The following is a 113,305-nucleotide window of genomic DNA, read 5'->3' as shown; positions in this document are numbered from 1 at the left end:
CGGCGCGCGTTCGAGTCCCTGGTGCTCCTCCTCAACCACCGCGACCCGCCGCGCTGCGCCTCCGCCGCCTACGCCCTCGCCCGCCTGGGCGACCCCCGCACGGCCCGCGCGGCCGCCGCGCTCGCCACCAACGAACTCCGCGTGGCCTACGCCCTGCACCCGGTCCGTCTCCTGGCCGACCTGCGCGCCCCCGAGTCCGTGCCCGCCCTGATCACCACGCTGGAACGCCGCCTGCGCCCGCACGACCCCTACCGCCGGGTGGCCCTGGCCTGCGTACAGGGCCTCGGCACCCTCGGCGACGCGCGCGCCCGGCGGGTCCTGACCGAGGCCCTGGCCCATCCCGCCCTGGCGGAGGCCGCGGTGCACGCGCTGGCACGCATCCCGCAGCAGACGGAGCTGAGGTGACCGCCGGTCGGGCAGGGAGGGTGCGGGGTGCGCAACCCGGCCGCGCGGGCGGACCGTTTCCCGGTGAGTCGCGCGGGCGGCCCGTTCCTCGGTGAGTCGCGCGGCGGCGTTCGACACCGCGGAACCCGAGGCCGCGCCGTACCGGTCCGGAACACCGGCCGGCGGACCTCGGTCCGCCACCCTGTCCGGTCAGTCGCCCACCACCGCGAGCGCCTCGACCTCCATCAGGAACTCCGGTGCCACCAGCGCGGCCACCTGTACCGCGGAGGCCGCCGGAAGGCGGTCGTCCGGTATGTGCGCGGCGCGGGCCGCGCGGATCGCGGGGAGGTGGGCCGTGTCGGTGACGAAGTACGTCAGCTTGACGACGTGTTCGAAACCGGCGCCGGCGGCGGCCAGGCAGCGCTTCAGGTTCTCGAACACCTGGCAGGCCTGGGCCGCGGGGTCGCCCTCGCCGACCAGCTTGCCCTGTTCGTCCAGGGCGAGTTGGCCGGAGACGGCGACGAAGCGGCCGCGCGCCGAGACGACATGGCTGTACTGGGCCGCGGGAGCCACGCCGTCGGGGGCGGCGATCCGGGTCGGTTCACTCATGGCCCCATGATGGACCAGCCCACGGACAACGCCTCGAAGGGCGGTGACTCGAAGGGCCGGAGGATCAGGTGGTGGGCCCGGAGCCGCGGGGGAGCGCCAACGCCGAGTCCGTGTGGAGCGTCAGGCGCACCGGTACGAACGTGGTGGCGTCCACCGGTGGCGCCCCGGTGCCGGAACCGCGCGCATAGCGCGGATGCGCGCCTCCGCTGATCTGCCAGCGGATGCGGTGACCGACGGGGAAGCGATGGGCGGTCGCGCTCATCGGCACGGTGATCTGCGAGGGCGTGCCTTCGGCCGTCCGTACCCGGCCCAGTCCGTCACAGATGTTGACGGAGCGGCCCTGTGCGTCCACGTCGCACAGGCGGGTGAAGACGTCGGCGTGCCCGGTGTCCGTGGAGATGCTCAGCCGTGCGGAGACCGGGCCCAGGATGTCCACGGGCTCGGTCAGCGGAGGGCCGGTGAACGTCAGGACGTCGTCCCGGGCCTCCAGTCCGCTGTTGTCCCGGGGACCGGCGGTGCGCGAGAGCAGCGGGCCGCCGAGGGACGGGGTGGGATCGGCCGGGTCGTAGCGGAACGACGCCAGCGGTGCGCGGTCCGTCGGGGCCAGCTCGGTGAGATGCCCGCCCGGGGCGGGATACCAGGAGGTGGCGGCGCCGGCCGGCGGCCAGTCGTCGAGGTCCCGCCAGGCGTTCTCGCCGCCCATGTGCACGCGCACCGCGGTGGGACGCAGTCCGGAGGGGTCGGCGTGCAGGTGGGCGCGCAGCCAGGCGAGGCTCTCGGCGAACACCTGCGGCCATCCCCGCTGCAGGGCGGAGGTGTGCGTCCAGGGACCGACGAGCAGGGCGGTCTCGCACCCGGCCCGACGCAGTCGGCCGTACTGCTCGAAGGTCTGGTCGGCCAGCGCGTCGTGCCATCCGGTGATCAGGGCTGTGGGCACACGGAGCCGGTCCGCCGCCTGCGCCGACGACGCGCCGTGCCAGTAGGCGTCCTTGGCGTTCGGATGGGACATCACGTCGTCCAGCCAGGGCACTTCGCCCCCGAGGGCGGACACGTACGCCCCACGCAGGGGCTGCGCGGTGGTGACGGCGCGCAGGCGGCGCTGCAGACGCAGCGTCGCCCGCAGGAACGCGGCCACGCCCTGGTGCTGGTAGGTCATGCCCACGCCGACGGCGAGGGCGTTCTCCAGGCGCAGCGCGCCGTCCGTGTGGAAGAGGGCACAGGGATCGTGCAGGCCCACCTGCACCACCATGGCCTTCAGCTCCGGCGGTGGCTCCAGGGCGAGGGCCCACTGCACGTAGCCCAGATAGCTGGGGCCCACGGTCCCCAGTGTTCCGTCGAACCAGGGTTGCCCGCGCAGCCAGGACACCGTGGCCCGGCCGTCGGCCGCCTCGTTGCGCCACAGGTCGAACGCACCCCCCGAACCGCCGGTGCCGCGGCAGCTCTGCAGGACCACGTGGAAGCCCTGTTCGGCGAAGAGCAGACCGTACATGGCAGACCACGGCAGGCCTCGGCCGTAGGGCGACCGGACCAGGAGCGTGGGGAAGTCGCCCTCCGCGCGCGGGAAGTAGTGGTCGGTGACCAACGGGCTGCCGTCGGCGGCCGGCACCACCAGACCCGGTTCCCATCCGGCCTCGTACCGCTTCGCCGGCAGCCCCCGCCAGGTCGCCCTCATCATCCGTGCGGACAGCGGTGGCCTTCCGGCGGGTGGCGCCCAGGCCGGTTCGGTCACCGCGTCGGGTGTGCGTGATGGCATCGTTCCCCTCCTCTATTCCGTACGATGTACGAGAATAGAGGATGCTTGGATGACCTCCGCAAGAGCCACCACGCCGAGCAGGGGAAGGAGCGCGAGACCGTGCCCCAGGACAGGGGGGCCGGCGCCGTGGGCGTCGACCCCGAACAGCTCTGGCTGCGCCCCGCCGAGCACCGCAGGGGGCGCAGGCCCTCCTTCAGCCGGGAAGCCATCGTCGCGGCCGCGGTCACCCTGGCCGACGCCGAGGGGCTCGACGCGGTCACCATGCGGCGGGTGGCCGCCGAGGTCGGAGCCGGAGTCATGTCGCTCTACAGCTACGCCCCGGACAAGGAGACCCTGCTGGAGCTGATGATCGACCACGTCAGCGGCGAGCTGACGGTCACGCATCCGCCCAGCGGAGACTGGCGTGCCGATCTGAAGGCCGTCGCCCACCTGCAGCGCGCCCACATGCTGCGCCACCCCTGGCTGCCCGCCGCCTTGTCCACCCGGCGCGTTCCGGGCCCGCGCACGCTGGCCTTCCTGGAACACGCGCTCGCCGTCCTGCGGCCCACCGGACTGGACGGCGCGGCGAAACTGGAGGTCTTCGCCCAGCTCACCGCCTTCGTGGCCGGACACGTCGCCCACGAGACCGCACAGGCCGCGGTCTCACGTTCCCCGGACCGGGCCGCGGCCGAGGCCCGCTACCTCGCCGCGGTCGCCGCCGACGGCCGCCACCCGGAACTCGCCGAAGCCCTCTCCGCCCCCGGACGCCCCCTCGCCCCCGAAGCCACCTTCACCCGGTTCCTCAACCGCCTGATCGACGGCCTCGACACCGACTGACGCCCACGCCCGTGACCGTGCCACGCCTGTGACCGTGCCCCGGCCGCGGCCCGGGGCCGGCGACCGGCGGGGCCGGAGAACAGATCTAGCGGAAGCCCAGCAAAGCGTGCAGGGTCGCGCCCGGGGACGCGGTCGACACCGCCTTCGCCGGGGCCACCGGCTTCGGGTCGGGGGACTTCGCGCAGACCGCGTCGGCCACCCCCGGACCCCGCGGGACCCTGCCGTCCGTCAGATACGCGGCCAGGTACCCGTCCAGGCAGGCGTTGCCGGCGAGGGTGATGCCGTGGTTGCCGCCGCCCTCCTCGACCACCAGGCTGGAGCCGGCGAGCAGCCGGTGGACCGTGACACCGCCGGGGTACGGCGTGGCCGCGTCGTCGGTCGCCTGGAAGAGCAGCGCCGGCGGCAGCTTGGCGTTGGCGACGTCCACCGGCTTCCGCTTGGCCGTCGGCCAGAACGCGCACGGCGCGTTGTACCAGACGTTGTTCCACGCCATGAAGGGCGCCTTGGCGTACACCGCCCAGGCGTCGGAGTGCCACTGCTGCCAGTCGGCGGGCCAGGAGGTGTCCCGGCACTGCACCGCCGAGTAGACGCTGTAGCCGTTGTCGCCCGGGCCGTCCACGGCACCCAGGTTCTCGTACGCCTCCACCAGCGGCCCGGTCTTCCCGTCGTGCACGTACGCCGCGAACGCCTCGGCGAGGTAGGGCCAGTAGCCGTTGTAGTAGCCGCCGGGGATGAAGGTGTCCTCCAGCTCCGAGGCGCCCACCGTGCCGTCGGCCGGCTTCTTCGCCAGGGCCGTGCGCATCGCGTACCACCGGGCCTCGACCTTCTGCGGGTCCTTGCCGAGGTGGTACGTCGCGTCGTACCGGGCGATCCAGGCCATCAGCGCGCGGTGGCGGTCGTCGAAGGCGTAGTCCTGGCCGAGGTTGTCCTCGTACCAGACGCCGGTCGGGTCGACGATCGAGTCGAGCACCAGGCGGCGGACCCGCTCCGGGTACAGCTTCGCGTACACCGCGCCCAGGTAGGTGCCGTAGGAGTACCCGAAGTAGCTGATCTCCGGCGCGCCGAGTGCGGCGCGGACCAGGTCCATGTCGCGCGCCGCGCTGACCGTGTCGACGTACGGCAGCACGTCGGCGTACTTGCGGTCGCAGGCGGCGGCGAAGGACTGCGCGCGCGCGAGGTTCGTCCGCTCCAGCGCGGCTGTGGCGGGCACGGTGTCCGGGCGCACCGTCTTGAAGTGGCCGGGCGAGCAGTCCAGGGCCGGGCTGCTCGCGCCGACCCCGCGCGGGTCGAAGCCGATGACGTCGTACTGCGCCGACACGCTCCGCGGCAGTGCCGAGGCGACGAATCCGGCGAGGTCCAGGCCGCTGCCGCCGGGCCCGCCGGGGTTCACCAGCAGGGGGCCCTGGGAGGCCGGCGCGGTGTGCGGGACACGCGAGAGGGCGAGCGTGATCTGCCGGCCGGACGGGTTCGCGTGGTCCAGCGGCACCTTCAGGGAGGTGCACTGGAGCGTCGGATAGTCGTCGGTGCCGCACTTCTTCCAGGCGAGCCGCGCGGCGGGGGCGGCCGGGGCCGCCTGCGCGGGCAGGCCCGGGACCGAGCCCGCCAGCACGGCGGCGGCTGCGCACAGCACGGCTGCGCGTGTTCTCATGCGTCCTCCCGGGACGGAGGTTTCGGCGGACCACGACGGTCGTGTCTCTCGCCGGATCGTCCCGGAATCAGAGCTCTGAAGAACGCTTTATAGGCATAGTTGACCCGTTTGGGTTGCGCGAAGCCCTCGAACGCTCCCACCGAGGGCGGTCGACGCGCTCACAGGAGCGTGAGCTGGGTCGGCTCGGACACCTCGGCGGGCTCTGCCGGGCGGATCCGGCGGGCCGGCCCGCCGTGTGTGGGCCCGATGCCGTACTCCTGCGCCAGCTCGTGCACCTGACGGGTGATCCGGCGCTGGTACCACTTGGGCGCGTAGGCGCCCTGCGCGTACAGCCGTTCGTAGCGCCGCACCAGGTGTGGATGGTGCCGGGTGAGCCAGGCCATGAACCACTCCCGCGCGCCGGGGCGCAGATGCAGCGTGAGCGGGGTCACCGAGGTGGCCCCGGCCGCCGCTATCTCCCGCACCGTGGCGCGCAGTTGGGCCGGATGGTCACCGAGGAACGGGATCACCGGCGCCATCAGCACCCCGCAGCCGATCCCGTGCTCGCCCAGCGTGCGCACGACGTCGAGCCGGCGCTCGGGCGCGGGCGTGCCCGGCTCCACCGTGCGCCACAGCTCGGGATCGAGGAAGCCGACCGAGACCGAGATGCCCACGTCCGTCACCTCGGCCGCCCGGACCAGCAGGTCCAGGTCGCGCAGGATCAGGGTGCCCTTGGTGAGGATCGAGAACGGGTTGGCGTGCTCGGTCAGAGCGTCGATGATCCCGGGCATCAGCCGGTACCGGCCCTCCGCGCGCTGGTAGCAGTCGACGTTCGTGCCCATCGCCACGTGATCGCCCTGCCAGCGGCGGGAGGCCAGCTGGCGGCGCAGCACCTCGGGCGCGTTCACCTTGACGACGATCTGGGTGTCGAAGCCGATGCCGGTGTCGAGGTCCAGATAGCCGTGCGTCTTCCTCGCGAAGCAGTACACGCACGCGTGTGTGCAGCCGCGGTAGGGGTTCACGGTCCACTCGAACGGCATGCGCGAGGCGCCCGGCACCCGGTTCAGCACCGAGCGCGCCCGGACCTCGTGGAAGGTGATCCCGCGGAATTCGGGCGTGTCGAAGGTGCGGCTGACCACGGCTTCCGCGCCGAACAGCGCCGCATCGGCCGCCCGGCCGTGCTCGGCGCCCTCCCGGGACGCCCCGGACTCGACGGTGAGGTTCTCCCAGCGCATGACGCCTCCTCGGTAGCACTGGGCACAGAATAGAACATGTGTTCCCATGATCGTGCGACCTGGGCCGACGACCGGGCGGACCCGTGACGGCACCCCCCCGATTTGGGTGGCCGGGCACCGGGGTGGTTGGCTTTCCCCAACCCCGAGAAACCAGGTCCTGGAGGAACGCAATGGCGCAGGTCGAGGCCACTACGGAGCGGGTCGTCGCGGCGGACGCGGAGAAGGTGTTCGACGCCCTCGCCGACTACCGCGACACGCGGCAGAAGCTGCTGCCCGAGCACTTCAGCGAGTACGAGGTCCGCGAGGGCGGCGACGGCGAGGGCACGCTCGTCCACTGGAAGCTCCAGGCCACCAGCAAGCGGGTGCGCGACTGCCTGCTGGAGGTCAGCGAGCCCACCGACGGTGAGCTGGTCGAGCGGGACCGCAACTCCTCCATGGTCACCACCTGGCGCGTCACCCCCGCCGGTGAGGGGAGGTCCCGGGTCGTCGTCACCACCACCTGGAAGGGTGCCGGCGGCATCGGCGGCTTCTTCGAGAAGACCTTCGCCCCCAAGGGCCTCGGCCGGATCTACGACGCCCTGCTCGCCAGGCTGGCCGCCGAGGTCGAGAAGTAGACCCGAACCTCTGGACGGTGAAGGGGGATTGATCCCCGGGCGCCCCCTTCACCGGTTCGAGTGGACCTCCCGGTCGTCCCGAACCATGCCGTAACTCACCGAAGTTGTTCGCAGTTGTCGCCTTAGGCGGGAAATGTGAGCAGGTGCGACGAGGGGAGCGGTACGTGGGCGGGACGACTCTGATGCGGGACGAGCCGCTCACGGCGCCTGGCGGCGCACCCGCGGCCCCACCGGCCGAGACCGCCGGACTCGGCCCGCGCCGCGTGCGGCTCGTGTTCTTCGGGCTGATGCTGGCCCTGCTGCTCGCGGCCCTCGACCAGATGATCGTCGCGACCGCGCTGCCGAAAGTCGTCGGCGAACTGCACGGCCTGGACCGGATGTCCTGGGCGATCACCGCCTATCTGCTCACCTCCACCATCGGCCTGCCGCTCTACGGCAAGCTCGGCGACCTCGTCGGCCGCAAGGGCGTCTTCCAGTTCGCCATCGCCGTCTTCGTCGCCGGCTCCGCGCTCGCCGGCCGGTCCCGGTCGATGGACCAGCTGATCGCCTTCCGCGCGCTCCAGGGCGTCGGCGCGGGCGGCCTCATGACCGGCGTGCAGGCGATCATCGCCGACATCGTGCCGCCCCGGCGGCGCGGCCGTTACATGGGCCTGATCGGCGCCGCCTTCGGTCTCGCCTCCGTCGCCGGGCCGCTGCTCGGCGGCTACTTCACCGACCACCTCTCCTGGCGCTGGTGCTTCTACGTCAACGTCCCCCTCGGCCTGGTCACCCTCGCCGTCGTCACCCTCGTCCTGAAACTGCCGAAGCCGCTCCGCCACGGCCGCCGCGGTGGCTTCGACGTACTCGGCGCCCTGCTGCTCGCCGCCGCCTCCACCTGCCTGGTGCTGCTGTCGAGCTGGGGCGGCACCGAGTACGCCTGGGACTCCCGGCGGATCACCGGCCTCGGCGCCGGCGCGTTCGCCGCCGTCGTGCTCTTCCTCGTCGCCGAACGCTTCGCCGTCGAACCGCTCATCCCGCTGCGTCTGTTCCGCGACTCCGTCTTCAACGTCAGCGGCCTGGTGGGTCTCGTGACCGGTGTCGCCCTGTTCGGCGCCGCCAGCTATCTGCCGACCTTCCTGCAGATGGTCGACGGGGCCAGCGCCACCGGGTCCGGGCTGCTGATGCTGCCCATGATGGCCGGGATCGTCGGCGCCTCCGTCGTCGGCGGCCAGCTCATCAGCCACACCGGCCGCTACAAGATCTACCCCGTGCTCGGCGGCGCCGTCTCGGCCGTCGGCATGTGGCTGCTCTCCCGCCTCGAAGTGGACACCCCCCGGCCGCACTACAGCATCTGGATGGCGGTCCTCGGCGCCGGCCTCGGCCTGGTGATGCCCGTGCTCGTCCTCGCCGTGCAGAACTCCGTACGGCCCGCCGACCTCGGCACCGCCACCAGCGCCAACAACTACTTCCGGCAGATCGGCGGCAGCGTCGGCGCCGCGGTCTTCGGCACCCTCTTCGCGGACCGCCTCGGCGACGCCCTGCGCAGGGAGCTGCCGCCGCGCCCCGGCGCCCGGCTGCCCGACCCCGACTCCCTCACCCCACAGCTCGTCCACGCGCTGCCCCCGGCCCTGCGCGACGCCTACGCCCGCGCCTACGCCGACGCGATGCCCCGGATCTTCCTCTACCTCGTCCCGGTGCTCGTCCTCGGTGTGCTCATCGCCTTCTTCCTCAAGGAGAAACCACTGGTGTCCCACCACACCGCCGAAACGGAGCCCGGGACCCTCAACGCCCCGATCCCGCAGGCCCGCCCCGAGCCCTCGGCCGGGGAGCCCGTCGCGCCCCGCTCGTCGTACGCCGGCGGAATCCCCGTCTGCGGTACCGTGCAGCACTCCGACGGCACCGTGGTGCCCCGGGCGGCGCTCACCCTCATCGACGACGCCGGAGCGCAGATCGGCCGGGGCGCGAGCGGTGAGGACGGGCGGTACGCGCTCAGCACGCCCGGCCCGGGGTCGTACGTGCTCATCGCCGCCGCCGGCGGCCACCAGCCGCAGGCCGTCTCCGTCACCGTCGGCGAACGGCCGGTCGAGCTCGACGTCGTCCTCGGCGGTGCCGGGCGTCTCGCCGGCAGTGTGGTCACCGCCGACGGCACCCCCGTGCGCGACGCCACCGTCACCCTCACCAACGTGCACGGCGAGGTCGTCGCCGCCACCCGCAGCGGCCGTGAGGGCGGCTATGTCATCACCGAGCTGGTCGCCGGCGAGTACACCCTGGCCGCCGGCGCCCCCGCCTTCCGCCCGGCCGCCCTCCCGGTCACCGTGCAGGCCTCCCGGGAGACCCGGCAGGACGTCGAACTCGCGGGCGGCGCCATGCTGAAGGGAACCGTCCGGGCGAGCGGCGGCCGGCCCGTGGAGGACGCGCGCGTCACGCTCCTCGACGCCGCCGGGAACGTCGTCGACACCCTCACTACCAAAGCGGACGGAACGTACCGGTTCGTCGACCTCTCGTCCGGCGAGTACACCGTCATCGCCGCCGGTTACCCGCCGGTCGCCACCGTGCTCCAGGTCGCGGGCGGGGGTCGTACCGAACGGGACCTCCAGTTGGGCCACGAGGACTGACGAGGCGAGGGGCGGGCGCTCGCAGGGCGCTGAGCTGCGCGCCGGTGCGATCCGGTGAAACCAATTCCAGGATTGCCACACATCGCGACCGGCCGTCGCCGTACCGTGGTGACGGGCGGCAACAGATCATTTGCGTACAGCCGTGGGGAGAGAGGGCCTGGGCCATGGACCGTGGCAGCGATCGGGACACACCTCCCGGGAGCGGCGCCGGCGGCGCGGCGGCGGGCCGGATTCCGCTGGCCGTGGTCGTCGTCGACCGCGACGGCCTGGTTTCCCACTGGAGCAGCGGCGCACGGCGCCTGTTCGGCGTGGGCAGGGAGGATGCCGTCGGGAGTGCCGCGGCCGACCTCCTGCCCGTCTCCGGCGCCCTCCCCGAGGACCTGCGCGACGAGGTGATGCCGGACGCCTACGAGGAGTACGGCGCGCTCGGCCCCGACCTGGAGGCCTCGCTGGGCGGGCACACCGCCTACGCCACCGCCGGCCGTGCCCGCCTCTTCCCGCACGCGCAGGAACCGGACGGCGAGCGGCTGGACGTCCTGTGGTGGGCCTACCCGCTGGTCGGCCCCGGTCCGTCCCGGCTGCTCGTGCTCGCCGCCGACGCCGCCCGGCTGCGCGACGAGCGCGGCTACGACGACGAGACCGCCGAACGCATCGCGCCCGGCTTCGCCCGCCACACCGAACTGCCCGCCTCCGAGGAACTGGAACGGCGGCTGCCCGAGATCCTGCCCAACATGGGCCCCGGAGCGAGCGGCCGCATCGTCTCCCAGGTGCTCGAACTGGGCTATCCGGTGCTGGAGTTCAGCCAGTTCGACCGGGTGCCGGTCACCCCCTACTGGGGTGTGCCCCGCCGCCCCGGACGCCCGCGCGCCGAGGCCGCGGTACCGCGGCAGCAGCAGCGGCGACCGGTGGCGGCCGTGATCCCGGAAGGCGCCGAACAGGAGCTGGAGTACGCCGCCGTGCGCGAGCGGCTGGAGTTCCTCAACGAGGTCAGCTCCGACATCGGCTCCTCCCTCGACCTCGGTGCGACCATCCGCGAGGTCACCAGCGCGGCCGTGCCCCGGTTCGCGGACTTCGCCGGCACCCATCTGCGCGCGGCCGTCCTCGCGGGCGAGGGCTTCCCGGACGGCCCGCCGGACGCCCACACGGTGATGTTCCGGGTGTGGGTCGAGCACAACGACGAACCCGGCCGCTGGGACGACACCGTGCCGGTGGGCGAGTCCTTCGCCTTTCCCGAACACACCCCGTTCTACAAGTGCATGGTCACGGGCGAACCGGTCCTCATCCCGAGGGTGACCGAGGAGCTGGGCGACCGCATCTCCGGCGAGTTCGAGAAGCGTGACCTCAGGCCGCTCATCACCGGCCGTTCGCTGCTGATCGTCCCGCTCAAGGCCCGTAACGTCGTCCTCGGCTTCATGGTGCTGATGCGCCGCCCGGACCGCCCGGCCTTCGACGACATCGACCGCACCACCGGCGCCGAACTCGCCGCCCGCGCGGGCCTCGTGCTCGACAACGCCCGCATGTACACGTACCAGGAGAACGTCGCCGACACCCTGCAGGACAGCATGCTCCCGCAGGTCAGCCCCCGGATGGCCGGCTGCGACATCGCCACCCGCTATCTGCCCGGCACCCGGCTCGGCCGGATCGGCGGCGACTGGTTCGACACCATCAAACTGCCCGGCTCGCGTACCGCCCTCGTCGTCGGCGACGTGATGGGGCACGGCCTCAACTCGGCCGCGATGATGGGTCAGTTGCGCACGGCGGTGCAGACCATGGCCACCATGGAGACACCGCCCGCCCAGCTCCTGCGCAACCTCGACGACCTGGCCCGCAGGCTCGGCGACAACTACCTCGCCACCTGCCTGTACGCCGTCTACGACCCGATCCGCGGCGAGCTGCTCCTCGCCAACGCCGGACACATCCCGCCCGTCCTGGTCCGCGCCGAGGACGGCAGCAGCGAACTCCTCGAGCTGCCCACCGGCGCCCCCATCGGCGTCGGCGGCGTCCCGTTCGAGGCCACCCGGGTCAGGGTCCGGCCCGGCGACCGGCTGGTGCTGTGCACCGACGGCCTGGTCGAGGTGCGCGGCTGCGACATCGGCGAGGGCCTCGCCGCGCTCTGCGAGTCCGCCGCACACCCCGCGGCCTCCATGGACGACGCCTGCGACACCATCATCCGCGCCCTGAACACGCGCGGCGGCCGCAAGGACGACGTCGCCCTGCTCATGGCCCGTCTGAACGGCATCCCCGACGACCACGTCGCCGAGTGGCGGCTCGACGCCGACCCCCGCGAGGTCGCCCGGGCTCGCCGCGAGGTCCGAGAACGGCTCCTCGGATGGGGGCTGCCGCAGGCCGTGGAGACCGCCGAACTGCTGGTCAGTGAGGTCGTCACCAATGCCGTCCGGCATGCCCAGAGCGAGCCCGTCGGACTGCGCGTGGTCCGCACCGACGCGCTGCTGTTCGAGGTCACCGACGACGAGCCGGGCCTGCCGGCGATGCTGAGCGCCGGCCCCGGTGACGAGTCGGGCCGCGGCCTGCGCGTGGTCAGCCGGCTGGCCCGGGAGTGGGGCGCCAGCGCCACCGGGCACCGCAAGACCGTGTGGTTCGAACAGGGCATCACCACCGGAGGAAGATGACGAGAGGGGGCGTGCGGCCTGCCGTCACGCGCCCCGAGGTGTCCGGCGTCCGCACTTCCGGTGAAGGTGGCCCCCCGCCCCTTGCCCCACCCCGGTCCCGCGCGATATCCCGATCACGGAACCGAACCGTGGGGAGATCGCGATGAACGTCTCGGACAAGTACCGCAGCAACTGGGAGAGTTACTGGAGCGAGACCTCCGACGACGCGGGCGAGGCGATCTGGGACTGCGACCCCGCCCTCTGCGCCGAACCGTACAGCGCCCTGCTGCTGCCCCACGCGGACCCGGCGCGCACCATCGTCGACCTCGGCTGCGGCAATGGCACCCAGACCCGCTACCTCGCCACCCGGTTCGCACGGGCCGTCGGCGTCGACCTCTCCCACGCCGCCGTCGAGCACGCCCGCCGCGCCACCCAGGACGGCGCCGTGGAGTTCCAGCAGCTCGACCTCACCGACGGCGACGCCGTACGCGCCCTGCACGAGCGGCTCGGCGACGCCAACGTCTTCATGCGGGCCGTCATCCACCAGAGCGAGCCCGAGGCGCGCCCCGCGGTCGCCGCCGCCGTCGCCGAGATCATCGGCACCGAGGGCCGCGCGTTCGTCGCGGAACTCACCTCCGGCTCCCGCGACGTCCTCAAGCGCGCCACGTCCGAGCCGGGCGGTCCGGGACCCAAGCTGCAGCGCGTCTTCCACCACGGGCTCAAGCCCGCCGACGCCGACGACGCGGAGATCCCGCGGCTGCTCGGCGCGGCCGGACTGAAGGTCCTCGCCGAGGGCGACACAGCCCTGCCGCAGACCGAGTACCTGTCCGACGGCACCCGTATCGACCTGCCGGCCCGCTGGTTCGTCCTCGCCGGTGCATGACCCCGCCCGAGGGGTCACCGGGGTGCGTGGGGCCGCTGTCCCGCGCACCCCGCTTCCTTTTCAGCCAGGGCACGGACCCTGTCAGGTGACATCGATAATCATCTCTTTGGGATTCACAAAGCATTCATATGAGGTGAAATTCGGTCCACCATGGACGATTCGGGGTGCGGTGGCCCCTGGCTCCGATAGAACGATTCTGTCGCCTCCAGCCGGTCGCGACCTGCGGTGACCAGGGTCGCCCGGACGTGGGTGCGACCGCTGGAGTCGTCCGCGCAGGACGATTCCTGCCATCGCCAGATAAATGCTCTCTTGTGAGGAACCGTCCGACGGGCAGATGATCCCTCCTCGTTCAAGGCCCTACCAGCGAGGAGTTCTTCATGAGCGAGCGGTTGAGTCTCGGCCCGGACGCCGCACGGCAACTCGCCAACACGACCAAGACGACACCGCAGATGCGCGGCATCACGCCGCGCTATCTGCTGCGCGCGCTGCCCTGGGTGGACGTCGAGTCCGGCGTCTACCGGGTCAACCGGCGCCGTACGTACGTCCTGGGCGACGACCGCATCAGCACGACCGACGACACCACGCCGCGCGTCATCGCCGGCGACCTGCGCGAACTGCCGTACCTGCGCGAGGCGGACGACGCGCTGCTGGAGGAGCTGGCCGGCGCGTTCACCCAGGTCTCCTTCGAGCCCGGAGAGGTGCTGGCCCAGGAAGGCGCCACGGCGGGCCGGTTATGGGTGATCGTGCACGGGCGCGCGGAGAAGCGCGCGACCGGTCAGTACGGCGCCGACGCGCTCCTCGACGTCATCGGCGACGGCCAGTTCTTCGACCTCGGCGCGTGGACCCGCGCCGAGGCCATGCCGTACCGGGTGCAGGCGCTGACCGCCGGCGTCGCCCTCTGCCTGGAGCGGGCGGAGCTCGCCCGGCTCGGCGAGCGGGACGAGACCCTGCGCGGCGCGGTGGACGCGTACGTCGCCGGCGCCCACGTCATGGCCGGTGCCGAGGTCCCCGTCGACCTCACCGCGGGACACGACGGTGAGCCGGACCTGCCGGGGACGTACGTCGACTACGAGGACGCGCCCCGCGAGTACCACATGACGCTCGCGCAGACCGTGCTGCGGGTGCACACACGAGTCTCCGACCTCTACAACGGACCGATCGACCAGACGCGGGCCCAGGCCAACCTCACCGTGCACGCCCTGCGCGAGCGGCAGGAGGCCCTGATGCTGTACCACCCGGAGTCCGGGCTCTTCAACAACGTCGCTCCCGGGCAGCGCGTACAGACACGCACCGGCGCGCCGACCCCCGACGACCTGGACGAGCTGCTGACGCGGGTGTGGAAGCAGCCCGCGTACTTCCTCGCCCACCCGAAGGCGATCGCGGCGTTCGGCCGTGAATGTACGCGCCGGGGCGTGCCCCCGGTGATCGAGAGGCACTTCGGCAGCCCGCTGCTCACCTGGCGCGGGGTGCCGCTGCTGCCGTCGGACAAGGTGCGGTTCACCGGCGGCGCGGGCGTGGGGACGACCGAGATCCTGCTGATGCGGCTGGGCGAGGCGGAACAGGGCGTGGTGGGCCTGCGGCCGTCGAACGTGGCCGACGAGGTCGAGCCGGGCCTGGCGATGAAGAACATGGGCGTGGACCAGAAGGGCATCACGTCGTACCTGATGACGGCGTACTTCAACGCGGCGGTACTGGTGGAGGACGCGCTCGCGGTGCTCCAGAACGTCGAGGTGTCCAAGTACCATGACTACTCCTGACCTCGCCGGTACCACCGCCCTGACGGCGCCGCCCTCTCCAGGTCCGACCGCTCCGGCTCCGACCGCTCCGGGCCCGGCCGTCGTGAGCCCGACCGGGCTTCCCGGGCCTCCCGCACCCCCCGGCCAGGCCATGGCTCCCACCGTTGCCCAGCCGCCCGGTGCCGCCCAGGGCTTCACGCCCGAACTGGCCCGCCGGGACGTACCGGTCCTGCACCGGACGGTCAACGGACACCCGCTGATCTGGCTGGACAACGGCGCCACCACGCAGAAGCCCCGGCAGGTGATCGAGACGCTGGCGGCGTTCTACGCCTCCGCCAACTCCAACATCCACCGGGGCGCGCACACCATGGCGCGTGAGGCGACGGAGATGTACGAGGCGGGCCGGGCCGCGGTCGCACGGTTCCTGGGCGCGCCCTCGCCCGAGAGCATCGTCTTCGTCCGGGGCACGACCGAGGCGATCAACCTGGTCGCACAGAGCTGGGGGCGCGCGGGACTCGGCCCCGGGGACGACATCCTGGTGCCGGTGCTCGAACACCACGCGAACATCGTCCCCTGGCAACGGGTCGCCCAGGAGACCCGGGCGCGCGTCGTGCCCGTACCCCTGCGGCCGGACGGCGGCATCGACCAGGACGCGTACGCCGACCTGCTGTCCATGCGCACCCGGCTCGTGGTCATCAGCCACGCCTCGAACGTCCTCGGCACCGTGCCGCCCGTGCGGGAGATGATCGCGCTGGCGCACCGCTACCGGGCCTTGGTCCTCGTGGACGGGGCACAGGCGGTGGCGCACTTCCCCGTCGACGTCACCGACCTGGACGCCGACTTCTACACCTTCTCCGGCCACAAGATCTACGGCCCCACGGGCATCGGCGCCCTGTACGCGAAGCCGGAGATCCTGCAGACCATGGCGCCGTGGCAGTCGGGCGGCAACATGATCGAGTCGGTCAGCTTCGGCCGGACCACGTACGCCCCGGTCCCCCACCGCTTCGAAGCCGGCACCGGCCATATCGCCGGCGTGACCGGGCTGACGTCCGCCCTCGACTGGCTGACGGCCTTCGACCGCAACGCGGTGGCGGACTACGAGACACGGCTGACCGCCTACGCCCAGGAGGCCCTGGCCACGGTTCCGGGCCTGGAGCTGCTGGGTCCGGCCGCCGGGCGGATCGGCGTGCTGACCTTCACCCTGCCCGGCCACAGCGCGACCGAGATCGCCGACCGGCTGGACCGTGACGGCATCGCCGTCCGGGCCGGCCACCACTGCGCCCAGCCGGCCCTGGCCCACTACGGCCTCGAATCGGCGGCCCGCGCGTCGCTGGCGCTGTACAACACGAGGGAGGAGGTGGACCGGCTGGTGGCGTCGCTGCTGGAGCTGCAGGCCGGCTGAGGTCGGGCCCTCGCCGGCCCCGGCCGGGGCCGGCGAGGGCCCGACCTCGTGTCCGCCTCGTAGGAAGTTCCCGCGCCGACGCGTAACGTGAAGCACCATGAAGATCCTCATCAGTGCCGACATGGAGGGGGCCACGGGCGTCACCTGGCCGGCCGACGTGCTGCCGGGGACGCCGCAGTGGGAGCGGTGCCGGTCGATGTTCACCTCGGACGTGAACGCCGCCGCGCAGGGATTCTTCGACGGCGGCGCCGATCAGGTGGTCGTCAACGAGGCCCACTGGACCATGCGCAATCTGCTGCTGGAGCGGCTGGACGAGCGGGTCGAGATGCTCACCGGACGCCACAAGGCGCTGTCCATGGTGGAGGGCGTGCAGCACGGCGACGTGGACGGCATCGCGCTGGTCGGCTACCACGCGGGCGCCGGCATGGAGGGCGTGCTCGCCCACACCTACCTCGCCAACCAGATCACCGGGGTGTGGCTGAACGACGTCCGCGCCAGCGAGGGCCTGCTCAACGCGCACGTCGTCGCGGAGTACGGCGTCCCCGTCGTCCTCGTCACCGGCGACGACGTGGCCTGCGAGGACGCGCTCGGCTACGCGCCGGAAGCCCTGAAGGTCGCCGTCAAGGACCATGTGTCGCGGTACGCGGCGGTGTGCCGGACCCCCGCGCGTACCGCCGCCGACATCCGCGCCGCCGCCAAGGAGGCCGCACGGCTGGCGGTGCGGCACGCGCCCGTGGAGGCCGGGCCCTTCACCGTCGCCGTGGAGTTCGACGCGGAGCATCTGGCGCAGGCCGCGACCGTCGTGCCCGGGGTCACCCGGATCGGGGAGCGGAAGGTGGCGTACACCAGCGCCACCATGTACGAGGGGATCAGGACGTTCAAGGCGGTCACCACGATCGTCTCCGCCGCCGTGGAGGAGCAGTATGGCTGACCAGCAGGCCGATGAGCTGGCCCTGGCCGAGGTCGTGGAGTTCACCTCCGGCCTGATCCGCATCGACACCACCAACCGCGGCGGCGGGGACTGCCGGGAGCGGCCCGCCGCCGAGTACGCGGCCGAGCGGCTTGCCGGTGCGGGCGTGGAGCCACTGCTGCTGGAGCGCACACCGGGCCGTACCAACGTCGTCGCCCGCATCGAGGGCACCGACCCGTCGGCCGACGCGCTGCTGGTCCACGGTCATCTCGACGTGGTGCCCGCCGAGGCCGCCGACTGGAGCGTCGACCCGTTCTCCGGCGAGATCCGCGACGGGGTGGTGTGGGGGCGGGGCGCCGTCGACATGAAGAACATGGACGCGATGATCCTCGCGGTCGTCCGCGGCTGGGCCCGCGCGGGCGTACGGCCGCGCCGGGACCTCGTCATCGCGTTCACCGCCGACGAGGAGGCCAGCGCCGAGGACGGCTCCGGCTTCCTCGCCGACGAGCATCCCGAGCTGTTCGAGGGCTGCACCGAGGGCATCGGCGAGTCGGGAGCGTTCACCTTCCACGACGGTGCCGGCCGGCAGATCTATCCGATCGCGGCGGGGGAGCGGGGCACCGCCTGGCTGAAGCTCACCGCGCGCGGCCGGGCCGGGCACGGCTCGAAGGTGAACAGGGAGAACGCGGTGACCCGGCTCGCCGCCGCCGTCACCCGGATCGGCGCGTACGAGTGGCCGCCGCGGCTGACCCCGACCGTCCGGGCCGCGCTCGCCCAACTCGCCGCCCTGTACGGCGTCGAGCCCGACTTCACGGACGTGGACCGGCTGCTGGAGAAGCTCGGCCCGGCGGCCGAGCTGGTGGAGGCGACCGTCCGCAACAGCGCCAACCCGACCATGCTGGACGCCGGTTACAAGCTGAACGTGATTCCCGGCGAGGCGGTGGCCTATGTGGACGGCCGCTATCTGGCGGGCGCCGAGGAGGAGTTCACCGCCACCCTCGACCGATTGACCGGCCCCGACGTGAGCTGGGAGTTCGCTCACCGTGAGGTGGCCCTGCAGGCACCGGTGGACTCGCCGACGTTCGCGCGGATGCGGGCCGCCGTCGCCCACTTCGCGCCCGACGGCCATGTGGTGCCGTACTGCATGTCGGGCGGCACGGACGCCAAGCAGTTCTCCCGGCTCGGCATCACCGGCTATGGTTTCGCCCCGCTGAAGCTGCCTGAAGGCCTCGACTACCAGGCGCTGTTCCACGGTGTGGACGAGCGTGTGCCCGTCGAGGCGCTGCACTTCGGCGTCCGGGTGCTCGACCGCTTCCTGCGGACGGTCTAGGGGATGGGGGACGCGGTGCGGACGTCGCCGTACGGATCATGGCCGTCGCCGGTCGACGCGGCGCTGGCCGCCGCGCACGACGGACAGCCGGAGTGGGTGGGCTTCGTCGGGGACGAGGTGTGGTGGACCGAGCCCCGGCCGGCGGAGGGCGGCCGCCGGGCGCTGGTGCGGCGCACGGCCGAGGGCACGGAGCAGGCCGTGCTGCCCGCACCGTGGAACGTGCGCAACCGGGTCATGGAGTACGGCGGCCGGCCCTGGACCGGGGCGGTGCGCGACGGCGGAGCACTCCTCGTGTTCACGCACTTCGCCGACCAGCGGCTGTACCGGTACGAGCCCGGCGGCGAGCCGCGCCCGCTGACCCCGCTCTCCCCGGTCGGCGCCGGACTGCGCTGGGCCGACCCCCACCTGGACCTCGCGCGCGGCGAGGTGTGGTGCGTGCTGGAGGAGTTCACCGGGGACGGCCCCTCGGACGTACGGCGGGTCCTGGCGGCCGTACCGCTGGACGGCTCCGCCGCCGAGGACCGCTCCGCCGTGCGGGAACTGACCGACGGCCGCCACCGGTTCGTCACCGGCCCCCGTGTCTCCCCCGACGGCCGCCGGGCGGCCTGGCTCGGCTGGGACCATCCGCGCATGCCGTGGGACGGCACGGAACTGCTCGTCGGCGAGATCGCTGCCGAGGGCACCCTGCATACCGTCCACACGGTCGCCGGCGGGCCCGAGGAAGCGATCGCGCAGGCCGAATGGTCCACGGACAACCGTCTTCTGTATGCGAGCGACCGCAGCGGCTGGTGGAACCTGTACCGGGACGGCACCCCGCTGTGCGAGCGCGAGGAGGAGTTCGCCGGACCGCTGTGGAAGCCGGGCCTGCGCTGGTTCGCGCCGCTGGACAACGGCCTGGTCGCGGTCGTCCACGGTCGAGGGTCGACCGTACTCGGGATATTGGATACAGAAACCAGCGAGATCGTCGACGCCGCCGGACCGTGGACCGAGTTCGGCGCCACCCTCGCCGTCCACGGCGGGCGGGTCGTCGCCGTGGGCGCCAGCCCGCGCACCGGGTACGAAGTGGTCGAGCTGGACATCGCCACCGGCCGGGCCCGTGCCATCGGCGCCCGGCACCGGGACGCCGTCGACCCCGCCTACTACCCCGAGCCGCGCATCCGCACCTTCACCGGACCGGACGGCCGCGAGGTGCACGCCCACGTCTACCCGCCGCACCACCCCGAACGGACCGCGCCCGACGGCGAAGCGCCCCCGTACGTCATCTGGGCGCACGGCGGCCCGACCGGCCGGGCGCCGCTCGTGCTGGACCTGGCCGTCGCCTACTTCACCTCCCGGGGCATCGGGGTCGCCGAGGTGAACTACGGCGGCTCCACCGGCTACGGCCGGGCCTACCGCGAGCGGCTGCGCGAGCAGTGGGGCGTGGTCGACGTGGAGGACTGCGCGGCCGTCGCCCGCGCCCTCGCCGAGGAGGGCACCGCCGACCCGGCCCGGCTCGCGATCCGCGGCGGCAGCGCCGGAGGCTGGACCACCGCCGCCTCCCTGACCACGACCGACGTCTACGCCTGCGGCACCATCGTCTACCCGATCCTCGACCTGGCCACCTGGGGCCCCGGCGAGACCCACGACTTCGAGTCCCGCTACCTGGAGTCGCTGATCGGACCGCTCGCCGAGGTGCCGGCCCGGTACGCCGAGCGGTCGCCGACCGCGCACGCCGACCGGCTCACCGTGCCGTTCCTGCTGCTCCAGGGACTGGACGACGTGATCTGCCCGCCCGCCCAGTGCGAGCGCTTCCTCGCCCGGATCGCGGGCCGGGGCCTGCCGCACGCTTTTATCACCTTCGAGGGGGAAGGACACGGGTTCCGGCGGGCCGATACGATGATCCGCGCCCTGGAGGCCGAAATCTCCCTGTACGCCCAGGTGTTCGGGCTGGACGTGCCCGGGGTCCCGAGACTGGAGCTGCGCACGTGAAGGAACTGACGAGGCCGAGGCGGCTGGCTCCGGGCGCCCGGGTGGCCGTCGTCGCCACCAGCGGGGTGGTGCCCGAGGAGCGGCTCCAGGCGGGGCTCGACGTGCTGCGCGGCTGGGACCTCGACCCGGTGGTCGGGCCGCACGTCCTGGACCGGCACGCCGAGTTCGGCTATCTGGCCGGCACGGACGCCGACCGCGCCGCGGATCTGCAGAACGCCTGGTGCGACCCGGCCGTCGACGCGGTGCTGTGCGCCCGCGGCGGGTACGGGGCGCAGCGCATGGTCGACCTGCTGGACTGGGACGCCCTGCGGGCCGCCGGGCCGAAGGTCTTCGTCGGCTTCAGCGACGTCACCGTCCTGCACGAGGCCTTCGCCACCCGCCTCGGGCTCGCCACGTTGCACGGGCCGGTGGCCGCCGGCGTCGACTTCATCAAGAACGACCGGACCCAGGAGCATCTGCGGGCCACGCTCTTCGCCCCCGAGACCGTCCGCACCCTCGCCTCCGGCGGCACGGCCCTGGTGCCCGGCCGGGCCCGCGGGGTCACCCTGGGCGGCTGCCTGTGCCTGCTCGCCGCGGAACTGGGCACCCCGCACGCGCGTCCCTCCGCGGCCGGCGGGCTGCTGTGCCTGGAGGACGTGGGCGAGGAGACGTACCGGCTGGACCGCTATCTCACCCAGCTGCTGCGCGCCGGCTGGCTGGAGCAGGTGCGTGGCGTCCTGCTCGGATCCTGGCGGAACTGCTCCCGCTACGAGCGGATACGGCCGTTGCTGGCCGACCGGCTCGGCGCGCTCGGTGTGCCGGTGGTGGAGGAGTTCGGCTTCGGCCACTGCGCGGGCGCGCTGACGATACCCTTCGGCGTCGCGGCCGAACTCGACGCTGACAACGCCACGTTGACGCTCGACGAGCCCGCGCTGCGCTGACCGCGTCCACTGAATCCCCGTCAAGAAACCATGTGCGCGTCGATTGACCCGCGCCTGACACGTGTCACAGCATGCTCCTCGGCCAGACCCGCTGGCCGGTATCCGTGTGCCTCAGTGTGGAGGACCCCGTGCCCCGACGTGTGCCCCGACCGGTGCGCCGCCGCGCGTCCCGATCCCGTGCCGCCCTAGGACAAAAGGCCCTCGCCGCGCTCCTCGGCGCGGCCCTCGCCGCCCCCCTCGCGCTCACCGCCGGACCGGCCCGCGCGAGCGGCCGGTACACCGTCACCCCGCTGAAGTTCACCGTCCGGGCGGGCGGGCGCAGCTGTGCGGTCGACGCCGACCTGTACCGCCCCGCCGGGGTCGACCACGCCCACCCCGCACCCGCCGTCCTCGGCACCAACGGCTTCGGCGGCAGCAAGTCGGACGGTTCCACCGACGCCATCGGCAAGATCTTCGCCGAACGCGGTTACGTCGCCCTCGTCTACTCCGGCCTCGGCTTCGGCCAGAGCGGCTGCCTGATCTCCATGGACGATCCCGGCATCGACGGCAGGGCCGCCTCCCGGCTGGTCGACTTCCTCGGCGGCAAGCGTGCCGCCGACGACGGGACCCGCGCCGACTTCGTCACCCTGGACGCCCCCGGCGACCCCCGCGTCGGCATGATCGGCGGCTCCTACGGCGGCGCGATCCAGCTGGCCACCGCCTCCGCCGACCACCGCCTCGACGCCCTCGCCCCGCTCATCACGTGGAACGACCTCGCCTACGCGCTGGACCCGAACAACGCCGTCGGCGCCCCCCAGGTGCCCGGCGCGTTCAAATGGCAGTGGACCAACGGCTTCTACCTGGCCGGCGAGGGCCAGCCGCTGACCGTCCCCGGCCTCGATCCCTCCCGGATCAATTCGCTGGCCTGTCTGCACTTCGTCTCCGCGGTCTGCGACACCGTACGCACGCTCAACTCCGGCAGCTACCCGGCCGATCGCACCGCACGGCTGCTCGCCTACGCCCGCAGCGTCTCCCCGGCGACCTACCTCCGCGGCGTCCGGGCGCCCACGCTGCTCGTCCAGGGGCAGGCCGACAGCCTGTTCAACCTCAACGAGGCGACCGCCAGTTACCGCACGCTCAGGGCCCAGGGCACCCCGACCGCGCTCGTCTGGCAGTCCTGGGGCCACAGCGGCGGCATGACCGACCCCGCGCCCGGCGAACTCAACATGACCCAGGGCACTCTGGAGGCCAGCTACGTCGGCCGGCGCATCCTCGCCTGGTTCGACCACTACCTGAAGCAGGACCGCAGCGCCGGCACCGGTCCCGCCTTCGCCTACTACCGGGACTGGATCACCGACCCCGCCCACACCTACGCCACCGCCGACGGGGTCCCCGCCCTCAGCCGTACCCTCTACCTCTCCGGGGACGGCAAGCTCGTCGGCGACCGCGCCGAGGTGGCCCCCGGCAGCCGCGGCTACACCAACCAGGCCGTCCCCACGAGCCATTCCGAAAGCTCCCTGACCGGATCCGTCGGCCTGCCCGACCCGGCGCCGTACGACACCGAGGGCACCTACCTCGCCTGGACCGGCGCGGCGCTCACCCGGGACCTCGACGTCGCCGGCGCCCCGCAGGCCACCCTCAGGGTCGTCTCCCCGGCGGCCGAGCGCACCCAGGACTCCGGCGACGCCGCCGACCGGCTGGTGCTGTTCGCCAAGTTGTACGACGTCGCGCCCGACGGCACCCAGACGCTGGTCCACCGGCTGGTCGCACCGGTCCGGGTGCCCGACGTGACCAAGAGTTTCACCGTCACCCTGCCGGGCATCGTGCACCGGTACGCGGCCGGGCACCGGCTGCGGTTCGTGATCGCGGCGAGCGACGACGCCTACTTCGGCAACCGGGGGATCAAGCCGGTGACCGTCGTCAGCGCACCCGGGGACACCGGGGTGCTGCGACTGCCGGTCGTCGGCGGGTGAGCGGCCCGGGACGCGATATCCGGCGGCGGGGCGGGCGGGGACGCCGTACGCTGGCCCGATGCCGCACACCGCACCCCACTACCTCGCCGAGGGCGCCCGCGTGGCGATCCGTCACTTCACCCCCGAGGACGGCCCCGAGTTCACCGCGCGGGCCCGCGAGAGCAAGGACCTGCACCGGCCCTGGCTGTTCCCGCCGGACACCGACGAGGGCTACGCCGTCTACGCCGGCCGGCTGATCGAGGACCCGGCCAAGGCCGGGTTCCTCGTGTGTGAGAAGGACAGCGGGGGCATCGCCGGCTTCATCAACATCAACAACATCGTGCGCGGCGGCTTCCAGTGCGGCGCCCTCGGCTACGGGGCCTTCGCGCACGCCGCCGGGCGCGGCCTGATGCGCGAGGGCCTCGACCTGGTCATCGGGTACGCCTTCGGGCCGCTGGGGCTGCACCGGCTGGAGATCAACGCCCAGCCGGAGAACACCGCCTCCGTCGCGCTCGCCCGGGGCGCCGGGTTCCGGCGCGAGGGCTTCTCACCGAACATGATCTACATCGACGGTGCCTGGCGCGATCACGAACGCTGGGCGCTCACCGCCGAGATGCGGTCCGCAGGCTGAGCGCCGCGGGCGCCTTTGCGCAATCCTGACCAGCAGCTCCCCTGGCCGAGTGCCGCGCCGCCGGGTTGCATGGCCATCGTGACGAGGATCCGACGTGAGGTACTGACGCTGCCCGCCGCGCGGTTGGGCCCGGACAACCCGCTGCCCCCGCTGCGCCCCCTCGACGAGACGCACCGCACCGACGACCGCGACCGGGACGGCATGCCCGGGGACATGGCCCGCCGGCTCGGCCACGAGCCGCTGCACAGCCTGCTCCCCGTCCGCGTCCGCGACGGCTACGACAGAACCCGCGAACCCCGCGCCCTGGACGCCCTGGTGATCGAGAACGACCGGCTGCGCGCCACCGTCCTGCCCGGCCTCGGCGGCCGCGTCGTCTCCCTGCTCCACCTGCCCACCGGACGCGAACTCCTCTACCGCAACCCGGTGTTCCAGCCCGCCGGCTTCGCCCTCAACGGCGCCTGGTACTCCGGCGGCATCGAATGGAACATCGGCGCCACCGGCCACACCACGCTCGCCTGCGCGCCCCTGCACGCCGCCCGCGTCCCCGCCCCTGACGGGGGAGAGATGCTGCGCCTGTGGGAGTGGGAACGCCTGCGCGACCTGCCCTTCCAGGTCGACCTGTGGCTGCCCGACGGCTCCGACTTCCTCTACGCCGGCGTCCGCGTCCGCAACCCGCACGAGCGGCCGGTGCCCACCTGCTGGTGGTCCAACACCGCGGTGCCGGAGGAGGTCCGGGTCCTCGCCCCCGCCGACGAGGCCTGGCAGTTCGGCCACGAGCGCCGCCTGCGCAAGGTGCCCGTCCCGACGCACGACGGCATCGACCGCAGCCGCCCCCTCAACAGCCCTTACGCCGCCGACTACTTCTACGACGTGCCGGACGGCCGCCGCCGCTGGATCGCCGCGCTGGACGCCGACGGGCACGGGCTCGTCCAGACCTCCACCGACCTGCTGCGCGGCCGCAAGCTCTTCGTGTGGGGCAACCGGCCCGGCGGACGGCGCTGGCAGGAGTGGCTGACCGCACCCGGCACCGGCGGCTACTGCGAGATCCAGGCCGGCCTCGCCCGCACCCAGCTGGAACACGTCCGGCTGGAGGCCGGGAGCGAGCTCTCCTGGCTGGAGGCGTACGGCCCGCTCGACGCACCCCCCGACGGCGCGTGGACACAGGCCGTCCGACGGGCCGGGGAACGGCTGGAGTCGGTGCTGCCCCGCGCCCGCGTCGAGGCGGCGTACGCGGCCTGGAAACCGTACGCCGACACCGAACCCGGCGAGACGCTGGCCACCGGATCCGGCTGGGGCGCGCTCGAAGTGCTGCGCACCGACTGGAAGCTGCCCGGCACCCCGTTCCCCGCGTCCACCCTGGGCGCACCCCAGGCACCCTGGCGGGAACTGCTGCGCACCGGTTCCCTGCCCGAGCCGCGCCGGGTACGGCCGCCCGGCGAGACGCTCGTCGCCCCCCACTGGCGGGACATGCTGGAGACCGCGCCCGCCACCCCGCACACCGAGTACCACCTCGGCGTCGCCCAGTGGCACGCCGGCGACCGCGCCCAGGCGGTCCGCAGCTGGGAGCGCGCCCTCCTCCTCGCCCCGTCCCTGTGGCCGTCGCTGCGCTGCCTGGCCGTCGCCGACCAGGAGTCCGGCCACCACGAGCGGGCCGCCGAACGTTACGCCGACGCCTTCGACGACCTGTGTCGCGAGCGGCGCGACGACGGCGAGGCATGGACCGCCGCCGTCGCCGCGCTCGGCCGGGAAGCGCTCGGGGCGCTGCTCCGGGCGCGGCGGACGGCCGACGCCCGCGCCGTCTGGGACCGGCTGCTGCCCGCCGTCCGCAGGCGCGGCCGGTTCCGCCTGCTGGAGGCCGAGCTGCTCCTCGCCGAGGGACGGCGTGAGGAGGCACGGGCCGTCTTCGACGCGGGCTTCGAGGTCGCCGACCTGCGGGAGGGCGAGGAGGCGATCGGCCGGCTGTGGGCCCGGCTCACCGACGAGCCGCTGCCCGCCCGCCACGACTTCCGGACGCGGCCCGAGACGGCCTGACCGGCTCAGCCGTGCTGGTCGACGTACTCGAACACCGACCCGTCCGGATGCATCGCGATCAGATTCCGGCCCACCGGCGTCGGCACCGGCCCCGCGATCACATGGGCGCCGAGGTCGGTCAGCAGCCGGTGGGCCTCGTCCACGTCCTTGACGGCGATGGTCGCCACGACCTTGCGCAGGATCTCCAGTTCCGCCTCGGGTCCGCTCATCAGCAGGAAGGAACCGATCGCGGCCACCTGCACCCCACCGCGCTCGAAGCGCAGGGCCGTGCCGCCCGCCAGCCGCTCGTAGAAGGGGACCGCGGTTTCGAGGTCGTCGACGCAGATGCGCAGCGAGGCGCCCAGAATCTCCATGCGCCCGAGCCTAGTTGGGGCGGCCGGGGCCGTGCAGGGCGCTCGCGTTACCCGCCGTGCCCGCCGGGTACCCGCGGGGTATGGACCGTTCGGATCACCTGGAACACCTGGACAAGCACCTTGTCGAAGAGCTGGCGCAGGTGGCACGCGAGACGGTGCGCGACGAGCTGCGCGAGCAGAGCCGCAAGCAGCGCCGCACCGCCTTGCTGTACGCGGCCTCCGGCGCCGCAGCGCTGTACGCGGGCGCCGCCGTGGCCCTGGCCGCCGGCCTCGCGCTGGCGATCGGCCTGCCCGGCTGGGCCGCCGCCCTGATCACGGCGGCGATCCTGGGCGCGGTGGCCTACGCCCTGCGCGGCGCGGCCCACCCGAAGCACAGCCACCCGTCGGCTCCCGCCCACGTCATCGGCGGCACCGCCCCGGGCGCCCCGCCGAGCGGCCTGGGCATGCCGTACCCGCCGATGCCGGCGGAACCCCCGGACACCGGTCACCACAGGGCCTGAGGACCGGAGTACGTCCGAGGCGGGCTGAGGAGCAGCGGTGAGGAGCAGGGGCGAGGCAGCGGCGGAAGCGCAACCGAACCACCCCCGCTCCTCACCCGTGCGCTCCTCACCCCTGCCTCACCGTGCCTCACCGGCCGAGCCGGGGCAGCACCTTCGTGCGGTAGAAGTCGAAGAACCCCTTCTGATCCGCGCCGATCTGGTTCACGTAGACCCGGTCGAACCCGGCGTCGGCGAAGGCCCGCAGCGAGGACACATGCTGGTCCGGGTCGTCCCCGCACACCACCTTCTCGCGCACCATGTCCTCGGTGACCAGCTCGTGCAACTGCTCGAAGTGCCGCGGCGAGGGCAGCACCTGCCCCATCTCCCCGGGCAGCAGCTCGTTGTACCAGAGCGAGTGGACCGTGCGGACGCACTCCTCGCGGTCGGTGCCGTAACAGACCTTCGTCCCGCCGCTGACCGGCTTCGCCCCGCCCCCGCCCTTGCGGAACTGCGTGACCGCCTCCTCCTCGGGCATCATCGTGATGTAGCCGTCGCCCACCCGGGCGGCCAGCGCCGTCGCCTTCGGCCCGAAGCCGGAGATGTCGATCGGGACGGGCTCGTCGGGCACGGTGTACAGGCGCGCGTTCTCCACGGTGTAGTGCGTCCCGTGGTGGTTGACCTCCTCCCCGGTGAACAGCCGGCGCATCACCTGGATCGCCTCCTCCAGCATCTCCAGGCGGATGTGCAGCGGGGGCCAGCGGTCGCCGAGGATGTGCTCGTTGAGCGCCTCACCCGTGCCGACGCCGAGCCGGAACCGGCCCTCGCTCATCACCGCGCTCGTCGCCGCGGCCTGCGCCGTCACCGCCGGGTGCATCCGCACGGTCGGGCAGGTCACCGCCGTCTCGACCGGCAGCGACACCGCCTCCGACAGGGCACCGATCACCGACCAGACGAAGGCGCTCTGCCCCTGCGCGTCGTTCCACGGGTGGAAGTGGTCGGAGATCCACAGCGCCTGGAAGCCGGCCTGCTCGGCCATCCGGGCCTGCTCGACGAGTGCGGCGGGGTCATGCTCCTCGCTCGCCAGGAAATAGCCGTACTCGGGCATGGGACACAACCTCCGTGTGGGCGCGGCCGGTCGCCGTGTGATTCCGGCCCGGGCCCGGGTAACCGGGGCCCCCGGTGCGAAACACGGGCGGTGCCGCGTTCGGGTGCCGTGACCGGCGTACGGGTGACCCGCCGGGCGTTTGGGTGCCCCTGCCCCGGTTACGCGGAAAGCCTCGGACGAGCCACACCGCCGGAGGCGCACCGTGAGCCGACCTCACATCGTGATCGTCGGCGCCGGGTTCGCCGGGTACCGGGCTGCCCGCACACTGGCCCGCCTCACCCGGAACCGGGCCGACATCACACTGCTGAACCCGACCGACTACTTCCTGTACCTGCCGCTGCTGCCCCAGGTCGCCGCCGGCGTCCTGGAGGCCCGCAGGGTCACCGTGTCGCTGCCGGGCACCCTGCACGGGGTGCGGCTGGTGCTCGGCGAGGCGGGCGGCGTCGACCTGGACGGGCGCACCGTCCACTACACCGACCCCGAGGGCGGTGCGGGCACCCTCGGCTACGACCGGCTGGTGCTGTGCGTGGGCAGCGTCAACAAGCTGCTGCCCGTCCCCGGGGTCGCCGAGCACGCGCACGGGTTCCGCGGGCTGCCGGAGGCGCTGTACCTGCGCGACCACGTGACCCGGCAGGTGGAGCTCGCGGCCGCGGAGGACGACGTGGAGGCCCGCGCCGCCCGGTGCACCTTCGTGGTGGTCGGCGCCGGATACACCGGCACCGAGGTGGCCGCCCACATGCAGCTGCTCACCGACGGGCTGGCGCGCCGCAGCCCGCTGCCCGGCGTGCGGCCCCGCTGGCTGCTGCTGGACGTGGCGGAGCGCGTGCTGCCGGAGATGGACCGGCGGCTGTCCCGCACCGCCGACCGGGTGCTGCGGGCGCGGGGGGTGCACGTGCGGATGGGTACGTCGGTGAAGGAGGCCACCCGTGACGGGGTGCTGCTCACCGACGGGGAGTTCGTGCCGTCCCGGACCCTGGTGTGGTGCGTGGGCGTCCGCCCGGATCCGCTGGTGGAAGCCCTGGGGCAGCCGCTGGAACGGGGCCGCCTGATCGTCGACCCGCATCTGCGGGTGCCCGGCCGGCCCGAGGTGTCCGGCTGCGGGGACGCGGCCGCCGTACCCGACCTGGAGCGCCCGGGCGAGTTCACGCCGATGACGGCCCAGCACGCGTGGCGGCAGGGGCGGGTGGCCGGCGAGAACGTGGCCGCCTCGCTCGGGCTCGGTCGGCGCCGGCGGCCCTATCGCCACCGCGACCTGGGTTTCGCGGTCGACCTCGGCGGGGCACGGGCCGCCGCGAACCCGTTCGGCATCCCGCTCTCCGGCCCGGCGGCCGGCGTGGTCACCCGCGGCTACCACCTGGCCGCGCTGCCCGGCAACCGCGTCCGGGTGGCCGCCGACTGGCTGCTGGACGCGGTACTTCCGCGCCAGGGCGTCCAGTTGGGCCTCGTACGCTCCTGGTCGGTCCCCCTGGACACGGCCTCCCCGGAACTGGCCCGCGTCCCGGGCGGACCTGCACGGTCCGGCGCGGACGAGGGGGCTGGGCCGGGCACCCCCGACCGCCCGGACAGACCCCAGGCCACAACCGCCCACGAACCCTCCGGCGAACAGGGAGATCACCCTGCCCCGGGCCCGGTGAGGCGTACGGATCCACCGGACCGCGGCGTTTCGGGCCCGGTGAGGCGTACCGATCCGCCGGACCATCCCGCCCCGGGTCCGGTCAGGCGTGCGGACCGACCGGACCACCCCGCCCCTGGCCCGGTCAGGCGCACCGATCCTCCGGGGCCCGCCGCTTCGTGATGGTGCGGGCCGCGGGCCCTGCCCGGCCCCCGGGTCCGGGCCGTGACCCCCTCGACTCTGTGCAAGGAGACTCATGAACACCGCCGAACTCGCCGAACTGGGACAGCAGTTGCGCGTGGACAGCGTGCGGGCGTCCGCCGCCGCGGGATCCGGGCACCCCACCTCCTCGATGTCCGCAGCCGACCTGATGGCCGTCCTCCTCGCCCACCACCTGCGCTACGACTTCGAACGCCCCGAGCACCCCGCCAACGACCGTTTCGTGCTGTCCAAGGGACACGCGTCACCCCTGCTGTACGCCGCGTACAAGGCGGCCGGGGCCGTCGAGGACGGCGAGCTGCTCACCTTCCGCAAGATCGGCAGCCGGCTCGAAGGACACCCGACGCCCCGACGGCTGCCCTGGGTGGAGACGGCCACCGGATCCCTCGGCCAGGGCCTGCCGGTCGGCGTCGGCATCGCCCTCGCCGGAAAGCGGCTGGAGCGCACCGGCTACCGGGTGTGGGTGCTGTGCGGAGACAGCGAGCTGGCGGAGGGCTCGGTGTGGGAGGCCGCCGAACACGCCGGGTACGAGCACCTCGACAACCTGATCACGATCGTCGACGTCAACCGGCTCGGGCAGCGCGGTCCGACCCGGCACGGCCACGACCTGGACGCCTACGCCCGCCGGTTCCAGGCCTTCGGCTGGCACACCATCGAGATCGACGGCCATGACGTCGACAAGATCGACCGGGCCTACGGTGAGGCGCTGTCCACGGCCGGGCAGCCCGTGGCGATCCTCGCCCGCACCCTCAAGGGCAAGGGCGTCGCCGCCGTCGAGGACATGGAGGGCCACCACGGCAAGCCGCTGCCGGACGCCGAGGGGGCCGTCGCCGAACTCGGCGGGCCGCGCGAGGTGCCCGTCCGGGTCAGCGAGCCGCCGGCCGCCGCCGCGCTGCGGGACGTGACCACCGAGGTGCTCCAGCTCCCGCGCTACGACGAGGGCGACCAGGTCGCGACCCGGGACGCCTTCGGCGCGGCCCTCGCCGCGCTCGGCACCGCCCGCGGCGACGTCGTCGCCCTGGACGGCGAGGTCGGCGACTCCACCCGCACCGAGGAGTTCGCCAAGGCCCATCCCGAGCGGTTCTTCGAGTGCTACATCGCCGAGCAGCAGCTGGTCGCCGCGGCCGTCGGCATGGCCACGCGGGGCTGGCTGCCGTACGCCTCGACGTTCGCCGCCTTCCTCACCCGCGCCTACGACTTCGTGCGGATGGCGTCGATCAGCGGTGCCGGCGTCAACCTGGTCGGCTCGCACGCCGGTGTCGCGATCGGCCAGGACGGGCCCTCCCAGATGGGCCTGGAGGACCTCGCGATGTTCCGTGCCGTGCACGGCTCGACGGTGCTGTACCCGTGCGACGCCAACCAGACCGCCCGGCTGGTCGCGGCCATGGCCGGCCTCGACGGCATCCGCTATCTGCGCACCTCCCGCGGCAAGACACCGGTGATCTACGGCCCCGGGGAGGAGTTCCCGGTGGGCGGCAGCAAGACGCTCGTCAGCAGCGAGGAGGACCGGCTGACGGTCGTCGCGGCCGGGGTCACCGTGCCCGAGGCGCTGGCCGCGGCCGACCGGCTCGCCGAGGACGGCATCCTGGTGCGGGTGATCGACCTGTACTCGGTCAAGCCCGTCGACGTGGACACGCTGCGCCGGGCCGCCGAGGAGACCGGCTGTCTGCTGACCGTGGAGGACCACCACGCCGAGGGCGGCCTCGGCGACGCCGTCGCGGAGGCCTTCGGCGACGGCCGGCCCGTACCCCGGCTGGTCCGGCTCGCGGTGCGGACCATGCCGGGTTCGGCGGCGCCCGACGAGCAGCTGCACGCGGCCGGCATCGACGCCGTGGGCATCGCTGCCGCCGCCAAGCTGCTGGTGGAGGAGGCGGTCGTGCGATGAGCGCCGCCGACGCGCGGACCCTGCGGGCGGGCCGCCGTTCGGTCGCGATCCAGCGGCCCGGGAAGGTGCTCTTCCCGGGCGGCGGGGGCGCGAAGGAGTACACCAAGGGCGACCTCGCCGACTACTACCGGAGCATCGCCCCCTGCCTCCTGCCGCACCTGCGGGGCCGTCCGCTGATGCTGGAGCGCTACCCGGACGGCATCGACGGGCAGCGGTTCATGCAGAAGAACACCCCGGAGCACTATCCGGACTGGATCGAGCGGGTCGAGGTCGCCAAGGAGGGCGGCACGGTCACCCATGTGGTCTGCGGCGACACCGCCACCCTGCTCTACCTGGCCGACCAGGCCTGTCTCACCCTGCACCGCTGGCTCTCGCGCACCGACCGGGCCGGTGGCGCCGACCACCCCGACCGGCTGGTCTTCGACCTGGACCCCGCCGGGGACGACTTCGCCCGGGTCCGGGAGGCGGCCGGATGGCTGCGGGAGCTGCTGGACGAGCTGGAACTGCCCGCCGCGCCCATGACCACCGGCTCGCGCGGACTCCATCTCGTCGTCCCCCTGAACGGCCGCCACGACTTCGACGAGGTGCGCCGGTTCGCCCATGACGTCGCCGAGGCGGCCGTTTCCCGGCATCCCGGCCGGCTCACCACCGCCGCCCGCAAACAGGACCGCGGCGACCGGCTCTACCTCGACGTGCAGCGCAACGCCTACGCCCAGACCGCCGTCGCCCCCCTACACGGTCCGGGCCCGCCCCGGCGCCCCCGTCGCCGTCCCCCTCGCCTGGGAGCAGCTGGACGACCCCGGGCTCGACGCCCGCCGCTGGACCATCGCCGACGCCGCCGACCAGGCCCGTACCGACCCCTGGGCGAGCGTGCCGCAGCGGGGGCGCGCCCTGGGCCCGGCCCGGCGGCGCCTCGCGGACATCCGCTCCTGAAAGGTTTGGCCAGGGGATGAGAGGCCACCCGCAGAGGGAGGTGGCCATGTCGAACACAAACCACACATCCAAGTCACAGAGTTCACGGGAACCCCAAAACTCACAGGAGCCACAGAACGACACGCGGAACGACACGCGGAGTGACACGCAGAACAAGGCGCGGGAGCGACGGCCGGCCCCGATGGAGGTGCTGCGCCAGGCCCGTTCCCAGCTCGCCGAACTCACCGGGCTCGCCCCCGAGTCGGTGACCTCCTTCGAGCAGACCGAGGACGGATGGGTGCTGGAGGTGGAGGTCCTCGAACTCGCGAGGGTGCCGGACACGATGAGCCTGATGGCGGGCTACCAGGTCGACATCGACCAGGACGGGCAGCTCACCGGCTACCGGCGCGTTCGCCGCTACGAACGCGGACGGGCCGACGCGCGCCGAACCGGCGGCCGGTAGGCCGCCCCACCGCCTGCCGCGTCCGCGCAGCCACCCTGGCACCGACTACTCAAGAGGAGGAATGGCCGGCATGACCGTAGTCCCGGCACAGCAGACCGGAGGCGGAGGTGGCAGCAGCGGCCTCTACGACGTACTCGAACTGGTCCTGGACAGGGGACTGGTGATCGACGCCTTCGTGCGGGTCTCCCTGGTCGGCATCGAGATCCTGAAGATCGACGTACGGGTCGTGGTGGCCAGCGTCGACACCTACCTGCGGTTCGCCGAGGCGTGCAACCGCCTCGACCTGGAGGCGGGGCCCCGCAAGAGCCCCGGGCTGCCCGACCTGGTCGGCGAGATCACCGAGTCCGGTGCTCGCGGCAAGTCCAAGGGCGCCTTGTCCGGAGCCGCGGAGACCATCTCCGACGCGTTCAAGCAGGCCCGCGAGGAGGGCGGCGAGGCCCGGCCCCGCCCCCGTAAGTCCACGGCCCGCCGGAAGGAGGAGCAGGAGTGAGCACCTATGTCTACGGGATCACCGGCCGTTCGCACGCCGCCCTCCCGGAGGGCATGACCGGCGTGGGCGAGCCGGCCCGGCCGGTGCGGGTCCTCATCTCCGGCGAGCTGGCCGCCGTGGTCAGCGACGCCCCGGAGGGGCTGCGGGCCAAGCGCCGGGACCTGCTCGCGCACCAGAACGTGCTCGCCGAGACCGGCGCCGGCGGCTGTGTGCTGCCCATGCGGTTCGGGAACGTGGCCCCCGACGACGACACGGTCGTCCAGGTGCTCGACGAGCGCGCCGAGCACTACCTGGAGCGGCTGAAGGCCCTGGACGGCAGGGTCGAGTACAACGTCAAGGCCAGCCACGTCGAAGATGCCGTGCTGCATCGGGTGATGGCCGAGCACGCCGAGATCCGCAGCCTCGCCGAGGCCAACCGGCGTGCCGGCGGCGGCGGTTACGACGACAAGCTGCGCCTCGGTGAGATGGTCGCGGCCGCGGTCAAGGCCAAGGAGGCCGAGGACGCCGCCGAGGTGCAGGCCGAGCTGGAGCCGGCCGCCGCCGCGGTCAGCGCCGGCCCGCAGTCCACGGGCTGGCTGCTCAACGTCTCCTTCCTGGTGGCCCGGGACGCGGCGGAGGAGTTCCTGGCCGCCGTCGAGCGGGTCCGCGCCGCCCGCCCCCATCTGGAGCTGCGCGTCAACGGCCCGCTGCCGCCGTACAGCTTCGTCGAGCCAGGCCCCGCCCAGCCGGCGGCCGGCGCCGCGGGCGCCGACCAGGACACCGGGGCGTAGGTGACGGCCAGGACACCGGGGCGTAGGTGACGGGGCGGGCCCGGGACGGAAGGGAGGAGTCCATGGGACTGATCAAGGAGGTGCTGCTGCTGCCGTTCGCACCGGTGCGCGGCAGCGGCTGGGCGATCGGCCAGGTGCTCCGCGAGGCGGAACGGATCTACTACGACCCCGCCACCGTACGGGCCGAGCTCGCCCGACTCGAAGAGCAGCTGGAGGCGGGTGAGATCACCGAGGAGGAGTTCGACCGGCAGGAGGACGAGCTGCTCGACCGGCTGGAGATCGCCCTGCGCTCCGGCGACACCACTGGCGACGGGACGCGATGATGAACCGCACGGCAATGGGCCTCGCCATAGGGGCCGGATACCTGCTGGGACGCACGAAGAAACTGAAAATGGCACTCGCGGTCGGCTCCCTGGTCGCGGGCAAGAAGCTGAACCTCGGCCCCGGGGCGCTCGCGGACCTGGCGCGGCAGCAGCTGCGCGACAATCCGCAGTTCAAGGAGATCGGCGATCAGCTGCGCGAGGACCTGCGGGGCGTCGGCAAGGCCGCGTCCGGGGCCATGGTCGAACGGCAGATGGGCGCGCTCGCCGACCGGCTGCACGACCGTACCGCCCAGGTGCGCGACCAGCTGTCCGGGGCCCTGCCCGAGGCCGGCTCCGACGAGGAGCAGGAGGACGGCGACCGCGAGGCCCGCGAGGACGGCGACCGTGAGGCGCGCGAGGACGGTGACCGTGAGGCGCGCGAGGGCGGTGACCGTGAGGCGCGCGAGGACGGTGACCGCGAGGCGCGCGAGGACGGTGACCGCGAGGCCGGGCAGGAGAAGCCGGCCGGCAAGACGGCGGCCGGCAAGGCGCCGTCGAAGAAGGCCTCCGCCAGGGAGGCCGCGACGAGGAAGACGGCCCCCGCGAAGAAGGCGGCGGCCCGCAAGACCGGTGCTGCCCGCAAGACCGGTGCTGCCCGCAAGACGACCGGCCGGAAGACGGCCGGTGCCCGGCAGTCCAAGGGCGGTGACGACCGATGACCGAGACCCTCGGGTCGGCCACGTCCACGGCCGGCAAGGCCACGGGCGCGGCCAAGGACAACCCGCTCACCGACCTCGCCCACAGCGAGGCCGCCGACCGGCTCAAGGCCGAGGCCCAGGAATACCTGTCCGCCCAGGCCCAGCGGCTGCTCACCGGCCTCGGCCGCAAGCTGGGCGAGACCACCCTCAAGCTCAACGACATCGCCGAGGGCAACAGCCCCGGTTTCGCCAAGCTGGCACTCGACGGCGGCCGCAAGCTCGCCGAGGGCAAGGGCCCGCTGCGCTCCGCTCTGGAACTCGGCGCGTCCCGTGTCAAGGAGAACGTGATGGACGCGGTCAAGAACCTCGGGGGCGGGAAGAAGAAGGGCGGGGGCGGCAACAAGCCCACCGTCATCATCGAGTCCATCGACGTCGGCGTGCCGGTGCGCACCGCCTACGACCAATGGACCCAATACCATGACTTCTCCACCTTCGCCAAGGGCGTCAAGAGCGCGAACCGCGCCGACGACACCCATTCCGACTGGCAGGCCAAGATCTTCTGGTCCAGCCGGAGCTGGAAGGCGCACACCACCGAGCAGTTCCCCGACCAGCGCATCCAGTGGACGTCGCAGGGTGCCAAGGGCAGCACCAAGGGCGTCGTCACCTTCCACCCGCTCGGCGAGAACCTCACCCGGATCCTGCTGGTCATCGAGTACTACCCGAGCGGTTTGTTCGAGAAGACCGGCAATCTGTGGCGCGCGCAGGGCCGCCGGGTCAGGCTGGACCTGAAGAACTTCGCCCGTTTCATCACCCTGAAGGGAGAGGCGGAGGACGGCTGGCGCGGCGAGATCCGCGACGGCGAGGTGGTCCGCAGCCACGAGGACGCGGTGGCGGAGGAGGAGGAGTCCGAGGAGCCGCGCGGCGAGGACGAGGAAGAGGACGAGGACCGGGAGGACCAGGAAGGACCCGAGGAGGAGGCCGAGGAGGACGAGGAGGGCGAGGAGTACGAGGGCCGGGACGAGCCGGAGGAGTACGAGGACGAGGAGGAGCCCGACGAGGAGGGCGAGGAGTACGAGGACGAGCAGGAAGGGCCGGACGAGGAGGGAGCCGGGGAAGAGGACGAGTACGCCGATGAGGAGGAAGAAGAGCCCGAGTACGCCGGGCGCGGGAGCCGTCGATGACGACGCCCAGCCGGTTCCCCGAGCCGTACGGTCACAGCAGCGGAGCCAATCTCGCCGACATCCTGGAGCGTGTGCTCGACAAGGGTGTGGTGATCGCGGGAGACATCCGGATCAACCTCCTCGACATCGAACTGCTGACCGTCAAGCTGCGGCTCATCGTCGCCTCGGTCGACAAGGCCAAGGAGATGGGCATCGACTGGTGGGAGACGGACCCGGCGCTCTCCTCCCGGGCCCGCCGTGACGAGCTGACCCGGGAGAACGCCGAGCTCAGAGAACGCCTGGCCCGGCTGGAGGAGCTGGAGCCGGGCCATGTGCCGAAGGAGGCCCCATGACAGGACTGCGCTACGTCTACGCCGTCTGCCGCCCTTTCGGGACGCCCCTGCAGTCCCAGCTCACAGGCATCGGGGGCGCTCCGCCGGGGCTGCTGCACCATCACGGCCTGGTCGCGGTCGTCAGTCAGGTCCCGGAGGCCGACTTCGGTGAGGAGGCCCTCAAGGCCCACCTGGAGGACCTGGACTGGCTGGCCGCGACCGCCCGCGCCCACCAGGGCGTGATCGACGCGCTCACCACGGTCACCACCCCGCTGCCGCTGCGGCTCGGGACCGTCTTCCGGGACTGCAGCGGGGTGCGCTCCATGATCGAGGCCCGCGAGGACGACTTCCGGCGCACCCTCGAACGGCTGGAGGGGCGGGTGGAGTGGGGCGTGAAGGTCTACCTGGACCCCGAGCCCCCCGAGCCCGCGGCCGCCGTCGCCGCGCGGCCCGGGAGCGGCCGGGACTATCTGCGCCGGCGGCGCGAGAGCACCCATGCCCAGGAGGACAGGTGGCAGCGCGCCGAGGCGTTCGCCGGGTCGCTGCACGAGCGCCTGTGCCGATACGCCGAGGATTCCCGACTGCACCCTCCGCAGAATTCCACGCTTTCCACGACGCCCGGCCAGAACGTCCTCAACGCGGCTTATCTGGTGCCCCGTAAGCATTCCGAGGAATTCGTGGAAACGGTGGACCGGACAAAGGGTGAGGCACCCGGAATCCGGGTGGAACTCACCGGGCCGTGGGCCGCCTATTCGTTCACGGGGGAGGGTCAGTCGTGACCGTCGTGGAGCGGCGCGAGATCGCCCTCGTCGACCTGCTCGACCGGCTGCTGGCCGGCGGAGTCGTCATCACCGGCGACATCACCCTCAGGATCGCGGACGTCGACCTCGTCCGCATCGATCTGAACGCCCTGATCAGCTCGGTGAACGAGTCGGTCCCCTCGCCCTTCGAGCTGCTTCCCCCGCCCTGCGGGCCAGGGAAGGCCGTGTCGCCCTGCGAGCCCGAGGAGGCCCTGTGACCCCGCGCAACCGACTCGACCTGGAACCCGACACGGTCGAGCGGGACTTGGTGAAACTGGTGCTCACCGTCGTGGAACTGCTGCGCCAGCTCATGGAGCGGCAGGCCGTGCGCCGCTTCGACACCGGTGAGCTGAGCGAGGAGCAGGAGGAGCGGATCGGGCTCACCCTGATGCTCCTGGAGGACCGGATGGCCGAGCTGCGCGAGCGCTACGGGCTGCGGCCCGAGGACCTGAACCTGGACCTCGGGCCGCTCGGGCCGCTGCTTCCGCGCGACTGACCTCACGTCACCACCGATACCAGCGGCCCCTGCCGCCGCCGTCGGTCGTGCTGCGGACCAGGAAACCCAGCAGCCATATGACGAGCACCGCCAGGGCAATCCACCAGAGAATCTTCACCGCGAATCCGGCCCCGAAAAGAATCAGCGCCAGAAGCAGTACCAGCAGGATGGGAACCATAGTGTGAACCTCCTGCGGTCCGGGTTTCCCGAATTTCATGAATCAGACTTCTTTACGGCACAGAATCTCCCCGTGCAGGACCGCGAACCAGCCGTCCTCCCGCCTGCCCCACGCACGCCAGGCCTCGGACACCGCCCGTAGCTGCTCCGGCGTCGCGTGACCCCCCTCGGTGGCCCGGTCCGCGTAGGCGGAGGCCAGGGTGCGGTCCGCCCACAGGCCGCTCCACCAGGCCCGCTCCGCGGGCGTGGCGAACGTCCAGGTGCTGGAGGTGGCGGTGACGTCCCGCAGTCCGGCGGCCAGCGCCCAGGCCTTCAGCCGGCGTCCGGCGTCGGGCTCGCCGCCGTTGGCGCGGGCCACCCGCCCGTACAGGTCCAGCCAGTCCTCCAGTCCCGGCACCGCGGGATACCAGGTCATGGCCGCGTAGTCCGCGTCGCGCACGGCGATGAACCCGCCCGGCCGCGTCACCCGGTGCATCTCGCGCAGTGCCTGCACCGGGTCGCCCACGTGCTGGAGCACCTGGTGGGCGTGGACCACGCAGAAGGTGTCGTCCGGATGGTCCAGGGCGTGCACGTCGGCGACCGCGAAGTCCACGTTGGCCAGGCCGCGCGCGGCGGCGGTGGCCCGGGCCTGTTCCAGGACGCCCGGCGCGTGGTCGACGCCGGTGACATGGCCGTCGGGGACCCGTTCCGCCAGATCGGCGGTGATGGTCCCGGGGCCGCAGCCGATGTCCAGGATCCTCATGTGGGGCTTCAGGGAGCCGAGCAGGTAGGCCGCGGAGTTCTCGGCGGTGCGCCAGGTGTGCGAACGCAGCACCGACTCGTGGTGCCCGTGCGTGTAGACGGCGGTCTCCTGCGCTTTCGGCATGACTGTTCCCCTTCACCCTCGTCGCCGGTCACGGCGGGTCAGTAGGCCTCACCGTACGCGCCCGTGCCGAATGATGAGATGCGCGTTTCGCCATGTGGGCTGACAGGGTGTCAGGTGGTGCGTCAGATCCCGGGGCGCAGGGGGCGGTAGACCGTCAGGGCCTCGGGCAGCTTCCGCAGGGTCACCTCGCCCGACACCGCCGTCACCTCGCCGTCGTAGGCCAGCGGGGTGCCCGGCGCGATCCCGGTGAGCCGGAGCCGGTTCACCTGCACCGCCGCATGGGCCGGGGAACGGGTCAGCGGGCCCGCCGCGGCGGCGGCCAGCAACCGCAGCGCCGGCCGCCGGCCGCCGTGCACCACCCGCACGTCCAGCAGCCCGTCCGCGAGATCGGTGCGCCGGCCGGGCGCCAACCCCATGCGGTGGTAGACACCGTTGCCGACGAACAGCAGCCACAGCGGACGCCGTTGCCCGGCCAGCTCCACCTCCAGCGGATGCCGGTCCGCGCGCAGCACCCGCAGCGCGCCCAGCAGCCCGGCCGGCCAGCCGCCGATGCGGTGCGACCAGCGGTCCCGCTCGCGCACCAGCTCCGGGTAGACCCCCAGGCTCAGCGTGTTCAGGAACAGCCCCCCGCCGTCGCCGGTGTCGTACCGGGCCGCGTCCACCCGTACCGCCTCGCCGTGCCGGACCGCACGCACCAGATCACGTTCGTCCTCCACGCCCAAGTCGTAGGCGAAGTGGTTCAGGGTGCCGCCGGGCAGCACCGCGAGCGGCAGGCCGTGCCGCAGGGCGATCCCGGCGGCGGTGTTCACCGTGCCGTCACCGCCGCACACGCCCAGCACCCGGGCCCGGGCCGCCGCCTTCGCCAGCGCGTCACCGACCTCCTCCGGCGCGCACTCGACGACCTCCGCCTTCGGCAGCGCGCCCTGCAGCGCCCGGACCCGGTCGGCGGTGCCCGAGGCCCGGTTGGCGACCATCACCAGACCCTCGCCCTCCGGCAGCGCGGGTGCCTCGGCACGCGGCCGGGCCTGGCGCCGCACCTGGGCGCGGGTCGGGACCAGCCGCCGCACCAGGAAGGCCGCCCCCGCGCCGAACGCCGCCCCGGCCAGTACGTCACTCGGGAAGTGCACACCCGTGTACACCCGCGAGGCCGCCACCGAGAACGCCACCGGCGCCACCACCGCGCCCCAGGCCGGGGACTCCAGCGCGACCCCGGTCGCGAAGGCGGCGGCCGACGCGGCATGCCCGGACGGGAAGGACGTGGTGATCGGCTGCCGCGTCAGCTGCCGTACCAGCGGCACCGGGTCCAGCACCGGCCGGGCCCGGCGCACCGAGCGCTTGCCGATCGTGTTGATGGTCAGCGACGCCACGCCGAGCGAGGCCAGACCCCGCAGGGCCGCCCGGCGGGCCCTCGGGGTGCGGGTCGCGGCCATCGCGGCGGCCGTCGCGAACCACAGCACCCCGTGGTTCGCGCCGCGGCTGAGCCGGGGAAGCACCCGCTCGGCGCCCGGCCAGTGCCAGGCGGCGGCCGCCTCGAACAGCCGGCCGTCCAGATCGAGCAGCCGGCACAGCGGGCCGCGGACTTTCGGGGTGGTCGTCCGGTCAGTCAGGTCCAGGTCTGCGCTCATGGGGTGCGGTTACCCTGAAGTGCCCGTTTCTTGTGCCGGCCGGCACCGGATGCCCGGCCGGCGCGTAAGGAGTTCCCCCGGATGCGCCTGCTCCTCGTCCGCCACGCCGAGACCCCGTCCAACGTGGACCACCTGCTGGACACCGCCGTGCCCGGACCGGGGCTGACCCCGCTCGGCGAGGCGCAGGCCGCCGCGCTGCCCGAGGCGCTCGCGGACGAGGACATCGAGGCCCTGTACGCCTCCACACTGCTGCGCACCCAGCTCACCGCCGCACCGCTCGCCGCGGCCCGGGGCCTTGCGGTGCTCGTCCGCGACGGCATCCGCGAGGTGTCCGCCGGCGACCTGGAGATGCTGCCCGGCGAATCGCCCGAGGGACGCCGGTACATGCGGACGGTGTTCGCCTGGGCGGCCGGCGACACCACCCCGCGCGTCCCCGGCGCGGAGAGCGGCGAGGAGGTCCTCGCCCGGTACGACGCCGTGATCGCCGAGGCCGCCGCGAGCGGGGCCGGTACCGTCGCCATGGTCAGCCACGGCGCCGCGATCCGCCTGTGGGCCGCCGCCCGCGCCGCCGACGTCGACGTCGCCTTCGCCGCCGCCCACCCCCTGAAGAACACCGGCGTGGTGGTCGTCGAAGGATCCCCGTCCGACGGCTGGAAGGCCCTGTCCTGGCAGGGCGCCACGGTGGAACCGGCCGGGGAGGGCGGCCCGGCGGGGGAGCCCGTGCAGACGGCGCGATAGCGGCGCGACCAGGCGGGACGGCGCCCGCCGCCACCCCCGTCACCGTCCCGCCGCCTGATATCAGTTTGCCGTTCCCCCGAGCCGACCCGGAGAATGCCTGCCCATGGGACACCTGGAAGCCGCGCACCTCGAGTACCACCTCCCCGACGGGAGGACCCTGCTCGGAGACGTGTCCTTCCGGGTCGGCGAGGGCGCCGCCGTCGCCCTGGTCGGCCCGAACGGCGCCGGCAAGACGACCCTGCTGAGGCTGATCTCCGGCGAGCTGAAGCCCCACGCCGGCACCGTCACCGTCAGCGGCGGCCTCGGCGTGATGCGCCAGTTCGTGGGCTCCGTACGCGACGAGACGACCGTACGCGACCTGCTGGTGTCCGTCGCCCCGCCCCGCATCCGCGAGGCCGCCCAGGCGGTCGACCGGGCCGAACACGACCTGATGACCGTCGACGACGAGGCCGCCCAGCTGGCCTACGCGCAGGCCCTCGCCGACTGGGCCGAAGCCCGCGGCTACGAGGCCGAGACCCTGTGGGACATGTGCACCACCGCCGCCCTCGGCGTGCCGTACGAGAAGGCCCAGTGGCGCCTGGTCCGCACCCTGTCCGGCGGCGAGCAGAAACGCCTCGTGCTGGAGGCGCTGCTGCGCGGCACCGACGAGGTGCTGCTGCTGGACGAGCCCGACAACTACCTCGACGTGCCCGGCAAGCGGTGGCTGGAGGAACAGCTGCGGGAGACCCGCAAGACCGTCCTGTTCGTCTCCCACGACCGGGAACTCCTCGCCCGCGCCGCCGAGAAGATCGTCTCCGTGGAGCCCGGCCCGGCCGGCGCCGACGCCTGGGTGCACGGCGGCGGTTTCGGCACCTACCACGAGGCCCGCCGGGAACGCTTCGCCCGCTTCGAGGAACTGCGCCGCCGCTGGGACGAGAAACACGCGCAGCTGAAGAAGCTGGTCCTGAACCTCCGGCAGGCCGCCGCCGTCAGCCACGAGATGGCCTCCCGGTACGCCGCCGCCCAGACCCGCCTGCGCAAGTTCGAGGAGGCGGGCCCGCCGCCGGAGCCGCCCCGCGAGCAGGACATCACCATGCGCCTGAAGGGCGGCCGTACCGGCGTCAGGGCCGTCACCTGCGAGGCCCTTGAACTGACCGGCCTGATGCAACCGTTCGACCTGGAGGTCTTCTACGGCGAACGGGTCGCCGTCCTCGGCTCCAACGGCTCCGGCAAGTCGCACTTCCTGCGCCTGCTGGCCGGCGAGGACGTCGCGCACACGGGCGCGTGGAAGCTGGGCGCGCGCGTCGTGCCCGGCCACTTCGCACAGACCCACGCACACCCCGAACTCCAGGGCCGCCCCCTGCTCGACATCCTGTGGAAGGAGCACTCCCAGGACCGCGGCGCGGCCATGTCCAGGCTGCGCCGCTACGAACTGACCCAGCAGGCCGAGCAGGCCTTCGACCGGCTCTCCGGCGGCCAGCAGGCCCGCTTCCAGATCCTGCTGCTGGAACTGGCGGGCGTCACCGCGCTGCTCCTGGACGAGCCGACCGACAACCTCGACCTGGAGTCGGCACAGGCCCTCCAGGAAGGGCTGGAGGCCTTCGAGGGCACGGTTCTCGCCGTCACCCACGACCGCTGGTTCGCCCGCTCCTTCGACCGCTTCCTGGTCTTCGGCAGCGACGGCCGCGTCCGCGAGACATCGGAACCGGTCTGGGACGAACGCCGCGTGTCGCGCTCCCGCTGAGGCGGGCCGGGTACCGCACCCGCCGCGGGGGCAGGGGCCTCGTCGGGCTCACGACCCCGGATGTTCGTACAGTGGACCCAGGACCGCGAGCTCCATGGATTCCTCCCGGAAATCGCTCGGGGGCTGTGCGTGCCGGGCGGGTACCCGTACCCCATGAACGAACACGACGAGCGGGGCACCACGATGACCGGAGTCGACCCCAGCCGGCTGGACGACCAACAGCTCATGAAGGAGCTGGAGACGATCCACCGTACGCGCCACGACACTCTGCTGTACGCCTCGAACGACGCGCTCCGGGCCCACAACGAGCGCATGGCACAGCTGGAGGGCGAGTACCTGCGCCGCAATCCGCGCCGCCTGGTGAGTGCCGGACGCACCCGTGAGGGCGCCCGCGAGCGCGGCTGCGGCGAGACGGCGAGCCCCGGCGTGCCGGGCACCTGACCGACGCCCGCACGGCGAACGGGCCGGCCCGCGCGGGCCGGCCCGCGTACGGGACATCGCCGGTCAGCCGGGCTCACCGGCGAACACGTGCAGGAACGCGTCGCAGAACGCCTTCAGATCGTCCGGCTTGCGGCTGGTCACCAACTGGTTGGAGCCGTGGTCACAGATCTTCACCTGTTCGTCCACCCAGGTGCCGCCCGCGTTGCGGATGTCCGTCCGCACGCTCGGCCAGGACGTCAGCACCCGGCCCCGTACGACGTCCGCCTCCACCAGCGTCCACGGCGCGTGACAGATCGCCGCGACCGGACGGCCCTGGTCGAAGAAGTCCTTCACGAACGCCACGGCCTTGTCGTCCATCCGCAGGAAGTCCGGATTGGCCACCCCTCCGGGCAGCACGAGACCGCCGAACGACCCCGCCGACACCTCGCCCACCACCTCGTCCACGTCGAAGGTGTCCGCCTTGTCGAGATGGTCGAACGCCTGGACCTTCCCCGGCGCCGTCGACACCAGCACCGGCTCGTGCCCTGCGTCCGAGGCCGCCTTCCACGGCTCGGTCAGCTCCACCTGCTCGACGCCCTCGGGCGCCACGAGAAACGCGATACGCATGATGCTCAGTTCCCTTTCCGTTTCCTCTTCCCCGGCGCCACCCGCTCGGCACGGGCCCGCCGCCTGGCCGCACGCCGGCAGCGCAGCAGCTCCTCGCCGTACGGCAGCAGCACGAAAGCGCCGATCGCCACGCCGATACCCGCCAGATAGCCGGGTGACAGCGCGCGCCGGCGCGGCAGCAGCCGCCAGGCGCCGGGATCCCCCCGCCCGCCCCGCAGCAGCGACCGCACCTGGCCGGCGTGCAGACACATCAGCGAGGCCAGAGCGCCGAACGGCAGTGACTCCAGAAAGCTGTGGATGTGCTGCTCGACCGGCTTGACCTCCCGGTCGCTGTCGACGGCCGTCCGCACGTCCCACAGCGCGGTCGCCTCGTGCACCGCCGCCGCCCCCAGCTGCACGCTCAGCAGCGCGGGATTGACCCGGTAGCGCAGGGTCAGCGCGATCGGCAGACCGACCTGCGCCATCATCAGCGCGTGGATCAACGACTCCTTCGTCCCCGCGGTCTCCTCGATCCGGGTGCGCCGGTGCATCGCCCAGTCGGCGAGCCCCGGCAGGAACCAGGCGGGCAGCAGCCCGTACAGCAGGAACCGGGTGGTCGCCACATCGACGTCGACGTCGGCGCCGTGCGCTATCTCGGCCGCCTGGCCCCGGCTCATCCGCGGGCCGCCAGCGCCTCGGCCAGCTGTTGCACGTTGTCGTAGCGGGCCGAGTGCGGCAACGCTGCCACCGTGTCGGCCAGCGCGGCCGGCGCGTTCCGCCGGCGCAGCATCCGCGCCAGGTCATGTGCGGTCGCCGGGAAGCAACTGCGGCTCAGGATCCGGGCCAGTTCCGCCCGCACCCGCTCCAGCGACGCCGGCGAACCCAGTCCGCCCACGGGCCCGCTCCAGACCTCGGGGTCGTCGTCCGCGGCCGGCTCCGGATCGTGCCACTCCTCGACCCGGGTCGGATGCCCGGACCTCAGCATCCCCTTCAGCTCGTGCTTCATCTCGTCGTCCCGGTGGACGCTCAGCCGGTCACTGCCTCGCTGCATGTCTTCCTCCACAGGAGCTAGCGCTTGTCCTTGTCCTTGCCGCCGGGCAGGAACTCCTGCACCTTCGCCTTCAGCCCCTGCCTGATCATCGAGCCGCGGTCGGCGTCGCCCTTCAGGATCGACGCGGCCGTCGCCTCCATCTGCTCCCAGGTGGCATGCGGCGGGATCGGCGGTACGGCGGGGTCGGTGAGGAACTCGATCACCGCGGGCCCGTCGGCCTCCAGGGCCGCCCGCCAGCCCGCCTCCACCTCCTCGGGCTTCTCCACCCGGATCCCCGTCAGACCCAGCGAACGGGCGAACGCCGCGTACTGCACGTCCGGGATCTCCTGGGACGGCAGGAACGACGGCGCGCCCTGCATGGCCCGCATCTCCCAGGTCACCTGGTTCAGGTCCCGGTTGTTCCACACCCCCACCACGAGCCGCGGATCCGACCAGCGGTCCCGGTACTTCGCCGCCGTGATCATCTCCGCGAGGCCGTTCATCTGCATCGCGCCATCCCCGACCAGCGCGAACACCGGCCGGTCCGGATGCGCGAACTTCGCACCGATCGCGTACGGCACCCCCGGCCCCATCGTCGCCAGCGTCCCGGACAGCGAACCGCGCATGCCCGGCCGCATCGTGATGTGCCGCGCGTACCAGTTGGCGACCGAACCGGAGTCCGAGGTGAGGATCGCGTTGTCCGGCAGCAGCGGGTCCAGCGCCCGGGCCACGTACTCCGGGTTGATGGGGTCGGCCGACAGCCCGGCCCGCCGCTCCATCGTCTCGTGCCAGCGCTTCACGTTCGCGCACACCGTGTCCTGCCACTCGCGCCCGCCCCGGTCGCTGCGCAGCAACGGGATCAGCCGCGCGAGCGTCGCCCGCGCGTCGCCGACGAGGTTCACCTCGTACGGGAAGCGCATGCCGATCATGTGCGGGTCGATGTCGATCTGCACCCCGCGCGCCTTGCCGAAGTCCGGCATGAACTGCGTGTACGGGAACGACGACCCGATCGTCAGCAGGGTGTCGCAGTCCCGCATCAGCTCGTACGACGGCCGGCTGCCCAGCAGCCCGATCGGCCCGGTGACGTACGGCAGTTCGTCGCTGAGCGCGTCCTTGCCGAGCAGCGCCTTGGCGACGCCCGCGCCGAGCAGCTCGGCGATCTCCTGCACCTCCGCGACCGCACCGGCCGCGCCCTGCCCGACGAGGATCGCCACCTTGTCGCCCTCGTTCAGCACGTCCGCCGCGCGGCGCAGCGCCTCGTCCGTCGGGGTCGCCGTGTAGTCGCTCATGCCCAGGCTCGACGGCACCATCTTGAACTCGTGCGTCGGCGGCGAGTAGTCCAGCTCCTGCACATCGGCCGGAATGATCAGCGCCGTCGGGGAGCGGCGGGCGTACGCGGTGCGGATCGCCCGGTCCAGCACGTTCGGCAGCTGCTCGGGCACCGTCACCGTCTCCACGAAGTCCGAGGCGACGTCCTTGTACAGCGTGTGCAGATCGACTTCCTGCTGGTAGGAGCCGCCCATCGCGGTGCGGTTGGTCTGGCCGACGATCGCCAGCACCGGCACATGGTCCAGCTTGGCGTCGTACAGGCCGTTGAGCAGATGGATGGCGCCCGGCCCCGACGTCGCCGCGCACACCCCGATGCGGCCGCCGAACTTCGCGTACCCGACCGCCTCGAACGCGGACATCTCCTCATGCCGGGACTGGATGAACCGCGGCCTGTCCTCGGCACGGCCCCAGGCGGCGAGCAGCCCGTTGATGCCGTCCCCCGGATAGCCGAAGACCTGTTCCACACCCCAAGCGCGCAGGCGTTCGAGGATGTGGTCGGAGACCTTGGTACTCATGGAGGAACCTCCCGGTGAGGTGCGAAGCGGACGATCCGGTCAGCAGATACCGAGTCACCTGCGCACGGGACGGAAAACCTCGGAAACCCCGCCGGAGCGCGGGCACGGGACCGGCGGGCGGCGGCTGTCACCCGGCCGGCCCACCCCGTCCCGCGAATGGGGGCCGGCCGCGCGCGCCACGGCGCCCGCGGGGCTGTGATGGCAGCGAGGGCACACCCCGTGCCCGGGGTGCCGTACCGGTACCGGACGTACTGCGGTACCGGTGCCCGCGTAGTGCGGTACCGGTGCTGCACGTACTGCCGTACCGGTGCCCGCGTACTGCTGCGGTACCGGTGCTGGACGCACTGCGGTACCGGTGCCCGGTGCCCCTGCGGTACCGGCCCCTGCGGTACGGGTGTCCGATGCCCTGCCGTATCGGTGTCCGGTGCGCCGCCGCCGACCGCCCCGCCGTGCCCGCCGAGGAGTTCACCCCATGCGCCGCACCGCCCGCGCCCTGTCCGTAGCCCTCATAGCCGGCGCCGCGTTCGCCCTGGCCGGTCCCGCCGCGCCCGCCGGTGCCGAGGCCGGCCCCGGCACCGGCGCCCCGCCCCAGAGCGCCGGCACCGAGTCCCCGCCCCACACCGCCGCCCGCGACACCGGCACCGCCCCGTGTGCCGCGCCCCAGCAGTGCGGCGCGGCCCTCACCTGCGCGACCGCCGCCGCACCCTGCGACGACGGCGCCACCCCGTGCCGGGCGAACGAGCCCTGCGAGGAGGACGGCGACGGCTGCCGCAGCCCGGAGTCCTGCCCGGGCACGGCCGGAACCGGGTGCAAGGCGGGGGAGGACTGCGGGGGTGGGGGCGGGGGTGCGGGCGCGGGCTGCGGGGCCGGGGAGGACTGCCTGGGTGGTGGTGTGGGGTGCAAGGCGGGGGAGGATTGCCAGGGTGGTGGTGCGGGCTGCAGGGCCGGGGAGGACTGCGGGGGCGGCGTGAGCTGCCAGGCGGGGGACGCCTGCTCCGGCCGGAACCCGTGCCGTGACGGCGGCCAGTGCCAGGACGACGGCCACGAGTGCGCCGGGGGTGCGGACTGCTCCGACGACGGCCCTGGCTGCGGCGGCTCCGGCGACCGGAAGGGCCATGAGGGCGACGGATGCGACCCGGCCACCGTGCAGCACGGGGTCGAGGCCGGCCAGGGAGGCACCTTCACCGACTCGGTCCCGGCCCTCGCCGGCGGCGCCGCCTTCCTCGCCGCGGCCTGCGGCGGCGCCGGCTACCGGCTGTACGGCCGCCGGCGCGCCCCCGCAAACCGGCCCACGGACGTGTGACCGGGGCAACGGTCTTCACTCCCATGGACGGCCGCCCGGCGGGTACACACCCTCACAAGGACACCGGCAAGCGGCTCCCACCCCCACCGGCACCACCGGCCACGAACACCACCGGCCACGGACCCACACCACACAGCAGCCCACGACGACACAGCCCGCCCCGGCCGCACCGCGGCCGACCCGGCGGCACCCGGCACCCGGCCTGCGCGGAGGCGGACATGCGGCGGACGGACCCCGAGGGGCACGGCCCCGTCCGCTACGGCCCGCCCCTCCCCGGCGACGGTCTGCCCGTACTCCCCGAACTCACCGCCGTACTCGCCGCCGCGGCGAGCCGCACCGACGCGCAGCCGGTCGGCGGCGCCCCCGCCCTCCTCGAAGCGGCCTGCGGCTACTGGACCCGGCGCGGCCTGCCCACCGTCCCCGACCAGGTGGCCGCCGGCCCCGGCGCCCCCGCGCTGCTGCTCGCCCTCACCGCCGCACTCGCCGGGGACGGCGCCGACATCCTCGTCCCGCGCCCCTGCGCCGCCTGGTGGGCCCCGTACGCCCGTGTCCTCGGCCGGCCCGCCTACCACGTGCCGACCCCCGCCGAGAGTGGCGGCGTCCCCGACCCCTACGCCCTGCTGGAGACCGTCCGCCGGGTCCGCACCGAGGGCGGCGACCCCCGGCTGCTCGTCCTGTCCGTCGCCGACGACCCCACCGCCACCGTCGCCCCGCCCGAACTGCTCCACGAGACCGTCGAGGCCGCCACGGCCGAGGGCCTGCACCTGGTCAGCGACGAGACCTGGCGCGACACCGTGCACCGCCCCCACGAGAACGTCCTGCTCAGCCCCGCCGAGATGCGGCCCGACCTGGTCACCGTCGTCACCGACCTCGCCGGATCCCTGCTGCCGCCCGGCTGGCCCGCCGCCGTCGCCCGCTTCCCGGCCACCGAGCCCGGACGCCACCTCCACGCGCGCGTGCTCGACATCCTCACCGCGCTCGGCGCCCGCGTGGCCGCTCCGGTCGCCGCGGCCGCCGGCTACGCCCTCGACGAACCCCCGCCCGTCACCGAGCGCCGCGAGGCCGTCGTACGCCTGCACGCGTGCGTGGCCGCCGCCGCGCACGCCGCCGTCGTCGCCGCCGGCGCTCTCGCCCGGCCCCCGCAGGCCGGCCGCCACCTGTACGCCGACCTCGGCCCGCTGCGCGAACCCCTCGCCGCACAAGGCGTCGGTGACGCCCAGGAGCTGGAGGACCTCCTCACCGCCCGCCTCGGTATGCCCGCCCCCGGTGGCCACCGCTTCGGCGACGACCTCGGCGCGCTGCGCGTCCGGCTCGCCACGGGCCCCCTGCTGGGCGGCACGGACGAGGAGCGCGCGGAATGCCTCACCTCCCCCGCGCCGTTGGAACTGCCGCATGTGCACAGCGCGTTGATCGGCTTGACGGCGCTCCTCGACGATCTCCGCGACGACGCTCAGCGATGGGAGCCTCCTCGATGACGCAGCAGACGCATGAGCCCGAGACGCATGAGCCGGAGACGACCGAGCCGGAGACGGCCGGGCCCGAGAGGTACGACCCTGCGTCGCACGGGCCGGGACCGGTCGCGACGACCACCACAGCCACGGCGACCAAGACGACCACCACAGCCACGGCGACCACGACGACCACGACAGCTACGACGGCCACGGCCAGCGTGCCCACCGCGACGGCCGCACCGGCCCACGCACCCGCCCCGACCACGAAGACCGCACCGGGCCGGGACGCCCGCGGGCCCGACCCCTCACCAGCCCCGTTCCCACCGCTGGCCGAGCCCCGCCCCCTCGGCGAACACCGCGTGTGGCCACGCACCTTCCACGACCGGCTCACCGCGCCCCTCCCCGGCCTCAAGGCCCTCGCCCGCTTCGCCCGCGAAGGCGCCGTACGCCCCGGCCCCGAAGGCCTCACCGACATCCCCCGGCTCCCCTGCGCACCCGCCCCGCTGCCCCGCGTCGACACCCGCACCCTCGCCGTCACCTGGGCCGGACACGCCAGCTGGATCATCCGGATCGGCGGCCTGACCGTCCTCACCGACCCCGTCTGGTCCCGCCGGATCCTCGGCACACCCGCCCGCATCACCCCCGTCGGCGTCCCCTGGGAGAGCCTGCCGCGTATCGACGCCGTCGTCATCAGCCACAACCACTACGACCACCTCGACGCCCCCACCCTGCGACAACTCCCGCGCGCCACCCCGGTGTTCGTACCGGCCGGCCTCGCCCGCTGGTTCCGCCGCCGCCGCTTCACCCGCGTCACCGAGCTGGACTGGTGGGAGGGCGCCGAACTCGCCGGCGTCCGCTTCGACTTCGTCCCCGCCCACCACTGGTCCAAGCGCACCCTCAGGGACACCTGCCACAGCCTCTGGGGCGGCTGGGTCCTCACCGACACCGCCGGACAGCGCCTCTACTTCGCCGGCGACACCGGCTACGGCCACTGGTTCTCCCGCATCGGCCGCCGCTACCCCGGCATCGACCTCGCCCTCATGCCCATCGGCGCCTACGACCCCCGCTGGTGGCTCCGCGACGTCCACTGCGACCCCGAGGAAGCCGTCCGGGCCACCCTGGACGTGGGCGCCCGCCGGATGGCACCCATGCACTGGGGCACCTTCGTCCTCTCGGCCGAACCGGTCCTCGAACCGCTGACCAGAGTACGGGCGGCCTGGGAGAAGGAGGGTCTGGAACGAACGGACCTGTGGGATCTGCCGGTGGGAGCCTCGAAGGTTCTGGAGTGAGGCGTCCCCGCGGCGCTACCGAAACCGCCGCACCACACCCGGCGCCGCACTGATCACCACGGTCAGCGCAACCGCCACGACGACACCCTCCCACGGCTCCTCGAACAACGAACCCCCCAGGATGCCGATCACCTGATACGTGACCGCCCACGCGAGGCAGGCCGGCAGGTTCCCCCGCGCGAACCGCCGCAGCGGCCACTCCGCCATCAGACAGGCCAGCATCACCGGTATCCGCCCCGCAGGAACCAGCCGGGACAGCACCAGCACCGCCACCCCGTGCTCGGCCAGCTTCCCCCGCGCCTGCGCCAGCCGCTCCTCCGGCGCACGCGACCGGATCGCCGCCAGCCACCGCGACCCGTTCTTCGAACCCATCCCGCGCCGCCCCAGCCAATAGAGGGCGACGTCCCCGAGGAACGCGGCCGAAGAGGCCGTCACGAACACCAGCGCCAACGAGAACGGCGCCGTCTGATGGAACCCCACCACCGCCGCCGAACTCACCAGCGCCCCCGTCGGCACGACCGGCACCAACGCCCCGAGGCACACCAGCAGAAACAGCATCGGATACCCGATCGCCCGCTGCGCCGACTCGGGCGCGACGGCCGTCGACGCGTCGGCGAGCCACCTCACCGCGCGACCTCAAGCCGCACACGCTCCCCGTGCCCCAGCTTGTGCACCGCCACGCCCGGCGCCGCCTTGGCCGCCAGCCGCACGAACTCGTCACCCGGCGCATGGAACTCGTGCGGCCGCACCGCGTCCATCCCGATCGGCCAGTACGTCCCGTAGTGCACCGGCACCGCCGCCCGCGGCGCCAGCCGCGCCAGCGCCCGCGCCGCCCGCCCCGCGTCCAGATGCCCCGCACCGAGGTACGGCCCCCAGCCGCCCACCGGCAGCAGCGCCACGTCCACCGGCCCCACCCGCTCGGCCATCGCGTCGAACAGCCCGGTGTCCCCGGCGAAGTACGTCCGCGCCTCACCCTCCACGACATAGCCGAGCGCGGGCGAACGCCGCGGCCCCACCGGCAGCCGCCGCCCGTCGTGCAGCGCCGGCACCACCCGTACCAGCAGCTCACCGATCCGCACCTCGTCCCCGGGCGCCACCTCCGTCACCCGCAGCTGCCGCAACCGGCGCAAGCCGGGTACCGCCCGTGGTGCGCCCCGGGGCACGAGCAGGCGCGTGCCCGGGGCGAGGTCCGCCAGCGAGGGCAGATGCAGGTGGTCGGCGTGCAGATGCGAGACAAGCACCGCGTCCGCGCGACGGGCCTCGGCCGGCGGCAGCACACCCCGGCGCCGCCGCAGATGCGCCAGCCGGCGGGCGAACAGAGGATCGGTGAGCACACGTATGTTCGCGTCCCGGACCGTGCAGGTGGCGTGACCCCACCAGGTGATCTCCACCGGCACCTTCTTCGCCTCCTTCGCGCGACTCCCCGAAGCCTACGGGCAGGAGTAGGGTCAGCGGCGAAACCCGGAGGTGAGGGGGGACGCCATGGGACAGCTGCGGGGTTCTCCCGACGCGCTCGCGGCGGTGGTGCGGGTCACCGCCATCGCGAGCCTGACCCCTCTGGAAGAACTGGAGGCGGATCCCTTCCTCGTCGACTCCCGCAGCCAGCACGCCATGTGCGCCCGCTGGGCCGCCGAACGCGGTTACGTCATCGCCCGGGAACTCCTCGTCGGCGGACTGCGCTTCGACCACTGCGCCCTGTGGGACGGCGTCCGGCCCGGCGTGGACGTCTTCGTCGCGCCCAGCCTGCGCGTGCTCCGGCGCGCCGTGTCCTCGGTCGAGGCGTTCACCGCCGAATGCGTCCGACGCGGCGTACGCGTGGAGACCGTCGGGCGCGCCGAGCCGTCCTACGACGCGCAGATGAAAGCCCGCGTACACCGCCGGCTCTCCATGCCTACGGCCGGCTACGACGGCCGTTAGCGACCGCGACGGCGACCGTGGCCGCGACGGCGACCGCGGCTGGAGGCGGTGGGCCGGCACGTCCGCGGCGGCTGACGGTCAGGCCGTACGCCTCCGCGCGGCGATCCGCTGCCGGGAAGCCTCGTACAGCACGGCGGTCGCGGCGTTCGCGGCGTTCAGCGAACTCGCCGACCCGGTCATCGGAATGCTGACCGTGTGGTCGCACAGGCCCCGCCAGGCGCTGCTCAGCCCGGACGTCTCGTTGCCCACCAGCAGCAACACCGGCTGGGTGAAGTCGAAGTCGAAGACATCACAGTCCCCCTTCTCGTCGGTGCCGACCAGCACGATCGACTGCCCCGCGGCCCGCTTCGCCTCGACCCAGGCCATCACCCCGCCGGGCGAGGGCACGCGCACCGCGGGCACGGCGAACAGCGAACCGGTGCTCGCCCGCACCGACTTGGGGTCGTACACATCGGCCGCGTGCCCCGACACGATGAGCCCGTGCGCCCCGAAGGCGTCCGCTGACCGGATGATGCTGCCGATGTTCCCGGGGCTGGTCGGCCGGTCGAACAGGACGCCCAGGAAGTCGCCGTCGGCGCTGAACCGGCCGAGGTCGTCGGCCGGCATCTCGATGACCGCGACGAGCTCCGGCGCGCTCTCGTTCTTCTCCCCGAGGTCCGCCAGTATGTCCGGCGCCATGGCGACCCGCTCGGCGTCGACGGTCCGCAGCAGGTCCTCCGCCCACTGCGACAACGTCCGCCTGGCGTCGTACACCAGCGCCTTGACGGGCCAGCCGTACCGGACCGCCATCGAGACGGGGCGAACACCCTGCACCAGGAACTCACGTGCTCGCGTGCGCTTGTTGCGGTTGTTCAGCAGTGACTCCCACTGCTGAAAGCGGGCGTTGCGTGAGGTGATGCGCTGGACCGGCGGCACGTGTTCTCCAAGCTGAGCCAGTATTGAGGCGGTATCCGCGCCAGCCTAGGAGGGTTTGGGAAGGCGGTGGTACCGAGGCACCGCTTCCTGCTGTGCACCGCAGCCCGTGTGACAAGGTGGAGCGAGGCCCGGAAGACGTCGGGCGGGCCCGGACGTGGGGGGTACGGGGCGTGCGAGGGGTGCGGTGGCGACGGGTCGCCAGTCAGATCGGGCGCAGCGTCGTCGTCTGGGCGGCCTCCACCCTCACCATGCTGGTCCTCGCCGTGCTCCTGCCCGACTTCCGGCTCCAGTCCGCCGACGGCGACAGCGCCACCCGGATCGCCGTCACCGCCGCCTGCGGCGCCGGCGCCTTCGGTGTGCTGTCGGCCGTCGTCTGGCCCCTCCTGGTCCGGCTCCTGCTGCTCGTCCCCGCGCTCGTGCTCGGCCTGCTGGTCTTCTTCCTCAACGGCTCCCTGCTGCTGCTCGCCCTGCGCATCAACCCCTCCGGCCACGGGGAGGCAGCCCCGGAGACCGCCGTCATCGTGGCGGCGGTGATGTCCGCCGTCGCCTCCGCCACCGGCGCGGCCCTCGCCGTCCGCGACGACGAGACCTACCGGCGCCGCCTGCACCGTCTCGCCGCACGCCGCCGCAGATCCGACCCGCCCTGCCCCACCACCCCCGGCCTGGTCTTCGTCCAGCTCGACGGCGTCGGCCACGACGTCCTCAGGGACGCGGTGCGCAAGGGCCTGATGCCCACGGTCGCGCGCTGGCTGGCGACGGGCGACGGTATACAGCCGACGGGCGGCGATGACCGGCAGACGGTGGACCGCATACAGCCGACCGGCGACGCCTCGCAGACGGTCGATCGCGTACAGCCGACGGGCGGCGAGCCGCAGACGACCGACCGCATACAGATGAGGGCGGCTGGCCTGCCGGCGACCGGAGACGGCATACGGTCGACCGGTGACGGCATACAGCCGACCGGCGGCCGTCCACGGCCGACCCACCGCCTCACCCCCTGGCGCACCGACTGGTCCAGCCAGACCGGCGCCAGCCAGCTCGGCATCCTCCACGGCAGCACCTTCGACGTGCCCGCCTTCCGCTGGTACGAGAAGGACCGCGGGGAGGTGATGGTGTGCAACCGGCCGACGAGCGCCGCCGAACTGCAGCGCCGCGCCATGCTGCATGCCGGCGACGGTGGACTGCTCACCGTGGACGGCGCCAGCCGCGGCAACCTGTTCAGCGGCGGCGCCGGCGAGCAGGCCCTCGTGCTGTCGATCGCGGCCCGCCGCCGCAGCCGGGAGAACCGTTCCCGCGCCGGGTACTTCGCCTACTTCTCCGACCCCGCCAACGCCGTCCGCACCGCCTTGTCCTTCGTCGCCGAGGTGGCCCGCGAGATCGGCCAGTCCGTCCGGGCCCGGCTCCGCAGGCAGCGCCCCCGGGTGAGCCGCGGCGGCCTGTATCCGCTGGTCCGTGCCTTCGCCACCGTCGTCGAACGGGACGTCGTCGTCGCCGCGGTGATGGGGGACATGCTCGCCGGCCGCACCGCCGTCTACGCCGACCTCGTCGCCTACGACGAGGTCGCCCACCACTCCGGCCCGTGCAGCCGGGACGCCGAGAAGGTCCTGCAGCGCCTCGACCGTTCCCTCGCCCTGCTGCAGCGGGTCGCCGAGCACGCGCCCCGCCCGTACCACCTCGTCGTCCTCTCCGACCACGGGCAGAGCCCCGGCGAGACCTTCCGCTCCCGCTACGGCCTCACGCTCGGCGACCTCGTCCGGGCCGGCTGCGGACTGCATGTGCCACGCCGCGCCGACCGCACGCACAGCGGGGCCGAGGCCCGCGCCGCCGTCCGTGCCGCGCTGCGCCGCCCCGTGGAGGAGGGGAACGAGCGGCACCGCCCTGTCCCCGGCTCCGAGCCGATCGTGCTGGCATCCGGCAACCTCGGCCTGGTCTCCTTCCCGGACGTGTCCCACCGCATGACCAAGGAGGAGATCGACGCCCGCCACCCCGCCCTGCTCACCACCCTCGCCAACCATCCCGGCATCGGCTTCCTGCTGGTACGCGGCGAGGAGCACGACGGGGTGGTGCTGGGGGCCCACGGCGCCGAGATCCCGCTCGCCCGGCTCGACGACGAGCCCGGCCCGCTGGCCCGCTTCGGCCCCGGCGCCGCCGACGCGGTCCGCCGTACCCACTCCTTCCCGCACACCGCCGACATCATGGTGAACTCCGCCTTCGACCCCGCCGACGGCGAGGTCCTCGCCTTCGAGGAGCAGATCGGCTCGCACGGCGGTCTCGGCGGCGCCCAGTCCCACCCGTTCCTGCTCTCGCCGCTGGAGCTGTCCGCCCCGGCCGACGACGGGGAACTGTCCGGCGCCGAACACGTCCACCGGGTACTGCGCCGCTGGCTGGACGAGCTGAACGGCCCCCAGATCCCCCTCACCGAGGACACCAAGGCCACCGAGGACGAGCGGGCCGCCTGAAACCCGGCCGCGCCCACCCGCCCCCTGCGGGAAGTCACCTCCCGTTCACCGCGCGTGGGCCGGTCTTCGGAGTGCGGGGAGTCCGGATGTGATCGGATAGGGGTACGGAAAGCCCCCGTAACGGGATCCGACGGAAAGGAATCATCGTGGCCACCACGCGCACCGCGCACACGGTCTGGGAAGGCAACCTGGTCGACGGCAACGGCGTCGTCACCTTCGACTCCTCCGGCATCGGCGAGCAGCCGGTCACGTGGGCCTCGCGCTCCCAGGACGCGAACGGGAAGACCAGCCCCGAGGAGCTGATCGCCGGTGCTCACTCCAGCTGCTTCTCCATGGCCCTCTCGCACGCCCTGGCCGGTGCCGGCACCCCGCCCACCCGCCTGGAGACCAACGCCGACGTGACCTTCCAGCCGGGCGAGGGCATCACCGGCATCCACCTCACCGTGCGCGGCGAGGTGCCGGGCCTGGACGCCGAGGGTTTCGCCTCGGCCGCCGAGGACGCCAAGAAGAACTGCCCGGTCAGCCAGGCCCTGACCGGTACGACCATCACCCTGACGGCCGAGCTGGCCTGAGGGCTCGTACGACCCCGGATGCCGCGTCCCGTTTCAGGGGCGCGGCATCGCCGTTCCCGGGGAACCCGGGCATTGACAGCGCCGCAGGCACGTCATGTGCTGGGAGAGCGGCAGGCGCCCGGGCGGAAGGGGACGGACCATGACACGTGCGGTCGGGATCGATCTCGGGACGACGAACTCGGTGGTGGCCGTCCTGGAGGGCGGCGAGCCCACCGTCGTCACCAACGCGGAGGGTGCGCGGACCACACCGTCCGTGGTGGCGTTCGCGAAGAACGGCGAGGTGCTGGTCGGCGAGGTCGCCAAACGGCAGGCCGTGACCAATGTGGAGCGCACCGCCCGCTCGGTGAAACGCCACATGGGCGACGCGAGCTGGCGCTTCCCGGAGGAGGGCTCGGTCGACGGCACCCGCCTGCGCGCGCAGGAGCTGTCCGCGCGGGTGCTGCAGAAACTGAAGCGGGACGCGGAGGCCTACCTGGGCGAGGACGTCACGGACGCGGTGGTCACCGTACCGGCGTACTTCGACGACACCCAGCGGCAGGCCACCAAGGAGGCCGGCGAGATCGCGGGCCTGAAGGTGCTGAGGATCATCAACGAGCCGACCGCCGCCGCCCTCGCCTACGGCCTGGACCGCGGCGAGGAACAGACCGTGCTGGTCTTCGACCTCGGCGGCGGCACCTTCGACGTGTCCCTGCTGGAGATCGGCGACGGCGTCATCGAGGTGAAGGCCACCAACGGCGACACCCACCTCGGCGGCGACGACTGGGACCAGCGGATCGTCGAGCACCTGGTGAAGCGGTTCAAGGGGAGCCACGGCATCGACCTCGCCGCCGACAAGATGGCGGTGCAGCGGCTGCGCGAGGCCGCCGAGAAGGCCAAGATCGAGCTGTCCTCGTCCTCGGAGACCTCGGTCAACCTCCCCTACATCACCGCCTCCGCCGAGGGCCCGCTGCACCTGGACGAGAAACTGACCCGCGCCCAGTTCCAGGAGCTGACCGCGGATCTGCTCGACCGGTGCAGGAAGCCCTTCCACCAGGCCGTCCAGGACGCGGGGATCGAGCTGTCCGCGATCGACCACGTCATCCTCGTCGGCGGCTCCACCCGGATGCCGGCCGTCACCGACCTGGTCCGTGACCTCACCGGCAAGGACCCGCACAAGGGTGTCAACCCCGACGAGGTGGTCGCCGTCGGCGCCGCCCTCCAGGCCGGCGTCCTGCGCGGCGACGTCAAGGACGTGCTCCTCCTCGACGTGACCCCGCTGTCCCTCGGCATCGAGACCAAGGGCGGCATCATGACCAGGCTGATCGAACGCAACACCACGATCCCCACCCGCCGTTCGGAGATCTTCACCACCGCCACCGACAACCAGCCCTCGGTCGGCATCCAGGTCTACCAGGGCGAGCGCGAGATCGCCGCCTACAACAAGAAGCTCGGCGTCTTCGACCTCACCGGGCTGCCGCCCGCCCCGCGCGGCATCCCGCAGATCGAGGTGGCCTTCGACATCGACGCCGACGGGATCATGCACGTCTCGGCGAAGGACCTGGCGACGGGCCGGGAGCAGAAGATGACCGTCACCGGCGGCTCCGCCCTCGCCAAGGAGGACATCGACCGCATGATGCGGGACGCGGAACAGTACGCCGAGGAGGACCGCAAGCGCCGCGAGGCGGCCGAGACCCGCAACCAGGCCGAGCAACTGGTCTACCAGACCGAGAAGTTCATCCGTGACAACCACGACCGCGTCCCCGCCGACACCCGCGGCGAGGTCGAGACGGCCGTCGCGGAACTGAAGACGCTGCTGGAACAGAACGCCGACACCACCGCCCTGCGCACCGGGGTGGACAAACTCGCCACCGTCAGCCAGAAGATGGGGCAGGCCATGTACGAGGGCGCCGCCGCCACCGGAGGCGGCCAGGCGGGCACGGAACAGGCCTCCGCCCCCGACGAGGAGGGCGTGGTGGACGCGGAGATCGTGGACGAGGACAGGGACGCCAAGGGCGGCGCGGCCTGATGGGAGGTCACAGGCTCCTGCGGAACTCCCGCAGCAGGGTCCGGGTGCGCTGCGCCGACGCGGCACGTGCCGTCATGTGGTCCAGCACCTCCAGATGCGCGGCGACCTCGCGGCGGGAGTCCAGGTAGAGCGCGCCGGTCAGGTACTCGGTGAACACCATGTCCGGCAGCTCCGGTTCGGCGAACCGGAACAGCGTGAACGGCGCGTACGTCCCCGGATGCGGGCCCGCCGCGAACTCGGCGAGCTGCAGCGTGACCCGGTCCCGTTCGGCGTAGTCCAGCAGCCGGTCCAGCTGCGCCCGCATCACCTCGCCGCGCCCGCTCACCGGACGCCGCAGCACCGTCTCGTCCATGATCACCCACAGATGGGGCGGATCCTCCCGCTCCAGCAGCCGCTGCCGTTCCATGCGCAGTGACACATGCCGTTCCACGGTCTGCGGCGAGCTCTGCCCGATGGTCCCGGCCTCCAGCACCGCCCGTGCGTAGTCCTCGGTCTGCAGCAGACCGGGTACGAAGTGCGGCTCGTAGGAGCGGATGATCCGGGCGGCGCCCTCCAGACTGACGTACAGGCTGAACCAGTCCGGGAGCACGTCGTGGAACCGCTGCCACCAGCCCGGCTGGTTCGCCTCCTCGGCCAGCCGCACGAACGCGGCGGCCTCCTCCTCGGCCACCCCGTAGGTGTCCAGCAGCACCTGCACGTACGGGATCTTCAGCGCGACCTCGGCCATCTCCATCCGCCGTACGGTCGCGGGCGCCACCCTGAGCACCCGGGCGGCCTCCTCGCGGCCCAGGCCGGCCGCCTCCCGCAGTTCCTGCAACCGTTTGCCGAGCACCACCTGGCCCACGGTGGGCGCAGCCCGCCGCTCACTCACGCCACGCCCTCCCCTCACGCGCCGAGGTACCCGGGCAGTCTGCCATGTGATCCCCTCTCGCACACCGGTCCGAGAAGGATCCGGACGGCGTGGGAGGGGTCAACCGGCCAGGGTGTGCAGGTACTTGGCGGTCGCCGGGTCCGCCGGCAGGAACGTCTCGATGGCGAGTTCGGCGACCGTGACGTCCATCGGCGTGTTGAACGTGGAGATCGACGACACGAACGACAGGATCCGGCCGCCGAGTTCGATGCGCAGCGGCAGCGCGAAGTACGCGACGGGCTCGTCCGGTTCACCGCCCGGCGCGTCCTCCTCCGGCACCGGGTAGGCCGCCACCTCCTCGTACAGGGCGCGCAGCCGGTCCGAGCGCTCCAGGGCGATCTGCCGCTCCATCTGCGCCAGCAGATGCCCGCGCCACTCGCGCAGGTTGCGGATGCGTGGCGCCATCCCCTCCGGGTGCAGGGTCAGCCGCATCGCGTTCGGCGCCGGACTCAGCAGCTTCTCCGGCACGCCGTCCAGGAGCATGGCGATGCCCCGGTTCGCGGCGACGACCGTGTAGCCGGCGTCGACCACCAGCGCAGGATAGGGCTCGTAGCCCTGGATGAGACGCTCCATGCCGTCGCGCAACGCGTCCAGCGCCGGGTCGTCCAGCGGGGTCTCGGGATAGTGCGGCGCGTAACCGGCCGCCAGCAGCAGGGAGTTGCGCTCGCGCACCGGCACGTCCAGGTGCTCGGCGAGCCGCAGCACCATCTCCTCGCTGGGCCGGGACCGGCCGGTCTCGATGAAACTGATGTGCCGGGCCGAGGAGTCGGCGCGCAGCGCCAGCTCCAGCTGGGAGACCCGGCGCCGCTCCCGCCAGGCCCGCAGCAGCGGGCCGACGCCCTTGTCTGAGGCGGCGGGGGCGGTGGCGGACGCTGCGCGGCCGGAAGCGACAATGGTCATACGTCCGACCGTAGTCGAGGAGTTGTCCAGGTGCGCACGAACGAGCCGTGGCCGGTGCCGTGGCGGGCCCCGTCCCTTCAGACCGCGGCCGTGTACCGGGCCCGGGTCCGCGGCTGTCTCCTCGGCGGCGCGCTCGGTGACGCCCTCGGCTACGCCGTGGAGTTCTCCTCCCTGGACCACATCCGCGCCGCGCACGGTGCGCGCGGCGTCACCGGCCTCGTCCCCGACGCGTCCGGCGCGGTAGGTCTGATCAGCGACGACACCCAGATGACGCTGTTCACCGTGGAGGCCCTGATCCAGGCGCACGCACGGGAGCGGGCGAAGGGCGTCGGCGGCGCCTGGCCGCTGCTGCTGCGCCAGGCGTACGAGCGCTGGCTGGAGACCCAGTCCGGGCCGGCCCCGCAGCAGCCCGCCGCACCGGCCGGCGGCCTGGTCAACGAGGCCTGGCTGTACGCCCGCCGCGCCCCCGGCAACGCCTGCCTGTCCGGCATCGCCCAGTCGTACGCGCCCGACCCCGCGCTTCCGCTCGACGGCGCACCGGGCCGGGTCAACCCCGGCTCCAAGGGCTGCGGCACGGTCATGCGCTCGGCCCCCTTCGGCCTGGTCACCTCTGCCGACGCGGCCTTCGCCATGGCCGCGCGCGGCGCCCAGATCACCCACGGCCACCCCACCGGCTACTACGCGGCCGGCGCCCTCGCCGCGATCGTGGCCCACCTGGTCGCCGGGGACTCCCTGGAGGGAGCGGTGCTGCGCACGCTGCGGCTGCTGGAACGGCACCGCGGCCACTCGGAGACCACCTCCGCCCTGCGCGCCGCCCTGGACCTCGCCGCCGACGGCGCGCCCACGGCCGAGAAGGTGGAGTCCCTCGGCGCGGGCTGGGTCGCCGAGGAGGCCCTCGCCATCGGCGTCTACTGCGCGCTCGTCGAACCCGCCGCCGGACGCGCCCTGCTGCTGGCCGTCAACCACTCGGGCGACAGCGACTCCACCGGCTCGATCTGCGGCAATCTGCTGGGCGCCCGGCACGGCGACACCGGACTGCCGCACGCCTGGGTGGCCCAGGTGGAGGGCCGGGCCACGATCGCCGCCCTCGCCGACGACCTCGCGGCGGAGTGCGCGCAGGGCTGAGGCGGCGGGGTGTGCCGGGGGTGCGGGGCACCCGTCCTCGCGGGGTGTGGGGCGCCTGATGGCGTGGCGGAGTGCGTGCTCGCCTGATCCGGCGGGGCGTGCGGGCGGCTGACGCGGGGGAGTGCGCGGAGCGGGACGCCGGGGCTCCGCAGGTGGACGACGCGGGCGGAGTACACACACGGCCGGCGTGGCAGGCTCAATCCGTACCCCTCCTTCCCGCCGCCTCGAAGGGAGCCCCGGCCATGGCCGTCGAACCGCTGTCGCAGAAGGAGATCGAGGACCGGCTCGCCGAGCTGCCCGGCTGGTCGGTGGAGTCCGGCCGGCTCACCCGCTCCTACCGCCTGGGCTCACATGTCGCGGCGGCGGCGCTGGTCATGCACATCGCCGCCCTCCAGGACGAGCTGGACCACCACTCCGATCTCACCCTCGGCTACAACACCGTCTCCCTCGGGATGAACACCCACAGCGCGGGCGGCGCCGTCACCGAGAAGGATTTCGCTCTCGCCCTCAGGGTGGAGGACATCGCCCCAGGTCACGGCGCACACTGAGGGACGTGCTCGACTACGACAAGGAAGCCGACGCCTACGACGCGTCCCGGGGCGGCGAGGCCCGCGCCGCAGCGGCCGCCGAGGCGGTCCTCGGTCTGGTCCCCGACGGCCCGGGCCACCTCCTCGACGTGGCCTGCGGTACCGGCATCGTCACCCGCCGACTGGCCGCCGACCGCCCCGCGCTGCGGGTGACGGGCGCCGACCTCACCCCCGCCATGGTCCGCATGGCGGGGGCCCGGCTGCCGGGCGCGGTCGTACGGGCCGACAGCCGCCGACTGCCCTTCCGCACCGACACCTTCCACGCCGTCACCAGCATCTGGCTGCTGCACCTGCTCGACGACGCCGAGGACGTCCGGGCCATCGTCGCCGAGTGCGCCCGCGTGCTGCGCCCCGGCGGCGTGTACGTCACCACCGTCGACAAGGCGGCGGCCCACGACGTCGGCAGCGACGTCGACGCCGTCCTCGCCACCCGCCCGCGCCGCCCCGCCCAGGACGCCGCCCCCACCGTCACCGCGCACGCCCTGCGCCACGGGCTGCGGCCGGCCGGCGGCACCGCGTTCCCCGGCATCGGTCAGGGCCGCAGCCCCCGCACCACCATCACCGACCTGCGCCGCGGCTGGTTCACCCGGCTCCCGCCGGGAGAGCCGCGCACGGAGGACTTCGCCGCCCGCCTGGCCCGTCTGCCGGACCAGGACCGCCCCCGCCCCGACCCGGTGTTCGCGCTGCGCGCCTACCGCAAGCCGACGCCGGGCTGAGGACCGGGCGCGGCCACCAGCGCGGGGGCGACTGTAGACGATGTACAGGGCTTCATCACCGACACCGCCGACCACAGCGCCCTGAAGGAGGACGACTTCACGATCGGAGACACCGTCGACGGCGCCTCCGTGCGCCAGTCGAAGCGGGTCGACTGGAACCGGTCCACCGACGAGCTGTCCTTCGCCCGGGCCTTCCGCGACGAGCTGGTCTCGCCGTCGCCCACGACGAGGGCAAGGGCTTGGACCGGATGTGCGACCCGACCCACACGGGCAACGCCCGCGCCAACGACAGCATGTCCGGCGCCCTGCCGAACGCGCCGCTGTCCGGGCACTGGTCCTCCGCCCGGTTCCAGCAGCTGATGCGGAACGCCTACCCGTCGCTGTCGTGACACCGGCGCGGTGAACGGCCGCCGGGCCCGGGCCGCCCGCGGCGCAGGGCCCGGCGGATCGCCCGCTCCACCGGTGAGTACGCCCCGTCGGGCCGGTCCAGTTCGTACGGCACCGCCGGATCCAGCGGCGGCTGTGCCATGAAGCGGGGCCGGGTGCCGCGGTGCGGCTGGGCCGCGTGCACCAGGAAGGGGTGGCAGAGGTAGACGTCACCGGGACGGCCGGTGGCGTACGCGAGCGGCCGGTGCGCTGAGGCCGCCACCACCTGCGGCGCGATCTCCAGCCCCGAGACGCCCGCCTCGCCGTACGGCTCCAGCAGCGGCGGTACGTCCAGGTGCGAGCCCACCCGGATCCGCGTCGGGGCGTCGGCCTCGGTGACCTCGCTGAACAGGAACAGCATCAGCAGCGCGCGGTCCCTGGAGCGCAGGTTGGCGAAGTACCCCTGCTCGCCCTCGGGGAGATAGCTGCCTTCGATGTGCCAGCCCGCGTCGTCCGGCTCGGCCGGGTGCGGAAAGCGCAGCGGAAACGTGCCCAGCGAGTACCGCGGCTCCCACCGGCCCGCTCCGACGAGCCGGTCGAACGCCGCATGCAGGGCAGGGGAGTTGGCGGCGGCCGCGAACGGCCCCTGCGCCATGCCGTCCAGCCGGACCACCGGCTTCTTCCAGGTGCTCGGGTCGTCCGGGTCGTACCCCGTCTCCCGCCACAGCAGCCGGGCGCAGTCCGCGGCGACCCGGGGAGGGAAGGCACCCTCGATCTTCACGAAGCCGTCGGTCACGAAGCGGGTCACAAGGTCGTCGTCCACGGGCGCCATGCTGGCCGCTCCGCCCGCTCCCGCGCATCCCGGTTTTTGCGGCACCGGCACGTTTTTTGCGGCACCGGCAACGAAAGTGGCACCGCCCCCGTGCGCCGTCGCAGGCTGGCCGCACCCGAGCGAGAGGCTGACCGCCATGGCACACGACCGGCAGATCCCCCACGACCAGCGGGCCCACCAGGGGGACCCCGCCCCCCACGCGCACAGCCACGACCACGGCGGCACGGTCGACTGGGCCGCCGTCGCGGCGCTGCTGGAGGCGGAGGCCGAGCTGTTCGGCCCGGCGTACGCGCGCGCCCTGGCCTGGCTGGGCAAGGAGGTGACCGAGCCCGGTCTGATCGTGGACGCGGGCAGCGGACCCGGGGTGATCGCCTGTCTGATGGCGGAGACGTTCCCCGGTGCGCGGGTGGTCGCCGCCGACGCCTCCGTCCCCCTTCTCGAACGTGCCCGCGCCCGCGCCGCCCGGCTGGGCGTCGCCGACCGCTTCGGCACCCTGGCCGGTGAACTGCCCGACTCACTCGGGGAGTTGGAGTATCCGGCGGACCTGTTGTGGGCCAGCCGCAGCCTGCACCACCTCGGCGACCAGAAGGCCGCGCTCACCGCGTTCGCCGCCCGGCTCGCCCCCGGCGGCACGCTGGCCATCCTGGAGGGCGGCCTGCCCGTCCGCTGGCTGCCCCGGGACATCGGCTTCGGCCGTCCCGGGCTCCAGGCCCGCATCGACGTGGCCCAGGAGGACCGCTTCGCCCGGATGCGCGCCGAGCTGCCCGGCGCGGTCGCAGAGACCGAGGACTGGCCCGCCCTGCTGGCCGGGGCGGGCCTGAAGCACACGGGCACCCGCAGCTTCCTCCTCGACGTGCCCGCCCCGGTCCCGGACCGGGCGCGCGCCTTCGTGGTCTCCGCCCTGGCCCGGGCCCGCGAGGTCCACGCCGACGCCCTGGACGCCGAGGACCTCGCCACCCTCGACCGCCTCCTCGACCCCGCCGATCCCGGCAGCGCCCACCGGCGTCCGGACGTGTTCGTGCTGGCGGCCCACACGGTGCACCGGGCGGTACGGCCGGTCTGATCCGACGCCGGGCACGGCGAGCGGGGCCGGTGGACCGAGGGGGAGCGGCGGTCAGTTGGCGGCCAGGAACTGCTTGGCCAGCTGGTCGCCGAGCGAGACCGCGGCGCTGTGGCTCTCGATGGGGGAGGCCTTGGAGTTCTTGAACAGGATGTACGTCACGCCCGAGTCGACGCCACCGGTGGCCGGGTCGGGGTCGATGCCGAGCGCCTTGGCGGTGGCGTACGACGCCTCGCCGATGATCTTCGTGGGGCCGGTGTCGCCGACGACGGCGTACTCGACCTTGTTGTCGTAGACGACCGCGACCACGCCGCCGCCCTTGATGCCGGCACCGGAGTAGTTCCAGATGCTGCTGGAGCTGGGGACCACGACGTACGGCAGCGACTCCGCCTTCAGTGGCTTGCCGTCGGACTGGTGGAAGGCGGTGTCGTCCTGGTACCAGGGGTCGCGGTCCGCGTTGCAGTTGGTGGTGCGCTGGCCGTCGCAGTCGATGTCCATGTCGGCCTTCCAGAACACCGCGCCGTTCTTGCCGCACACGGGGACCGTGGCCGATGTCTCGTCGTCCGTCTTGTACTTGCCGTTCGATATCTGGGAACAGGACTTCACCTTGGCCAGCAGGTCGGCCGCACTGACCGAGCCCTCCTGGGCGGAGGCCGGGGCGGTCCGCGGCGTGGAGCCGGCGGAGGACGCGTGCGCGGGAAGCACTCCGGCGGCGAGCAGCGCGGCTCCGGAGGCCGCGGTGAGGGTCAGGTTTCGAAGGCGCACGGTGGGGGGCCCTTCTGTTAGGAAAGTTTCCTTACCAGTGCCGTACACCGTGGCCCCGTATGCATGTCCTCGTCAAGTCCACCGCTGCGAACTGGTGAAATGCGCGCGTATTGCGGTGATTTATGACCATGGCAAAACTGGATGAACCGGCGATTACGGATATGTCGGTGGCTGTCGGCCGGCAGGCCGGACAGGGGGTATGGCTCCGGGAGGCGAGGCGCATGTTCGTACGCACGGTCTACGCGACCGGCGATCCGGCGCAGCTGGGCACGGCCGTCCGGGCCCTGAACACCCGCGGGCACGACCTGCTGGAGGAGCGCCCCGGATACCGGGGAGCGGGTGTCTTCGTCGACCGCGACCTCGGCAAACTGCTCACCGTCAGCTGGTGGGAGTCCGCGGACGCGCGGCGCGTCAGCGACGAGGTGATGAGCGTCCGGCGGGCGGAGCTGCTGCAGCCCTTCGCCGGGACCGTCGCCGTCGAGAACTACGAGGCCGCCGTCTACCACGCTGGGCAGCGGGTCCTGTCCGGTGGTGGGCTGCGGCTCACCCGCTTCGACTGCGAACCGGCCGACGCCGACCTCGCCGCCGACACCTTCCACGCCGGTGTGCTGCCCCGGCTGGAGGTGCTGCCCGGCTTCGCCGGGGCGGCCCTCTTCCTGGACCGCGAACGCGGGCGCGGCATGACCGGCGTCCTCTTCGCCGACCGCGCCTCCCTCGCCGCGACCCGGGCCGGCCAGGCCGCGATCCGCCGCGAGGGCACGGCCAAGGCCCACATCGCGGTGATCGCCCTGGAGGAGTTCGACATCCTGCACGCCGACGTACGGGGTGACTGAGCACCGGGGCACGCTCCCGGCCGGGGCGGCCTGACGCCGGGGAGCGGACGGCCGCTCGGCGCGGGCGGCCCGGGTGCGCGCGGGGGCCCGGAACGCGGACGGCCGTCCACCCCGCTGTGCGTGGGGCGGACGGCCGTGAGGGGCGTCAGGCCATGTCGAAGGTGGCCGGATCGGGGCCCAGGCGGCGGTCCTCGTCGAGCGCGCTGATCGCCGCGAGGTCCTCGTCGTCCAGGCTGAAGTCGAAGACCTCGATGTTCTCCTTGATCCGGGCCGGCGTCACGGACTTCGGGATCACGATGTTGCCGAGCTGGATGTGCCAGCGCAGCACGACCTGGGCCGGGGTGCGGCCGTGCTTCCGCGCGATCGCGACGATCGCGGGCACCTCCAGCAGGCCCTTGCCCTGGCCCAGTGGCGACCAGGCCTCGGTCGCGACGCCCTGCTCGGCATGCAGCTCGCGGGCGGCGTGCTGCTGCAGATGCGGGTGCAGCTCGATCTGGTTGACCGCCGGGATGACCGAGGTCTCGGAGATCAGTCGCCGCAGGTGCTCGGGAAGGAAGTTGGACACGCCGATGGCGCGGGCCCGCCCGTCACCGAGCAGCTTCTCGAACGCCTTGTAGGTGTCGAGGTAGGCGTCGCGGGACGGCAGCGGCCAGTGGATCAGGTACAGGTCGACGTAGTCGAGGCCCAGCTTCTCCAGCGACGCGTCGAAGGCGCGCAGCGTGGAGTCGTACCCCTGGTCGCTGTTCCAGAGCTTGGTGGTGACGAAGACGTCCGCGCGGGGCAGGCCGGAGGCGGCGATGGCCTTGCCGGTGCCCGCTTCGTTGCCGTAGATCGCCGCTGTGTCGATGCTGCGGTACCCGGCCTCCAGCGCCGTGGCGACGGCCCGCTCGGCCTCGTCGTCCGGCACCTGCCAGACGCCGTAGCCCAGCTGGGGCATCTCGACGCCGTTGTTGAGGATGATCGGGGGGACCTTGCTGCTCACGAGCTTCTTGATCCTTCGGTTGCCGACAGGTGGTACTCCCATCGTCAACGATCACGCGCCGTCCCGCATTCCTGATCGCGCGATCCGACCCGACTGGCCGGTCAGTCAGTCCTCGGGGTGGAGGCCGGCCGGGGAACGGCGACCGTGTGACGGCCGTTTCACACCGGAGCCTCCGGCGCCGCCACCGCCGAGGTGAACCGGTCCCAGGTCGGCTTCACCGGCTCCGGCGAGGTCACCGGCCTGCGGTCCGGCTCCCACAAGGGCACGGTCACCCGGCGCCCCATCAGATCTCTCACGTCCGGTAGAGCGCCTCGACCTCGTTGTCGTACGCCTTCTCGATCGCCTTCCGCTTCAGCTTCAACGACGGCGTGAGCAGACCGTGTTCCTCGGTGAACGGCTGCGCGAGGATGCGGAAGGTGCGGATCGACTCGGCCTGGGAGACGAGGGTGTTGGCGGCGACCACCGCCCGCCGCACCTCCGTCTCCAGGTCCGGGTCGCGCACCAGCTCGGCCGGGGTCATCCTCGGCTTCCCGCGCATCTGCAGCCAGTGCTCCACGGCCTCCTGGTCCAGGGTGACCAGGGCGGCGATGTAGGGGCGGTCGTTGCCGACGACGATGCACTGGTTGACCAGCGGATGCTCACGGACCCGCTCCTCCAGCACACCGGGCGAGACGCTCTTGCCGCCGGAGGTCACCAGGATCTCCTTCTTGCGGCCGGTGATGGTCAGATAGCCGTCCTCGTCGAGCGAGCCCAGGTCGCCGGTGGCCAGCCAGCCCTCGTGCAGGGTCTCGTCGGTGGCCTTGGGGTTGTTGAGGTAGCCCTGGAAGACGTTTCCGCCGTGCAGCCAGATCTCCCCGTCGTCGGCGATGTGCACGGTCACCCCGGGGATGGCCTGGCCGACGGTGCCGTAGCGGGTGCGTTCGGGCGGGTTGGCGGTCGCCGCGGCCGTCGACTCGGTCAGGCCGTAGCCCTCGTAGATCTGCACGCCGGCGCCCGCGAAGAACAGGCCCAGCCGGCGGTCCATCGCCGAACCGCCGGACATCGCATTCCGTATACGGCCGCCCATGGCCGCGCGGACCTTGGAGTAGACGAGTTTGTCGAACAGCTGGTGCTGCATGCGCAGCCCCGCCGACGGGCCGGGCCCGGTGCCCCACGCCTTGGCCTCCACGGCCTCCGCGTACTTCACCGCGATGTCGACCGCCTTCTCGAACGGCCCGGATCTGCCCTCCTTCTCGGCCTTGCGGCGGGCCGCGTTGAAGACCTTCTCGAAGATGTACGGCACCGCGAGGATGAAGGTCGGCCTGAAGGCCTGCAGGTCGGGCAGCAGGGCCGCGGCGTTCAGCTGCGGCTGGTGCCCGAAGCGGACCCGGCCGCGGATCGCGGCGACCTCCACCATCCGCCCGAAGACGTGCGCCAGCGGCAGGAACAGCAGGGTGGAGGCCTCGTCGTCCTTCTTGGTGTGGAACACCGGCTGCCACCGCTGGATCATCGTGTCGGCCTCGTACATGAAGTTGGCGTGCGAGAGGACACAGCCCTTGGGGCGGCCGGTGGTGCCCGAGGTGTAGATGATGGTGGCGACCGACTCGGGGGTGACCGCCTGCCGGTGCCGGTGCACCAGCTCGTCGTCCAGGTGCGCCCCCGCGTCGTAGAGCTCCTGCACGCATCCCGCGTCCAGCTGCCACAGCTGGCGCAGCTGCGGGAGGCGGTCGATGACGGTGGCGATGGTCATCGCGTGGTCCTCGTGCTCCACGATCGCCGCGGACACCTCGGCGTCGTAGAGCATCCAGAAGCACTGCTCGGCCGAGGACGTGGGGTAGACGGGGACCACCTGGGCGCCGATCGACCACAGGGCGAAGTCGAACAGGGTCCACTCGTAGCGGGTGCGGGACATGATCGCGACGCGGTCGCCGAAGCGGATCCCGCGCGCGAGCAGGCCCTTGGCGAGGGCCAGGACCTCGTCGCGGAACTCGGCGGAGGTCACCTCCCGCCACTGCCCCGAGGTGTCCTTGCGGCCGAGGGCGATGTGCGTGGGGTCCGTCCGGGCATGCTCGAAGACCGCGTCGGCCAGACCGCCCACCGGCGGTGCCGACGTGAGCGGCGGGTTGGTGAACTCGCGCAAACCTCGCTCCCCGATCCTCACTGCTTGGTCACGCCCGTGGTACGCGGCACAGCGCGGTGAAAGCTACCCCACGCCGTCACCGGGCGGGAGGGGGTCGGAAACCGAGCAAACCTCACGTTTTGGTTCGTCCGTGGCCGGAAAATGCCCGCACATGGGGAAGGGCCGGACACGATACTGACGGGTCAGTAAGTTTCGGTGCCGTAATCTCCACCGAATCTGTACGCGGCGATTACGGCGCACACCGTACTTATCGCCACGTAAGGCGCGCATATGCCTCTCCAGGGCGGCCGGCAGAGGTTCGTCCTCGGGTGCGATGCGGGCAGGTCCGGGCACGGGTTCGCCGGCGGGGTGCGACCGGACCCCCTTCCCCCGGCTCCAGCGGGCGACAGGCAGCTCGGAGTCCTCGGTCAAACGCCGGCCGGCCGCGCTGCACTCCGTCGCGAGGCCCTGGGCGGGCACCCGATGCCCGCCGACCGGCTCGTGCGGCGGGCCTCAGCCGCCCCGGCGGCTGAGGCGTTCCCCGCCCGCCAGGACCGCCGCCGCCAGCGCGTCAGCGGCCCCCTCGGCAGTACCCCGCCGGCGGCCGTGGACGAGCACGAAGTCGACCTTGCCCAGGTCGGGCAGTCCGCAACGCTCCGGCAGGCGCAACAGGCCGGGCGGAATCAGGCGCCGGGAGTGGGCCATCACCCCGAGCCCGGCGCGGGCCGCCGCGATCAGCCCGTTGAGGCTGCCGCTGGTGCACGCGATCCGCCAGGCGCGGCCCTCGCGCTCCAGCACCTCCAGCGCCCGGGCCCGGGTGATGCCCGGCGGCGGATACACGATCAGCGGAACGGGCCGGTCGGCGTCCAGATGCAGCCGCTCGGCGCCGATCCACACCAGGTCGTCGCGCCACACCAGTTCACCCCGGGGATCCTCCGGGCGCCGCTTGGCCAGCACCAGGTCGAGCTTCCCGGCGGCCAGCTGCTCGTGCAGCGTGCCGGACAGCTCCACCGTCAGCTCCAGGTCGACCTCCGGATGGTCGTAGCGGAAGCCCTCCAGGATCTCCGGCAGCCGGGTGAGCACGAAGTCCTCCGACGCCCCGAACCGCAGCCGGCCGCGCACCCGCGTGCCCGTGAAGAACGCCGCCGCCTGCTCGTGCACCTGCAGGATCCGCCGGGCGAAGCCCAGCATCGCCTCGCCGTCCTCGGTCAGCTCCACCGAATGGGTGTCCCGGGCGAACAGCTGCCGCCCGGCCGCGTCCTCCAGCCGGCGCACATGCTGGCTGACCGTGGACTGGCGCAGCCCGAGCCGGCCCGCCGCCTGCGTGAAGCTGAGCGTCTGGGCCACGGCGAGGAAGGTGCGCAGCTGCGCGGGGTCGTACACACCCCCAGGCTACCCGGGTTATCGCAGAACGTGATGACAGTCAGAGTGGTGTACGGGATTCCCGATCGACGGCCCGAGGAGGACGATGGAGGGGGCTCCGCGGCCGCGGAGAGCGACACCGTCCGAACAGACCCCGCACAGCAATCGGAGCACCGTGAAACGCCTGCGCTGGCCGAGTTGGATGCCGATCGACCCGTACATCGTCCTGCTGCTCGGGACCGTGGGCCTCGCCGCGCTCCTGCCGGCCCGGGGCACCGCCTCCGACGTGGCCTCGGGCGCGTCGACGGCCGCGATCGCCTTCCTCTTCTTCCTCTACGGCGCCCGGCTCTCCACCCGGGAGGCACTGGACGGACTGCGCCACTGGCGGCTCCACATCACCGTGCTGGCCTGCACCTTCATCCTCTTCCCGGGGTTCGGGCTGGCCGCGCGCGCACTGGTGCCGGTGCTGCTGACCCAGCCGCTCTACCAAGGCCTGCTGTTCCTGACGCTGGTGCCGTCCACGATCCAGTCGTCCATCGCGTTCACCTCCATCGCCCGCGGAAACGTCCCGGCGGCGATCTGCGCCGGCTCCTTCTCCTCGCTCATCGGCATAGTCGTCACGCCGCTGCTGGCGGCCGGGCTGCTCGGCAGCAGCGGGGGCGGATTCTCCGCCGACTCACTGGTCAAGATCGTGCTGCAGCTGCTGGTGCCGTTCCTCGCCGGGCAGCTGCTGCGCCGCTGGATCGGCGGTTTCGTCGCCCGGCACAAGAAGGTGCTCGGCCTGGTCGACCGCGGCTCGATCCTGCTGGTCGTCTACACCGCCTTCAGCGAGGGCATGACCCGGGGCATCTGGCACCAGGTGAGCCCGGTACGGCTGGGCGCGCTGCTCGCCGTCGAGGCCGTCCTGCTCGCCGCGATGCTCCTGCTGACCTGGTACGGCGCCAGGGCGCTCGGCTTCGGCCGGGACGACCGGATCGCCATCCAGTTCGCCGGTTCGAAGAAGTCCCTGGCCTCCGGGCTGCCCATGGCGAGCGTCCTGTTCGGCGCGCAGGCCTCCCTCGCCGTGCTGCCGCTGATGCTGTTCCACCAGATGCAGCTGATGGTGTGCGCGGTCATCGCCAAGCGGCGCGCCCGGGACCCCGAGGAGGCCCCGGACGCCTCCGGTGCGTCAGCCGCGCACGCGGTCCAGGGGCAGCCACAGGACCGTGTCCTTCGGTGACCGCAGCGCCTTCGGGTCCGACAGCTCCTCGTCGGTGAACGCCCGGTCCCAGACGTGCACCTCGTCGATGGCACCGGTGAAGAAGGCCCGGCTGTCCATGCGCTGACCGATGTGCACGCCGAAGGGCGAGTTACGGCTGACCGACCCCGGTATGTCGGCGACGGACGACTGCATACCGTCGACGAACAACGACAGCAGGCCGCCGCCCCGCCGCAGCGCCAGGTGGTGCCACTGGCCGTCGTTGTACGCGGTGTCCGTGCGCACGTAGGCCGTCTGTGGTGCGATCGCCCCGTCCCGCACCGTGATCAGCCCCTGGATCCGGTGGTTCGCCGGCTCGCCGCGCACCCACACCTGCGGCTGGGTGGTGCCGACACCGCCCATCCACAGCAGCGGCTGCTCGCCGGTCGTGGCCGTGTACCGGAACCACAGGGACGCCGTGAAGTCCCTGGTGCCCAGCGGCAGCTCTCCGCGGAACGGCAGGCGTACGGCGTCGTCGGTGCCGTCGAACCGCAGCGCCCCGCCGAACACCCCGTCCGTCTCCTCCGCCCCGCCGAGCACCGCGGCCGGGCGGGCGTGCGGGGCCCGGTCGTCGGTGACGGGGTCCGGGCCGCGGCGCGGGGGGAGCCAGTCCTCGGTGAAGCGGGCGAAGCGGATCTCGTCGCGCGCGTCCACCGCGCCGCCCTCGTAGAGCAGGCCCACCGTGTCCGCGTCGGCGCGCACCAGATCGGAGTAGCCGGACCAGTCGGTGGTGACGACCGTGCCGCGGTCCACGCTGTCCCAGGTGCGGCCGCCGTCGTAGGAGGAGCGGACCATCATCGTCCGCCGCCGGTCGGGGTCGGCGGGGCAGGCGAGCAGCAGCCGGTCGCCCAGGCGCAGCAGGGAACCCTGGACCTGCGGGGCGTACAGGTCGGGCAGGTCGTGGAAGGGCGCCGTAAAGCTGTCGCCGCCGTCGCGGCTGACCGCCTGGGTGCGGTGGCCGAGGTCGGTGCCGTCCTGCTCCCGGCCGCTGACCAGGACCGAGCCGTCGCCGCGCTCGGCGAGGGTCAGTTCGGACGGTTTCTGCCGGAAGGTGCCGTCGTCGGCGATGGGCCAGGTGTCGGTGGCGCCGATCCGCCAGTGGTCGCCGTGGTCGTCGCTCACGACCAGTGCCGCGTGGTTGGCGGTGACCCGGCTACCGTCCCAGGTCTCGGTGTTGACCCCGAAGACCAGCCGGCCCGCGTACCGTCCCCGGGTGAGCTGGACGCCGTGCACCGGCCCGGTCGCGTACCAGGAGTTCCAGTCGGCGGGCAGGATCTCCGGGCTCAGGTCACGCGGCACGGACCAGCTGCGGCCGTCGTCGTCGCTGTACTGCAGATGCGGGGTGCGGTCGCAGGGGACCGGGCAACTGGCGCTGTCGGTACGGCCCGTGTTGTAGGTCTCCGCGAGCCAGACCCGGCCCGTCTCGCGGTCCACGACCGGCGCCGGGTTGCCGTGCGTGTCACCGGCGCCCTCGTTGACCACCTGCAGCGGGCCCCAGGTGCGGCCGCCGTCGGTGGAGCGCTTGAGCACGAGGTCGATGTCGGCGGCGTCACCGCAGTTGAGGACGCGGCCCTCGGCGAACGCCAGCAGGGTGCCGTCGGTCGTCCGCACGACCGCCGGGATGCGGAAGCAGGCGTAGCCGGGGTCCTGGGACGCCTTGAAGAGGATCTGCTGCTCGAACTCGGGTGCCGCGGCGGCTGGTTGGGCCTGTGCCGTGGTGCCGGGGAGGAAGGCCGCGAGGGCCGCCGCCACGGTGGCGGCGGCGGTGAGTGCGGCTCTGAGACGGGCGCGAAGACCTGACGGCATGGTGCGACCTGCCCTTCGTCGGCCGGACATCTGGACATCCGGACGTCCCATGTCCAACGTGCGCCCCATCGAAGGTAGTTGGGGCCTGGTCGCCCCACAAGGAGCGTGCAGCACGAGGGCCGCGCGTGGGGTCTAGGGGCGCAGTACGACCTTGCCGAGGTTGGCCCGCCGCTCGATCGTCTCGTGCGCCTTCGCCGCGTCCTCCAGGGCGAACTCGCCATGCACGGCGGGCTTCAGGGTGCCCTCGGTGAACAGCCGCCACAGCTCCTGGCGCCACTGCTCGTACAGGTCCGGCCGGCCGCGGGCGATCAGTGCCATCTGGAAGCCGATCACCGACTTGGCGCCCACCAGCAGGTCGTACGCCTGGATGGTGCCGCCACCGGAGCTGTAGGAGACGAGGCGGCCGTGCGGGGCCAGGGCGGCGAGCGCGGGGGTGAGCAGGTCACCGCCGACGGCATCCAGTACACAGTCGACGGGATCTCCCCAGCGGTCGTCGCCGTACTGGATACAGTCGTCCGCGCCGAGCGAGCGGACGAAGTCCGCCTTGCCCGGGTCGGACACGGCCCCCACCACCCGACCCGCGCCCCGCGCCCGCGCCAGCTGCACGGCGAGGTGTCCGACTCCGCTCGCCGCCGCCGTGACGAGCACCGCCTCGCCCGGCACCGGGCGTGCCGCCTCCAAGGCCCCGAACGCCACCAGACCGCTGCGCACCAGCGCGATCGCGTCCACCGCGTCGGCGCCGTCCGGTATGGGGGAGGTCATGGCCTCGTGCAGCAGGGCGAAGTCGGCGTACCCGTGCCCGAAGCACATCCCGGTCACCTGGTCGCCCGGCCGGAAGCGGGTCACGCCCTCGCCGGCCGCCACCACCTCGCCGGCGATCTCGCCGCCGAGCGCGATCGGCTCGGCGGCCTCGGTGACCTTGCGGACGACGGGCAGCGTGACGCCGACCGCCGCGCAGCGGATCAGCAGCTCGCCCGGGCCGGGCTCGGGGACCGGGGCCTCCTCGACGAACAGCGGGCCGCCGGTGGACTCGTACCGGACACGACGCATCGCGCACACCTCCAGGGCCGGGCATCTCCGGCCCATCGATCGTTGGGAAGCCCCATGAATTCGTTGGGAGTCCCAACGGTAGCGGACATTCATGGGGAGGTCCAACGATTCTCGGGATACGCTGCCTCGTATGGCCGAAGCACCCCTGCCCGCGATCCGCTCCCTGCCCAGCTGGCTCCTCGGCCGCGCCGCGGCCCGGGGGCGTGCCCTGGTCGCCGACGCGCTCGCCGCCGAGGGCCTGAAGATGTGGCACCACGTGGTCCTCTCCGCCGTCCGCGACCTCCAGCCCGTCGCCCAGGCCGACCTCGGCCGCAGCGTGGGCCTGGACCCCAAGGACCTGGTCGGCGTGCTCAACGACCTGCAGTCCGCCGGTCACGTCCTGCGCGCCCCCGACCCCCGGGACCGGCGCAAGAACGCCGTGTCCCTCACCGACGGCGGCGCCCGCCTCCTCGGGCGCTGCGAGCAGGCGGCCCGCGAGGCCAACGACGCGCTGCTCGCGCCGCTGTCGGCCGCCGAACGCGATCAGTTCACGGGCCTGTTGATCCGGATTTCCGGCACGGACGGCTGACGGCGGCTAACGTTCCGTCATGACCGCAGCTCCCGTGCTCGATCCGCAGCGCACCGCCCTCGTCCTCGTCGACCTGATGGAACGCATCGTCGCGCTGCCCCTGGAACCCCGCAAAGGAACCGAAGTGCTCGTGGCCGCCGAGGAGTTGGCGCGCACCTTCCGCGCCGCCGGAGCGCCCGTCGTCCTCGTCCGGGTGGAACGCCCCTCGGTCGCCGAACAGCCGCCCGGCAGCGCCCTGGTCCCCGGCCTCGCGGCGAGCGGCGACCTGGAGGTGGTCAAGCGGACCATCGGCGCCTTCCAGGGCACCGGCCTGGACGAACGGCTGCGCGAACGGGGCGTCACCACCCTGGTGTTCGGCGGCATCGCCACCAACCTCGGCGTCGAGTCCACCGCCCGCGCCGCCGCCGACCTCGGCTACGACCTCGTCTTCGCCGAGGACGCCATGGCCGCCCTCACCGCCGCCGAGCACGAGGCCTCCGTCAGGCTCGACTTCCCCCGGCTGGGCACGGTCGTCACCGCCGCCGACGTACACCTCGCACCCGTCTGACCGCGCGGAGCGGCGTTCCGCCCCGCCCACGACCACCATCGACCGGGTGCCGTCCCCCCATGCCGCACGCATCGGCTCCGGACACGCCTGCGCCCCATCCGCCGGCTCCCGGTCCGCCCCACCGGCGGTGCCCGGGCGGACGACCGGAACGGCCCCCCCGCCGGGGCACCGCTCGCCTGCAGGCCGCCGACGCCGAACCCGCACCCGCTGCCGGCTCGGGTGGCCGGTCGCTGCTCAGCCTTGGTCACGGCGCGCGCCGGCGCGACGCCGTCCCCCGGCTGCAACGGGGCCCGGCGGTGCAGGGGGCGCTCCCCGCCGGCGGGGCCTCGCCGCGGTGCCGTGGGCGGACACCTCAGCCCTGTGCGGCCGCGTTCTGAGGGGCGCTCCGCGCCCGCCGGGGCCTGGCCGCCGTGCCGTGGGCGGACACCTCAGCCCTGGGCGGCCGCGTCCTGCAGGGCGATGCGGTCCTCACCGGCGTACACGTTCATCGAGCTGCCCCGCAGGAACCCCACCAGGGTCAGCCCCGTCTCGGCGGCCAGGTCCACCGCCAGCGACGACGGCGCCGACACCGCCGCAAGCACCGGGATGCCGGCCATCACCGCCTTCTGCGCCAGCTCGAACGAGGCCCGCCCGGAGACGAGCAGGACCGTCCGCGACAGCGGCAGTCCGCCGTTCTGCAGCGCGCGCCCCACCAGCTTGTCCACCGCGTTGTGCCGGCCCACGTCCTCGCGTATGTCCAGCAGCTCCCCGTCCTCGGTGAACAGGGCCGCCGCGTGCAGGCCTCCGGTCCGGTCGAAGACCCGCTGGGCCGCCCGCAGCCGCTCCGGCAGGCTCGCCAGCAGGCCCGGGGTGACCCGCACCGGGGGCGTGTCGGCGATCGGGAAGCGGGCGGTGGTCCTCACGGCGTCCAGGCTGGCCTTGCCGCACAGGCCGCAGGAGGAGGACGTGTAGACGTTCCGCTCCAGGGTGAAGTCCGGCAGGGCGACGTCCGGCGCCGTCCTCACGTCGACGACGTTGTAGGTGTTCGAGCCGTCCACCGTCGCGCCGGCACAGTAGACGATGTTCTGCAGATCGTATGCAGTCGCCAGTACGCCCTCGCTCACCAGGAACCCCGCCGCCAGCGCGAAGTCGTCGCCCGGCGTGCGCATGGTGATCGCCAGCGGCTTTCCGTTCAGCCGGATCTCCAGGGGTTCCTCAGCCACCAGCGTGTCCGGCCGGGTGGAGACCGCCCCGTCCCGGATGCGCAGGACCTTGCGTCGTTCCGTGACTCGTCCCATGTCCTGATCAGCCCCGGTTCTGTACGTGCTGGTGGCCGAAACGGCCCTTGATGCGGAGATTGCCGTGGGCCACCGGGTTCTCGTGCGACGAGGTGACCTCACGATCTCATTGTCCTGCACATGGACCGTGAGGCTGCAGCCCACTCCACCCCCTCCGCGCTACGCGCACACCGTGGGTGGTCTCTTTCTGCCGAGGCCCGTCCCCGGCACCCGCCGCCCGCGCGTCGACCGCCTACCGCATTCCGCCTACCGTTCATCGCATACGGCCGACGCCGCGCCTTCTCAACCCCCCTGCCCCGCCGTACCGTCCGGCCTCATGAGCAGCCCCCCTGTCGCCCCCGCGGGCTGGAGCCGCTGGCTCGTCCCGCCCGCCGCCCTCTCCGTCCACCTGTCCATCGGCCAGGCCTACGCCTGGAGCGTGTTCAAGCCGCCCCTGGAAGCCGCCCTGCACCTCGACGGCACCCAGAGCGCGCTGCCCTTCCAGCTGGCCATCGTGATGCTCGGGCTGTCGGCCGCGTTCGGCGGCACGCTCGTCGAGCGCAACGGACCGCGCTGGGCGATGACCGTCGCCCTCGTCTGCTTCTGCGCCGGCTTCCTGCTCTCCGCGCTCGGGGCCGGGACCAGGCAGTACTGGCTGATCGTCCTCGGCTACGGCTTCGTCGGCGGGATCGGCCTCGGCATCGGGTACATCTCACCCGTCTCCACCCTGATCAAGTGGTTCCCGGACCGGCCCGGCATGGCCACCGGGATCGCCATCATGGGCTTCGGCGGCGGCGCGCTGATCGCCTCGCCCTGGTCCGCGCAGATGCTCGCGTCCTTCGGCGGTGACAACGATGGCATCGCCCTCGCCTTCCTGGTGCACGGGCTCTCGTACGCCGTCTTCATGACCCTCGGCGTGCTCCTGGTCCGTGTGCCGCGCACCGGGGACGGCGGCGGCACGGCGAGCGGGCCGAGCGGGCCGAGCGACCTCGAAGGGGTGCAGGTCTCCGCGCGCGGCGCGGTGCGCACCCCGCAGTTCTGGTGCCTGTGGATCGTGCTCTGCATGAACGTGACCGCCGGCATCGGCATCCTGGAGAAGGCCGCACCGATGATCACGGACTTCTTCGCCGACAGTTCCGCGCCGGTGTCGGCCTCCGCGGCCGCCGGGTTCGTCGCCCTGCTGTCCGCCGCCAACATGGCCGGCCGCATCGGCTGGTCGTCCACCTCCGACCTGATCGGACGCAAGAACATCTACCGCCTCTACCTGGGCGTCGGCGCACTGATGTACCTGCTCATCGCCCTGTTCGGGGACGCGTCCAAGCCGCTGTTCGTCCTGTGCGCCCTGGTGATCCTCTCCTTCTACGGCGGCGGCTTCGCGACCGTCCCCGCCTATCTGAAGGACCTCTTCGGCACCTACCAGGTCGGGGCCATCCACGGCCGGCTGCTCACCGCCTGGTCCACGGCCGGCGTGCTCGGCCCGCTGATCGTCAACTGGATCGCCGACCGGCAGAAGGAGGCCGGCAAGCACGGCTCGTCGCTGTACGGGCTGTCGTTCGGCATCATGATCGGCCTGCTCGTCGTCGGCTTCGTCGCCAACGAACTCGTCCGTCCCGTCCACGCCCGCCATCACGTCCCCGCCCCCAGGGAGGCCGCAGATGCCCAGCGACAGCAGCCCGCCTAACCGCCGGGGCCTGATCACCCTCGCCTGGCTGTGGGTCGCGGCACCCCTCGCGTACGGGGTGTACGAACTCGTGCACAAGGCGACCCAGCTGTTCACGGGATGAGGGCACGGGCCTTCGAGGTGCTGAGCGAAGCCGACAACCCGGGCGCCTGATTCCTGTGGCATCACCTGCCGTCGTACTCGCCGGTCACTGATCAGACTGGTGGATCCCGCTACGACGGAAACGAGGGACCTTCGCCATGAACGGCTCGCGCATCGCCGCCATCGGTCACTACCAGCCCGCCCGGGTGCTCACCAACGAGGACCTGGCGGGCCTGGTCGACACGAGTGACGAGTGGATCCGCAGCCGGGTCGGCATCAGGACCCGGCACATCGCCGGCCCCGACGAGCCGGTCGACGAGCTGGCCGCGCACGCCGCCGCCAAGGCCCTCGCCGCCGCAGGTCTGACCCCCGGCGACATCGACCTGGTGCTGGTCGCCACCTCCACGGCGATCGACCGTTCCCCGAACACCGCCGCCCGGGTCGCGGCCCGGCTCGGCATCCCGCAGCCGGCCGCGATGGACGTCAACGTGGTGTGCGCAGGCTTCACACACGCGCTGGCCACCGCGGACCACACCGTCCGGGCCGGAGCGGCCGGCCGGGCGCTCGTCATCGGGGCCGACAAGATGTCCGACGTCACCGACTGGAGCGACCGCAGCACCTGCGTCCTCGTCGGGGACGGCGCCGGGGCCGCCGTCGTCGAGGCCTGCGCGCCGGGAGAGGAGCCGGGGATCGGGCCGGTGCTGTGGGGATCGGTACCGGAGATGGGGCACGCGGTACGGATCGAGGGCACCCCGCCGCGGTTCGCGCAGGAGGGGCAGAGCGTGTACCGCTGGGCCACCACCCAGCTGCCGGCCATCGCGCACCGCGCCTGCGAGAAGGCCGGCCTGGCCCCGGAGGACCTCGCCGGTGTCGTCCTGCACCAGGCCAACCTGCGCATCATCGAACCGCTCGCGGTGAAGCTCGGCGCCGTCAACGCGGTGGTCGCCCGCGATGTCACCGAATCCGGCAACACCTCGGCCGCCAGTGTCCCGCTCGCGTTCTCCAAGCTGATCGAGCAGGGAGCGCTCAGCACCGGCGACCCCGTGCTGCTGTTCGGCTTCGGCGGCAACCTCTCGTACGCGGGACAGGTCGTACGCTGCCCGTGAGCGGACGCTGCCCGTGAGTGAACGAACCGTGCGCACCGGCCCTGGAGTTCACCCACCGTGGATGTGGACAACCGTAGACTGTAGACAAAAGACAATCGATACGGAGCAATCCGACGGAGCGTCCAGCGTCCACGCGCCGGACCTGCTCAGGAGGGGGAACGCGATGTTGTCGACCGGACTGCCGCACGGGGCTGTGCCCAGGCTGGAACGCCCCGGACCACTGCGCGAGCGCGTCTACGAGGCGCTGCTGGAACTGATCACCACCCGCGCCCTGCAGCCCGGCCAGCATCTGGTCGAGAGCGAACTCGCCGGGCACCTCGGTGTCTCCCGGCAGCCGGTGCGCGAGGCGCTGCAGCGCCTGAACACCGAGGGCTGGGTCGATCTGCGGCCCGCCCAGGGCGCGTTCGTGCACCAGCCGACCGAGGAGGAGGCCGACCAGCTGCTCACGGTCCGCACCCTGCTGGAGGCGGAGGCGGCCCGGCTGGCGGCCGTCCACGCGGACGCCCCGGGGATCGCCGTGCTGGACGAGCTGTGCGCCGAGGGGGAGAAGGCCGTCGCCGCCGACGACGCGGACCGCGTCGTCGCCCTCAACGCGGCCTTCCACGCCAAGGTCGTGGAACTGTCGGGCAACGCGGTCCTCGCCGAGCTCGCCGCCCAGGTGGAGCGGCGGGTGCGCTGGTACCACGCCCCGGTGGCCCGGCAGCGCGGCCGCCAGTCGTGGGTCGAGCACCGGGAACTGATCCTCGCGATCCTCCACAACGACCCGCCGAGGGCAGCCCATCTGATGCGCGAGCACATCGAACACACCCGCCGCTCCCACCACGAGCACGACGGCTCCTGATCACACCGGCTCGTCCACCGCCTCTTCCACCGGCAAAGACGCCGCGCAGGACCGGGCCTCCACCGCCAGCATCCCGACCAACACGGCCACCAGCAGCAGGAGTTCGCCGTAGACCGGCAGGCGGACGCCGGCCGCGGCGGTGGCCAGGGCGAGCACGGCACCGGCCGCCCGGTGGCGAACCGGCCGCAGCCGCAGGGCCGTACGGAAGGCCGCGTCGCCCACCAGGAACAGCGCCACCCCGCCCGCGAGCGCCAACGCGGGCCCGGTGTGTGGGTGCTGGGTGAGATGCCCGAGGGTCCTCTTGAGGCCGGCCGCGAGACAGGCGATGCCGAGCAGCATCGGCAGGAAGGCGTAGTAGTACGCGTTCATCGCCAGCCGCCAGCGGGCCGGCGGCGGTGTCGCCCGGAACGCCGCCTCGGCCGCCTCCTCGTCCCGCACGAAGTACGTCCACCACAGCGCGACCGACAGGGCCAGTGCCAGGAACGCGCCGCAGAACAGCCCCGGCGTCAGCGGCAGATCACCGATGCCGACGCCGATGGAGACCACCGACTCCCCGAAGGCGATGATCAGCAGCAGCCCGTGCCGCTCCACGAAATGCGCCGGGTCCAGGTCGCCCAGCTGCACCCTGAGCACCGCCGCACCGCGCCCGTCCCTGCGGCCCGGGCCGTGCTCGGCCACCAGCGGCGTCACGAACTGCAGGACGATCGCGAGCAGCCACAGGCCGTCCGCCGCGAGACCGCCGAAGAGCCCCGCGGCGGTCACCGACAGGGCCGCGAGCGCGTTGGGGACGCCGTACCAGACGGAGTCCCAGCCGTGGCCGCGGGTGTACAGGGCCGTGTGGACGACCACCACCAGCAGGAATCCGAGACCGAAGACCACGCCCGTGTCCTCGAACACCCGGGGGATGGCCAGCGCGCACACCAGGAACCCGGCCATGCCGAGCATCAGCAGCAGTCGCCGGGAGGGACGGTCGGGCGGCACCTGGTTGGTGAGGTAGGCGTAGGCGCCGTACATCCAGAACAGCACGACGAGGATCAGTGCCACCCGGCCGGCGGTGGCGGGGGACAGGTCGTGGGCCAGCAGCACGGTGAGCTGGGTGAGCGTGAAGACGAAGACGAGGTCGAAGAAGAGTTCCAGCGTGGTGACCCGGCGTCCTGGCTCCCCGGCCGTTCCCTCCGGCGGCGGCGTCTCCAACGGCGTGATGTGCATGCGGTGTTCCCCCTCCGGCGATCGCTGAGCAGATCGTAGAGGGGGAGCGTCCGCGCAGCCTTGCTCAGGCCGCCGGCCGGATCCGCGGTGCCGCGACGGCGGGCCCGTCCTGTCCCGGCCCGGCCGGCGCGACGGCAGCGCGATGACCGCCGCCGCCCTCGACACGCCGCCGGCCGGCGGCGTCGGCCACATCGGCTGGTTCACCGATTGCGACGGCCGCACCGTGGGCCACGCCGGCGCGATCGTCTCCGGTTCCGCCGGCACCGCCCGCCTCGAGCAGGGGGCCCCTGGAGGCCGCCGGCGGCCGGCCGTACCCCGGCCGAGACGGCCCGGCTGGGCATGGACACCCTCGGCGGCGGCTGACGCGACCCGACCCGCGCGGCCGATCCGCCTGCGTGCGGGGCGACCGCGCCCACGTGAGGCGGTGCCACCGAGGGTCCGGGCAGCCCGGGCCGAGGCTCCGCGGCCGTGCGGGGCGGGCGCGGTCGTGCGGGGCGGGCGCGGTCGTGCCGTGGCGGAGTGCCGCCGGCCGAGGGCGCGGAACGGCCCGTGCGGCCGATCCGGGCCCGTGCGAGGCGAGCGCGAGCGCGACACGTGGTGCCGGCCGGACCGTTCCCGGCACCCCGCCGTGCTTTCCGGATCCGTCCCGCCCCACCGCACCTCGCCCCCCAGCCACCTCGATCCGTCCGTCCCACCGCCCCGACCCCACCCGCCCCGACCGTGCACCGAGAGCGGAGCTGACGTATGGCACCCACCCTCACCCCCGACCCCCTGCTCCCGAACCCGCTGCCCGCGAGCCCCCCGCCCTCCGCCCCCGCGCTCCTGAAACCCGGTACGGCCTACGCCGACGCCTGGCGGCGCTGCCTCGCCGCCGCGCCCGAGGCCTTCCGGGACGACCGCGTCCTCACCCTGCGGGGCGGCGACTGGCGGCCCGACGGGCGCACGCTCCCGGCGACCACCCCGGTCGACGGCAGCCCGATCGCCGGCGCCCCTCGTCTCGACGGCACCGTCGCCCAGGAGGCCGTGCGCGCCGCGCTCGACCAGCACCGCGCCTGGCGGCACACCCCGCTGCCCGAACGGCGGGCGCGGATCGCCGCCACCCTGGACGCGCTCACCGCGCACCGCGAGCTGCTCGCCCTGCTGCTCGTCTGGGAGATCGGCAAACCCTGGCGGCTCGCCCTCGCGGACGTGGACCGGGCGATCGAGGGCGTGCGCTGGTACGTCGACGGCATCGAGCCCATGCTCGCCGGCCGCAGCGCGCTCGACGGACCCGTGTCCAACATCGCCAGCTGGAACTATCCGATGAGCGTGCTCGTGCACGCCGCCCTCGTGCAGGCACTGGCGGGCAACGCCGTCATCGCCAAGACACCGACCGACGGCGGTGCGGCATGCCTCACCCTCGCCATGGCGCTGGCCGCGCGCGAGGGGGTGCCCGTCACGCTGGTCGGTGGCAGCGGGCGTGAGCTGAACCAGGCGCTGGTGCGGGCCCCCGAGATCGGCTGTGTGTCCTTCGTCGGCGGCCGGGACACCGGCGCCGACGTCGCCACCGCCGTCGCCGGTCTCGGCACACGGCACATCCTGGAGCAGGAGGGGCTCAACACCTGGGGTGTCTGGGACTTCTCCGGCTGGGAGCGGCTGACCGCCGTGATCCCCGGGCTCTTCGACTACGGGAAACAGCGCTGTACCGCCTACCCGCGTTTCGTCGTCCAGCGCTCCCTCTTCGACGCGTTCCTGGCGGCCTACCTGCCCGCGGTCCGCTCCGTCCGCGTCGGCCACCCCCTCGCGGTCGCCGACCCCGCCGACCCGCTGCCCGAGCTGGACTACGGCCCGCTGATCAACGCGGCCAAGGCCAAGGAGCTCACCGACCAGGTCGCCGAGGCCGTCGACCGGGGCGCCGTACCGCTGTACCGCGGCCGGCCCGACGGCACCCGTTTCCTGCCGGGCCAGGACACCTCCGCCTACGTCCACCCGGTCACCCTGCTCAACCCGCCGCCGTCCTCCCCGCTGCACCACGCGGAACCCTTCGGACCCGTCGACACGATCGTCCTGGTCGACACCGAGGCCGAGCTGCTGGCCGCCATGAACGCGTCCAACGGCGCGCTGGTCGCCACGCTCGCCACGGACGACCGCGCCACCTTCGACCGTCTCGCCCCGCAGATCCGCGCCTTCAAGACCGGGCACGGCGTCCCCCGCTCCCGCGGCGACCGCGACGAGCTGTTCGGCGGGTTCGGCGCGTCCTGGCGGGGCGCGTTCGTCGGCGGCGAGCTCCTGGTGCGCGCCGTGACCCAGGGGCCGGCCGGGGAGCGGCTGCCCGGGAACTTCCCGGAGTACCAGCTCATGCCCTGACCCTCACCCCGTGTACGCAGAATCTTGCATCCTGCATACCGTCTCCGATCCGGCGCCCGGGTCCCCCCGGGCTGCCGCCCACGGGACGGATACGCAGGTGAAACGCACTCCGAAACCTTGGTATTGTTGTCCATGTCGCCGCGGGGAACACTCCCCGCAAGGCGGCAGACACCTGGTCCGGGTGGCGGAATGGCAGACGCGCTAGCTTGAGGTGCTAGTGCCCTTTATCGGGCGTGGGGGTTCAAGTCCCCCCTCGGACACTCGCTGTACTCGCTGTGGCGAAACGGAAACGAGGACCTCGACCTTACGGTCGCGGTCCTCGTCGCGTATTCGCGACTGATCGTGATGCCCTGCGCTTCGCAGGGCGGACCTTTCTCGTTCGCGGCGGCAGTCTGGATGCGCTGTGCAAGAGCCCCGAGGCTCTCGGTGATGAGTCGGATCTGTCGCGGGTCGAGCGAGGCTTTCCTCTTCCGAGCGACGGCGGGGCGCGCGTCGAGCTTCGGTGGCGATGAGCCCGCCAGGGGCGAAGGCACGGGCGATCCACCGGTCCATGGCGCACGGCGCCCTGCTGCCGTGCGGTCTTCGCGCCGCAGGCGGCGGCCGACGAGGTGTCGGCCGCCGTCTGCGGAGGACTCACGTCCTGTGCGTGGAGTGAGGCGGGGTCAGCTGGTCGCGCTGCCCGCGACCCACTCGCTCCACGGCATGTTCCAGTCGCTGAGGCCGTTGTCCGGGGCCAGCATGGACTTGTCCTCGGAGTTCTTGACGATCACGACGTCACCGATCATCGAGTTGCCGAAGAACCACGCGGCGGGCTGCTTGCCGTCGCCGCCGCCCTTGACGTCCTTCAGGCCCACACAGCCATGGCTGGTGTTGGCCTTGCCGAAGACCGAGTCCGCACCCCAGTAGTTGCCGTGGATGAACGTGCCCGAGTCGGTCAGGCGCATGGCGTGCGGTACGGCGCTGATGTCGTAGGCGGGCTTGCCGTCCTTCTCCGTGAGGCCGACGGTCGCACCGTTCATATGGATCTGCCGGAACTTCTCGGAGATGACCATCTGCCCGTTGTAGGTCGGGTGCTCGGGGCTGCCGGACGAGATCGGGATCGTCTTGATCGTCTTGCCGTCCCGTGCGACGGTCATCTGCTTGGTCCTGGCGTCGACGGTGCTGATCTGGCTTCGGCCGATCTTGAATGTGACCGTCTTCCGGATGCCGTGGCGGGTGAGTTCGACGGTGACGGTGGAGCCGGGCTTCCAGTAGTTCTCGGGCCGGAAGTCCAGTCGGTGGTCGTTGAACCAGTGACCGACGACCCGCTGGCCGCTGCTGGAGCTGACCTGGATCTCCGACTCCACGGCGGCCTTGTCGCCGATCGCCTTGTCGAAGCCGACCGTCACCGGCATGCCCACGCCGACGGTCGAGCCGTTCTCGGGGAGGAGGTGCCCGATGAAGTCGTTGGCCGGGGAGGTCGTGGTGATCGTGGCATTCCCGGTGGCGGAGCGGCCCTTGGCGTCCGCGGCCTCTGCGGAGACCTGGTACCTGGTGGCCACCTCCAGCCGGATGTTCGGCTTCCAGGACGTGCCGTCCGCGGACAGAGTGCCCGGAATCTCGGCACCGGTCGCGACAGCGGTCATGGTCACCTTGGTGAGCTTGCCGTGGCTGACGGTGACATGGACGGGGTCGTTGATCCCGACGTTGTGGGTGCCTTGGCGGGGCGTGATCTCTATGCGGGCGTCGGAAACGTCCTGGGCGCCCGCCTGATCGGCCCGCGCCTGTGGTTTCGGGTGACTCGTGGTGCCGTTGCCGGTGGTGGCAGCGTTGCTGGTACCGCCGAGAGCCGTGAGTGCGAGTACGCCGCCGAGTACCCCGGCCGTGGCCATCAGGCCGGTGTGCCGCTTACGTACCGTAATCAAACGCTTCTCCCATGCCGCTGATCGTGAATCCCGGAACTGGTCACCGCGGGGGGTGGCGACCAGCTTCAAACAACCACTGTTACGCATCCACCCGTCCGAAAGGAGTGGATTGTGGCGAATTCCACGCGTCACGAATGCGCTGCCGAGGCCCTGGGCTTGATCAACGGGCTGGCACGCCGCCGTTCTCGCCACCGCCGTCGTGCCGGTTCACGATCCACGGCGCGCTGGTGCTGCACCGCCTCAGCGCGGGCCTCGCACGGGTTCCAGCGGCCGGCCATGGGCCGGTGAGGCCCGTCGGGCGAACGCCCGGAGGCGGTCTTGGACCACGTGGTGCAAGCTTCGAAGAGCAGGCGGCACTTCGCCGGCGGCTGCGGTGCGAGGTTTGTGGCACCCCGGCCTGCCCTGGGCGGGATGACCTGTGAAAGGTGATCATGAAAGTGAGGGATCCGGACGCGGGGCACGCGGGAGCGGCGGATCAGGGCGTCACGGCGGCAGGCGCCGGCGTCACCGACGGCGATGCGCCACGGGCGGGATGTACGGCGCTGATGACGGGTGCGTCCAGCGGCGTCGACGCGGCGACCGCCTTGCCGCTCGCGCGGCAGGGCGCCGCTGTGGCCGTGGCCGCCCGCCGTACGGGGCGGCTGGAGGACCTGGCCGCGGTGATCCATGATCGGGTCGGCTCGTGCAGGGTTCTCACCGCTGCCCTCGGAGACGCGGCACAGGCGCGTCGCGCCATCGAGGACGCCGTGGATCGCTGCACGAGATCAGCGACCCCAGCGGGCCGTTCGCCGCCGCCGGAGCAGGTGGGGCGACGCTGCCTGCGACAGGTACGGGACCACCCCTGGCGTGCCGCAGAGCGCTGGGCCGGATACCGAGGACGTCGCCCGGGCCGTCACCTTCGTGATCACTCGGCCCCCGCACGTCGCAGTCGACGAGACCACGGTCCGCCCCACGGCCCAGGAACACCGGACCGTCGACCCACTCGGGACGCTCCATGACCGGCCTGACCGTTGTCCTGCTGCTGGTGGTGTTGGCCACGGCGGTGGCGACCGGTGCCCGGCGCTGGAGCCTGCCCGCCCCGTCACTCCTCGTGGTGGCCGGTCTGGTCGTGGGGCTGATGCCCTGGGTTCCCGAGGTGCGCCTGCAGCCTCACGTGATCAGCGTGCTGGTGCTGCCGCCGTTGCTCTACGCCTCGGCCGGGGAGATCTCGATCCGCGACCTGCGCACCGTGTGGCGGTCTGTGACCGGCCTGGTCTTCGGCCTGGTCCTCGCCTCGGCCGTCGTCGTCGGCTACGTGGCCGCCGTGATCACTCCGCTCACCGCCGCGACCGCGCTCATCCTCGGCTCCGTCCTGGCCAGCACCGACCCCGTGGCCGTCACCGCGCTCGGCCGACGTCTGTCCCTCCCACCGCGCGTGCAGGCCCTGGTGCAGGCGGAAAGCCTGTTCAACGACGCCACGTCGCTGGTCCTGTACAAGGTCGCCGTGGCAACCGCGGTCACCGGCAGCGCCATCAGCGTGCCCGGCACCGCCCTGCAGTTCCTGGTTCTCGCAGGCGGGGGAGCCCTCATGGGTGCGGCGGTCGCCGCGGTGGTGACCCTGATCCGCAGACGGACCGACGAGCCCATGCTGGAGACCGTCATCGCATTAGTCACCCCGTACGCCTCCTATGTCATCGCGGAGCAATCTCACACCTCCGGCGTGACCGCCGTCATCGTGTCCGGGGTCGTCCTCGGCAGCACCGGCCACCAGCTCAGCGACGCCTCCGTCCGCGTCCAGATCCACGCCGTCTACGACACCGTGACCTTCCTGCTGGAGAGCGTCGTCTTCGCCCTGATCGGTCTCGAACTCCCCTCGGCCGTCCGCCATCTCGCGCGCGACGAGCACGGCTGGCCGCTGTGGGTACCGGCGATCGCCTTCACCCTGCTGGCCATCCGCCTGCTGTGGATCTTCCCGCTGTCCGCCCTGATCCATCGCCGGCACTGGGAGGGCGAGAGCCGCCTCTCCTGGCGCCTTCCGGCTGTCCTGTCCTGGGCGGGCACCCGAGGCGTCATGCCGCTGGCGGCCGCGCTGGCCATCCCCCTGGTCACCCACACAGGGGCGCCGCTGCCGCACCGGGCACTCGTTCTCACGCTCACCACCGGGACCGTCGCGCTCACCCTCGTCTTCCAGGGTTTCACCCTGGCCCCTGTCGTCCGCCGCTCCGGCATCGCTCTGGAACCGGAGCACACCGCTCGCGAGGAGGCGCGGACCCGCCGGCACATCGCCCACACCGCTCTCGATGAGCTCAGGCAACTGGGCGATCCGGATGAGCTGGCCGATCTGGGTGCCGCCGCGCAGGCCGCCTTGAAGCAGGCCCGTCGTCATCTGGAAGCGCGCATCCATCAGGTGGAAGACGCCCACCACAGTGACCCGGACGCCCGTCCAGCCGACGCCTACCGCGAGATTCGCCGGACCCTCATCGCCATCGAGGCGGCCGAACTCCAGCACCTCTACGAAGCGAACAAGATCAGCAATGCCACGCGGCGCCGGATCCAGCACGAACTCGACCTCGAAGAAGCCAGCCTCCGCCCCCGCGACTGACCGCCGGCCCCAGTCAGCGTGACGGGTGGTACAAGCCCACGCGGGCGACGCCGGTTCGGAGTGCCCCGCCGGGGTCGAGAGGAGCGTCGAAGCGGGCGCGTGTATCTAGCACACTTCGCGCTCGTGCAACCCGGGAACAGGGAAATCTCCGAGCAGGTGTCGTCTCTGTTGCTAGCGTCTTACACGCAGTCACATCAGCGGACTCAAGCTCCTCACCTTCGCCCCGGGGGCGGTGGGCGACTACGCCGGCGCTCGGCGCCGGTACGTCTCGGACGTGCGGTCGAGCGTGCTGATGCCGTCTCGGACACACCGGGGTACCGCCCGGGCGAGCCGAGGGGGAGAACGGGACACAGATGACCGGTCTCCCCGGACGACCACGGCGTCCGGGTGCGTTCCCGGACGGACACCGGGACGAAGATCGGAAACCATCTGATGCAGTCATCATCCGGCGTGGGCGAGACCGTGTTGCCCCGCCCCGTCGAAGCACTGCCGATGCCCGCCCTGGCGGCGGCGACGCGGAAGTTCGCCGACAAACTCATCGAGCACTTCGCCATGGGTGAGGCGGCCGCCATGGCCCTCGCGCATGCCGTCGTCGACCCGTCCGTCGCCCGCAAGGCGGCGGACTCCCCCGAGCGGCTGCGGGTGCCCGGCGGCGTGATCCTGGCCATCCGGGCCGATGTGTGGGCGCGCTACATCATCCCCGACCCGCGGAACCCGCGCATCGGTCCCTCGCGGCGGCACCCGGCCTCGAACCTGATCGGTACCAGTGAGAACACGCGATTCCGCCCCTTGGCCGAGCCCGGCGCGGCCGCCGGGAGGCGCCCGGAACTCGTCCAGCGGCTCGCCAACCAGGAACACCTCGCGTGGGCGGCACAACTGGCCAAGGAGTACGTGCTCGACCACAACGACTGGCGGGAGTCCCTCCGGCACCAGGGCGTGATGACGGAGGTGTGGCTCGCCGCGACAGCCTTTCATCACGACGACAGCACACCCGGGGTGACGGTTCCCGTCACCGTCGAGGGGTCCAGTCGCGTGACCTGTGCGCACGACCTGCTCGACCTCAGGTCCGCCGATGTCCCCTACATCCGCGACACGGCGAAGCTGCGTTCCCACATCCGCAAGCTCAACGATGCGATCACGGCCGCGGGCGACCCGGGGCAGGTCGACCCGGAGGTGGCGGTCACCGTGCGCTGCGAGCGGCTGCCGGCGCTGCTGCTGGTCGGCTTCGAGCCCCACGACGGCACCACGGCCGACTTCGGCGTCGCGGTGAAGTCGCTGGTCGCACTCCGGCACGTCGACTTCCCCAAGCCGTGGGGTGAGGCCGCGGAGAACGAGGCACTCGCCGACGCCGTGGTGGACGAGATCGAGCGGCGCAAACTCATCACTCCTGCCAAGGCCGACTGGCTGCGGGGCGCCCTCACCCCCGACCAGGCGAAGGCCGCCGGGTTCAACGCGGACCCGTCCGTCCGGGCGGCGGCGATCGTACGGCTCTTCGCCGAACGCGACCAGCAGACCCACGCCGCCGTGCGGGTGGCCATCACGGGACAGAGCACGCGTAAGAACATCACCACCAAACTGCTGCTCGATGTGGCCTCGTCGCTGGTCATGCGCTCGGTCTCCGAAGAGGACTCCCGTAAGCGGGAACGGATGCGGAAGTACCTGAAGTCGGCGTTTCCGGGTGAGCTGGCCAAGGACTGGGAGGCCACGTTCCGCGGAACGGAGGAGCTCGCCCAGGCCGCGCTCGAAGAGGTGGCGAAGGGAGAGCCGGGCGCGGCGACCCGGGAACTCGCGGCCCGCAGTGCCTATCCGCTGGTGATCGGCGGCCAGCTCACCGGTGACCGTGGCTCGACCAACAACGATCAACCCGATCGCCGGCACCCAGGTGAGGTCATCGACCGTATGCGCGGCTCCCGGCACGGTGTGTACCAGCTGAAGCAGACGCTCCTGGACTCCGCCGCCGGCCGAAGGGCCCGGAAGGTCGACGAGGCGGGGCAGGTCATCCAGAACGACGACGGCCGCCACATCCTCGTCACCGACGCGGACCTGCGCCGCACCTTCCCCCCGGCCGGCGAAGGCCCTTCCCCCACGCCGGCGCCGCGGAACGCGGCGGAAGTCCTGGGGAACTCCCTGCACGACCTGGCCACGTCGATCCAGGCGGTCGAGGGTGCGGTCAAGGGCGTGGAGGCGGTCAGGGCGGACGACGGTACCCGCGCCATCGATTCGCTGGGCGCCGACCGGGCCGACTGCGAGGCCTGGCGGAACATCCTGCAGGACGTCCTGTTCAAGCTGCCCGTCTGGCAGCAGCGCAGCATCCAGCGGCACGGGATCAACACCGAGGACTCGTACGACCTGGACACCGACCTCGACGAGGACGACGGGGAACCGGACGACGCGTTCGACGACGAGCTGACCGAGGACGACGCGGCGCTCCAGGACGACGTCGCCTGACCCGCCCCTCCCTCCCGGGGCGCCCTCCGGGCCGGCACTGTGACCCGGCCGGGCGGTGACACCGGCTTTCCGGGCCCGATCCCGGAAAGCCGGCCCACGTCGGGGCCGGCCCGTCATCCGCCGGCAGTGCAGCGCCGGCCCTGCCGCTGTGCCGAGTTGGTGGGTGGGCAGACGCGGGTGCGCTGGTGCGCGACGGAGGTACGGCCCCGCCCGGCTCACCCGGGCGGTGGCGACCGGCTGACGTGACGTGAACGCCTTCGGCCGGGCGGCGGGCCGGAAAATCGGGTGCCCCGGGCGCGTCCCTGTCGTACCGTCATGCCGTACCGAGCGCCGTCCGACCGTACGGCGGCGCCTGTCGTCCGACACAGAGGGGAGCCCGGCCGTGCGCGCACGCACCGCTGTCGTCGCTCCCCGTTCCCGGTACGAGGTGATCCTCGTGTCCTGGTCCGGCCGGTGCCCGCTGCGCGGCCGGCACCGGACGCCCGTGACGCCCCGCTGACCCCTGCCGAACCGGCTCACGCCGACGGCCGGACGTCGGCCGCTCCGCGCGGACGCACGGGTCATCGCGCTGCCCTTTTCCTGATCGTTTCCTGATCGCCAGAAAGGCCCTGGGCCGTGCGCACGAACCTCACCACCCTCGCCGCCGTCCGCAACCTCGGCATCCTCGCCCACGTCGACGCCGGCAAGACCACCGTCACCGAGCGGATCCTGTATGCGACGGGCACCACCCACAAGCGGGGCGAGGTGCACGACGGCACCACCGTCACCGACTTCGACCCGCAGGAACGCGACCGCGGCATCACCATCTTCGCCGCCGCCGTCAGCTGCGCCTGGGACGGCCACCGCGTCAACCTCATCGACACCCCCGGGCACGTCGACTTCGCCGACGAGGTCGAGCGCTCCCTGCGCGTCCTCGACGGGGCGGTCGCCGTGTTCGACGCCGTCGCCGGGGTCGAGCCGCAGAGCGAGTCGGTGTGGCGGCAGGCGGACCGGTACGGCGTGCCGAGAATCGCGTTCGTCAACAAGATGGACCGGGCGGGCGCCGACCTCGACCGGGCCGTCGAGTCCATCCGGCAGCGGCTGCATCCCGCGCCGCTGGTCGTCCAGTTGCCCGTCGGCGCCGAGGACGCGTTCACCGGAGTGGTCGACCTGGTGCGGATGCGCTCGCTGGTGTGGCCCGACGGCGCCGGTACGGCCGTGGAGGGCCCCGTCCCCGAGTCGCTGCGGCAGGAGGCGCTACGGCGGCGCCGGGCGCTGGAGGAGACGGTGGCGGAGCTGCACCCGGCCGCCCTGGAGGAGTTCTGCGACCGGGGCACGCTCGACGCCGGCACCCTCGCCGCCGCCCTGCGGGACCTCACCCGCACCGGGGACGGTGTGGTCGTGCTGTGCGGGTCCGCCTACCGCAACCGCGGCATCGAACCGCTGCTGGACGCGGTCGTGGCCTGGCTGCCCTCGCCGCTGGACGTCCCGGCCGTACGCGGTGTCCACGAGGGCACCGAGCAGCGGCGGGCCGCCGACCCCGAAGCGCCGTTCGCGGGGCTGGTGTTCAAGGTGAACGCGAGCGCCACCGGGCGGCTGGCCTATGTGCGCGTGTACGCCGGCACCGTCGAGAAGGGAGACAGCGTGCGGGATCCGGGCACCGGGCGCACCGAACGCGTCGCGCGCATCCTGCGGGTCATGGCGGACCGGCACGTCCAGCTCGACCGGGCCGTCGCCGGTGACATCGTCGCGCTCGCCGGTGTGAAGTCGGCACGGGCCGGCTCCACGCTGTGCGACCCCGGCGCGCCGCTGCTGTTCGAGCCGCCCGTGGCCGCCGACCCCGTGGTGTCCGTGGCGGTCGAGGCCCGGCGCGCCACGGACACCGGCCGGCTGGCGGCGGCGCTGGCACGGCTGGCCGAGGAGGACCCCTCGCTGGTGGTGCGCACCGACGCCGAGACCGGGCAGACCGTGCTGTCCGGGATGGGTGAACTCCATCTGGAGGTCGCGGTGGAGAAGATCCGCCGGGACGGCGGGCCGGAGGTCGGTGTGGGCCGGCCGCGGGTCGCCTGCCGTGAGACGGTCGTCGAGGGGGTGACCGGGTTCGTGTTCCGGCACGTCAAACAGGACGGCGGGGCGGGCCAGTTCGCCCATGTCGTGCTCGACGTGGAACCGCTCGGGCCCGAACCCGGCGGCACCGGCTTCGAGTTCCGCTCCGCCGTGGTCGGCGGGCGGGTGCCGCAGGAGTACGTGCGCGCGGTGGAGGCCGGCTGCCGGGACGCGCTCGCCGAGGGTCCGCTCGACGGACACCCGGTGACCGGGCTGCGGGTCACGCTCACCGACGGCTCGACGCATGTGAAGGACTCCTCCGACACGGCCTTCCGCACCGCCGGCCGGCTCGGGCTCCGCGCGGCCCTGCGCGCTTGCGCGGTCGCCCTGCTGGAACCGGTCGCCGAGGTCACGGTCACCGTGCCGGAGGACGCCGTCGGCTCGGTCCTCGGTGACCTCGCCGCCCGGCGCGGCCGGGTCGGCGGCTCGCGGACCCGCGGCGGAGCGGCCGCGGTGACCGCGACGGTGCCGCTGGCCGAACTGTTCGGCTACGCCACCCGGTTGCGCAGCCGCACACAGGGCCGGGGCACCTTCACGACCCGGCCGGCCGGCTACGCGCCGGCACCGCGACCGGTGCCGGGCCGGTAGCGAGGACGGGGACCGCAGCACGCGCCGACACGGCGCGTGCTGCGGTCCCGCGCCCGCTCGACCGCCCCGGCCACCTGTAGGGGAGAAGGGCTGCGAGGCCATCTCCACCCCGGATCTGTGCGACGCCACCGGGCTGGGGCGCAGCAGTGTCCACCACACCTTCAAGAGCAAGCACGACCTGTTCCAGCGGGCGCTGCACCGCTGCACGACCACCATGAACGCCGCCCGGCCGGCCGTTCCGGAGGACCCCGCCCGCAGCGGCGCCGACCGGATCCGCGCCCTGTTCGCGCTGGTGCTCGACGGTGACGCGGACAACCGGCCGCAGGGTCACGGCGTGGGCCGTCTCACCGTCGACACGACGGTCGAACGGGCCGCACGCGATGCCGTCGCGGCCGGGATGCTGGAGCGCGACACGGCCCGCCGGCTCGCCGCCCTGCGCGCGGCGGTCGGCGCGGGCCGGCGCGACGGCAGTGTCACGTCCGCCCGGGACGCGGGCGACCTGCCCCGGTTCGTCAACGCCACCGCGGCCGGCCTGCGTGTCTCCGCGCAGGGCGGTGCCGACCGGGCCGCCCTTCAGGCCGTCGCGGCGATCGCCCTGGACGCGCCGACCGCCTGCGCCGGCTCCTCGGCTGCCGGGCTCCCGGCACGGCCCTTCGGCACCGGCCGGCCCGCCGCGGACCGGTATCGGGCGACGGGAAGCCGCCACGTCCCCGCTGAACAGGACGACCGCGCCGCACGTATCACCCAGCCGTGGGAGGATCCCTCACCATGAGCACCATGAGCGCGTCCCCCGCGGTGAGAGGCCTGCGCGCCGCGGTCTTCGCCGCGGTGTGCGTGCTGCTCGCCGCCGCCGGGCACGGACTCGCCATGGGTGCCCTGCCGCCGTGGTGGGCCGACACGGCCGGATTCCTCGCCGTGTTCACGCTCGGCTGGGTGCTCGGCGGCCGGGAACGCTCGCTGCCCGGCATCGGCGCGGCCATGCTGCTCACCCAGGCCGGACTGCACCTCGGCTTCGACGCCGCCCGCCCCGGCCGTCCCGGTCCCGGCGCCGCGCACATGCCCGCCATGCCGGGCCACGCCATGGCCGCCATGACCACGTACGCCGCGACCCCTCTCACCGTGCACCCGCACCTCACCGGCCACGCCACCGCCGCCCATGTCCTCGCCGCCCTGGCCGCCTCCTGGTGGCTGCGGCGGGGCGAGGCCGCCCTGTGGTCGCTGCTGCGCCGGACCGCCACGCTCGTACCCGGCCTCTTCGCCTGGTGGTGCGCCACCGCGCTGCCCGCGCCCGCGGGTGGCGCCCCCCGTGTCCCGGCCGCCCCCGAACCAGCCCGGCCGGCCCGGCTGCGGCACGCGGTCAGCCGGCGCGGACCACCGGCCCCGATCCCGTACCCGCTCTGACCCCCGAAGGACACCTCACCCGTACGGAGATCGACTCACCCATGTCCGCCTCACGTCTCACCGCGCGCCGCGCCGCGACCGTCGCCGCCGTCAGCGCCGCCACCGTCCTGCTCACCGCCGGTGCCGCCGCCGCGCACGTCACCGTCCACCCCGAGAGCTACGCCAAGGGAGCCACCGACGGCGTGCTCACCTTCCGCGTCCCCAACGAGGACGACAGCGCCTCCACCACCAAGGTGCAGGTCTTCCTGCCCACCGACCACCCCGTCCTCGGCGTGCTCGTGCACCCGCAGGACGGCTGGACCGCGAAGGTCACCACCACCAAGCTCAAGACGCCGGTCAAGACCGACGACGGCACCATCACCGAGGCCGCCTCCGCGATCACCTTCACCGGAGGGAAGATCGGCGCCGGACAGTACGAGGACTTCAACGTGGCCTTCGGTCAACTGCCCGACGACACCGGCCAGTTGGTGTTCAAGACCCTGCAGACCTACTCCGACGGCAAGGTCGCGCGCTGGATCGAGGAGCCGACCGGCGGGGAGGAGCCGGAGAACCCGGCACCGGCGCTGAAGCTGACCGCCGGTGACGCGAGCGCCGCGCAGGCGCCCGCCCGGACGGCCACCGCCACCGTCAAGACGGCCGACGGCAGCGACTCCACCGCCCGCGGTCTCGGCATCGCCGGGCTCGTCGTCGGCGTCCTCGGCCTCGCGGCCGCCGCGTTCGCGATCGTACGCAGCCGCGCCGCACGGCCGTAACCGCCGAAGCCGCACGGTGAAGGGCCCGGACCGGCCACCCGGTCCGGGCCCTTCACCGTGCTCCGCGCACCCGCTCAGCGCGCCGCGAGCTCCAGCACCTTCACCTCGGCCTCGGCCGCCGGCTCCACGCGCATCCGGGAGGCGCGCCACAGCCACCGCACGTCCCGGCCGAAGGACCACACCAGCGAGCCCAGCGCCAGCAGCACGATCGTGAGGTTCGCCGGCCGCGGGAGCAGCTCGGCACCGGCCGCGAGCAGGCATATGCCCTGGATCGCGGCGACGGTCTTGCGGGCGAAGGACGGCGGCAGCGGGGTGTTGAGCCAGGGAGCGTAACGGGCGGCCGCGACGAAGGCGTACCGCATCCCGCCGATCAGCAGCACCCACGGGCCCAGCTGCATGGACACGTACACGCTCAGCACCAGGATCAGGAACGCGTCGACCTCCATGTCGAAGCGCGCACCGAGCGCGGTCGACGTCCCGGTGCGCCGGGCCACCTTGCCGTCGACGCCGTCCAGGATCAGGGCGACCGCCGTCAGACCGACCAGCAGGGTCACCGGCGGCGCGCTCTCGAAGGAGTCCGCGACCAGCGCGGTCACCCCGCCCACCAGGGTCGCCCGGCCGAGCGTGACCCGGTTCGCGGGGCCGAAGGAGCGCAGCCGGGAACGGTGCAGCGCCCGGGCCAGGACGGCCCAGGTGGCGAACGCGAACGCCAGCCCCGTCAGCCAGCCGGCCGGCCCCATGCCTATCGCCGTGCCGAGCAGCGCGAGCAGCAGCAGTTGTACGCCCGCTCCCACAGCGGTCTCCTGCTGGAGCCTCGCGCCATACGTGTTGTTCAGGGCCACCGCACACCCTCCGGCCGAGTGACAGAGTCGATCAACGCCGCGTACTGTGCGCGGCCTGTGCACTTCTCGTTACGTGAACAAGTTCCCCATCGTTCAGGAGGATGCCGATGAACCACTCGGCCCGCGCGTTCTGGGTGCGCTCTTCCGGCCACGGCGAGCTGCGCGACGCCACCCTCGCGCCGCCCGCCGCCGACGAGGTGCTGGTGCGCGCCCTGTACTCCGGGGTGAGCCGCGGCACGGAGACGCTCGTCTTCCGCGGCGGGGTGCCGCAGAGCCAACACGCCGTGATGCGAGCGCCGTTCCAGGAGGGCGACTTCCCCGGCCCGGTGAAGTACGGCTACCTCAGCGTCGGCGAGGTGGAGGAGGGCCCGGCCGCCCTGATCGGGCGTACGGTCTTCTGCCTGTACCCGCATCAGAGCCGTTACGTCGTTCCGGTGAGCGCCGTGACCGTCGTGCCCGAGCGGGTGCCCGCCGCGCGGGCGGTGCTCGCCGGCACCGTGGAGACCGCCGTGAACGCCCTGTGGGACGCGGCGCCGCTGATCGGCGACCGGATCGCGGTGGTCGGCGGCGGCATGGTCGGCTGCTCGGTGGCCGCGCTGCTGGCCCGGTTCCCGGGCGTGCGGCTGCAGCTCGTCGACGCCGACCCGGCCCGCGCCGAGACCGCCGAGGCGCTCGGCGTCGACTTCGCCACGCCCGCCGACGCCCTCGGCGACTGCGACCTCGTCGTGCACGCCAGCGCCACCGAGGCCGGCCTCACCCGCGCCCTGCAACTCCTCGCCCCCGAGGGCACCGTGGTGGAACTGAGCTGGTACGGCGACCGGCGCGTCGCCCTGCCGCTCGGCGAGGCCTTCCACTCCCGCCGGCTCACCGTACGCAGCAGCCAGGTCGGCACCGTCTCCCCGGCCGCCCGCCCCGGCCGCGGCTACGCCGACCGGATGGCCCTCGCCCTCGACCTGCTCGCCGACCCCGCACTGGACGCCCTCATCACCGGGGAGAGCGCTTTCGAGGAACTCCCCGACGTCATGCCGAAGCTCGCCTCGGGTGAGATCCCCGCCCTGTGCCACCGGGTCCGGTACGCCGAGACCGGCCTGACCTGAGAAAAGCGTGAAAGAGGGCTGAACGCGGGAAAGCGAAGAGCCGTACTACACGGCATCCCCCCGGCGGGTAAGGCCAGGGGGACCAGACGCGCCGGACCTGGAGGGTCGTCCGTTGTTCAGCATCACCGTCCGCGATCACATCATGATCGCCCACAGCTTCCGCGGCGACGTGTTCGGGCCCGCGCAGCGCCTGCACGGTGCCACCTTCCTGGTGGACGCCACCTTCCGCCGCGAGCAGCTGGACGAGGACAACATCGTGGTCGACATCGGCCTGGCGACGCAGGAACTGGGTGCCATCACGGCCGAGCTGAACTACCGCAACCTCGACGACGAACCCGAGTTCGCCGGCATCAACACCTCCACCGAGTTCCTCGCCAAGGTCGTCGCCGACCGGCTCGCCGAACGCGTCCACAAGGGCGCGCTCGGCGAGGGCGCCAAGGGCCTCGCGGGCATCACCGTCACCCTGCACGAATCCCATGTCGCCTGGGCGAGTTACGAGCGTGGCCTGTGACCGAGACGACCACGGAGCGAGCCCGCCTGACCTACGTGCCGGCGCAGCCGGCCGCCGTCGAAAAGGCCGGAATCACCCCCATGTCCCTGCGTACCGTGCACTTCGTCCTGCCGGGCGGCGTCGACGACCCGGCCGCGCCCAGCGGGGGCAACGCCTACGACCGCCGGGTCTGCCTGGACCTGCCGGGCTTCGGCTGGCAGGTCACCCCGCACACCGCGCCCGGCAACTGGCCGCACCCCGACCGGACCGCCCGCGACGGCCTCGCCCGCACCCTGCGGGACCTGCCGGACGACTCGGTCGTCCTGCTGGACGGGCTCGTCGCCTGCGCCGTCCCGGAGATCGTCACCGCGCAGACCGGCCGGCTCCGCCTGGCGGTACTCGTCCACCTCCCGCTCGGGGACGAGACCGGCCTCGACCCGTCCGTCGCCGCCGACCTCGACGCCCGCGAACGCGCCGTGCTGCGCGCCGTGCCCGCCTCGATCGCGACCAGCGACTGGGCCGTGCGCCGACTGGTCTCCCATCACGGCCTCGCCCCCGAACACGTGCACGTCGCCGCGCCCGGCGCCGACATCGCGCCGCTCGCGCCCGGCACCGACGGCGTCTCGCGGCTGCTGTGCGTGGCCGCGGTCACCCCGCGCAAGGGCCAGCACCGGCTGGTGGAGGCGCTCGCGGCGGTACGGGACCTGCCGTGGACCTGTGAGCTGGTCGGCGGACTCGGCCACGACCCCGCGTACGTGGCCCACTTGCGGGAGCTGATCGCCCGGTACGGCCTCGCCGACCGGCTGCACCTGACCGGCCCGCGCTCGGGCGCGGACCTCGACGCCACGTACGCCGCCGCCGACCTGATGGTCCTCACCTCCTACGCCGAGACCTACGGCATGGCGGTCACCGAGGCCCTGGCCCGCGGCATCCCGGTCCTCGCCACCGACGTGGGCGGCCTTCCGGAGGCGGTCGGCCGCGCCCCCGACGGCGGGGTGCCCGGCATCCTCGTCCCGCCGGAGGACCCCGCCGCGCTCGCCGCCGAACTACGCGGCTGGTTCGGCGAACCCGACGTGCGCCGCCGGCTCAAGGCCGCGGCCCGCGGCCGCCGCGCCGCGCTCGACGGCTGGGCCACCACCGCCCGCAGCCTGGCCGGAGTCCTCGCCCGGCTCCCCGAAGCCCCGAGGAGGGTGGCATGACCGCTCCACAGACCACGACGAACGGCATGACGTCGATCCCGGCCCAGTCCGGGCCGGGGCAGGGCCGGCCGGTACCCGGGGCGCACGGCGAGCCGGAGCCGGCACGCGGGGCTGAGGGCGCGACGGCGCCCGTGCGCTCGGTGCGGGGCGAGGCGGAGCCGCTGCTGGAGGCAGGGCGCGAGGAGGCCCGTACTGCGGCCGCGGTGGCGCGTGCCGGGGCGGCCGGGGTGCGGGGCTCGGACGGCGGTTCCGACGGGGCGGCGGATGCCAGGGACCTGGGCGGTGCCGTCGACGTGGCAGCAGGATCCGGGGACTTGGACGGAGCCGTCGACGCGGCGGGTGCCGGGGACGTCGGTGGTGGAGTCGACGCGGCGGGCAGCGCCGGCCACGCGGTCGGTGAGGTCGTCGCCGGGGGCGGGGTGAGCGGTGTGGCCGACGGTACGGCGGCGGCTGCCGGGGTTTGCGGTGATGCTGTCGGTGACGGCGGCGGCGCGGTGGAGGCCGCGGTCGTCGCCGGGGCCGGGCCCGTGCGGCCTTCCGGTGAGCGGGCCACCGTGCGGCTGCGCGCGGGCGAGCCCGAGGAACCGGCCCGGTACGCGCCCGAATGGCTGCGGCTGAGGGAAGGGGCCGACGCGGTCGCCCGCGCGGAGGAACTGCTGGACGCGCTGCGGATCCGGTCGGCGAACCAGCCCGGCCGCACCGGCGCGCTGACGGTGCACGACCTGGGCTGCGGCACCGGCTCGATGGGCCGCTGGCTCGCGCCCCGCCTGGCCGGAGCCCAGCACTGGGTCCTGCACGACCGCGACCCCTACCTGCTGCACTTCGCCGCCGTCGGCTCCCCGCGCTCGGCCGCCGACGGCAGTGGCGTCACCGTGGAGACCCGGCGCGGCGACGTGGCCCGGCTCACCCCGGACGCGCTGAGCGGCGCCTGGCTGGTCACCGCCTCCGCGCTGCTCGACGTCCTCACCCGCGAAGAGGTCGTCGCCCTCGCCGACGCCTGCGCGGGGGCCGGCTGCCCCGCACTGCTCACGCTGTCCGTCGCCGGACGCGTCGAACTCACCCCGGCCGACCCGCTGGACGCGGAGATCGCCGAGGCGTTCAACGCCCACCAGCGGCGCGGCGGGCTGCTGGGCCCGGACGCGGTCACGGCCGCCTGCGAGGCGTTCGCCGCGCGCGGGGCGGCCGTACGGGTGCATCCGAGCCCGTGGCGGCTCGGCCCCGAGGAGTCGGCGCTGACCGAGCAGTGGCTGCGCGGCTGGGTGGGCGCGGCCGTCGAACAGCGGCCCGAGCTGCGCGGCCGAGCCGAGCGCTATCTGCGCGACCGGCTCGCCGCCTGCGCCGCCGGGGAGTTGCGGGTCGTGGTCCAGCACAGCGACCTGCTGGCCCTGCCCCCGTCGACGGACGAGACGTCATGACCACGCGGTCGGCCGCGGCTCAGGCCGGGCACCGGGTCACCGGGGCCGACGCCCACGCGGGCGTGACGCCCCCCCGCCCGGCCCACGGGTGCGCCCACGACGCCGGCGCGCCGCACGCGCGCGTGCAGAGCGCGGGCACCCGCCCCGCCCCCGCGCGCCAGGATCTCGGCACGGTGCGGGCGGACCACGGCGCCGGCGCCCGGCTTCCCGAAGCGCCCTCGCCTTCGTCCCCAGAGGCGCCGTCCGCCGAGGCCGCGCGGCGCCTCAGCCCCCGCCGTCCCGGAATCCGCGCGCTGCGTACGCACCTCGGGACCGTCGCCGGCGTCGTCATCCTCGGCTTCCTGCTGTGGCGGCTGGGCACGGGGGTGCTCCTCGACGGGCTGCGGCGGATCGACACGGCGACGGTGCTGGCCTCGCTGGGCATCGGCGCGGTCACGACCGTGCTCAGCGCCTGGCGCTGGCAGTTGGTGGCCCGCGGCCTGCGTATCCGGCTGCCGCTGGGCCCCGCCGTCGCCGACTACTACCGGGCGCTGTTCCTGAACGCGGCGCTGCCCGGCGGGATCCTGGGCGATGTGCACCGGGCGGTGCGGCACGGACAGAGCGCCGGTGATCTGCGCCGCGGGGTGCAGGCCGTGGTGCTGGAACGCGTCGCCGGGCAGATCGCGCTGGCCGTGTTCGCCGCCGCGGTGCTGCCGACCCTGCCGTCCCCGGTGCGGGCCGAGGCCCGCGACTTCGCCCCGCTGGTGGCCCTCGCCGCGGCCGGCGCGCTCGCCGTCGCCCTCGCCGTGCGCATGAACCGCGCGCCCGCACGCCGGGCCGGGGCCCTGCGCACCGCCCTCGGCGAGGCGCGCCGGGGCCTGCTCTCCCGCCGGGGCGGACCGGGCATCGCCGTCTCCTCCGCCCTCGTCCTCGCCGGGCACCTGGCGATGTTCGTCGTGGCGGCCCGGGTCGCCGGCTGTGCCGCACCGGTCGCGGTGCTGGTCCCGCTCGCCGTCCTCGCGCTGGTCGCCATGGGCCTGCCGTTGAACGTCGGGGGCTTCGGCCCCCGCGAGGGCGTGACCGCCTGGGCGTTCGGCGCCGCGGGTCTCGGCGCGAGCACCGGTGTCGCCGTCGCCGTCGTGTACGGCGTGCTGAGCTTCCTGGCGAGCCTGCCCGGAGCCGTCGTCCTCGCCATGCGCTGGTACGCCGGCCTGCGCGCCCCGGCTGCCAAGACCGCCACGACGGACCGCGCACCGGCTTCCGCGCAGGCCCCCGTCCCGGACGGCCCGCGTCCCGCGCGGGGCCCCATCCCCGGGCAGGGCCCCGCGCCCGCGCGGGACTACCCGCGCCCCTCCGCCGGGGTGAGCAGCGCGAGATACGGCGCGAAGGATTCCGTCAGGCTCGCCAGCAGTTCCTTCCCCTTTTCCGCCGACCCCAGGGAAGGACGCCCGATGACGCCCGATTCGGTATAGGCGGACATTCCCACGGTCAGCAGATGACGACGGTCGTCAGCGGTGAAATCGGCGGACTCGTAACCAGGGCGGACGAATTCGGGGTGAGCGTGCAGCAGAATCGAGGTCTCGATTTCTCCCGCGTGCATGTCGGTGAGCAGCGAGGTGCGCACCCCCGCCCGTTCCCGCGCCGTCTCCCAGTCCTCGGCGGCCGGGAACAGCGCCATCCGCTCACCGCGCGCGGAGGCCTCCTGGACGACGTTGCCCAGCACGTAGTTGCCGCCGTGCCCGTTGACCACGACCAGCGCGTCGACGCCCGAGCGGCGCAGCGACGCCGCGATGTCCCGGACCACCGCATGAAGGGTCACGGAGGAGATGCTGACGGTCCCCGGCCAGTCCGCGTGCTCGTGCGAGCAGGAGACCGTCACCGGAGGAAGGAGGTGCACCGGGTACGCGGCGGCGATCTCCCGCGCCACGGCGCAGGCGACGAGCGTGTCGGTCGCCAGGGGAAGGAACGGCCCGTGCTGCTCGAAGCTCCCTACGGGAAGGACGGCGACCTGTGCTGAAACGCCCGCCCCCCGGCTGCGTACGTCTTCCGTGGTGTCCGTCGGCAGCACGCCGTTCGCCACGTCGGTCGTCCCCTCACATGCCGCCGCACGCGCGCCCGAACCACTCATCGTTTCACGGCCTTTCGTCTCTGCTTAGGAATCAGATCATGACAGAAAACACCGGCGTCAACCTCGGCGTACTCGGCAAGAAGTCCTCGCGGCGTTCGGGCGCGGAACGCGTCGTGAATGCACCGTTGCCCACCGTGTACGGGAAATTCCAGGCGATCGGCTACCTGGACCACGACCGCGGTGACGAGCAAGTGGCTCTGGTGTACGGCGACATCGGCGCCGAGAACGTGCTGACCCGGCTGCACTCCGAATGCCTGACGGGGGACGCGTTCGGCTCCCGGCACTGCGAGTGCGGCGACCAGCTGGCGTCCGCGCTGCGCGCCGTCGTCGCCGAGGGCAGCGGGATCGTCGTCTACCTGAGGGGCCACGAGGGCCGCGGGATCGGCCTGCTCGCCAAGCTGCGCGCGATGGCCCTGCAGGCGGAGGGACTGGACACGGTGGAGGCGAACCTCGCGCTCGGCCTGCCCGTGGACGCCCGTGACTACGGCGTCGCGGCCGAGATCCTGCGCGACCTCGGGGTGCGCTCGGTACGCCTGATGTCCAACAACCCGCGCAAGCGGGAGGCGCTGGTCCGGCACGGTGTCCAGGTCGCCGAGCAGGTGCCCCTGCTGATCGAGCCGTGCGAGAGCAACATCACCTATCTGCGGACCAAGCGGGAGCGGATGGACCACATCCTGCCCCATCTGGACGCCGTCGCGCACGGCTCCTGAAGCGAGACCGTGCCGCCCGCCGCCCCTCCCCGCGGGAGACGGGCGGCGGGCGGCGGTGCCGGGGGGGTGCGGGTGGTGCCCCTGCTCTCAGTCCACCAGCGCCTCGTGCACGAGCCGCCGCAGCTCCGGGAAGATCTTCAGTGTCTCCTGGCGTACCTGCGTCATGAACTGCACCGTCAGCTCATGGGCCGGGTCGACCCAGAAGGCGGTCGTGGCGGCACCGGTCCAGCCGTAGGTGCCGAGGGCGGTCGGGGCCAGGGTGCGGGACGGGTCGGTCACCACCGACACGTTGAAGCCGAAGCCGAGCCCGTCGTTGGCCCGTTCCTGATGGACGGGGGAGCCGAAGGACCGCAGCCCCGCGTTCCCCGGCAGCTGGTTGCTGGTCATCCGCGCGACGCTGTCCGCCGACAGCAGCCGGACGCCGTCCAGTTCGCCGCCCCGGCGCAGCATCTCCATGAACCGGTGGAAGTCGTACGCGCAGGAGACCAGGCCGCCGCTGCCGGACAGGAACCGCGGCCGGGAGTGCACCGGCAGTCCCGGCACCGGCCGGATACCGCCCTCGTCCGTCTCGCCGTACAACTCGGCCAGCCTGTCCGCCTGTTCGGGCGCGACATGGAATCCCGTGTCGCTCATGCCGAGCGGACGCAGGATCCGCTCGGCGAAGAACGCGTCCAGCGGCCGGCCGGACACCACCTCGACGACCCGGCCCAGCACGTTCGAGGCGACCGAGTAGTTCCACTGGGTGCCCGGATCGAACTGCAGCGGCATCCGCGCGTACACGTCGACCGCCTCGGCGAGGTCCTTGCCCGGCGGCACCGAGTACTCCAGCCCGGCCTCGCGGTAGAGGGCGTCGACCGGGTGCCGGTGGTAGAAGCCGAAGGTCAGGCCCGCGGTGTGGGTGAGCAGATGCCGGACCAGGATCGGGCCGGCGGCCGGGCGGGTGCGCACCTCGGCGCCCGCACCGCCCACGTACACCACCGGGTCGGCGAACGCGGGCAGATGGCGCTCCAGCGGGTCGTCCAGGGACAGCCGGCCCTCCTCCACGAGCAGCAGCACGGCGACCGCGGTGACCGGCTTGGTCATCGAGTAGATCCGCCACAGGGTGTCCGCCTCGACCGGCAGTCCGGCCGCGACGTCACGGAGGCCGTAGGTGGTGAGACGGGCGACCCGGCCGCCGCGGGACAGGGCCACCAGAAAGCCGGGCAGCCGCCCCTGGTCGACGTAGTCCGCGACCCGCCGGTCCAGGCGGTCCAGTGCCCTGACGTCCAGTCCCGCCTCGTCCGGGTCGACTTCCTGCCGCAGCTGTGCCATCGCTCTCCTCCGGTCGCCTCGTCCGCGATGCCCCCGGCCGCCCGCCGAGGGCACCCACCCCTCATCGTCGCGCAACGGCACCCCCGTCCACCCGCTGATCACCGTCGTGTGTGACCGGCCCGACGCCGCCGGTCCCGGCCGGCGCGTCGTCGCCGTCGGTCCTGGGCAGCGCACAGGCGAGGGGCACGGCGAGCGCCGCCAGGCCCGCCAGGGCGAGCAGGGCCGGGCCGGTGCCGGTGTTCATCAGCGCGGTCGCCGTGGCCACGCCCACGGCCGGGCCGACGTTCAGCGCCGTCTGCTGCAGCCCGCCCGCCACTCCGGCCACCGCCACCTCCGCCCGCCGTACGATCACCTGGGTGGCCGCCACCATCACCGTGCCGAACCCCGCGCCCAGCAGCGCGAACGCGGCGCCGAGCGCGGGCGTGGACGTCGCCCCGGACAGCACGAGGACGCCGAGCGCCAGGAGGGCCGTCGCCGTCGTCGTCGTCCCGCGCGCCCCGAACCGGCGCAGCGGCAGCGGGCACAGCGCGGCGGACGCCACCATCAGCACCGCCAGCGGCAGGCTTTGCAGCGCGCTGTGCAACGGGTCGAGTCCGAGCCGGCGCTGCAGCACATAGGTGGCGACGAACAGGGCGCCGAACAGGGCCGCGGACACGACCACCAGCACCCCGAGCGCCGCGCCCACCGCACGGGAGCCGATCACCGCGGTCGGCAGCAGCGGGCTCGCCACGCGCCGTTCGTGCCGCACCAGGAGGGCGGCGGTGACCGCGGCGACGGCGAGCCCCGCCCCGGAAACGGGCCGTGCGGTCAGCGCGTGCACCAGGCAGGCCAGGGCCACGGCGAGCAGCGCGGCACCCGGCAGGTCCAGCGGAGTGCGGGAGCCGGCGACCGGCGGCTCAGGCCGCAGCAGGGCCGGCAGGGCGAAGACCAGCACGGGCAGCACATTGAGGAAGAACACCGCCCGCCAGCCCAGGCCGGTCACCAGCGCACCGCCCACCAGGGGACCCGCTGCCGCCGCCAGCCCGATCGCGGCCGTGCGCACGGCGAGCGGCCTGGCCAGCCGGTCCGGCGGGAACGCGGCCCGCAGCATGCCCAGCGTGGCCGGCTGCAACAGCGCCCCGAACACCCCCTGCACCGCCCGCAGTCCGATCACCCAGCCCACCCCGGGCGCGGCACCGATCCCCGCCGACGCCGCCCCGAACCCCAGCAGGCCGAGCGCGAACACCCGCCGCTGCCCGTACCGGTCACCGAGCCGCCCCGCGAACACCAGCAGGCTCGCCACCGCGACCAGATACGCCGTGCTGGTCCACTGCACCTCGGCGAACGACGCGCCCAGATCTCTTTGCAGACGGGGCTGCGCGACGGTGAGGACCGTACCGTCCAGCGCGACGACCACCGCGCCCGCCACGCTGCTCGCCAGCGTCCACCGCCGGTTCACCGGCCGCCCTCCGGACCGCCGAGGTGCGCCGCCAGCACCGTGTCGAGCAGCGGCCCGAAGTCCTCGTCACCGAGGGCCAGTTGCAGACTGCGCCAGCGCCACAGCTGGGCGATCCCGTGCAGGTTCGCCCACAGGGCGCCCGCCACCCGGCGCGCGTCGGCCCCGGGCCGGGCCGCGCCGACCAGCCCGGTGAGCACACCGAACAGCGGCAGGCTCGTCTCCCGCAGCCCCAGATGCCCGCTGTGCAGCAGGTCGTGACGGAACATCAGCTCGTACATGCCGGGGTTGTCCAGCGCGAACTCCAGATACGTCCGGGCCAGCGCCGCCACCTGCGCGCGCGGCCCGGCGGGCCCGTCCGCGAGCGTCTGCCGCACCCGCTCGGCCAGGTCGCCGAAGCCCCGGCGCGCGATGGCCGACAGCAGTTCCAGATGGGTGGGGAAGTAGCGGCGCGGCGCCCCGTGCGAGACGCCGGCGCGCCGGGCGATCTCCCGCAGGGTGAGGGCCTGCAGCCCCTCGGCGGCCAGCAGCTCCACCCCCGCATCGACCAGACGTTCCCGCAACCCGATGTCCGACTCAGTCATAGACACTGTCTACCAGGCAGTCGTAGACAGTGTCTACTGACCTTCCGTGGTACGCCCGCGCGGGAATGTTCCGCCCCCCGTGACGAGTTGGCCCAGTCATGACCCAGGACTCCACTCAGGACGCGCTGCTCGACCTCCTCTCCGACGGCCACGGCGGGGTGCTGGTCACCCTCAAGCGCGACGGCCGCCCCCAGCTGTCCAACGTCAGCCACGCCTACCACCCCGACGAGCGGATCATCCGGATCTCCGTCACCGACGACCGCGCCAAGACCCGCAACCTGCGCCGCGACCCCCGCGCCTCCTACCACGTCACGAGCGCCGACCGCTGGGCGTACACGGTCGCCGAGGGCACGGCCGAACTGTCCCCGGTCGCCCGGGACCCGCACGACGAGACCGTCGAGGAACTGGTCCGCCTCTACCGGGACGTCCTCGGTGAACACCCGGACTGGGACGACTACCGGGCCGCGATGGTCCGCGACCGGCGCCTCGTGGTGCGCCTGCACGTGGACCGGGTCTACGGCGCCCCCAGGCGCTGACCCGCGGCGACCGGCTACGGCGCGCCGGCGGTCCGCGCCTCGATCGCGCGCAGGACGGCGACCATGTCCTCGCCGCCGTACCCCTGCGCCACCGTCTCCTCGAACAGGGCGTGGCACACGTCGAGGAGCGGGGAGGCCAGCCGCGCCCCGCGGGCCGCCTCGGCGATCAGCCGGTTGTTCTTCAGCACGTCCAGCGCGGCCGCCTGGACCGCGAAGTCCCGCTCGCGCAGCTTCGGCGCCTTCATCCGGGAGACGCCGCTGGCCATGGGACCCGCTTCGAGGACGTCCAGGAACAGCCGCCGGTCCAGGCCCTGGCGCTCGGCGAAGTGGAACGCCTCGGTCAGCCCGGTCACGAGGGTGATGAGGAAGAGGTTCACGGACAGCTTCATCAGCAGCGCACCGGGCGCGGGGCCGCACGCGAACGTCTGCCGGCACAGCGGCGTGAGCAGCGGGCGTACGGCGGCCACGGCGCCCGCCTCCCCGGCGAGCATCGCCACCAGCTGACCCTCCTCCGCCGGTACCCGTGACCCGGAGACGGGCGCCTCGACGTACCGGCCGCCGGCGGCCCGGACGTCCGTCTCCAGGGCGTGGGAGTACCCGGGCGAGGTGGTGCCCATGTGGACGACCGTGCGTCCCGCGACGCGCGCCGCCAGCGCGCGCGTGCCGCGGCCGAGTACGGCGTCGACAGCGGCCTCGTCGGCGAGCATCAGCAGCACCACGTCGCAGCGCGCGAACACCTCGTCGGCGTCCGCGGCGACCAGGGCGCCGGCCGCGCGCAGGGGTGCGGCGCGTTCCGGGGTCCGGTTCCAGACCACCAGGGGGGTGCCGGCGGCCGCCAGACGCTGCGCCATGGGCCGGCCCATCACTCCGAGACCGATGAAACCGACGTGCATGGCGACCGTCCTTCGCTCCGGGAGCCGGGTATGACCGCTGTCATAGTAGCCGTCGCTATGACGCCGGTCATAGGGTGGAGGCCGGGCGGCAACGGGCGCCGCGGGGATCGGAGGACGGCCATGGGCGAGGCGCGATGGGGGCCGCGGGAGCGGATGGTCTTCAGTGCCGCCCAGCTCATCCGGCGCGACGGCGTCGCCGCGACCGGCATGCGCGAGGTCGCCGCACACGCCGGCGCACCGCGCGGCTCCCTCCAGCACTACTTCCCGGGCGGGAAGGAACAGCTGGTCAACGAGGCGGTCGGCTGGGCCGGACGCTATGCGGGCAAGCGGATCGCACGTTTCCTCGCGGGGCTCGAAAGGCCGACGCCGAGCGGTCTGTTCGCGGCGATGGCCGCGCAGTGGACCGACGAGTACGCGGCGGACGGCTTCACGGCGGGCTGCCCGGTGGCCGCCGCCACGGTCGAGTGCGCCGCCGCCGGCGGCTCGACCCGGGAGGCCGCGGCCGCCGCGTTCGCGACCTGGCGGAGCCCGCTCGCCGAGGCCCTGGCCGGCATGGGGGTACCGGCGGCCCGTGCCGCGTCCCTGGCCACCCTGATGATCAGCACGCTGGAGGGGGCGATCCTGATGGCCCGCGCCGAACGGGACACCGCCCCTCTGCGCACGGCCGTGCGGGAACTCGGCCCGCTCCTCGACGCGGCGGTGGCCCCGGCCCCGTGAACCGGGGCGCGTGGCGGGGCGCCGGCCGCCGGTGCTTGCCCGGGCCCGTGAGCCGCACTAGCCTCCGCGCGTGATCAACGGTGCACATGTGGTGCTCTACACCCGGGACGCGGAGGCCGACCGGGCCTTCCTGCGCGACACCCTCGGCTGGGCGCACGTCGACGCGGGCCACGGCTGGCTGGTCTTCCAGGCGCCGCCCGCCGAGGTGGCCTGTCACCCCACCGACGGTGAGCCCGCGCACGAGCTGATGCTGATGTGCGACGACCTCGACGCGACGCGGCGTCAACTGGCCGGGCGCGGAGTGGAGTTCACGCGGCCGGTCGAGGAGGCCCGCTGGGGCCGGGTGACCGCCCTGCGCCTGCCGGGTGGCGGCGAACTCGCCCTGTACGAGCCGCGCCACCCCCGCCCGTAGGCGTGCGGGGACGTCAGCCGCCGGCCCGCTCCGCGGTCAGGTAGGCGATCACCATGTCGCCGAGCATGGTCCGGTAGTGCTCCCGCTGGGCGGGGTCCACCAGGTCGCGGCCGAACAGCGCCCCGAAGGTGTGCCGGCCCGCGACCCGGAAGAAACAGAACGAGCTGATCACCGCGTACAGGTCGACCGCGTCCACGTCGGCCGTGAACAGCCCCGACTCCTGCCCCGCGGCAAGGATCCGGCGGATCACCGCCAGGGCCGGGGAGCCGGTCTCCCCCAGCTTCCCGCAGGCCGCGATGTGCTCGGCGCCGTGGATGTTCTCGATGCTGACCAGACGGACGAAGTCCGGGTGCCGTTCGTGGTGGTCGAAGGTCAGCTCGGTCAGCCGCCGGATCGCGGCGACCGGGTCCAGGTGCTCGACGTCCAGCTGCCGCTCGGCCTCGCGGATCACTCCGTACGCCCGCTCCAGCACGGCCGTGAACAGCTGTTCCTTGCCCCCGAAGTAGTAATAGATCATCCGCTTGGTGGTGCGGGTGCGGGCCGCTATCTCGTCCACCCGGGCGCCGTCGAACCCGGCCCGCGCGAACTCCTGCGTCGCCACGTCGAGGATCTCGGCCCTGGTGCGGGCCGCGTCGCGTACCCGTCCGCCGGGTCGTACCGGTTCTTCGACGACGGTCATCGCTTTCCTTCGGGCCGGTGGACGCCTGGGCGGCACGCTCGCTGTGTGCCGGTGATTGTAGAAGCAGGGTCCCCCGCCGCGGTTGTGGTCTTGCGCACGGCCCGCGCCGGCGTGAGGCGGGGACCGGCGCCGGGGCGGTACGCCCGCGGCCCGGCTCACCAGCGGTGAACCGGGCCGCGGGCGACGGGCCGTCACGGCCGTCTGTTCCACTCGGCGATCACAGGCCGGCCGTGCTCGGTGGAGAGCCGGCTCACCGTGCCCGTGGCCAGCTGGAACAGCCGGCCGTCGGCGGGCGGCAGACCCAGCCGGCGGGCGGTGAGCACGCGCAGGAAGTGGGCGTGGGCGACGAGGACCACGTCCCCGGCGTCCTCGGTGAGCGCCGCCTCGACGCGGGCCAGGACCCGGTCGGCACGGGCGCCGACCTCCAGCGGTGACTCGCCGGGATGCCCGGCGGGGCCGGGCGGCACACCGTCGGTCCACAGGTCCCAGCCGGGGCGGGTGCGGTGGATGTCGACGGTGGTGACGCCCTCGTAGCCGCCGTAGTCCCACTCGTGCAGGCCGGGCTCGGGTACGGCCCCGGAGATGCCCGCCAGTTCGGCGGTGCGTATCGCGCGGCCCAGCGGGCTGGACAGCGCGAGGGCGTAGGTCCGGTCGGTGAGGAGCGGGGCGAGGGACTTGGCCTGTTCCTCGCCGTGCTCGGTCAGGGGCAGGTCGGTGAAGCTCGTGTGCTGTCCCGACCTGCTCCACTCCGTCTCACCGTGGCGGACCAGCAGGAGGTCCCCCACGGCGGCTCAGTCCTTCTTCTCGACCGCGTGGCCGCCGAACTGGTTGCGCAGCGCCGCGATCATCTTCATCTGCGGCGAGTCGTCCTGCCGGGAGGCGAACCGGGCGAACAGGGACGCCGTGATCGCCGGGAGCGGTACGGCGTTGTCGATGGCCGCCTCGACGGTCCAGCGGCCCTCGCCGGAGTCCTCCGCGTACCCGCGCAGCTTCTCCAGGTGCTCGTCCTCGTCCAGGGCGTTGACCGCGAGGTCGAGCAGCCAGGAGCGGATGACCGTCCCTTCCTGCCAGGACCGGAACACCTCGCGGACGTTCTCCACCGAGTGGACCTTCTCCAGCAGCTCCCAGCCCTCGGCGTAGGCCTGCATCATGGCGTACTCGATGCCGTTGTGGACCATCTTCGAGAAGTGCCCGGCACCGACCCGGCCCGCGTGGACATAGCCGTACGGGCCCTCCGGCTTGAGCGCGTCGAAGACCGGCTTCAGCGGCTCCACGTGCTGCTTGTCGCCGCCGACCATGAGCGCGTAGCCGTTCTGCAGGCCCCACACACCGCCGGAGACACCGGCGTCCACGAAGCCGATGCCCTTGATGCCGAGCGCCGCGGCGTGCTTCTCGTCGTCCGTCCAGCGGGAGTTTCCGCCGTCGATCACCGTGTCGCCGGGGGAGAGCAGGTCGCCCAGCTCGTCGACGACGGTCTGGGTGGCGGTGCCGGCCGGGACCATCACCCACACATGGCGCGGCGCGTCCAGCTTCTCGACCAGTTCGGCGAGGGACTTGACGTCGGAGACCTCGGGGTTGCGGTCGTAACCGATGACGGTGTGGCCGGCGCGGCGGATCCGCTCGCGCATGTTGCCGCCCATCTTGCCGAGACCGATGAGACCGAGTTGCATGATCAGTTCTCCGATGCGTTCTTGAGAGTGCGGTAGGCGGCGACGAGGGCCGTGGTGGACGGGTCGAGACCGGGGACCTGTGTGCCCTCGGTGAGCGCGGGCTCGACGCGCTTGGCGAGGACCTTGCCCAGCTCCACGCCCCACTGGTCGAAGGAGTCGATGTTCCACACGGCGCCCTGCACGAACA

The 113,305-nt window shown here is 73.2% G+C and carries 103 protein-coding genes, 1 tRNA gene and 6 pseudogenes (1 of these 110 cut by a window edge); 71 read left to right on the top strand and 39 right to left on the bottom strand.

Annotated elements, in window-relative coordinates; translation table 11 throughout:
* Positions 1-405, top strand: the 3' portion of a protein-coding gene (locus IE244_RS09045; RefSeq protein ID WP_191872314.1) for an adenylosuccinate lyase. The gene continues 180 nt to the left of window position 1, outside the view; only the last 405 of its 585 coding nucleotides appear in the window; the start codon falls outside the window, past its left edge; the stop codon is at positions 403-405.
* Between the two features lie 189 nt (positions 406-594).
* Here the strand turns inward: IE244_RS09045 and IE244_RS09040 are convergent, their stop codons facing one another.
* Together IE244_RS09040 and IE244_RS09035 are read right to left on the bottom strand one after the other, a co-directional pair.
* Positions 595-993, bottom strand: a complete 399-nt coding sequence (locus IE244_RS09040; RefSeq protein ID WP_191872312.1) for a RidA family protein — start codon at positions 991-993, stop codon at positions 595-597.
* 64 nt (positions 994-1,057) lie between these two features.
* Positions 1,058-2,746, bottom strand: coding sequence for a CocE/NonD family hydrolase (locus IE244_RS09035; protein ID WP_373305722.1), 1,689 nt, complete (start codon positions 2,744-2,746; stop codon positions 1,058-1,060).
* A gap of 99 nt (positions 2,747-2,845) precedes the next feature.
* On the opposite strand from IE244_RS09035, the gene IE244_RS09030 reads away from it, so the two are divergent.
* Complete coding sequence (locus tag IE244_RS09030; RefSeq protein WP_191872880.1) at positions 2,846-3,562, top strand: TetR/AcrR family transcriptional regulator; 717 nt, start codon at positions 2,846-2,848, stop codon at positions 3,560-3,562.
* A gap of 85 nt (positions 3,563-3,647) precedes the next feature.
* Here IE244_RS09030 and IE244_RS09025 read toward each other — a convergent pair whose 3' ends face one another.
* Positions 3,648-5,210 carry an alpha/beta hydrolase gene (locus IE244_RS09025; protein ID WP_191872310.1) on the bottom strand — a complete coding sequence of 521 codons (1,563 nt, stop codon included), beginning with the start codon at positions 5,208-5,210 and terminating at the stop codon, positions 3,648-3,650.
* 158 nt (positions 5,211-5,368) lie between these two features.
* Positions 5,369-6,424, bottom strand: coding sequence for an Rv2578c family radical SAM protein (locus IE244_RS09020; RefSeq protein ID WP_191872308.1), 1,056 nt, complete (start codon positions 6,422-6,424; stop codon positions 5,369-5,371).
* A 170-nt stretch (positions 6,425-6,594) separates the two neighbouring features.
* Between IE244_RS09020 and IE244_RS09015 the strand changes: the two genes are divergently transcribed.
* The 13 genes from IE244_RS09015 (at position 6,595) to IE244_RS08955 (ending at position 25,983) form a co-directional block, all read left to right on the top strand.
* On the top strand, positions 6,595-7,038 hold the full coding sequence (locus IE244_RS09015; protein ID WP_191872305.1) for an SRPBCC family protein: 444 nt from the start codon (positions 6,595-6,597) through the stop codon (positions 7,036-7,038).
* A gap of 164 nt (positions 7,039-7,202) precedes the next feature.
* Positions 7,203-9,632: an MFS transporter gene (locus IE244_RS09010; RefSeq protein ID WP_191872303.1), complete on the top strand. Its 2,430-nt coding sequence runs from the start codon at positions 7,203-7,205 to the stop codon at positions 9,630-9,632.
* Between the two features lie 164 nt (positions 9,633-9,796).
* Entirely contained in the window at positions 9,797-12,262 is a 2,466-nt protein-coding gene (locus tag IE244_RS09005) for a SpoIIE family protein phosphatase (RefSeq protein WP_191872301.1), read from the top strand.
* A gap of 142 nt (positions 12,263-12,404) precedes the next feature.
* Complete coding sequence (locus tag IE244_RS09000; protein WP_191872299.1) at positions 12,405-13,124, top strand: class I SAM-dependent methyltransferase; 720 nt, start codon at positions 12,405-12,407, stop codon at positions 13,122-13,124.
* A gap of 377 nt (positions 13,125-13,501) precedes the next feature.
* Complete coding sequence (locus IE244_RS08995; RefSeq protein ID WP_191872297.1) at positions 13,502-14,881, top strand: family 2B encapsulin nanocompartment shell protein; 1,380 nt, start codon at positions 13,502-13,504, stop codon at positions 14,879-14,881.
* A complete protein-coding gene (locus IE244_RS08990; RefSeq protein WP_191872295.1) occupies positions 14,868-16,262 on the top strand; it encodes a SufS family cysteine desulfurase in 1,395 nt (464 codons plus the stop codon). The genes IE244_RS08995 and IE244_RS08990 overlap by 14 nt, the downstream gene beginning before the upstream one ends.
* A 97-nt stretch (positions 16,263-16,359) precedes the next feature.
* Positions 16,360-17,193 carry a M55 family metallopeptidase gene (locus tag IE244_RS08985; RefSeq protein ID WP_031168195.1) on the top strand — a complete coding sequence of 278 codons (834 nt, stop codon included), beginning with the start codon at positions 16,360-16,362 and terminating at the stop codon, positions 17,191-17,193.
* Entirely contained in the window at positions 17,186-18,502 is a 1,317-nt protein-coding gene (locus IE244_RS08980; protein ID WP_191872293.1) for a M20/M25/M40 family metallo-hydrolase, read from the top strand. The genes IE244_RS08985 and IE244_RS08980 overlap by 8 nt, the downstream gene beginning before the upstream one ends.
* A 3-nt stretch (positions 18,503-18,505) precedes the next feature.
* Positions 18,506-20,470, top strand: a complete 1,965-nt coding sequence (locus tag IE244_RS08975; RefSeq protein WP_191872291.1) for a prolyl oligopeptidase family serine peptidase — start codon at positions 18,506-18,508, stop codon at positions 20,468-20,470.
* A complete protein-coding gene (locus IE244_RS08970; protein ID WP_191872289.1) occupies positions 20,467-21,390 on the top strand; it encodes a S66 peptidase family protein in 924 nt (307 codons plus the stop codon). Before IE244_RS08975 ends, IE244_RS08970 begins: the two co-directional genes overlap by 4 nt.
* A gap of 71 nt (positions 21,391-21,461) precedes the next feature.
* A complete protein-coding gene (locus tag IE244_RS08965; RefSeq protein ID WP_191872287.1) occupies positions 21,462-23,342 on the top strand; it encodes a CocE/NonD family hydrolase in 1,881 nt (626 codons plus the stop codon).
* A gap of 58 nt (positions 23,343-23,400) precedes the next feature.
* The gene (locus IE244_RS08960) at positions 23,401-23,952 is read left to right on the top strand and encodes a GNAT family N-acetyltransferase (RefSeq protein ID WP_191872285.1); all 552 of its coding nucleotides are present in this window, start codon (positions 23,401-23,403) and stop codon (positions 23,950-23,952) included.
* A gap of 69 nt (positions 23,953-24,021) precedes the next feature.
* Positions 24,022-25,983 (top strand): DUF5107 domain-containing protein, encoded by a 1,962-nt coding sequence (locus tag IE244_RS08955; protein WP_191872282.1) that lies wholly within the window; start codon positions 24,022-24,024, stop codon positions 25,981-25,983.
* Between the two features lie 5 nt (positions 25,984-25,988).
* Here IE244_RS08955 and IE244_RS08950 read toward each other — a convergent pair whose 3' ends face one another.
* On the bottom strand, positions 25,989-26,336 hold the full coding sequence (locus tag IE244_RS08950) for a VOC family protein (RefSeq protein ID WP_031168183.1): 348 nt from the start codon (positions 26,334-26,336) through the stop codon (positions 25,989-25,991).
* 80 nt (positions 26,337-26,416) lie between these two features.
* On the opposite strand from IE244_RS08950, the gene IE244_RS08945 reads away from it, so the two are divergent.
* Positions 26,417-26,836, top strand: a complete 420-nt coding sequence (locus IE244_RS08945; RefSeq protein ID WP_191872280.1) for a phage holin family protein — start codon at positions 26,417-26,419, stop codon at positions 26,834-26,836.
* Between the two features lie 127 nt (positions 26,837-26,963).
* On the opposite strand, the gene IE244_RS08940 is transcribed toward IE244_RS08945, so the two are convergent.
* The gene (locus IE244_RS08940; RefSeq protein ID WP_191872278.1) at positions 26,964-27,920 is read right to left on the bottom strand and encodes an LLM class F420-dependent oxidoreductase; all 957 of its coding nucleotides are present in this window, start codon (positions 27,918-27,920) and stop codon (positions 26,964-26,966) included.
* Positions 27,921-28,122: 202 nt separating this feature from the next.
* Here IE244_RS08940 and IE244_RS08935 point away from each other — a divergent pair, with 202 nt between their 5' ends.
* From IE244_RS08935 to IE244_RS08875, 13 genes and pseudogenes are all read left to right on the top strand, one after another.
* Entirely contained in the window at positions 28,123-29,715 is a 1,593-nt protein-coding gene (locus tag IE244_RS08935; protein WP_191872276.1) for an NAD(P)/FAD-dependent oxidoreductase, read from the top strand.
* Positions 29,716-29,788: 73 nt separating this feature from the next.
* Positions 29,789-31,636, top strand: coding sequence for a transketolase (locus tag IE244_RS08930; protein ID WP_191872274.1), 1,848 nt, complete (start codon positions 29,789-29,791; stop codon positions 31,634-31,636).
* A pseudogene (ligD, locus tag IE244_RS08925) lies at positions 31,633-32,569 on the top strand (non-homologous end-joining DNA ligase). Before IE244_RS08930 ends, ligD begins: the two are co-directional and overlap by 4 nt.
* A gap of 46 nt (positions 32,570-32,615) precedes the next feature.
* Positions 32,616-33,011 carry a gas vesicle protein GvpO gene (locus tag IE244_RS08920; protein WP_191872272.1) on the top strand — a complete coding sequence of 132 codons (396 nt, stop codon included), beginning with the start codon at positions 32,616-32,618 and terminating at the stop codon, positions 33,009-33,011.
* 70 nt (positions 33,012-33,081) lie between these two features.
* Positions 33,082-33,501 carry a gas vesicle structural protein GvpA gene (locus IE244_RS08915; protein WP_031168168.1) on the top strand — a complete coding sequence of 140 codons (420 nt, stop codon included), beginning with the start codon at positions 33,082-33,084 and terminating at the stop codon, positions 33,499-33,501.
* The gene (locus tag IE244_RS08910) at positions 33,498-34,271 is read left to right on the top strand and encodes a GvpL/GvpF family gas vesicle protein (protein WP_191872270.1); all 774 of its coding nucleotides are present in this window, start codon (positions 33,498-33,500) and stop codon (positions 34,269-34,271) included. The genes IE244_RS08915 and IE244_RS08910 overlap by 4 nt, the downstream gene beginning before the upstream one ends.
* Before the next feature lie 62 nt (positions 34,272-34,333).
* A complete protein-coding gene (locus tag IE244_RS08905) occupies positions 34,334-34,594 on the top strand; it encodes a gas vesicle protein GvpG (protein WP_191872268.1) in 261 nt (86 codons plus the stop codon).
* Positions 34,594-35,292 (top strand): DNA primase, encoded by a 699-nt coding sequence (locus IE244_RS08900; protein ID WP_191872266.1) that lies wholly within the window; start codon positions 34,594-34,596, stop codon positions 35,290-35,292. Before IE244_RS08905 ends, IE244_RS08900 begins: the two co-directional genes overlap by 1 nt.
* Positions 35,289-36,452 carry an SRPBCC family protein gene (locus IE244_RS08895; RefSeq protein WP_191872264.1) on the top strand — a complete coding sequence of 388 codons (1,164 nt, stop codon included), beginning with the start codon at positions 35,289-35,291 and terminating at the stop codon, positions 36,450-36,452. Before IE244_RS08900 ends, IE244_RS08895 begins: the two co-directional genes overlap by 4 nt.
* Positions 36,449-36,784 (top strand): gas vesicle protein, encoded by a 336-nt coding sequence (locus IE244_RS08890; protein ID WP_031168158.1) that lies wholly within the window; start codon positions 36,449-36,451, stop codon positions 36,782-36,784. The genes IE244_RS08895 and IE244_RS08890 overlap by 4 nt, the downstream gene beginning before the upstream one ends.
* The gene (locus tag IE244_RS08885) at positions 36,781-37,542 is read left to right on the top strand and encodes a GvpL/GvpF family gas vesicle protein (protein WP_191872262.1); all 762 of its coding nucleotides are present in this window, start codon (positions 36,781-36,783) and stop codon (positions 37,540-37,542) included. Before IE244_RS08890 ends, IE244_RS08885 begins: the two co-directional genes overlap by 4 nt.
* A pseudogene (locus IE244_RS08880) lies at positions 37,539-37,712 on the top strand (gas vesicle protein); the annotation flags it as partial. The gene IE244_RS08885 and the pseudogene IE244_RS08880, both read left to right, overlap by 4 nt.
* A 65-nt stretch (positions 37,713-37,777) precedes the next feature.
* The gene (locus IE244_RS08875) at positions 37,778-38,059 is read left to right on the top strand and encodes a gas vesicle protein K (protein WP_191872259.1); all 282 of its coding nucleotides are present in this window, start codon (positions 37,778-37,780) and stop codon (positions 38,057-38,059) included.
* 7 nt (positions 38,060-38,066) lie between these two features.
* Here IE244_RS08875 and IE244_RS08870 read toward each other — a convergent pair whose 3' ends face one another.
* The 3 genes from IE244_RS08870 to IE244_RS08860 all read right to left on the bottom strand — a co-directional run bounded on the left by IE244_RS08870 (position 38,067) and on the right by IE244_RS08860 (position 40,726).
* Complete coding sequence (locus IE244_RS08870; RefSeq protein ID WP_031168150.1) at positions 38,067-38,237, bottom strand: hypothetical protein; 171 nt, start codon at positions 38,235-38,237, stop codon at positions 38,067-38,069.
* Positions 38,238-38,279: 42 nt separating this feature from the next.
* Positions 38,280-39,101 carry a class I SAM-dependent methyltransferase gene (locus IE244_RS08865; protein WP_191872258.1) on the bottom strand — a complete coding sequence of 274 codons (822 nt, stop codon included), beginning with the start codon at positions 39,099-39,101 and terminating at the stop codon, positions 38,280-38,282.
* Between the two features lie 122 nt (positions 39,102-39,223).
* Positions 39,224-40,726 carry a bifunctional phosphatase PAP2/diacylglycerol kinase family protein gene (locus IE244_RS08860; protein WP_191872257.1) on the bottom strand — a complete coding sequence of 501 codons (1,503 nt, stop codon included), beginning with the start codon at positions 40,724-40,726 and terminating at the stop codon, positions 39,224-39,226.
* Between the two features lie 81 nt (positions 40,727-40,807).
* Between IE244_RS08860 and IE244_RS08855 the strand changes: the two genes are divergently transcribed.
* The 3 genes from IE244_RS08855 (at position 40,808) to IE244_RS08845 (ending at position 43,628) form a co-directional block, all read left to right on the top strand.
* Positions 40,808-41,464, top strand: a complete 657-nt coding sequence (locus IE244_RS08855; protein ID WP_191872256.1) for a histidine phosphatase family protein — start codon at positions 40,808-40,810, stop codon at positions 41,462-41,464.
* Between the two features lie 103 nt (positions 41,465-41,567).
* Positions 41,568-43,187: an ABC-F family ATP-binding cassette domain-containing protein gene (locus IE244_RS08850; protein WP_191872255.1), complete on the top strand. Its 1,620-nt coding sequence runs from the start codon at positions 41,568-41,570 to the stop codon at positions 43,185-43,187.
* A gap of 153 nt (positions 43,188-43,340) precedes the next feature.
* Positions 43,341-43,628: a DUF6158 family protein gene (locus tag IE244_RS08845; protein WP_031168141.1), complete on the top strand. Its 288-nt coding sequence runs from the start codon at positions 43,341-43,343 to the stop codon at positions 43,626-43,628.
* Positions 43,629-43,691: 63 nt separating this feature from the next.
* On the opposite strand, the gene IE244_RS08840 is transcribed toward IE244_RS08845, so the two are convergent.
* Genes IE244_RS08840 through IE244_RS08825 form a run of 4 tightly spaced genes read right to left on the bottom strand, consistent with a single transcriptional unit; the run spans position 43,692 to position 47,087 of the window.
* A complete protein-coding gene (locus IE244_RS08840) occupies positions 43,692-44,234 on the bottom strand; it encodes a type 1 glutamine amidotransferase domain-containing protein (RefSeq protein ID WP_191872254.1) in 543 nt (180 codons plus the stop codon).
* Between the two features lie 5 nt (positions 44,235-44,239).
* On the bottom strand, positions 44,240-44,890 hold the full coding sequence (locus IE244_RS08835) for a diguanylate cyclase (protein ID WP_191872253.1): 651 nt from the start codon (positions 44,888-44,890) through the stop codon (positions 44,240-44,242).
* On the bottom strand, positions 44,887-45,264 hold the full coding sequence (locus IE244_RS08830) for a DUF2795 domain-containing protein (RefSeq protein WP_191872251.1): 378 nt from the start codon (positions 45,262-45,264) through the stop codon (positions 44,887-44,889). The genes IE244_RS08835 and IE244_RS08830 overlap by 4 nt, the downstream gene beginning before the upstream one ends.
* 17 nt (positions 45,265-45,281) lie before the next feature.
* Entirely contained in the window at positions 45,282-47,087 is a 1,806-nt protein-coding gene (locus tag IE244_RS08825; RefSeq protein WP_191872250.1) for a thiamine pyrophosphate-requiring protein, read from the bottom strand.
* A gap of 472 nt (positions 47,088-47,559) precedes the next feature.
* On the opposite strand from IE244_RS08825, the gene IE244_RS08820 reads away from it, so the two are divergent.
* From IE244_RS08820 to IE244_RS08810, 3 genes are all read left to right on the top strand, one after another.
* Positions 47,560-48,390 (top strand): hypothetical protein, encoded by an 831-nt coding sequence (locus IE244_RS08820; RefSeq protein ID WP_191872249.1) that lies wholly within the window; start codon positions 47,560-47,562, stop codon positions 48,388-48,390.
* Positions 48,391-48,608: 218 nt separating this feature from the next.
* Positions 48,609-49,865, top strand: coding sequence for an aminotransferase class I/II-fold pyridoxal phosphate-dependent enzyme (locus tag IE244_RS08815; protein WP_191872248.1), 1,257 nt, complete (start codon positions 48,609-48,611; stop codon positions 49,863-49,865).
* Positions 49,862-51,130, top strand: a complete 1,269-nt coding sequence (locus tag IE244_RS08810; protein WP_229854019.1) for an MBL fold metallo-hydrolase — start codon at positions 49,862-49,864, stop codon at positions 51,128-51,130. Before IE244_RS08815 ends, IE244_RS08810 begins: the two co-directional genes overlap by 4 nt.
* A 15-nt stretch (positions 51,131-51,145) precedes the next feature.
* Here IE244_RS08810 and IE244_RS08805 read toward each other — a convergent pair whose 3' ends face one another.
* Positions 51,146-51,757: a DedA family protein gene (locus IE244_RS08805; protein ID WP_191872247.1), complete on the bottom strand. Its 612-nt coding sequence runs from the start codon at positions 51,755-51,757 to the stop codon at positions 51,146-51,148.
* Positions 51,754-52,527: an MBL fold metallo-hydrolase gene (locus tag IE244_RS08800; RefSeq protein WP_191872246.1), complete on the bottom strand. Its 774-nt coding sequence runs from the start codon at positions 52,525-52,527 to the stop codon at positions 51,754-51,756. Before IE244_RS08800 ends, IE244_RS08805 begins: the two co-directional genes overlap by 4 nt.
* 85 nt (positions 52,528-52,612) lie before the next feature.
* Here IE244_RS08800 and IE244_RS08795 point away from each other — a divergent pair, with 85 nt between their 5' ends.
* Positions 52,613-53,047 (top strand): hypothetical protein, encoded by a 435-nt coding sequence (locus tag IE244_RS08795; RefSeq protein ID WP_051926908.1) that lies wholly within the window; start codon positions 52,613-52,615, stop codon positions 53,045-53,047.
* Positions 53,048-53,125: 78 nt separating this feature from the next.
* On the opposite strand, the gene IE244_RS08790 is transcribed toward IE244_RS08795, so the two are convergent.
* The gene (locus IE244_RS08790; RefSeq protein ID WP_191872245.1) at positions 53,126-53,962 is read right to left on the bottom strand and encodes an RNA methyltransferase; all 837 of its coding nucleotides are present in this window, start codon (positions 53,960-53,962) and stop codon (positions 53,126-53,128) included.
* Positions 53,963-54,132: 170 nt separating this feature from the next.
* Between IE244_RS08790 and IE244_RS08780 the strand changes: the two genes are divergently transcribed.
* The 3 genes from IE244_RS08780 to dnaK all read left to right on the top strand — a co-directional run bounded on the left by IE244_RS08780 (position 54,133) and on the right by dnaK (position 58,998).
* Complete coding sequence (locus tag IE244_RS08780) at positions 54,133-56,421, top strand: phage holin family protein (RefSeq protein WP_268252885.1); 2,289 nt, start codon at positions 54,133-54,135, stop codon at positions 56,419-56,421.
* A 146-nt stretch (positions 56,422-56,567) separates the two neighbouring features.
* A complete protein-coding gene (locus IE244_RS08775) occupies positions 56,568-56,993 on the top strand; it encodes an OsmC family protein (RefSeq protein WP_191872244.1) in 426 nt (141 codons plus the stop codon).
* A 139-nt stretch (positions 56,994-57,132) separates the two neighbouring features.
* Positions 57,133-58,998: a molecular chaperone DnaK gene (gene dnaK, locus IE244_RS08770; RefSeq protein WP_191872242.1), complete on the top strand. Its 1,866-nt coding sequence runs from the start codon at positions 57,133-57,135 to the stop codon at positions 58,996-58,998.
* A gap of 7 nt (positions 58,999-59,005) precedes the next feature.
* Here the strand turns inward: dnaK and IE244_RS08765 are convergent, their stop codons facing one another.
* Positions 59,006-59,869, bottom strand: a complete 864-nt coding sequence (locus IE244_RS08765; RefSeq protein ID WP_191872240.1) for a Sco1979 family transcriptional regulator — start codon at positions 59,867-59,869, stop codon at positions 59,006-59,008.
* A 99-nt stretch (positions 59,870-59,968) separates the two neighbouring features.
* On the bottom strand, positions 59,969-60,808 hold the full coding sequence (locus IE244_RS08760) for a helix-turn-helix domain-containing protein (protein WP_191872237.1): 840 nt from the start codon (positions 60,806-60,808) through the stop codon (positions 59,969-59,971).
* A 30-nt stretch (positions 60,809-60,838) separates the two neighbouring features.
* On the opposite strand from IE244_RS08760, the gene IE244_RS08755 reads away from it, so the two are divergent.
* The 4 genes and pseudogenes from IE244_RS08755 to IE244_RS08740 all read left to right on the top strand — a co-directional run.
* Positions 60,839-61,933 (top strand): ADP-ribosylglycohydrolase family protein, encoded by a 1,095-nt coding sequence (locus IE244_RS08755; RefSeq protein WP_373305721.1) that lies wholly within the window; start codon positions 60,839-60,841, stop codon positions 61,931-61,933.
* A 242-nt stretch (positions 61,934-62,175) separates the two neighbouring features.
* Complete coding sequence (locus IE244_RS08750; RefSeq protein ID WP_191872235.1) at positions 62,176-62,481, top strand: 4a-hydroxytetrahydrobiopterin dehydratase; 306 nt, start codon at positions 62,176-62,178, stop codon at positions 62,479-62,481.
* 5 nt (positions 62,482-62,486) lie between these two features.
* Positions 62,487-63,236: a class I SAM-dependent methyltransferase gene (locus IE244_RS08745; protein WP_191872233.1), complete on the top strand. Its 750-nt coding sequence runs from the start codon at positions 62,487-62,489 to the stop codon at positions 63,234-63,236.
* A gap of 9 nt (positions 63,237-63,245) precedes the next feature.
* Positions 63,246-63,625 (top strand): annotated as a pseudogene (locus IE244_RS08740) (hypothetical protein); the annotation flags it as partial.
* Here the strand turns inward: IE244_RS08740 and IE244_RS08735 are convergent.
* Positions 63,607-64,434 carry a phytanoyl-CoA dioxygenase family protein gene (locus IE244_RS08735; RefSeq protein WP_373305720.1) on the bottom strand — a complete coding sequence of 276 codons (828 nt, stop codon included), beginning with the start codon at positions 64,432-64,434 and terminating at the stop codon, positions 63,607-63,609. The pseudogene IE244_RS08740 and the gene IE244_RS08735 sit on opposite strands and share 19 nt — an antisense overlap.
* Positions 64,435-64,570: 136 nt before the next feature.
* On the opposite strand from IE244_RS08735, the gene IE244_RS08730 reads away from it, so the two are divergent.
* Positions 64,571-65,497: a class I SAM-dependent methyltransferase gene (locus IE244_RS08730; RefSeq protein ID WP_191872229.1), complete on the top strand. Its 927-nt coding sequence runs from the start codon at positions 64,571-64,573 to the stop codon at positions 65,495-65,497.
* Between the two features lie 51 nt (positions 65,498-65,548).
* Here IE244_RS08730 and IE244_RS08725 read toward each other — a convergent pair whose 3' ends face one another.
* Positions 65,549-66,259, bottom strand: a complete 711-nt coding sequence (locus IE244_RS08725; protein WP_191872228.1) for a glycoside hydrolase family 75 protein — start codon at positions 66,257-66,259, stop codon at positions 65,549-65,551.
* 221 nt (positions 66,260-66,480) lie between these two features.
* Here IE244_RS08725 and IE244_RS08720 point away from each other — a divergent pair, with 221 nt between their 5' ends.
* Complete coding sequence (locus IE244_RS08720) at positions 66,481-67,092, top strand: hypothetical protein (protein ID WP_191872227.1); 612 nt, start codon at positions 66,481-66,483, stop codon at positions 67,090-67,092.
* Positions 67,093-67,237: 145 nt separating this feature from the next.
* Here IE244_RS08720 and IE244_RS08715 read toward each other — a convergent pair whose 3' ends face one another.
* From IE244_RS08715 to IE244_RS08705, 3 genes are all read right to left on the bottom strand, one after another.
* A complete protein-coding gene (locus tag IE244_RS08715; protein ID WP_191872226.1) occupies positions 67,238-68,074 on the bottom strand; it encodes an aldo/keto reductase in 837 nt (278 codons plus the stop codon).
* A gap of 292 nt (positions 68,075-68,366) precedes the next feature.
* Positions 68,367-70,193, bottom strand: coding sequence for an AMP-dependent synthetase/ligase (locus tag IE244_RS08710; protein ID WP_191872225.1), 1,827 nt, complete (start codon positions 70,191-70,193; stop codon positions 68,367-68,369).
* Between the two features lie 492 nt (positions 70,194-70,685).
* Entirely contained in the window at positions 70,686-71,555 is an 870-nt protein-coding gene (locus IE244_RS08705; protein WP_191872224.1) for a LysR substrate-binding domain-containing protein, read from the bottom strand.
* A gap of 181 nt (positions 71,556-71,736) precedes the next feature.
* On the opposite strand from IE244_RS08705, the gene IE244_RS08700 reads away from it, so the two are divergent.
* Positions 71,737-72,753, top strand: a complete 1,017-nt coding sequence (locus IE244_RS08700) for a bile acid:sodium symporter family protein (RefSeq protein WP_191872223.1) — start codon at positions 71,737-71,739, stop codon at positions 72,751-72,753.
* Here IE244_RS08700 and IE244_RS08695 read toward each other — a convergent pair.
* Positions 72,703-74,577, bottom strand: coding sequence for a sialidase family protein (locus IE244_RS08695; protein ID WP_191872222.1), 1,875 nt, complete (start codon positions 74,575-74,577; stop codon positions 72,703-72,705). The genes IE244_RS08700 and IE244_RS08695 overlap by 51 nt on opposite strands.
* A 132-nt stretch (positions 74,578-74,709) precedes the next feature.
* Positions 74,710-75,627: a quinone oxidoreductase family protein gene (locus IE244_RS08690; RefSeq protein WP_191872220.1), complete on the bottom strand. Its 918-nt coding sequence runs from the start codon at positions 75,625-75,627 to the stop codon at positions 74,710-74,712.
* 130 nt (positions 75,628-75,757) lie between these two features.
* Here IE244_RS08690 and IE244_RS08685 point away from each other — a divergent pair, with 130 nt between their 5' ends.
* A complete protein-coding gene (locus IE244_RS08685; protein WP_031168082.1) occupies positions 75,758-76,195 on the top strand; it encodes a MarR family winged helix-turn-helix transcriptional regulator in 438 nt (145 codons plus the stop codon).
* Between the two features lie 19 nt (positions 76,196-76,214).
* Entirely contained in the window at positions 76,215-76,742 is a 528-nt protein-coding gene (locus tag IE244_RS08680) for an isochorismatase family protein (RefSeq protein ID WP_191872218.1), read from the top strand.
* A 428-nt stretch (positions 76,743-77,170) separates the two neighbouring features.
* On the opposite strand, the gene fdhD is transcribed toward IE244_RS08680, so the two are convergent.
* On the bottom strand, positions 77,171-78,019 hold the full coding sequence (gene fdhD, locus IE244_RS08675; RefSeq protein WP_191872216.1) for a formate dehydrogenase accessory sulfurtransferase FdhD: 849 nt from the start codon (positions 78,017-78,019) through the stop codon (positions 77,171-77,173).
* A 7-nt stretch (positions 78,020-78,026) separates the two neighbouring features.
* A pseudogene (locus IE244_RS08670) lies at positions 78,027-78,245 on the bottom strand (2Fe-2S iron-sulfur cluster-binding protein); the annotation flags it as partial.
* 90 nt (positions 78,246-78,335) lie between these two features.
* Between IE244_RS08670 and IE244_RS08665 the strand changes: the two are divergent.
* From IE244_RS08665 to IE244_RS08655, 4 genes are all read left to right on the top strand, one after another.
* Positions 78,336-79,679, top strand: coding sequence for an OFA family MFS transporter (locus IE244_RS08665; protein WP_191872214.1), 1,344 nt, complete (start codon positions 78,336-78,338; stop codon positions 79,677-79,679).
* Positions 79,654-79,782, top strand: coding sequence for an MFS transporter small subunit (locus tag IE244_RS42735; protein WP_268252884.1), 129 nt, complete (start codon positions 79,654-79,656; stop codon positions 79,780-79,782). Before IE244_RS08665 ends, IE244_RS42735 begins: the two co-directional genes overlap by 26 nt.
* A gap of 136 nt (positions 79,783-79,918) precedes the next feature.
* Positions 79,919-80,866 (top strand): beta-ketoacyl-ACP synthase III, encoded by a 948-nt coding sequence (locus IE244_RS08660; RefSeq protein ID WP_191872212.1) that lies wholly within the window; start codon positions 79,919-79,921, stop codon positions 80,864-80,866.
* Between the two features lie 163 nt (positions 80,867-81,029).
* Positions 81,030-81,707, top strand: coding sequence for a GntR family transcriptional regulator (locus IE244_RS08655; RefSeq protein WP_191872210.1), 678 nt, complete (start codon positions 81,030-81,032; stop codon positions 81,705-81,707).
* On the opposite strand, the gene IE244_RS08650 is transcribed toward IE244_RS08655, so the two are convergent.
* Complete coding sequence (locus IE244_RS08650) at positions 81,708-82,916, bottom strand: low temperature requirement protein A (protein ID WP_191872209.1); 1,209 nt, start codon at positions 82,914-82,916, stop codon at positions 81,708-81,710.
* Positions 82,917-83,660: 744 nt separating this feature from the next.
* Between IE244_RS08650 and IE244_RS08645 the strand changes: the two genes are divergently transcribed.
* A complete protein-coding gene (locus IE244_RS08645) occupies positions 83,661-85,262 on the top strand; it encodes an aldehyde dehydrogenase family protein (protein ID WP_229854018.1) in 1,602 nt (533 codons plus the stop codon).
* Positions 85,263-85,437: 175 nt separating this feature from the next.
* Positions 85,438-85,522, top strand: a tRNA-Leu gene (locus IE244_RS08640).
* Positions 85,523-85,924: 402 nt separating this feature from the next.
* Here the strand turns inward: IE244_RS08640 and IE244_RS08635 are convergent.
* Complete coding sequence (locus IE244_RS08635; protein ID WP_229854044.1) at positions 85,925-87,133, bottom strand: L,D-transpeptidase; 1,209 nt, start codon at positions 87,131-87,133, stop codon at positions 85,925-85,927.
* 464 nt (positions 87,134-87,597) lie between these two features.
* On the opposite strand from IE244_RS08635, the gene IE244_RS08630 reads away from it, so the two are divergent.
* The 8 genes and pseudogenes from IE244_RS08630 (at position 87,598) to IE244_RS08600 (ending at position 97,021) form a co-directional block, all read left to right on the top strand.
* Positions 87,598-88,164: an SDR family NAD(P)-dependent oxidoreductase gene (locus IE244_RS08630; RefSeq protein WP_191872207.1), complete on the top strand. Its 567-nt coding sequence runs from the start codon at positions 87,598-87,600 to the stop codon at positions 88,162-88,164.
* Positions 88,161-89,747 (top strand): Na+/H+ antiporter, encoded by a 1,587-nt coding sequence (locus IE244_RS08625; protein WP_191872206.1) that lies wholly within the window; start codon positions 88,161-88,163, stop codon positions 89,745-89,747. Before IE244_RS08630 ends, IE244_RS08625 begins: the two co-directional genes overlap by 4 nt.
* A 432-nt stretch (positions 89,748-90,179) precedes the next feature.
* A complete protein-coding gene (locus tag IE244_RS08620) occupies positions 90,180-92,195 on the top strand; it encodes a hypothetical protein (RefSeq protein ID WP_191872205.1) in 2,016 nt (671 codons plus the stop codon).
* 615 nt (positions 92,196-92,810) lie between these two features.
* Positions 92,811-94,868: an elongation factor G gene (gene fusA, locus IE244_RS08615; RefSeq protein ID WP_191872204.1), complete on the top strand. Its 2,058-nt coding sequence runs from the start codon at positions 92,811-92,813 to the stop codon at positions 94,866-94,868.
* Between the two features lie 91 nt (positions 94,869-94,959).
* Positions 94,960-95,046, top strand: a pseudogene (locus tag IE244_RS42730) (TetR family transcriptional regulator); the annotation flags it as partial.
* 36 nt (positions 95,047-95,082) lie between these two features.
* A complete protein-coding gene (locus IE244_RS08610) occupies positions 95,083-95,640 on the top strand; it encodes a TetR family transcriptional regulator (RefSeq protein WP_229854017.1) in 558 nt (185 codons plus the stop codon).
* Positions 95,641-95,645: 5 nt separating this feature from the next.
* On the top strand, positions 95,646-96,269 hold the full coding sequence (locus tag IE244_RS08605) for a hypothetical protein (protein WP_191872203.1): 624 nt from the start codon (positions 95,646-95,648) through the stop codon (positions 96,267-96,269).
* Positions 96,270-96,310: 41 nt separating this feature from the next.
* The gene (locus IE244_RS08600) at positions 96,311-97,021 is read left to right on the top strand and encodes a YcnI family protein (RefSeq protein WP_191872202.1); all 711 of its coding nucleotides are present in this window, start codon (positions 96,311-96,313) and stop codon (positions 97,019-97,021) included.
* Between the two features lie 74 nt (positions 97,022-97,095).
* Here the strand turns inward: IE244_RS08600 and IE244_RS08595 are convergent, their stop codons facing one another.
* Positions 97,096-97,863 carry a CDP-alcohol phosphatidyltransferase family protein gene (locus IE244_RS08595; protein ID WP_191872201.1) on the bottom strand — a complete coding sequence of 256 codons (768 nt, stop codon included), beginning with the start codon at positions 97,861-97,863 and terminating at the stop codon, positions 97,096-97,098.
* Positions 97,864-97,970: 107 nt separating this feature from the next.
* Between IE244_RS08595 and IE244_RS08590 the strand changes: the two genes are divergently transcribed.
* From IE244_RS08590 to IE244_RS08570, 5 genes are all read left to right on the top strand, one after another.
* Positions 97,971-98,960: a zinc-dependent alcohol dehydrogenase gene (locus IE244_RS08590; RefSeq protein WP_191872200.1), complete on the top strand. Its 990-nt coding sequence runs from the start codon at positions 97,971-97,973 to the stop codon at positions 98,958-98,960.
* A 112-nt stretch (positions 98,961-99,072) separates the two neighbouring features.
* Positions 99,073-99,471 (top strand): 6-pyruvoyl trahydropterin synthase family protein, encoded by a 399-nt coding sequence (locus IE244_RS08585; RefSeq protein ID WP_191872198.1) that lies wholly within the window; start codon positions 99,073-99,075, stop codon positions 99,469-99,471.
* Complete coding sequence (locus IE244_RS08580) at positions 99,468-100,649, top strand: glycosyltransferase family 4 protein (RefSeq protein ID WP_191872196.1); 1,182 nt, start codon at positions 99,468-99,470, stop codon at positions 100,647-100,649. Before IE244_RS08585 ends, IE244_RS08580 begins: the two co-directional genes overlap by 4 nt.
* Before the next feature lie 494 nt (positions 100,650-101,143).
* Entirely contained in the window at positions 101,144-102,064 is a 921-nt protein-coding gene (locus tag IE244_RS08575) for a class I SAM-dependent methyltransferase (RefSeq protein WP_191872875.1), read from the top strand.
* Complete coding sequence (locus IE244_RS08570; protein WP_229854016.1) at positions 102,061-103,515, top strand: lysylphosphatidylglycerol synthase domain-containing protein; 1,455 nt, start codon at positions 102,061-102,063, stop codon at positions 103,513-103,515. Before IE244_RS08575 ends, IE244_RS08570 begins: the two co-directional genes overlap by 4 nt.
* On the opposite strand, the pseudogene IE244_RS08565 reads toward IE244_RS08570, so the two are convergent.
* Positions 103,404-104,171, bottom strand: a pseudogene (locus tag IE244_RS08565) (creatininase family protein); the annotation flags it as partial. The gene IE244_RS08570 and the pseudogene IE244_RS08565 sit on opposite strands and share 112 nt — an antisense overlap.
* 38 nt (positions 104,172-104,209) lie before the next feature.
* Between IE244_RS08565 and ribA the strand changes: the two are divergent.
* Positions 104,210-104,881: a GTP cyclohydrolase II gene (gene ribA, locus IE244_RS08560; protein WP_191872194.1), complete on the top strand. Its 672-nt coding sequence runs from the start codon at positions 104,210-104,212 to the stop codon at positions 104,879-104,881.
* A gap of 87 nt (positions 104,882-104,968) precedes the next feature.
* On the opposite strand, the gene IE244_RS08555 is transcribed toward ribA, so the two are convergent.
* The 3 genes from IE244_RS08555 to IE244_RS08545 form a co-directional block, all read right to left on the bottom strand.
* Positions 104,969-106,192, bottom strand: a complete 1,224-nt coding sequence (locus IE244_RS08555; protein ID WP_191872192.1) for a serine hydrolase domain-containing protein — start codon at positions 106,190-106,192, stop codon at positions 104,969-104,971.
* 61 nt (positions 106,193-106,253) lie between these two features.
* On the bottom strand, positions 106,254-107,630 hold the full coding sequence (locus tag IE244_RS08550) for an MFS transporter (RefSeq protein ID WP_191872190.1): 1,377 nt from the start codon (positions 107,628-107,630) through the stop codon (positions 106,254-106,256).
* A complete protein-coding gene (locus tag IE244_RS08545) occupies positions 107,627-108,211 on the bottom strand; it encodes a TetR/AcrR family transcriptional regulator (RefSeq protein WP_191872188.1) in 585 nt (194 codons plus the stop codon). Before IE244_RS08545 ends, IE244_RS08550 begins: the two co-directional genes overlap by 4 nt.
* Before the next feature lie 98 nt (positions 108,212-108,309).
* Here IE244_RS08545 and IE244_RS08540 point away from each other — a divergent pair, with 98 nt between their 5' ends.
* The gene (locus tag IE244_RS08540; protein ID WP_191872186.1) at positions 108,310-108,747 is read left to right on the top strand and encodes a PPOX class F420-dependent oxidoreductase; all 438 of its coding nucleotides are present in this window, start codon (positions 108,310-108,312) and stop codon (positions 108,745-108,747) included.
* A 14-nt stretch (positions 108,748-108,761) separates the two neighbouring features.
* On the opposite strand, the gene IE244_RS08535 is transcribed toward IE244_RS08540, so the two are convergent.
* Positions 108,762-109,868, bottom strand: a complete 1,107-nt coding sequence (locus tag IE244_RS08535; protein WP_268252883.1) for an NAD(P)-dependent oxidoreductase — start codon at positions 109,866-109,868, stop codon at positions 108,762-108,764.
* Here IE244_RS08535 and IE244_RS08530 point away from each other — a divergent pair.
* Positions 109,761-110,357 carry a TetR/AcrR family transcriptional regulator gene (locus tag IE244_RS08530; RefSeq protein WP_191872183.1) on the top strand — a complete coding sequence of 199 codons (597 nt, stop codon included), beginning with the start codon at positions 109,761-109,763 and terminating at the stop codon, positions 110,355-110,357. The genes IE244_RS08535 and IE244_RS08530 overlap by 108 nt on opposite strands.
* 70 nt (positions 110,358-110,427) lie before the next feature.
* Positions 110,428-110,769, top strand: a complete 342-nt coding sequence (locus IE244_RS08525) for a VOC family protein (protein WP_191872181.1) — start codon at positions 110,428-110,430, stop codon at positions 110,767-110,769.
* Positions 110,770-110,782: 13 nt separating this feature from the next.
* Here IE244_RS08525 and IE244_RS08520 read toward each other — a convergent pair whose 3' ends face one another.
* The 4 genes from IE244_RS08520 to IE244_RS08505 all read right to left on the bottom strand — a co-directional run.
* Positions 110,783-111,448, bottom strand: a complete 666-nt coding sequence (locus IE244_RS08520; protein ID WP_191872179.1) for a TetR/AcrR family transcriptional regulator — start codon at positions 111,446-111,448, stop codon at positions 110,783-110,785.
* Positions 111,449-111,639: 191 nt separating this feature from the next.
* A complete protein-coding gene (locus IE244_RS08515; RefSeq protein ID WP_191872177.1) occupies positions 111,640-112,233 on the bottom strand; it encodes a histidine phosphatase family protein in 594 nt (197 codons plus the stop codon).
* Between the two features lie 6 nt (positions 112,234-112,239).
* Positions 112,240-113,118, bottom strand: a complete 879-nt coding sequence (gene gnd, locus IE244_RS08510; protein ID WP_191872175.1) for a phosphogluconate dehydrogenase (NAD(+)-dependent, decarboxylating) — start codon at positions 113,116-113,118, stop codon at positions 112,240-112,242.
* Positions 113,119-113,120: 2 nt separating this feature from the next.
* On the bottom strand, positions 113,121-113,305 hold a 185-nt coding region (locus IE244_RS08505; RefSeq protein WP_506005166.1), incomplete at its 5' end, for a phosphoglucose isomerase-related protein.

Origin of the sequence: Streptomyces filipinensis (assembly GCF_014649495.1) — a bacterium.
GTDB lineage: Bacteria > Actinomycetota > Actinomycetes > Streptomycetales > Streptomycetaceae > Streptomyces > Streptomyces filipinensis.
Note: the sequence above shows the minus strand (reverse complement) of the source record. Positions and strands in the feature narration are given on the sequence as shown.

Coding starts and splice junctions, on each gene's coding strand:
- IE244_RS08960 (WP_191872285.1), top strand. CDS start 23,401: ATGCCGCACACCGCACCCCACTACCTCGCCGAGGGCGCCCGCGTGGCG.
- IE244_RS09015 (WP_191872305.1), top strand. CDS start 6,595: ATGGCGCAGGTCGAGGCCACTACGGAGCGGGTCGTCGCGGCGGACGCG.
- IE244_RS08695 (WP_191872222.1), bottom strand. CDS start 74,577: ATGCCGTCAGGTCTTCGCGCCCGTCTCAGAGCCGCACTCACCGCCGCC.
- IE244_RS09035 (WP_373305722.1), bottom strand. CDS start 2,746: ATGCCATCACGCACACCCGACGCGGTGACCGAACCGGCCTGGGCGCCA.
- IE244_RS08820 (WP_191872249.1), top strand. CDS start 47,560: ATGCGCCGCACCGCCCGCGCCCTGTCCGTAGCCCTCATAGCCGGCGCC.
- IE244_RS08720 (WP_191872227.1), top strand. CDS start 66,481: ATGTTCGTACGCACGGTCTACGCGACCGGCGATCCGGCGCAGCTGGGC.
- IE244_RS08825 (WP_191872250.1), bottom strand. CDS start 47,087: ATGAGTACCAAGGTCTCCGACCACATCCTCGAACGCCTGCGCGCTTGG.
- IE244_RS08885 (WP_191872262.1), top strand. CDS start 36,781: ATGACAGGACTGCGCTACGTCTACGCCGTCTGCCGCCCTTTCGGGACG.
- ribA (WP_191872194.1), top strand. CDS start 104,210: ATGACAGAAAACACCGGCGTCAACCTCGGCGTACTCGGCAAGAAGTCC.
- IE244_RS08975 (WP_191872291.1), top strand. CDS start 18,506: ATGGGGGACGCGGTGCGGACGTCGCCGTACGGATCATGGCCGTCGCCG.
- gnd (WP_191872175.1), bottom strand. CDS start 113,118: ATGCAACTCGGTCTCATCGGTCTCGGCAAGATGGGCGGCAACATGCGC.
- IE244_RS08830 (WP_191872251.1), bottom strand. CDS start 45,264: ATGCAGCGAGGCAGTGACCGGCTGAGCGTCCACCGGGACGACGAGATG.
- IE244_RS08840 (WP_191872254.1), bottom strand. CDS start 44,234: ATGCGTATCGCGTTTCTCGTGGCGCCCGAGGGCGTCGAGCAGGTGGAG.
- IE244_RS08760 (WP_191872237.1), bottom strand. CDS start 60,808: ATGACCATTGTCGCTTCCGGCCGCGCAGCGTCCGCCACCGCCCCCGCC.
- IE244_RS08650 (WP_191872209.1), bottom strand. CDS start 82,916: ATGCACATCACGCCGTTGGAGACGCCGCCGCCGGAGGGAACGGCCGGG.
- IE244_RS08700 (WP_191872223.1), top strand. CDS start 71,737: ATGCCGATCGACCCGTACATCGTCCTGCTGCTCGGGACCGTGGGCCTC.
- IE244_RS08945 (WP_191872280.1), top strand. CDS start 26,417: ATGGACCGTTCGGATCACCTGGAACACCTGGACAAGCACCTTGTCGAA.
- IE244_RS08965 (WP_191872287.1), top strand. CDS start 21,462: ATGCTCCTCGGCCAGACCCGCTGGCCGGTATCCGTGTGCCTCAGTGTG.
- IE244_RS08620 (WP_191872205.1), top strand. CDS start 90,180: ATGCAGTCATCATCCGGCGTGGGCGAGACCGTGTTGCCCCGCCCCGTC.
- IE244_RS09025 (WP_191872310.1), bottom strand. CDS start 5,210: ATGAGAACACGCGCAGCCGTGCTGTGCGCAGCCGCCGCCGTGCTGGCG.
- IE244_RS08915 (WP_031168168.1), top strand. CDS start 33,082: ATGACCGTAGTCCCGGCACAGCAGACCGGAGGCGGAGGTGGCAGCAGC.
- IE244_RS08895 (WP_191872264.1), top strand. CDS start 35,289: ATGACCGAGACCCTCGGGTCGGCCACGTCCACGGCCGGCAAGGCCACG.
- IE244_RS08750 (WP_191872235.1), top strand. CDS start 62,176: ATGGCCGTCGAACCGCTGTCGCAGAAGGAGATCGAGGACCGGCTCGCC.
- IE244_RS08810 (WP_229854019.1), top strand. CDS start 49,862: ATGACGCAGCAGACGCATGAGCCCGAGACGCATGAGCCGGAGACGACC.
- IE244_RS08900 (WP_191872266.1), top strand. CDS start 34,594: ATGAACCGCACGGCAATGGGCCTCGCCATAGGGGCCGGATACCTGCTG.
- IE244_RS08870 (WP_031168150.1), bottom strand. CDS start 38,237: ATGGTTCCCATCCTGCTGGTACTGCTTCTGGCGCTGATTCTTTTCGGG.
- IE244_RS08845 (WP_031168141.1), top strand. CDS start 43,341: ATGAACGAACACGACGAGCGGGGCACCACGATGACCGGAGTCGACCCC.
- IE244_RS09000 (WP_191872299.1), top strand. CDS start 12,405: ATGAACGTCTCGGACAAGTACCGCAGCAACTGGGAGAGTTACTGGAGC.
- IE244_RS08950 (WP_031168183.1), bottom strand. CDS start 26,336: ATGGAGATTCTGGGCGCCTCGCTGCGCATCTGCGTCGACGACCTCGAA.
- IE244_RS08835 (WP_191872253.1), bottom strand. CDS start 44,890: ATGAGCCGGGGCCAGGCGGCCGAGATAGCGCACGGCGCCGACGTCGAC.
- IE244_RS08665 (WP_191872214.1), top strand. CDS start 78,336: ATGAGCAGCCCCCCTGTCGCCCCCGCGGGCTGGAGCCGCTGGCTCGTC.
- IE244_RS08990 (WP_191872295.1), top strand. CDS start 14,868: ATGACTACTCCTGACCTCGCCGGTACCACCGCCCTGACGGCGCCGCCC.
- IE244_RS08655 (WP_191872210.1), top strand. CDS start 81,030: ATGTTGTCGACCGGACTGCCGCACGGGGCTGTGCCCAGGCTGGAACGC.
- IE244_RS08630 (WP_191872207.1), top strand. CDS start 87,598: ATGAAAGTGAGGGATCCGGACGCGGGGCACGCGGGAGCGGCGGATCAG.
- IE244_RS08985 (WP_031168195.1), top strand. CDS start 16,360: ATGAAGATCCTCATCAGTGCCGACATGGAGGGGGCCACGGGCGTCACC.
- IE244_RS08955 (WP_191872282.1), top strand. CDS start 24,022: ATGGCCATCGTGACGAGGATCCGACGTGAGGTACTGACGCTGCCCGCC.
- IE244_RS09005 (WP_191872301.1), top strand. CDS start 9,797: ATGGACCGTGGCAGCGATCGGGACACACCTCCCGGGAGCGGCGCCGGC.
- IE244_RS08520 (WP_191872179.1), bottom strand. CDS start 111,448: ATGACCGTCGTCGAAGAACCGGTACGACCCGGCGGACGGGTACGCGAC.
- IE244_RS08995 (WP_191872297.1), top strand. CDS start 13,502: ATGAGCGAGCGGTTGAGTCTCGGCCCGGACGCCGCACGGCAACTCGCC.
- IE244_RS08690 (WP_191872220.1), bottom strand. CDS start 75,627: ATGCGTCGTGTCCGGTACGAGTCCACCGGCGGCCCGCTGTTCGTCGAG.
- IE244_RS08660 (WP_191872212.1), top strand. CDS start 79,919: ATGAACGGCTCGCGCATCGCCGCCATCGGTCACTACCAGCCCGCCCGG.
- dnaK (WP_191872242.1), top strand. CDS start 57,133: ATGACACGTGCGGTCGGGATCGATCTCGGGACGACGAACTCGGTGGTG.
- IE244_RS08815 (WP_191872248.1), top strand. CDS start 48,609: ATGCGGCGGACGGACCCCGAGGGGCACGGCCCCGTCCGCTACGGCCCG.
- IE244_RS08645 (WP_229854018.1), top strand. CDS start 83,661: ATGGCACCCACCCTCACCCCCGACCCCCTGCTCCCGAACCCGCTGCCC.
- IE244_RS08795 (WP_051926908.1), top strand. CDS start 52,613: ATGGGACAGCTGCGGGGTTCTCCCGACGCGCTCGCGGCGGTGGTGCGG.
- IE244_RS08860 (WP_191872257.1), bottom strand. CDS start 40,726: ATGAGCGCAGACCTGGACCTGACTGACCGGACGACCACCCCGAAAGTC.
- IE244_RS08545 (WP_191872188.1), bottom strand. CDS start 108,211: ATGACTGAGTCGGACATCGGGTTGCGGGAACGTCTGGTCGATGCGGGG.
- IE244_RS08920 (WP_191872272.1), top strand. CDS start 32,616: ATGTCGAACACAAACCACACATCCAAGTCACAGAGTTCACGGGAACCC.
- fdhD (WP_191872216.1), bottom strand. CDS start 78,019: ATGGGACGAGTCACGGAACGACGCAAGGTCCTGCGCATCCGGGACGGG.
- IE244_RS09040 (WP_191872312.1), bottom strand. CDS start 993: ATGAGTGAACCGACCCGGATCGCCGCCCCCGACGGCGTGGCTCCCGCG.
- IE244_RS08555 (WP_191872192.1), bottom strand. CDS start 106,192: ATGGCACAGCTGCGGCAGGAAGTCGACCCGGACGAGGCGGGACTGGAC.
- IE244_RS08680 (WP_191872218.1), top strand. CDS start 76,215: ATGACCGCAGCTCCCGTGCTCGATCCGCAGCGCACCGCCCTCGTCCTC.
- IE244_RS08905 (WP_191872268.1), top strand. CDS start 34,334: ATGGGACTGATCAAGGAGGTGCTGCTGCTGCCGTTCGCACCGGTGCGC.
- IE244_RS08625 (WP_191872206.1), top strand. CDS start 88,161: ATGACCGGCCTGACCGTTGTCCTGCTGCTGGTGGTGTTGGCCACGGCG.
- IE244_RS08635 (WP_229854044.1), bottom strand. CDS start 87,133: ATGGCCACGGCCGGGGTACTCGGCGGCGTACTCGCACTCACGGCTCTC.
- IE244_RS08590 (WP_191872200.1), top strand. CDS start 97,971: ATGAACCACTCGGCCCGCGCGTTCTGGGTGCGCTCTTCCGGCCACGGC.
- IE244_RS08530 (WP_191872183.1), top strand. CDS start 109,761: ATGGGCGAGGCGCGATGGGGGCCGCGGGAGCGGATGGTCTTCAGTGCC.
- IE244_RS08865 (WP_191872258.1), bottom strand. CDS start 39,101: ATGCCGAAAGCGCAGGAGACCGCCGTCTACACGCACGGGCACCACGAG.
- IE244_RS08940 (WP_191872278.1), bottom strand. CDS start 27,920: ATGCCCGAGTACGGCTATTTCCTGGCGAGCGAGGAGCATGACCCCGCC.
- IE244_RS08730 (WP_191872229.1), top strand. CDS start 64,571: ATGGCACACGACCGGCAGATCCCCCACGACCAGCGGGCCCACCAGGGG.
- IE244_RS42735 (WP_268252884.1), top strand. CDS start 79,654: ATGCCCAGCGACAGCAGCCCGCCTAACCGCCGGGGCCTGATCACCCTC.
- IE244_RS08735 (WP_373305720.1), bottom strand. CDS start 64,434: ATGGCGCCCGTGGACGACGACCTTGTGACCCGCTTCGTGACCGACGGC.
- IE244_RS09020 (WP_191872308.1), bottom strand. CDS start 6,424: ATGCGCTGGGAGAACCTCACCGTCGAGTCCGGGGCGTCCCGGGAGGGC.
- IE244_RS08855 (WP_191872256.1), top strand. CDS start 40,808: ATGCGCCTGCTCCTCGTCCGCCACGCCGAGACCCCGTCCAACGTGGAC.
- IE244_RS08930 (WP_191872274.1), top strand. CDS start 29,789: ATGAACACCGCCGAACTCGCCGAACTGGGACAGCAGTTGCGCGTGGAC.
- IE244_RS08600 (WP_191872202.1), top strand. CDS start 96,311: ATGTCCGCCTCACGTCTCACCGCGCGCCGCGCCGCGACCGTCGCCGCC.
- IE244_RS08685 (WP_031168082.1), top strand. CDS start 75,758: ATGGCCGAAGCACCCCTGCCCGCGATCCGCTCCCTGCCCAGCTGGCTC.
- IE244_RS08605 (WP_191872203.1), top strand. CDS start 95,646: ATGAGCGCGTCCCCCGCGGTGAGAGGCCTGCGCGCCGCGGTCTTCGCC.
- IE244_RS08540 (WP_191872186.1), top strand. CDS start 108,310: ATGACCCAGGACTCCACTCAGGACGCGCTGCTCGACCTCCTCTCCGAC.
- IE244_RS08890 (WP_031168158.1), top strand. CDS start 36,449: ATGACGACGCCCAGCCGGTTCCCCGAGCCGTACGGTCACAGCAGCGGA.
- IE244_RS08850 (WP_191872255.1), top strand. CDS start 41,568: ATGGGACACCTGGAAGCCGCGCACCTCGAGTACCACCTCCCCGACGGG.
- IE244_RS08610 (WP_229854017.1), top strand. CDS start 95,083: ATGAACGCCGCCCGGCCGGCCGTTCCGGAGGACCCCGCCCGCAGCGGC.
- IE244_RS08570 (WP_229854016.1), top strand. CDS start 102,061: ATGACCACGCGGTCGGCCGCGGCTCAGGCCGGGCACCGGGTCACCGGG.
- IE244_RS08980 (WP_191872293.1), top strand. CDS start 17,186: ATGGCTGACCAGCAGGCCGATGAGCTGGCCCTGGCCGAGGTCGTGGAG.